Annotated in this window: 94 protein-coding genes, 1 tRNA gene, 2 rRNA genes and 1 riboswitch (2 of these 98 running past the window's edge); of the genes, 44 read left to right on the top strand and 53 right to left on the bottom strand. The window is 40.3% G+C overall.

Going from position 1 to position 115,343, the window contains the following annotated elements; genetic code table 11:
• The 7 genes in view from ABE954_RS21575 to mutM are tightly spaced (at most 29 nt apart) and all read left to right on the top strand, a layout consistent with a single transcriptional unit that may run on beyond the window.
• A protein-coding gene (locus tag ABE954_RS21575; protein WP_042846736.1) for a glycosyltransferase family 4 protein crosses the window boundary here: on the top strand, positions 1 to 741 show its 3' portion. 384 nt of this gene lie to the left of the window's left edge; only the last 741 of its 1,125 coding nucleotides appear in the window; its start codon lies beyond the left edge, outside the window; it ends in the stop codon at positions 739 to 741.
• A complete protein-coding gene (gene rfaP / locus ABE954_RS21570; RefSeq protein ID WP_166685536.1) occupies positions 734 to 1,531 on the top strand; it encodes a lipopolysaccharide core heptose(I) kinase RfaP in 798 nt (265 codons plus the stop codon). The genes ABE954_RS21575 and rfaP overlap by 8 nt, the downstream gene beginning before the upstream one ends.
• A gap of 29 nt (positions 1,532 to 1,560) precedes the next feature.
• Positions 1,561 to 2,574 (top strand): lipopolysaccharide 3-alpha-galactosyltransferase, encoded by a 1,014-nt coding sequence (gene waaO / locus ABE954_RS21565; RefSeq protein WP_166686672.1) that lies wholly within the window; start codon positions 1,561 to 1,563, stop codon positions 2,572 to 2,574.
• A 14-nt stretch (positions 2,575 to 2,588) separates the two neighbouring features.
• Positions 2,589 to 3,827, top strand: coding sequence for an O-antigen ligase RfaL (gene rfaL / locus ABE954_RS21560; RefSeq protein ID WP_166686671.1), 1,239 nt, complete (start codon positions 2,589 to 2,591; stop codon positions 3,825 to 3,827).
• Positions 3,820 to 4,836, top strand: a complete 1,017-nt coding sequence (locus ABE954_RS21555) for a glycosyltransferase (RefSeq protein ID WP_166686670.1) — start codon at positions 3,820 to 3,822, stop codon at positions 4,834 to 4,836. Before rfaL ends, ABE954_RS21555 begins: the two co-directional genes overlap by 8 nt.
• 1 nt (position 4,837) lies before the next feature.
• On the top strand, positions 4,838 to 5,983 hold the full coding sequence (locus ABE954_RS21550) for a glycosyltransferase (protein ID WP_226619026.1): 1,146 nt from the start codon (positions 4,838 to 4,840) through the stop codon (positions 5,981 to 5,983).
• Positions 5,984 to 6,004: 21 nt separating this feature from the next.
• Positions 6,005 to 6,814 carry a bifunctional DNA-formamidopyrimidine glycosylase/DNA-(apurinic or apyrimidinic site) lyase gene (mutM, locus tag ABE954_RS21545; protein ID WP_240133601.1) on the top strand — a complete coding sequence of 270 codons (810 nt, stop codon included), beginning with the start codon at positions 6,005 to 6,007 and terminating at the stop codon, positions 6,812 to 6,814.
• A 10-nt stretch (positions 6,815 to 6,824) separates the two neighbouring features.
• Here the strand turns inward: mutM and coaD are convergent, their stop codons facing one another.
• Positions 6,825 to 7,310, bottom strand: a complete 486-nt coding sequence (gene coaD, locus ABE954_RS21540; RefSeq protein WP_042846826.1) for a pantetheine-phosphate adenylyltransferase — start codon at positions 7,308 to 7,310, stop codon at positions 6,825 to 6,827.
• A gap of 202 nt (positions 7,311 to 7,512) precedes the next feature.
• On the opposite strand from coaD, the gene waaA reads away from it, so the two are divergent.
• Both waaA and ABE954_RS21530 read left to right on the top strand, forming a co-directional pair.
• Positions 7,513 to 8,793: a lipid IV(A) 3-deoxy-D-manno-octulosonic acid transferase gene (waaA, locus tag ABE954_RS21535; RefSeq protein ID WP_371025682.1), complete on the top strand. Its 1,281-nt coding sequence runs from the start codon at positions 7,513 to 7,515 to the stop codon at positions 8,791 to 8,793.
• 199 nt (positions 8,794 to 8,992) lie between these two features.
• A complete protein-coding gene (locus tag ABE954_RS21530) occupies positions 8,993 to 10,453 on the top strand; it encodes a glycosyltransferase family 39 protein (RefSeq protein WP_129467275.1) in 1,461 nt (486 codons plus the stop codon).
• A gap of 50 nt (positions 10,454 to 10,503) precedes the next feature.
• On the opposite strand, the gene yibB is transcribed toward ABE954_RS21530, so the two are convergent.
• The 4 genes from yibB to rfaD form a co-directional block, all read right to left on the bottom strand.
• A complete protein-coding gene (gene yibB, locus ABE954_RS21525; RefSeq protein ID WP_166686668.1) occupies positions 10,504 to 11,364 on the bottom strand; it encodes a protein YibB in 861 nt (286 codons plus the stop codon).
• A 96-nt stretch (positions 11,365 to 11,460) separates the two neighbouring features.
• Positions 11,461 to 12,423 (bottom strand): lipopolysaccharide heptosyltransferase RfaC, encoded by a 963-nt coding sequence (rfaC, locus tag ABE954_RS21520; protein ID WP_166686667.1) that lies wholly within the window; start codon positions 12,421 to 12,423, stop codon positions 11,461 to 11,463.
• Positions 12,423 to 13,469, bottom strand: a complete 1,047-nt coding sequence (gene rfaF / locus ABE954_RS21515; protein WP_166686666.1) for an ADP-heptose--LPS heptosyltransferase RfaF — start codon at positions 13,467 to 13,469, stop codon at positions 12,423 to 12,425. Before rfaF ends, rfaC begins: the two co-directional genes overlap by 1 nt.
• Before the next feature lie 9 nt (positions 13,470 to 13,478).
• Complete coding sequence (rfaD, locus tag ABE954_RS21510) at positions 13,479 to 14,417, bottom strand: ADP-glyceromanno-heptose 6-epimerase (protein ID WP_042846722.1); 939 nt, start codon at positions 14,415 to 14,417, stop codon at positions 13,479 to 13,481.
• Between the two features lie 229 nt (positions 14,418 to 14,646).
• Here rfaD and ABE954_RS21505 point away from each other — a divergent pair, with 229 nt between their 5' ends.
• The gene (locus tag ABE954_RS21505) at positions 14,647 to 15,843 is read left to right on the top strand and encodes a glycine C-acetyltransferase (protein WP_371025681.1); all 1,197 of its coding nucleotides are present in this window, start codon (positions 14,647 to 14,649) and stop codon (positions 15,841 to 15,843) included.
• A gap of 11 nt (positions 15,844 to 15,854) precedes the next feature.
• Positions 15,855 to 16,880: an L-threonine 3-dehydrogenase gene (gene tdh / locus ABE954_RS21500; RefSeq protein WP_042846719.1), complete on the top strand. Its 1,026-nt coding sequence runs from the start codon at positions 15,855 to 15,857 to the stop codon at positions 16,878 to 16,880.
• Between the two features lie 93 nt (positions 16,881 to 16,973).
• Here tdh and ABE954_RS21495 read toward each other — a convergent pair whose 3' ends face one another.
• Positions 16,974 to 17,939: a divergent polysaccharide deacetylase family protein gene (locus ABE954_RS21495; protein ID WP_226619028.1), complete on the bottom strand. Its 966-nt coding sequence runs from the start codon at positions 17,937 to 17,939 to the stop codon at positions 16,974 to 16,976.
• 82 nt (positions 17,940 to 18,021) lie between these two features.
• A complete protein-coding gene (gene envC / locus ABE954_RS21490; protein ID WP_042846717.1) occupies positions 18,022 to 19,311 on the bottom strand; it encodes a murein hydrolase activator EnvC in 1,290 nt (429 codons plus the stop codon).
• A 436-nt stretch (positions 19,312 to 19,747) separates the two neighbouring features.
• On the opposite strand from envC, the gene ABE954_RS21485 reads away from it, so the two are divergent.
• The 4 genes from ABE954_RS21485 to cysE all read left to right on the top strand — a co-directional run bounded on the left by ABE954_RS21485 (position 19,748) and on the right by cysE (position 22,935).
• Entirely contained in the window at positions 19,748 to 20,185 is a 438-nt protein-coding gene (locus tag ABE954_RS21485; protein WP_042846716.1) for a rhodanese-like domain-containing protein, read from the top strand.
• Positions 20,186 to 20,543: 358 nt separating this feature from the next.
• Positions 20,544 to 21,020: a protein-export chaperone SecB gene (gene secB, locus ABE954_RS21480; protein WP_042846715.1), complete on the top strand. Its 477-nt coding sequence runs from the start codon at positions 20,544 to 20,546 to the stop codon at positions 21,018 to 21,020.
• The gene (gpsA, locus tag ABE954_RS21475; RefSeq protein ID WP_042846714.1) at positions 21,020 to 22,048 is read left to right on the top strand and encodes an NAD(P)H-dependent glycerol-3-phosphate dehydrogenase; all 1,029 of its coding nucleotides are present in this window, start codon (positions 21,020 to 21,022) and stop codon (positions 22,046 to 22,048) included. Before secB ends, gpsA begins: the two co-directional genes overlap by 1 nt.
• Before the next feature lie 65 nt (positions 22,049 to 22,113).
• Positions 22,114 to 22,935, top strand: coding sequence for a serine O-acetyltransferase (cysE, locus tag ABE954_RS21470; RefSeq protein WP_042846713.1), 822 nt, complete (start codon positions 22,114 to 22,116; stop codon positions 22,933 to 22,935).
• 44 nt (positions 22,936 to 22,979) lie between these two features.
• Here cysE and ABE954_RS21465 read toward each other — a convergent pair whose 3' ends face one another.
• The 20 genes from ABE954_RS21465 to cpxR form a co-directional block, all read right to left on the bottom strand.
• Positions 22,980 to 23,150 carry a hypothetical protein gene (locus tag ABE954_RS21465; RefSeq protein ID WP_166686663.1) on the bottom strand — a complete coding sequence of 57 codons (171 nt, stop codon included), beginning with the start codon at positions 23,148 to 23,150 and terminating at the stop codon, positions 22,980 to 22,982.
• A gap of 119 nt (positions 23,151 to 23,269) precedes the next feature.
• On the bottom strand, positions 23,270 to 23,773 hold the full coding sequence (gene trmL / locus ABE954_RS21460; RefSeq protein WP_042846710.1) for a tRNA (uridine(34)/cytosine(34)/5-carboxymethylaminomethyluridine(34)-2'-O)-methyltransferase TrmL: 504 nt from the start codon (positions 23,771 to 23,773) through the stop codon (positions 23,270 to 23,272).
• A gap of 164 nt (positions 23,774 to 23,937) precedes the next feature.
• Complete coding sequence (gene galE, locus ABE954_RS21455) at positions 23,938 to 24,966, bottom strand: UDP-glucose 4-epimerase GalE (RefSeq protein ID WP_240133606.1); 1,029 nt, start codon at positions 24,964 to 24,966, stop codon at positions 23,938 to 23,940.
• Positions 24,967 to 24,995: 29 nt separating this feature from the next.
• Positions 24,996 to 26,276: an oligosaccharide flippase family protein gene (locus tag ABE954_RS21450; RefSeq protein WP_240133607.1), complete on the bottom strand. Its 1,281-nt coding sequence runs from the start codon at positions 26,274 to 26,276 to the stop codon at positions 24,996 to 24,998.
• A 52-nt stretch (positions 26,277 to 26,328) separates the two neighbouring features.
• Positions 26,329 to 28,407 (bottom strand): polysaccharide biosynthesis tyrosine autokinase, encoded by a 2,079-nt coding sequence (locus tag ABE954_RS21445; RefSeq protein ID WP_240133608.1) that lies wholly within the window; start codon positions 28,405 to 28,407, stop codon positions 26,329 to 26,331.
• Between the two features lie 35 nt (positions 28,408 to 28,442).
• A complete protein-coding gene (locus ABE954_RS21440; protein ID WP_048605720.1) occupies positions 28,443 to 28,871 on the bottom strand; it encodes a protein-tyrosine-phosphatase in 429 nt (142 codons plus the stop codon).
• A gap of 5 nt (positions 28,872 to 28,876) precedes the next feature.
• Positions 28,877 to 30,022, bottom strand: a complete 1,146-nt coding sequence (locus ABE954_RS21435) for a polysaccharide export protein (protein WP_144140368.1) — start codon at positions 30,020 to 30,022, stop codon at positions 28,877 to 28,879.
• A 29-nt stretch (positions 30,023 to 30,051) separates the two neighbouring features.
• Complete coding sequence (locus tag ABE954_RS21430) at positions 30,052 to 30,876, bottom strand: glycosyltransferase (protein ID WP_144140370.1); 825 nt, start codon at positions 30,874 to 30,876, stop codon at positions 30,052 to 30,054.
• Positions 30,877 to 30,906: 30 nt separating this feature from the next.
• Positions 30,907 to 32,073: a nucleotide sugar dehydrogenase gene (locus ABE954_RS21425; RefSeq protein ID WP_042846751.1), complete on the bottom strand. Its 1,167-nt coding sequence runs from the start codon at positions 32,071 to 32,073 to the stop codon at positions 30,907 to 30,909.
• Between the two features lie 32 nt (positions 32,074 to 32,105).
• Complete coding sequence (locus ABE954_RS21420) at positions 32,106 to 33,341, bottom strand: O-antigen ligase (RefSeq protein WP_144395995.1); 1,236 nt, start codon at positions 33,339 to 33,341, stop codon at positions 32,106 to 32,108.
• 23 nt (positions 33,342 to 33,364) lie between these two features.
• Positions 33,365 to 34,129 (bottom strand): glycosyltransferase, encoded by a 765-nt coding sequence (locus ABE954_RS21415; protein WP_144140856.1) that lies wholly within the window; start codon positions 34,127 to 34,129, stop codon positions 33,365 to 33,367.
• Positions 34,130 to 34,194: 65 nt separating this feature from the next.
• Positions 34,195 to 35,625: a phosphomannomutase gene (locus tag ABE954_RS21410; RefSeq protein ID WP_240133646.1), complete on the bottom strand. Its 1,431-nt coding sequence runs from the start codon at positions 35,623 to 35,625 to the stop codon at positions 34,195 to 34,197.
• A 19-nt stretch (positions 35,626 to 35,644) separates the two neighbouring features.
• On the bottom strand, positions 35,645 to 37,060 hold the full coding sequence (locus ABE954_RS21405; RefSeq protein WP_240133648.1) for a mannose-1-phosphate guanylyltransferase/mannose-6-phosphate isomerase: 1,416 nt from the start codon (positions 37,058 to 37,060) through the stop codon (positions 35,645 to 35,647).
• 6 nt (positions 37,061 to 37,066) lie between these two features.
• Positions 37,067 to 37,543 carry a GDP-mannose mannosyl hydrolase gene (locus ABE954_RS21400; protein WP_144140853.1) on the bottom strand — a complete coding sequence of 159 codons (477 nt, stop codon included), beginning with the start codon at positions 37,541 to 37,543 and terminating at the stop codon, positions 37,067 to 37,069.
• Positions 37,544 to 37,557: 14 nt separating this feature from the next.
• Positions 37,558 to 38,484, bottom strand: coding sequence for a GDP-L-fucose synthase (locus ABE954_RS21395; RefSeq protein WP_242452172.1), 927 nt, complete (start codon positions 38,482 to 38,484; stop codon positions 37,558 to 37,560).
• Positions 38,485 to 38,530: 46 nt separating this feature from the next.
• Positions 38,531 to 39,637 (bottom strand): GDP-mannose 4,6-dehydratase, encoded by a 1,107-nt coding sequence (gene gmd, locus ABE954_RS21390; RefSeq protein WP_144140849.1) that lies wholly within the window; start codon positions 39,635 to 39,637, stop codon positions 38,531 to 38,533.
• Entirely contained in the window at positions 39,637 to 40,434 is a 798-nt protein-coding gene (locus ABE954_RS21385; RefSeq protein ID WP_240133649.1) for an alpha-1,2-fucosyltransferase, read from the bottom strand. Before ABE954_RS21385 ends, gmd begins: the two co-directional genes overlap by 1 nt.
• 621 nt (positions 40,435 to 41,055) lie before the next feature.
• Positions 41,056 to 42,495, bottom strand: coding sequence for a capsule assembly Wzi family protein (locus ABE954_RS21380; RefSeq protein ID WP_371025680.1), 1,440 nt, complete (start codon positions 42,493 to 42,495; stop codon positions 41,056 to 41,058).
• A 483-nt stretch (positions 42,496 to 42,978) separates the two neighbouring features.
• Positions 42,979 to 44,349 (bottom strand): envelope stress sensor histidine kinase CpxA, encoded by a 1,371-nt coding sequence (cpxA, locus tag ABE954_RS21375; RefSeq protein WP_042846694.1) that lies wholly within the window; start codon positions 44,347 to 44,349, stop codon positions 42,979 to 42,981.
• Positions 44,346 to 45,044: an envelope stress response regulator transcription factor CpxR gene (gene cpxR, locus ABE954_RS21370; protein WP_042846693.1), complete on the bottom strand. Its 699-nt coding sequence runs from the start codon at positions 45,042 to 45,044 to the stop codon at positions 44,346 to 44,348. The genes cpxA and cpxR overlap by 4 nt, the downstream gene beginning before the upstream one ends.
• Positions 45,045 to 45,194: 150 nt before the next feature.
• On the opposite strand from cpxR, the gene ABE954_RS21365 reads away from it, so the two are divergent.
• The 7 genes from ABE954_RS21365 to ABE954_RS21335 all read left to right on the top strand — a co-directional run bounded on the left by ABE954_RS21365 (position 45,195) and on the right by ABE954_RS21335 (position 52,013).
• Complete coding sequence (locus tag ABE954_RS21365; RefSeq protein WP_048605735.1) at positions 45,195 to 45,764, top strand: Spy/CpxP family protein refolding chaperone; 570 nt, start codon at positions 45,195 to 45,197, stop codon at positions 45,762 to 45,764.
• Between the two features lie 239 nt (positions 45,765 to 46,003).
• On the top strand, positions 46,004 to 46,585 hold the full coding sequence (locus ABE954_RS21360) for a HutD family protein (protein ID WP_042846692.1): 582 nt from the start codon (positions 46,004 to 46,006) through the stop codon (positions 46,583 to 46,585).
• Positions 46,586 to 46,813: 228 nt separating this feature from the next.
• On the top strand, positions 46,814 to 47,566 hold the full coding sequence (locus ABE954_RS21355) for a M48 family metallopeptidase (protein ID WP_048605737.1): 753 nt from the start codon (positions 46,814 to 46,816) through the stop codon (positions 47,564 to 47,566).
• A gap of 230 nt (positions 47,567 to 47,796) precedes the next feature.
• Positions 47,797 to 48,438, top strand: a complete 642-nt coding sequence (locus tag ABE954_RS21350; RefSeq protein ID WP_042846690.1) for a 1-acyl-sn-glycerol-3-phosphate acyltransferase — start codon at positions 47,797 to 47,799, stop codon at positions 48,436 to 48,438.
• Positions 48,435 to 49,379 carry a phosphatidate cytidylyltransferase gene (locus ABE954_RS21345; protein WP_042846689.1) on the top strand — a complete coding sequence of 315 codons (945 nt, stop codon included), beginning with the start codon at positions 48,435 to 48,437 and terminating at the stop codon, positions 49,377 to 49,379. The genes ABE954_RS21350 and ABE954_RS21345 overlap by 4 nt, the downstream gene beginning before the upstream one ends.
• A gap of 404 nt (positions 49,380 to 49,783) precedes the next feature.
• On the top strand, positions 49,784 to 50,761 hold the full coding sequence (pfkA, locus tag ABE954_RS21340; protein ID WP_042846688.1) for a 6-phosphofructokinase: 978 nt from the start codon (positions 49,784 to 49,786) through the stop codon (positions 50,759 to 50,761).
• 238 nt (positions 50,762 to 50,999) lie between these two features.
• A complete protein-coding gene (locus ABE954_RS21335; RefSeq protein ID WP_042846687.1) occupies positions 51,000 to 52,013 on the top strand; it encodes a sulfate ABC transporter substrate-binding protein in 1,014 nt (337 codons plus the stop codon).
• Positions 52,014 to 52,170: 157 nt separating this feature from the next.
• Here ABE954_RS21335 and ABE954_RS21330 read toward each other — a convergent pair whose 3' ends face one another.
• The 5 genes from ABE954_RS21330 to ABE954_RS21310 form a co-directional block, all read right to left on the bottom strand.
• The gene (locus ABE954_RS21330; protein WP_042846686.1) at positions 52,171 to 53,127 is read right to left on the bottom strand and encodes an OmpG family monomeric porin; all 957 of its coding nucleotides are present in this window, start codon (positions 53,125 to 53,127) and stop codon (positions 52,171 to 52,173) included.
• A gap of 108 nt (positions 53,128 to 53,235) precedes the next feature.
• Positions 53,236 to 55,116: a glycoside hydrolase family 3 protein gene (locus ABE954_RS21325; RefSeq protein ID WP_042846685.1), complete on the bottom strand. Its 1,881-nt coding sequence runs from the start codon at positions 55,114 to 55,116 to the stop codon at positions 53,236 to 53,238.
• 425 nt (positions 55,117 to 55,541) lie between these two features.
• Positions 55,542 to 56,486, bottom strand: a complete 945-nt coding sequence (locus ABE954_RS21320) for an OmpG family monomeric porin (protein ID WP_166696426.1) — start codon at positions 56,484 to 56,486, stop codon at positions 55,542 to 55,544.
• 425 nt (positions 56,487 to 56,911) lie between these two features.
• On the bottom strand, positions 56,912 to 57,682 hold the full coding sequence (gene tpiA, locus ABE954_RS21315) for a triose-phosphate isomerase (protein ID WP_042846683.1): 771 nt from the start codon (positions 57,680 to 57,682) through the stop codon (positions 56,912 to 56,914).
• Positions 57,683 to 57,860: 178 nt separating this feature from the next.
• Positions 57,861 to 58,490: a DUF1454 family protein gene (locus tag ABE954_RS21310; RefSeq protein ID WP_181468839.1), complete on the bottom strand. Its 630-nt coding sequence runs from the start codon at positions 58,488 to 58,490 to the stop codon at positions 57,861 to 57,863.
• 36 nt (positions 58,491 to 58,526) lie between these two features.
• Between ABE954_RS21310 and ABE954_RS21305 the strand changes: the two genes are divergently transcribed.
• A complete protein-coding gene (locus ABE954_RS21305; protein WP_042846682.1) occupies positions 58,527 to 58,946 on the top strand; it encodes a DUF805 domain-containing protein in 420 nt (139 codons plus the stop codon).
• An 89-nt stretch (positions 58,947 to 59,035) separates the two neighbouring features.
• Here the strand turns inward: ABE954_RS21305 and fpr are convergent, their stop codons facing one another.
• The gene (gene fpr, locus ABE954_RS21300; protein WP_042846681.1) at positions 59,036 to 59,782 is read right to left on the bottom strand and encodes a ferredoxin--NADP(+) reductase; all 747 of its coding nucleotides are present in this window, start codon (positions 59,780 to 59,782) and stop codon (positions 59,036 to 59,038) included.
• A gap of 448 nt (positions 59,783 to 60,230) precedes the next feature.
• On the opposite strand from fpr, the gene emrD reads away from it, so the two are divergent.
• Positions 60,231 to 61,415: a multidrug efflux MFS transporter EmrD gene (gene emrD / locus ABE954_RS21295; RefSeq protein WP_048605741.1), complete on the top strand. Its 1,185-nt coding sequence runs from the start codon at positions 60,231 to 60,233 to the stop codon at positions 61,413 to 61,415.
• A gap of 83 nt (positions 61,416 to 61,498) precedes the next feature.
• Here the strand turns inward: emrD and ABE954_RS21290 are convergent, their stop codons facing one another.
• The 3 genes from ABE954_RS21290 to ABE954_RS21280 all read right to left on the bottom strand — a co-directional run bounded on the left by ABE954_RS21290 (position 61,499) and on the right by ABE954_RS21280 (position 68,626).
• Positions 61,499 to 65,950 carry a hypothetical protein gene (locus ABE954_RS21290; protein ID WP_371025679.1) on the bottom strand — a complete coding sequence of 1,484 codons (4,452 nt, stop codon included), beginning with the start codon at positions 65,948 to 65,950 and terminating at the stop codon, positions 61,499 to 61,501.
• A gap of 285 nt (positions 65,951 to 66,235) precedes the next feature.
• Positions 66,236 to 67,762, bottom strand: coding sequence for a glycerol kinase GlpK (glpK, locus tag ABE954_RS21285; protein ID WP_042846678.1), 1,527 nt, complete (start codon positions 67,760 to 67,762; stop codon positions 66,236 to 66,238).
• A 3-nt stretch (positions 67,763 to 67,765) separates the two neighbouring features.
• A complete protein-coding gene (locus ABE954_RS21280; RefSeq protein WP_042846677.1) occupies positions 67,766 to 68,626 on the bottom strand; it encodes an MIP/aquaporin family protein in 861 nt (286 codons plus the stop codon).
• Positions 68,627 to 68,930: 304 nt separating this feature from the next.
• Between ABE954_RS21280 and zapB the strand changes: the two genes are divergently transcribed.
• Positions 68,931 to 69,170, top strand: coding sequence for a cell division protein ZapB (gene zapB / locus ABE954_RS21275; RefSeq protein WP_042846676.1), 240 nt, complete (start codon positions 68,931 to 68,933; stop codon positions 69,168 to 69,170).
• Positions 69,171 to 70,249: 1,079 nt separating this feature from the next.
• On the opposite strand, the gene rraA is transcribed toward zapB, so the two are convergent.
• The 7 genes from rraA to priA form a co-directional block, all read right to left on the bottom strand.
• Entirely contained in the window at positions 70,250 to 70,774 is a 525-nt protein-coding gene (gene rraA, locus ABE954_RS21270; RefSeq protein WP_166687305.1) for a ribonuclease E activity regulator RraA, read from the bottom strand.
• 120 nt (positions 70,775 to 70,894) lie between these two features.
• Complete coding sequence (locus tag ABE954_RS21265) at positions 70,895 to 71,815, bottom strand: 1,4-dihydroxy-2-naphthoate polyprenyltransferase (protein ID WP_042846674.1); 921 nt, start codon at positions 71,813 to 71,815, stop codon at positions 70,895 to 70,897.
• 324 nt (positions 71,816 to 72,139) lie between these two features.
• Positions 72,140 to 73,474, bottom strand: a complete 1,335-nt coding sequence (gene hslU / locus ABE954_RS21260) for an HslU--HslV peptidase ATPase subunit (RefSeq protein ID WP_042846673.1) — start codon at positions 73,472 to 73,474, stop codon at positions 72,140 to 72,142.
• Positions 73,475 to 73,485: 11 nt separating this feature from the next.
• A complete protein-coding gene (hslV, locus tag ABE954_RS21255) occupies positions 73,486 to 74,016 on the bottom strand; it encodes an ATP-dependent protease subunit HslV (protein ID WP_004265304.1) in 531 nt (176 codons plus the stop codon).
• A gap of 168 nt (positions 74,017 to 74,184) precedes the next feature.
• Positions 74,185 to 74,994, bottom strand: coding sequence for a cell division protein FtsN (gene ftsN, locus ABE954_RS21250; RefSeq protein ID WP_042846672.1), 810 nt, complete (start codon positions 74,992 to 74,994; stop codon positions 74,185 to 74,187).
• A gap of 323 nt (positions 74,995 to 75,317) precedes the next feature.
• Positions 75,318 to 76,346: a DNA-binding transcriptional regulator CytR gene (gene cytR, locus ABE954_RS21245; RefSeq protein ID WP_042846671.1), complete on the bottom strand. Its 1,029-nt coding sequence runs from the start codon at positions 76,344 to 76,346 to the stop codon at positions 75,318 to 75,320.
• A 270-nt stretch (positions 76,347 to 76,616) separates the two neighbouring features.
• Positions 76,617 to 78,815, bottom strand: coding sequence for a primosomal protein N' (priA, locus tag ABE954_RS21240; protein WP_187549474.1), 2,199 nt, complete (start codon positions 78,813 to 78,815; stop codon positions 76,617 to 76,619).
• 219 nt (positions 78,816 to 79,034) lie between these two features.
• On the opposite strand from priA, the gene rpmE reads away from it, so the two are divergent.
• Positions 79,035 to 79,250: a 50S ribosomal protein L31 gene (gene rpmE, locus ABE954_RS21235; RefSeq protein WP_004265313.1), complete on the top strand. Its 216-nt coding sequence runs from the start codon at positions 79,035 to 79,037 to the stop codon at positions 79,248 to 79,250.
• A gap of 67 nt (positions 79,251 to 79,317) precedes the next feature.
• On the opposite strand, the gene ABE954_RS21230 is transcribed toward rpmE, so the two are convergent.
• The 3 genes from ABE954_RS21230 to metJ all read right to left on the bottom strand — a co-directional run bounded on the left by ABE954_RS21230 (position 79,318) and on the right by metJ (position 81,639).
• On the bottom strand, positions 79,318 to 80,055 hold the full coding sequence (locus ABE954_RS21230) for an outer membrane protein (RefSeq protein WP_048605758.1): 738 nt from the start codon (positions 80,053 to 80,055) through the stop codon (positions 79,318 to 79,320).
• A gap of 238 nt (positions 80,056 to 80,293) precedes the next feature.
• Positions 80,294 to 81,037: a hypothetical protein gene (locus tag ABE954_RS21225; RefSeq protein WP_042846668.1), complete on the bottom strand. Its 744-nt coding sequence runs from the start codon at positions 81,035 to 81,037 to the stop codon at positions 80,294 to 80,296.
• 284 nt (positions 81,038 to 81,321) lie between these two features.
• A complete protein-coding gene (metJ, locus tag ABE954_RS21220; protein ID WP_004265315.1) occupies positions 81,322 to 81,639 on the bottom strand; it encodes a met regulon transcriptional regulator MetJ in 318 nt (105 codons plus the stop codon).
• A gap of 315 nt (positions 81,640 to 81,954) precedes the next feature.
• Here metJ and metB point away from each other — a divergent pair, with 315 nt between their 5' ends.
• The 5 genes from metB (at position 81,955) to ABE954_RS21195 (ending at position 89,564) form a co-directional block, all read left to right on the top strand.
• Complete coding sequence (metB, locus tag ABE954_RS21215) at positions 81,955 to 83,115, top strand: cystathionine gamma-synthase (RefSeq protein WP_042846667.1); 1,161 nt, start codon at positions 81,955 to 81,957, stop codon at positions 83,113 to 83,115.
• A 12-nt stretch (positions 83,116 to 83,127) separates the two neighbouring features.
• Positions 83,128 to 85,569: a bifunctional aspartate kinase/homoserine dehydrogenase II gene (locus ABE954_RS21210; protein ID WP_042846666.1), complete on the top strand. Its 2,442-nt coding sequence runs from the start codon at positions 83,128 to 83,130 to the stop codon at positions 85,567 to 85,569.
• Positions 85,570 to 85,859: 290 nt separating this feature from the next.
• Positions 85,860 to 86,003, top strand: coding sequence for a hypothetical protein (locus ABE954_RS21205; RefSeq protein ID WP_155405705.1), 144 nt, complete (start codon positions 85,860 to 85,862; stop codon positions 86,001 to 86,003).
• Positions 85,972 to 88,611 (top strand): phosphoenolpyruvate carboxylase, encoded by a 2,640-nt coding sequence (gene ppc / locus ABE954_RS21200; RefSeq protein WP_042846665.1) that lies wholly within the window; start codon positions 85,972 to 85,974, stop codon positions 88,609 to 88,611. Before ABE954_RS21205 ends, ppc begins: the two co-directional genes overlap by 32 nt.
• Positions 88,612 to 88,844: 233 nt before the next feature.
• On the top strand, positions 88,845 to 89,564 hold the full coding sequence (locus ABE954_RS21195; RefSeq protein WP_166687300.1) for a hypothetical protein: 720 nt from the start codon (positions 88,845 to 88,847) through the stop codon (positions 89,562 to 89,564).
• Between the two features lie 83 nt (positions 89,565 to 89,647).
• On the opposite strand, the gene gadC is transcribed toward ABE954_RS21195, so the two are convergent.
• On the bottom strand, positions 89,648 to 91,201 hold the full coding sequence (gene gadC, locus ABE954_RS21190) for a glutamate:gamma-aminobutyrate antiporter (protein WP_166687299.1): 1,554 nt from the start codon (positions 91,199 to 91,201) through the stop codon (positions 89,648 to 89,650).
• Positions 91,202 to 91,312: 111 nt separating this feature from the next.
• Positions 91,313 to 92,713, bottom strand: a complete 1,401-nt coding sequence (locus ABE954_RS21185) for a glutamate decarboxylase (protein ID WP_042846663.1) — start codon at positions 92,711 to 92,713, stop codon at positions 91,313 to 91,315.
• Positions 92,714 to 93,331: 618 nt separating this feature from the next.
• On the opposite strand from ABE954_RS21185, the gene ABE954_RS21180 reads away from it, so the two are divergent.
• Complete coding sequence (locus tag ABE954_RS21180) at positions 93,332 to 94,396, top strand: linear amide C-N hydrolase (RefSeq protein WP_042846662.1); 1,065 nt, start codon at positions 93,332 to 93,334, stop codon at positions 94,394 to 94,396.
• A 63-nt stretch (positions 94,397 to 94,459) separates the two neighbouring features.
• Here ABE954_RS21180 and metF read toward each other — a convergent pair whose 3' ends face one another.
• Positions 94,460 to 95,344 (bottom strand): methylenetetrahydrofolate reductase, encoded by an 885-nt coding sequence (metF, locus tag ABE954_RS21175; RefSeq protein ID WP_042846661.1) that lies wholly within the window; start codon positions 95,342 to 95,344, stop codon positions 94,460 to 94,462.
• A gap of 238 nt (positions 95,345 to 95,582) precedes the next feature.
• Complete coding sequence (gene argE / locus ABE954_RS21170; protein WP_042846660.1) at positions 95,583 to 96,746, bottom strand: acetylornithine deacetylase; 1,164 nt, start codon at positions 96,744 to 96,746, stop codon at positions 95,583 to 95,585.
• A gap of 102 nt (positions 96,747 to 96,848) precedes the next feature.
• Between argE and argC the strand changes: the two genes are divergently transcribed.
• The 4 genes from argC to argH all read left to right on the top strand — a co-directional run bounded on the left by argC (position 96,849) and on the right by argH (position 101,448).
• Positions 96,849 to 97,853, top strand: a complete 1,005-nt coding sequence (argC, locus tag ABE954_RS21165; RefSeq protein ID WP_129467214.1) for an N-acetyl-gamma-glutamyl-phosphate reductase — start codon at positions 96,849 to 96,851, stop codon at positions 97,851 to 97,853.
• Between the two features lie 14 nt (positions 97,854 to 97,867).
• Positions 97,868 to 98,644, top strand: a complete 777-nt coding sequence (argB, locus tag ABE954_RS21160) for an acetylglutamate kinase (RefSeq protein WP_048605766.1) — start codon at positions 97,868 to 97,870, stop codon at positions 98,642 to 98,644.
• 44 nt (positions 98,645 to 98,688) lie between these two features.
• Complete coding sequence (locus ABE954_RS21155) at positions 98,689 to 99,909, top strand: argininosuccinate synthase (protein WP_042846657.1); 1,221 nt, start codon at positions 98,689 to 98,691, stop codon at positions 99,907 to 99,909.
• Between the two features lie 162 nt (positions 99,910 to 100,071).
• Positions 100,072 to 101,448 carry an argininosuccinate lyase gene (argH, locus tag ABE954_RS21150; RefSeq protein WP_042846656.1) on the top strand — a complete coding sequence of 459 codons (1,377 nt, stop codon included), beginning with the start codon at positions 100,072 to 100,074 and terminating at the stop codon, positions 101,446 to 101,448.
• A gap of 64 nt (positions 101,449 to 101,512) precedes the next feature.
• On the opposite strand, the gene ABE954_RS21145 is transcribed toward argH, so the two are convergent.
• Positions 101,513 to 101,860: a hypothetical protein gene (locus ABE954_RS21145; protein ID WP_042846655.1), complete on the bottom strand. Its 348-nt coding sequence runs from the start codon at positions 101,858 to 101,860 to the stop codon at positions 101,513 to 101,515.
• A 1,673-nt stretch (positions 101,861 to 103,533) separates the two neighbouring features.
• On the opposite strand from ABE954_RS21145, the gene oxyR reads away from it, so the two are divergent.
• Positions 103,534 to 104,439, top strand: coding sequence for a DNA-binding transcriptional regulator OxyR (oxyR, locus tag ABE954_RS21140; RefSeq protein ID WP_042846654.1), 906 nt, complete (start codon positions 103,534 to 103,536; stop codon positions 104,437 to 104,439).
• Between the two features lie 79 nt (positions 104,440 to 104,518).
• Here the strand turns inward: oxyR and sthA are convergent, their stop codons facing one another.
• On the bottom strand, positions 104,519 to 105,916 hold the full coding sequence (gene sthA, locus ABE954_RS21135; protein ID WP_042846653.1) for a Si-specific NAD(P)(+) transhydrogenase: 1,398 nt from the start codon (positions 105,914 to 105,916) through the stop codon (positions 104,519 to 104,521).
• 431 nt (positions 105,917 to 106,347) lie between these two features.
• On the opposite strand from sthA, the gene fabR reads away from it, so the two are divergent.
• The gene (gene fabR, locus ABE954_RS21130) at positions 106,348 to 107,004 is read left to right on the top strand and encodes an HTH-type transcriptional repressor FabR (RefSeq protein ID WP_042846652.1); all 657 of its coding nucleotides are present in this window, start codon (positions 106,348 to 106,350) and stop codon (positions 107,002 to 107,004) included.
• Positions 107,005 to 107,016: 12 nt separating this feature from the next.
• Positions 107,017 to 107,406, top strand: coding sequence for a YijD family membrane protein (locus tag ABE954_RS21125; RefSeq protein WP_042846651.1), 390 nt, complete (start codon positions 107,017 to 107,019; stop codon positions 107,404 to 107,406).
• A 59-nt stretch (positions 107,407 to 107,465) separates the two neighbouring features.
• On the opposite strand, the gene trmA is transcribed toward ABE954_RS21125, so the two are convergent.
• On the bottom strand, positions 107,466 to 108,563 hold the full coding sequence (gene trmA, locus ABE954_RS21120) for a tRNA (uridine(54)-C5)-methyltransferase TrmA (protein ID WP_071548717.1): 1,098 nt from the start codon (positions 108,561 to 108,563) through the stop codon (positions 107,466 to 107,468).
• An 85-nt stretch (positions 108,564 to 108,648) separates the two neighbouring features.
• A riboswitch (cobalamin riboswitch) is annotated at positions 108,649 to 108,772 on the top strand.
• A gap of 73 nt (positions 108,773 to 108,845) precedes the next feature.
• Here trmA and btuB point away from each other — a divergent pair.
• The 5 genes from btuB to ABE954_RS21095 form a co-directional block, all read left to right on the top strand.
• On the top strand, positions 108,846 to 110,747 hold the full coding sequence (btuB, locus tag ABE954_RS21115) for a TonB-dependent vitamin B12 receptor BtuB (RefSeq protein ID WP_166696430.1): 1,902 nt from the start codon (positions 108,846 to 108,848) through the stop codon (positions 110,745 to 110,747).
• Positions 110,692 to 111,555, top strand: a complete 864-nt coding sequence (gene murI / locus ABE954_RS21110) for a glutamate racemase (RefSeq protein WP_131680233.1) — start codon at positions 110,692 to 110,694, stop codon at positions 111,553 to 111,555. The genes btuB and murI overlap by 56 nt, the downstream gene beginning before the upstream one ends.
• A gap of 529 nt (positions 111,556 to 112,084) precedes the next feature.
• Positions 112,085 to 113,623 (top strand): 16S ribosomal RNA (locus tag ABE954_RS21105).
• A 177-nt stretch (positions 113,624 to 113,800) separates the two neighbouring features.
• Positions 113,801 to 113,876, top strand: a tRNA-Glu gene (locus tag ABE954_RS21100).
• 357 nt (positions 113,877 to 114,233) lie between these two features.
• Positions 114,234 to 115,343 (top strand): 23S ribosomal RNA (locus tag ABE954_RS21095); it runs 1,799 nt beyond the window's last position.
• The 16S and 23S rRNA genes sit together here with 1 tRNA gene alongside, the layout of an rRNA operon.

The raw sequence follows: 115,343 nt of genomic DNA, 5'->3' as shown, positions 1-115,343 counted from the left end.
AAAGCTGTTTTTGCAGTGGGTAAGCCCACCCAATTATTGATGTTAACGCCACATCAAATTAGCCATTTTAAAACGCATTATGGGACAGAGAACCAACGTTTCCATATGCTTCCTCCAGGTATTGCTAAAAGTATAAAATACGACCAGCAAATACCGAATGCGAAACAGGTCTATCGCCAAAAAAATCAAATACCAGAATCTGCATTTTTATTGTTGCAAGTGGGTTCTGATTTTAGGCGTAAAGGTGTTGATAGAACATTAAAAGCGGTTGCTGCGCTCCCTGAAGATATTAAAAAAAATACGCTGCTGATGGTGGTTGGGCAAGATAAACCAGCAAAATACCAACGTTTAGCTGAAACACTTGGGATTGGGCAGCAAGTTTCTTTCTTTAGTGGTCGTAATGATATTGCCGAATTAATGGCAGCTGCCGATATATTAATGCATCCAGCTTATCAAGAAGCAGCAGGTATTGTGTTATTAGAAGCTATTACTGCAGGATTACCTATTATAGTGACGGAAGTATGTGGCTACGCTTCATTTATTGAGCAAGCCCAATGCGGTATGGTTATCAAAGAACCATTTGAGCAATCAGCTTTAAACTTAGCATTAGAAAATAGCCTAAAAAATTCTGTTCAGCTTGTACAATGGGCTCGAAATGCACAGTATTTTGCAGATACAGAAGATTTGTATAGCCTACCAGAAAAGGCTGCGGATATTATTTTAGGGTGCTCAAATGATTGAATTGAAAACGCCTTTCAGTGAATTATGGAAAAATAAAGATCCATTTGTTGAAAGCGATAAATTACATGGTGAAGTCTTCCGTGCATTAGAGTCGCGTAAAACATTACGTTTTGAAATTGAAGGGCGAAGCTATTTTATAAAGATCCACTATGGCACAACACTAAAAGAAGTTTTAAAAAATCTATTTTCTTTCCGTTTACCTGTTTTAGGGGCTGATAGAGAATGGAATGCTATCCATCAACTTACTAAAGTGGGCGTTGATACTATGAATGGGCGGGCATTCGGGCAAAAAGGGCTTAACCCTCTTCGCCGACATTCATTTATTATCACTGAAGATTTGACCCCGACGGTGAGTTTAGAGGATTATTGTGCAAATTGGCTAGATGAGCCTCCGGCATTTCGTACCAAGCAAATGATTATTCGTCGGGTTGCGGACATGGTACGTAAGATGCACGCGACAGGTATTAACCACCGAGATTGCTATATTTGCCATTTTTTACTTCATTTACCTTTTACGGGCAATGAAGACGATTTAAAAATATCCGTTATTGACTTACATCGTGCACAACTTAGAAATTCGGTTCCCATTCGTTGGCGCAATAAAGATTTAATTGGGTTATATTATTCTTCATTGAACATTGGGCTAACTCAGCGTGATATTTTTCGGTTTATGAAGGTATACTTTGAGTTGCCGCTAAGAACAATTTTGCAGCGGGAAAGGCACTTAATAGCCAAAGCTGAAAGTAAAGCAGAGCAAATTAAAGAACGTACAATAAGAAAGTCATTGTAAATGAAATTGAGATAAGAGAGATAAACTAAATGTTTTTCAATAAGGACAATGCGATAACAAAGCAAATTGATTTATCCTCAACTGGCGCGGTCGTTAGTGATGATAGCTTGCATATTTCATATGGGATTGACCGTAATTTTCTATATGGCTGTGGAATTTCAATTGCATCTTTATTAAAAACAAATAGAGATATTTCTTTTTCATTTCATATTTTTACTGATTATTTTGACGATGAGCAAAGCCGCCTTTTTCAACAACTAGCTGAACAATATAAAACCAGTATTCAGGTTTATTTAGTTGATTGCGAACAACTAAAAACACTGCCAAGTACCAAAAATTGGTCATATGCTACGTATTTTAGATTTATTATTGCTGATTATTTTGCAAATCAGCTAGAAAGAATAATCTATATGGATGCGGATATTATGTGCCAGGGTTCATTGCAACCATTATTGAGTATTCAATTTACTGGTGATGAGATCGCAGCGGTGGTACCTGAAAGGGATATGGCTTGGTGGGAAAAAAGGGCAACAGCCTTAGGGGTACCTAGCATTACATCTGGGTATTTTAATGCTGGCTTTTTAGTCATTAATTTAGTTAATTGGGCTAAGTACAATATATCAGAGAAAGCAATGGAGTTACTTTCTCAAGAAGAAGTCAAAGCGAAAATATCGTATCTTGATCAAGATATTTTAAATATGCTACTGACGTGTAAAGTTATTTATTTAGATGGAAAATATAATACCCAATATAGTATAAACTACGAGCTTCAAAAGGGTAAAAAAGAGAACCCAATCACTTCAGAAACGGTATTAATTCATTATATTGGCCCAACTAAGCCTTGGCATGAATGGGCGAATTACTCAACAGCTCAGCCCTTTATTAATGCAAAAAACGCGTCACCATGGAAAGACATCCCGTTACTGAAGGCTAAAAGCAGTAATCATTTGCGTTACTGTGCGAAGCATATGTTTAACCAGGGGAAAATTCTCCTTGGTATAAAAAATAATCTTCAGTATTTTTGGGTTAAATTAAGTAAATAATAATTGGGTAAGTTATGTCTTTTTTAGAAAGAAATCAAAATATTCTCTCAAAGTATAATAAGGCTTTGGTGCTAATCTTTGTTGTCCTTTTTTTTGTGGAGAATGTAACCAGATATAAGCACATACTATTTTATTTGATGATAGCTACATCTTTGGTTTATCTATCTTTAGATACAAAAAAAGTGCTAAAAAGATTAAGCAACAAACTTTTATATTTAGTTGTTGCTTTTTCTTTTTTTCTTTATGTATCAATATCTTACTCGAATATATTAAGTGTGTCCATTAAAACTATTAACAATAATTTATTGAATTATGGAATACTAAGTTTATCACTTTTATTGCCGATTATTTTATATAGAGAAAGCCTAAAAGATATTTCAAAATTACTATTAACGAGTTTTACTTCATCGTTAGGCTTTGTTTTACTTGTTGAGTTATACCGCTACTACATAGCTTATCAGCAGGGTATTTTACCGTTTACTACCTACGATTTTAGGAATGTTTCAGATGCGTTAGTTTTCTTCTTTCCAATACTTCCTATTCTTTGGTATTTATTGCCTAAATCTAAACTTATTTATTTCTATATTTTAAGTATTGTATTTCTGTTTGTTTTACTTGGAACGCTAGCTCGAGGGGCATGGATTGCAGTTGCAGTCGCTGGGTTATTATTCTTGTGTTTTAAACGTCCTTGGAAGCTAATTGGGGTTGTATTATGCCTTTCGGTAATTTCGCTTGTTTCAATTAAATTACTTTATCCCGATACAAGTAAAAAACTATTTTATAAGTTGGAGCAGACAGATAGTTCTTACCGATATACTAATGGAACCCAAGGAACCGCTTTTGAGCTTATACTGGAAAATCCTATTATTGGATATGGTTTTGGTGATAAAATCTACCATGAAAAGTACAATAGTGTTGTAAAAACTCATCCGGAATGGAAATTTAAGCGGTCTATTGGACCCCATAATATTTGGCTTTATATTTGGTTTGGTGCGGGTATTTCTGGGCTAGCGATATTTAGTGCGGTATTTTTATCAATGTGCTATTCCTCAATGAAAGGGATAAAAAATAGTTCTGATGAACCAGAAGTTTACTTTGCCTTCATTGCATTGCTGTTAAGTCTTATTAGTTTTTATCTCGTTCGTGGGATGTTTGAACAAGTGGACCTTAAACCTTTAGGCGTTCTTTTAGGTTTTTTAATCGCCATGATGGGACATAGTTCAACTAAGCAGAAGAGAGTGTGCCATGAATAACCTGATAACAAATAAATATCTGCTAAATGATGGAGCTAATACTAGTAATGCTTCATTACCATGTCTTGATGTTATTTATGGTTCGGATGAAAACTATCAGTTTGGTGCGGGTGTTTCAGCGGTCTCTTTACTTATTAATAACCCAAATACGTTCTTCAGATTTCATTATTTTTTAGATAAAGTCAGTGCTAGCTTTTTAGAGAAGTTGAAGGTTATTTCTCATCAGTTTCCAGCTGAATTTTATATTTATGAATTGGATAATCAATTACTCAAAACATTGCCAGCTTCTGATATTTGGTCTTCAGCAATGTATTTTCGATTAGTTGCTTTAGATTACCTCTCAAAAGATTATGATTTTGCTTTATATTTGGATGCAGATGTTATCTGTAATGGCCAATTGAATTTGTCGGCTGATTTAATTAAAAATAAAGTTTGTGGTGTTATTGCCGACGACATCGGTGTAAGAACAAAAAGTGAAACACGGCTTCACACTCCAAAGTTAGCTGAGACCTATTTTAACTCGGGTGTTATGTTTGTGAACTTAAAAGAATGGCACGATAAACGAGTCACTCAGCAATCTTTCGAATTGTTATCTGCAGAAAATGCGAAACAACGATTTAAATACCCAGATCAAGATGTATTAAACCTTATTTTAAGGAATGACCTGATACTACTTGAACAGAAGTATAATACGGTTTATACACTAAAAAATGAACTGTATGACCGAACCCATCAAAAATATCAGACTATTATTTCACCTAAAACAGTTTTAATTCATTACACTGGTGTGAGCAAGCCTTGGCATACATGGGCGGACTATCCTTCTTCTCAGCCTTTTTATAAAGCATTAGCGCGATCACCTTGGACAAAGGATGATTTAAAGTGTGCCACTAAATTTGCTGAAAGGAAAAAAGAGTACAAGCACTTATTAAAGCAAGGCTCTTATTTATCAGGTATTTTGTCAGGCATATATTACTTGTTTGAAAAACACACAAAAAAAAGAAAATAATATGATGGTTAATAAGATTGTCTTAACAGTTTCACCTATATTTTCTATACCCCCTAAAAGTGCGGCTGCAATTGAATCGTGGATGTACAATGTCGCTAAACGATTAGACATTGAAAACCGAATCGTTTGTATACGAAATGATGGTTATACCGCTCATTCTGTTGTTAATGAGTATTGTGAAATTGAGCGTATTAGGTTTGGAAAAGTGTATACAAGACTATTTAAGAAATGGACAAGGTTAGACCCATATTCTTATGCCGATAGGATAGTCAAAATTAAACATCAATTTTCGCCAAATCCAAATGAAAGTGTTATTTTTGTTCACAATCATATTAAATCCTTCAAAAAAATAATTAAGAAAGAAGGACATAATAATGTTGTGTTACACATGCATAATTTGTACGAGCCTAAAGATGTCCCTGAAGATATAAAAATCATTGTGCCAAGCCATTTTATGAAAAATTGGTACAGAGAACGTTTACCAAATGCGCTTATTGAAGTTGTTCGTAATGGGTTTGATGGTGAAATTTATGCTCAGCCACCTGAGGTCAAGCGTGAGGATTTTGGGCTAACAGCAGAAGATAAAATAGTTTTATTCGCTGGCCGGATCGCTAGAGATAAAGGGTTACTTGAATTAATGCAGGCGTGCGAGACTTTCTTTAAAGAAGACCCTCGTCATAAGCTCGTCATTGTAGGTGACCCAAATGCTGCATTAAAAGGTGAACTAGCGCAATATCAAGACGAAGTAAAAGATTATGCAAAAAATTTGGGTGAGCAGTGCATTTTCTTAGGTGGTGTTCATCCTGAAAAAATTCGGCACTATTATTCTCTTGCAGATTTGATTGCTGTACCTTCCATCGCTCCAGAGCCATTTTGTATGGTTGCATTAGAGGCGATGGCTTCGGGTCGCCCTGTGATAGCGAGCCAGCGAGGAGCAATGGTAGAGTTTATTTCCCATAATGAAACTGGGTTTATTTTCAGGGAGCCGCTTTCGCCTTTGAGTATGGCGGAGGATATTATTAGCGCGTTAAATCACCCAAATAGCCAAGAAATAGCCTATCATGCTAAAAAATATGCTTATGATAATTTCACTTGGGAAATTGTTAGAGATGAGTTCATGAGGGTAATTGCGAAATGGTATCCCTAATCGAGAAATGCGAGTTTATATATGCCAGAACTACCAGAAGTCGAAACAAGCCGTCGTGGTATCGAACCCCATTTGGTTGGTAATACAATATCTTATGCCATTGTACGTAACGGTCGTTTACGTTGGCCAGTTAGTGAACAAATTAAAAGTTTATCAGATCAAGCGGTTTTGAGTGTTCAACGCCGTGCAAAATATTTGCTGATTGAATTGCAAACAGGGTGGATTATTGTACATCTTGGTATGTCTGGTAGTGTCCGAATTTTAACGGAAGAATTACCTGAAGAAAAACATGACCATGTAGACCTCATTATGCGTGATGGCAAAGTACTTCGCTATACCGACCCTCGGCGTTTCGGCGCTTGGCTTTGGTGTGATGACTTAGAAACCAGCTCTGTACTTGCGCATTTAGGCCCTGAACCGCTATCTGATGCTTTTAATCCTCACTATCTTTATGAATTAGCTCAAAAAAAGAAAGTTGCTATCAAGCCTTGGTTAATGGATAACAAAGTTGTAGTTGGTGTTGGTAATATTTATGCTAATGAAGCCTTATTTGCGGCAAAAATTTCACCCGAAAAAATTACCAATACACTAACTTTGGAAGAGGTTGCTGAATTAGTTCAACAAATTAAAAAAGTTTTACAGCGCTCTATCGAACAAGGTGGCACAACGTTGAAAGATTTTTTGCAATCGGATGGTAAGCCGGGCTACTTTGCTCAAGAGCTGTTCGTGTATGGCAAAAAAGGCGAACCCTGTTCAATGTGTGGAACACCAATTGAAAGTATTAAACAGGGCCAACGTAGCACCTTTTTTTGCCCGCAATGCCAAAAGTAGTAGGTACTTACTATTTTTTATTGAGCTTCTTTAACATTGCCTCAGCAACGACTGGGGGCAAGAAAGAAGAAATATCACCATCATGAAGTGCAACATCCTTTATTAAAGATGAAGAAACAAAGGATAAACTTTGTGATGGTAATAAAAATACGGTTTCTAAATCCGGCACAAAGTGGCGGTTCATATTTGCCAGTTGCCACTCATACTCAAAATCGGCGACCGAGCGAACACCTCGAATAAGAATATTGGCCCCATTCTTTTGTGCAAAATTTGCCATTAGTTCAGAAAAACCAACGACTTCTACATTATTAAGATGAGAAGTGACTTCTTTAGCAAGAGCAACACGTTCATCAAGTGAGAACATTGGGTTCTTTCGTTGGCTATTAGCAATAGCGAGTAGGACATGGTCAAACATTGCTGCTGCACGAGTAACAATATCAACATGTCCAGATGTAACCGGGTCAAACGTACCAGGGTAAATAGCCTTGTGTTTCATGGCGATAGTATCTCTTTGTTTGCTATTACTTATTCTAAAAAACAGCATGAATAAGCGTTGATAGTAATTAACATTATCGGCTATCTGGCATGGTTGCAACTGTAGATAGTGGTCTGTTATCATTTTTAGGTGCATATTCTGCACACTTTTATTTGAGCTTTATGCTAAGATAGCGCCAATTTTGGTAAGTGAATCAGAACGAATGTTATTGCTGCGTTTATATCAGGTACTTCTTTATCTTATCCAGCCATTTATATGGGTTCGCCTATTGCTGCGCAGCCGTAAAGCGCCTGCGTATCGTAAACGGTGGGGCGAGCGCTATGGTTTTTGCGCGGGGAAAGTAAGGCCTCAAGGTATTTTGCTCCATTCAGTCTCTGTTGGGGAGACTCTCGCGGCGGTTCCTCTTGTTCGCGCACTTCGCCATCACTATCCCTCATTACCAATTACTGTGACGACGATGACGCCAACTGGCTCTGAGCGTGTACTTTCTGCTTTTGGTGATGATGTTGACCACGTTTACTTGCCTTATGACCTTCCCGGTTCAATGCGCCGTTTTCTTAAACAAGTAGACCCTAAACTTGTGATTATCATGGAAACTGAGTTATGGCCAAACATGATAAATCAGCTCCATAAACGTAAAATTCCTTTGGTTATTGCCAATGCACGGTTATCTGAGCGTTCCGCTCGGGGGTATCAAAAACTCGGCAATTTTGTAAAACGGATGCTGCGTAATGTCACGATAGTTGCTTCCCAGCACCAGGAGGATGGCGAGCGCTTTGTTCAACTTGGGTTAAGGCGAATGCAACTGAATGTGACGGGGAGCTTAAAGTTCGATATTTCTGTGACACCTGAATTGGCTGTTAGGGCAATAACATTGCGTAGGCAATGGGCTGCTCACCGCCCTGTTTGGATTGCTACGAGTACACACGAAGGTGAAGAAGCAATTGTATTAGAAACACATCAAAAATTGTTAGCTCGCTTTCCTGACTTACTATTAATTTTGGTTCCTCGTCATCCTGAACGTTTTGCCAAAGCAGAGGAACTCACTCAAAAAGCAGGTTTAACATTTATTCGCCGTAGTGCCAATACTGTCCCAACATCTGATATACAAGTGGTTATTGGCGATACGATGGGGGAGTTAATGCTGCTATACGGTATTGCAGATATTGCATTTGTCGGGGGAAGTTTAGTTGAAACAGGGGGGCATAACCCTCTTGAAGCCGCTGCTCATGCTTTACCTGTTTTAATGGGGCCTCATACGTTCAATTTCAAAGATATCTGTGGGAAATTAAAACAAGCAGATGGTTTAATTACGGTAACAGATAGTGAATCGATGGTTCAAGCAGTGACCAGTTTGCTTTCTGATGAAGATTACCGGTTATATTATGGTCGACATGCTGCAGAAGTGCTGCATGAAAATCAAGGGGCCTTACAGCGCCTCTTGAAATTACTGCAACCTTATTTGCCTCCGAAAGAACAATAGTCGTCAATAAAGTCTTTTCTCGAGTAGAAACTTGAACATTACAGCAATAAACTGTGAATATTTCATGGCATACCTTAGTATTATTCCTAAACTATAGTAGACTGCACCGTTTATTATTGAGCCGTTCTAGTTTGGTTTATTGCACTTGAAGTCGCACCCAAATGGAATGTTGAAATTTTTTCTTATCTTTTAAGACTATATGCCTGCTATCAATCAATCAATATCAAATAAATATGTCTATCTATGGGTTATAGGCTACGCTATCGCTTGGATCTTAGCGAGTTTCTATTTTGACCCAACGGTACCTTATGACACTGTAGAAGCAGTGAATTGGGGAATGAATGGCGAATGGGGCTCCCCTAAAAACCCATGGTTTGTTGGGGTATTGATGTGGCCTGCAATTTATTTAGGGATATCATATAGCTTCTATTGGTATTTTATCCATTTTGCGGGTATTGCATTTGGTTTGCTTGGTGTGTGGAAACTCGCTTTTCATTTAACAGGGCGTCGTGACCTAGCTTGGTTTGCGATGCTGATGTTAAATTTATCAGGTGTAATTAATTTCGATATCATTCCATATAATGATAACTATATTTTAGTGACTTTATGGCCATGGACTATTTACTTCTTTCTACGCGCTGTAGATGACAACCCTGCATGGTGGCTACCTTTTGCCTTGTTTGCAGGGTTGGCCACGATGGGGAAATACTCAACTTTAGCTTTAGTTGGCTCTGTTTTCTTGTTAACACTATTTGTAAAGCAGGTTCGCCAAAGTTATCGCCACCCCGTTTTTTATCTCGCAATTGCCCTTTGGTTTGGGCTGGTATTACCGAATTTCTTTTGGTTAATGGCGAGTGATTTTTCTGCGTTTAAATGGGTTGATTCGCAAATTGACCCTGGTTTTAATTTGCATACAACTCAAGCTGCGCTTAGTGTTTTTTACCCACTAATCATTGCTGCTGTGATCGTTTATCGTGGTGGCGGTAAGTTAGGCTGGCCGAAACCTATTGCCAATAGAATGGCTAATTTTATTATCTTATTTCCACTTATTGTGATTTATGGCTGGTTTTCATTCCATGATGGCGGTCGGATCACCGAATGGTTACAACCATTTATGGCCGTTTGCGCACCGTTATTTGTTGGTTCGATCACGGTGCTGCCGAAAAAACCCTTTAAAAAATCATTAGTGGGCTTTGCCGTTTTTGGTGCTTTAGTGTTAGTCGGGTATATCACGGTGCAAGCGGCAAACATCCGTGGAGCAGGGCAAAAATTTATTGGTGTCAAAGACCTGATTGCAGAAGGTGAGCAACGTTGGTATCAGCGATATGGTACGCCAGTTAAATATGTTGGTGGGGAAGATAACCAGTATCAATGGTTTATCATTTACGCAAAAGATAGGCCGCATGTGATCCAACCTTGGTCGATGGAAAAACATATGCCACCAAATGTATATAATCGTGATATTACCGAAGCGGAAATTCGCCAGCATGGTGCATTGCTACTCGGCAAAAAATATGATGATTGTGCCCATGAGAATTTTGCTAAAGTACGTAAGTTTTGGCCGCAATTTACGATAGAAAAAGAAGATGTGATTTACCGTTCTGAACCGGATGCCGCACCTGAAACCATGTGCTTTGGGTTTATTGCGCCGGAGAAATAGATGAAACCCGCCTTGTAGAGACAAGGTGGTTTTTTGAATTAAATAATATATTATTTAATTCTTCTTAGTAAGATCTCTAGGCGTGTTAAGTAATTAACTTTTGAGCCTTTATTAAATAATCTAAATACTTTAAACCACTCCATATGACCGAGATAGTTTAATTTAAATAAACTAGGTTTTTGACTAGCACAAATTAAAAACACGCCTTGGTCATCATCAATAACACCAGATTGTATTAATTTTTTCTGTATTTGAAAAACAAGCTGGTAAAATTCAATCCACTTTTCTTTGGTGGCAACAATCACACCACCAATAATATAGGTTTCATTGTTGATGACTTTGTCCATTACAGCTTGTTCATTTTGCAAATCCAAATCTTTTTTTATAGAAAAAAGATGAACTTTACTACGATCAAATGGATGAGCCCACTTAACTAATCCATATCGTGTTTTTTCTCTACGGATGTAACCAAAATCGACCCATGCAATGAGTTCCTGGCCCGAGAGTCCGGACTTAATGGCTTTATGAATAAAATAAGGTTTCAAATTGTTAATTAATACATATTCGGCAGACCAATATTCAGGATTTTGTAATTGTTCTATCTTTATAAGACTTTTAAATGAATAACTGTGCTGAATAGAAGATATTTTTTCTATTATATATTTAAATTTTTGATGTAGATTAATAGTAATTATATGAGTAGGTTTACCCTCTCTAAGTTTAAGGACTTTATCTTTTAAATCTGGGGAGGTAAAAACAATGATTTTATTATCAAGTTTAGCCAATCGTTGAAAGTGTTCAAAGTAAGTATCTGCGGTTCTTTCTAATCTATCGGAGCGACCACTCTTGGCATTCCAATTTCCTCTACCGATGTCAAAAAATGCCGTTATGATTGTAATTGAATTATTCATTATAATTAATGTCTGGTATTGAGTAGACGAAAAAAGATTGCCTACGTAAATGATGCGGTAAAAAGATTAAAAGGCTTGAGTAGCTAAGATACCTTTCTATAGAAAATGTTTCAACTGTTCATAAGTGTAGATAGCATTTATATCCTCAATATGGTTATTCGGAGATTTAATCGTATGCTGCCCTTGCCCATATCCCCCAATCAACCCTGGGTCAGTGGGCCCAAACAGGGTGAAATTGGGTTTATCAAGCGCAGCAGTCAAATGGCTAAGCCCAGTATCGACAGAAACCACTGCTTTAGCATTAGCAATTTGTTGTGCAACCTCAGCTAAAGTCAGTTTTGGTAATACCTCGACAAAATCAAAGCCTTTCGCTAACCGCTCTGCACGTTGTTGCTCATGAGGCGCACCCCACGGCAGTTTAATTTGAATACCACTATTCGCCATTAAGCTAATGAGTTCTCGCCAGTTTTCTTCTGGCCAGTGTTTATCATCGCGGGTTGTTGAATGCAAAAAGACGACGTAAGGGCTTTGCCCATCTTCAGATGATTGTAAAAAATGGCGTGCAATGGCGTAATCCCCTTGCTGTGTTGGGCAATCATAATTAAGGCTTTTGGCAAACAGTTGGCGGATGCGTTCGACAGCATGTTGTTGTTTACTAATTGCATAACGGTGGTCATAGAACCAACTGGCTAACGGCTCGCGAATACTATGGCGGTCGTACCCATGTTTGTCACCCTTTGCTAAACGGGTGACAAGAAAAGCGCTCTTTAATAACCCTTGAGCATCAATGATGGCGTCATACTGTGTTGCTTGTAATTTCTTGCGAAATTCTGCGCGTTCGGCCCTGATCGGTGCAGAAAACCAATTTTTTCGCCAGCGGCGAATGGCCACAGGGATCACTTGGTTAACGGCACTGTGCCATGTCGGAATTTGCGCGAAGCCTTCCTCAACGACCCAATCAAATTGGATACCGGGTATGGCTTGTTGTGCATCTGTCAGTGCTGGTAATGAGTGTAAAACATCTCCCATTGAAGATGTCTTGACTAATAATACTCTCATTATTCAATACCTATATTTAACCGAGCTAACGCATCGATAACTAATTGAGGTTGGATATCAATCAAACTTTGGTGATAACCACTTTCACCGTCACCTTTACGCACTTTGTGATACCCCGTAATTAGGCGGATCACTTCTGCTTTATCTGATAATGGCGGGGTGAAATCAGGGCTACTTGGGCCATATAAGGCGACAAGAGGTTTACCTAGCGCTGCTGCGACATGCATCAAACCAGAGTCATTACTGACAACGGCAGTACAGGCATCGATCAGATTCACAGCTTGTTCTAAAGATGTTTTTCCTGAAAAATTATGGCAATGTAATTTCGCATCATCAGTCAGCTCTAAACGAATGGCTTCACCGGCTTCGTGGTCTTTTTGTGAACCAAATAGCAGCACCTGATAGCCTTTTTCGCTAATTAATGTTTGAGCGAGAGAAGCGTAGTGATAGTGTGGCCAACGTTTGGCTGGCCCGAACTCTGCACCAGGGCAAAAACCAATAATAGGGCGAGAACCATCAACCCCAAAAGTTTGCAGGGTTTCAGTGACTTCTTGCGGCACAGTCACCAGTTTAGGCGGTAAAATTGGTGCCGGAATATCGGAAGCTGATTGAATAGTTTGCTTATCATAAGCTAGAGCAACATATCGCTGCACCATTAAAGGAAAAGCGTCTTTATTTAGTGGGCGAATATCATTGAGTAGGCCATAGCGCATTTCTCCCCGCCACCCGGTTCTTTTGGGGATTCTTGCAAAGAAAGGCACAAATGCAGACTTCAAAGAATTGGGTAACACAATAGCTTGATCATAGCCATTTGCTTGCAAACTTTTGCCTAATCGACGACGTTCACCAATTTCAAGTGCCCCATGGCCTAGCGGCATAGGAATTGCGTTACTGACTTCGGGCATTTTGGCAAGTAAAGGGCGACACCATTGTGGCGCCATCACATCAATCTGCGCATGGGGCTGTAACGCCTTTATTGTGCGATAAAGGCTCTGTGACATCATCATATCCCCTACCCAAGAAGGGCCGATCACCAATATTTTCATAAATAATAATTACGCGTCTTTATTTAGCCATTGCATATATTCAGCAACACCTTCTGCAACCGTCTTAAATGGTGCAGTATAGCCGGCGGCACGTAGCTTAGTGAGGTCAGCTTGTGTGAAGCTTTGGTAGCGGCCTTTTAATTTTTCAGGGAATTCAATATATTCGATAGCGACATTTTTATCTTTGTGGAATTCAGTGACTGCATCAGCAACGGCTTGGAAAGATTCCGCTCGCCCTGTACCGCAGTTAAAAATACCTGAAACATTATTTTCCCAGAACCACAAGTTAACCGCGGCTACATCACCGACATAAATAAAGTCACGACGGAAACCATCGCTACCTTCGAACAGTTTTGGACTTTGCCCTTCATTAATTTGCTTATTTAGGTGATAAGCAACGCTTGCCATGCTGCCTTTATGGTTTTCATTTGGCCCATAGACGTTGAAATAACGGAAGCCACAGACTTGCGAACCCGCTTCAGGCAAAATTTCGCGAACGTATTGGTCAAACTGGAATTTTGAATAGCCATATACATTCAACGGTTTTTCAAATTGGCGCTCTTCGATAAAATTATCGCTACGGCCGCCATATGTCGCCGCTGATGAGGCGTATAAGAAGGGAATTTCCCGCTCTAAACAGTAGTGTAGTAACTCTTTAGAATATTGATAGTTATTATCCATCATATATTTGCCATCCCACTCAGTGGTTGATGAGCAAGCACCTTCATGGAATACCGCGTCTACATCACCGAAATCATCACCGGCAATGATACTAACAATAAAATCTTCTTTGTCTGCGTAATCGGCAATATCAAGGTCAACAAGGTTGGCAAATTTAGTGCCATCTTTCAGATTATCGACTACTAGGATATCTGTGCGGCCAATTGCGTTTAGAGCTCTAATAATATTGCTGCCAATAAAGCCAGCTCCACCAGTGACTATGATCATTGGATATACCTCAAATGGGTTAAAAAAATAGAATAACAATGGGTGACTATAATAACACCTCTTTCCATTGACAGCAGTATTGTTAATAGAGATTTGAACTAGTGTGTTAATCAGAACAAGGCCATTATCGTGATCTTGCCTACAAACTTCACTTATTTGTGCTGTGAATGTCGCTACCAACAGAGACTATTATTAAACTCTATTAATAGTCATTATACAGGAACAAATCATGTCAGATAAATTTTACCAGCAGATCCAAGACCAATTGGTGCAAATTGAAGCGGATGGGTTATTTAAAAATGAACGCATCATTACCACTTCACAAGATGCTGACATTGAAATTATCGGTGGCCAGCGAGTGATTAACTTTTGCGCAAATAACTACCTTGGGCTGGCGAACCATCCTGCATTGATTGAGGCGGCAAAGCAAGGAATGGATAGCCATGGTTTTGGAATGGCTTCTGTACGGTTTATTTGTGGTACCCAAGACAGCCATAAGGTTCTCGAACATAAGCTCGCTGACTTTCTTGGTATGGAAGATGCTATTTTGTATTCTTCTTGTTTTGACGCAAACGGTGGGTTATTTGAAACATTACTAGGGCCTGAAGATGCAATTATTTCAGATGCATTAAATCATGCTTCAATTATTGATGGTGTCAGGCTAAGTAAAGCAAAACGTTACCGTTATAGTAATAACAACATGGCCGAGTTAAAAACACGTCTTGAAGAAGCGAAAAGCGCGGGGGCTCGGCATATTCTAATTGCCACAGATGGCGTATTTTCGATGGACGGTGTCATCGCTGACCTTCAGTCAATTTGCGACCTTGCTGATGAATATCAAGCTTTAGTCATGGTTGATGATTCTCACGCAGTTGGCTTTGTGGGGGAAAATGGCCGTGGTAGCCATGAGTACTGCAATGTCATGGGGCGCGTCGATATTATTACAGGAACATTAGGAAAAGCACTGGGGGGAGCCTCTGGTGGGTATACCGCTGCGAGAAAAGAGGTCGTTGAATGGTTACGTCAGCGTTCTCGCCCGTATTTATTTTCCAATTCCCTTGCGCCAGCCATTGTTGCTGCATCCATTAAAGTCATCGATATGATGAGTGAAGGGCAACATTTACGTGAGAAGTTATGGAATAACGCCATGTTATTTAGGGAGAAAATGACATTGGCTGGTTTTACGCTCGCGGGGACTGATCACGCAATTATCCCCGTTATGTTAGGGGATGCGAAGTTAGCCCAAGTATTCGCCAAAGAGCTTCTTAGTGAAGGTATTTATGTTACCGGCTTTTTCTATCCTGTTGTGCCGCAAGGCCAAGCTAGGATACGTACCCAAATGTCTGCAGCACATAGTAAGGAGGATATTTTACACGCCGTTGAAGCATTCACCCGCATAGGTAAAAAACTAAACATAATCAAATAATAAGGCCGTCTATGAAAGCACTGTCCAAATTAAAAGCAGAGCCAGGTATATGGATGACAGATGTTCCTAAACCGGAACTCGGGCACAATGATGTGATGATAAAAATTCGTAAAACCGCTATTTGTGGTACGGATGTCCATATCTATAACTGGGATGAATGGTCGCAAAAAACGATCCCTGTCCCTATGGTGGTCGGTCATGAATATATAGGGGAAATTGTTGCCATTGGGCAGGAAGTGAAAGGTTTTAATATTGGTGACCGGGTCTCTGGTGAGGGGCATATTACCTGTGGTCATTGCCGAAACTGTCGTGGTGGCCGTACCCATCTTTGCCGTAATACTATAGGCGTGGGGGTCAACCGTACTGGCTGCTTTGCTGAATACCTAGTTATCCCCGCATTCAATGCCTTTAAAATTCCCGATAATATCCCTGATGAAATTGCCGCTATTTTTGACCCTTTTGGCAACGCAGTTCATACCGCACTATCCTTTGATTTGGTTGGGGAAGATGTTCTGGTTTCAGGCGCAGGCCCTATCGGTATTATGGCTGCCGCAGTTTGCCGACACGTTGGTGCCCGCCATGTTGTGATCACAGATGTTAATGACTATCGTCTTGAATTAGCGAAAAAAATGGGGGTGTCACGAGCGGTCAATGTCAGTCGTGAAAATTTAAAAGATGTAATGAACGAACTTGGTATGAAAGAAGGCTTTGATGTCGCATTAGAGGTTTCAGGCGCCCCAGCCGCTTTTCAAACCATGTTAGATACCATGAACCACGGTGGGCGAATTGCATTATTAGGGATCCCCCCAGCTTCGATGGCGACGGATTGGAGCCAAGTCATATTCAAGGGGCTGTTTATTAAAGGGATCTATGGCCGGGAAATGTTCGAAACATGGTACAAAATGGCGACCCTAGTACAATCAGGGTTAGACTTATCACCGATTATTACTCACCAATTTCCGATTGATGAGTTCCAAAAAGGCTTTGATATCATGTGCTCAGGGCAGTCTGGTAAAGTTATATTAAATTGGGATTAACTTTTATAACGTAATGTCCCTTTTCCCCCTTCTGCATTATTTCCACGCCAGAAGGGGACTACCACCTGTTGAATAGCTTATGACTTGGGTTGTTTAGTCTTTTAATAAAAGAGGTTGTAAGGCCTTGTCGTGATAAATCCCTTCAACTACAAACATAATAAAATCAATTCCTTGTAGTTTATTCTTTGGTGTTTCAAACTCGCAAAGACCTAATTCTGCGGGGGGAGCTTCAACCGTTGTCACCTCTTGTTCGGGCTCGGGTTGTACCTGTACTTCTTCTTCCGGTGTTGCGGATGGCGGAGTGGAAGATTCACTATTTTGTGGTTGCTTCGCTTCTTCCGATAGCATTCTGAGTGATTTTGCAGGTTGTTTATCGGCTGGTTGTGGGCTAAGCAGCGAACTAACCGCAACAAGTTCAATATCCGCAGGGAGCTGTGGAAGGTACTTTTGCAAAGCACGTACTGTGGATGGGTGAGGGTGGCCAATCGCAACGGCACTGCCATGTTTACGTGCATAGGCAACGGCTTTGTTAAGTTGACCGCGGGTTTCTTCTTCCGATTGGTGGTTATCGATAAAAATATGGCGGCGTAAGGTTGGCACACCGTATTCTTTCGCCGCATTTTTCACTTGTGTATTACCAATGGTGACACTATCTAAGAAAAATAAATTCGATTGTGACAGGCTGTGCATGACATTACGCATCCCCGGTAAGCTCGATGTCATCTCGCTACCCATATGATTATTCATACCTTTTGCATAGGGTACCCGTTTAATCGCATTCTTAATGAGTTGGTCAATATCCTCTGCACTCATTGAGGGGGATAATGTATCTTTTTCTAAGGGCTGGTTACTCAATGGCTTCATTGGCATGTGGATTAAAATATCCCGCCCTTGCTGATGGGCCTTTTCTGCCACTTCACGACCGTGTGGAGAGCTTGGTAAGATAGCAATAGTGACCGCGGCTGGTAACGCTAAAATTTGGTTATCTTCTTTGACTCGGTAACCAAAGTCATCAATAACGATAGCCAGTTTTGCAGCACTCACCTGTAGACACACCATTAACAAAGAACATCCAATGAGTAATCTAAAGGGTAAGTACTTCAACATAATTTTATCCTAATCTTTTAAATTTAACGTTTTGCTATCGGCCCAACCAAGGTCGAGGGTTTACGGTTTTACCTTGTCTACGGATTTCAAAGTACAAAGCAGGGCGTTCTTGGCCACCACTACTACCGACTAAGGCAATAGGCTGACCCGCTCGAACTTCTTGGCCAACATTCACTAATGCGCTTTGGTTATATCCATAAAGGCTCATATCACCTTTACCATGTTCAACGACCACAACCAGCCCATAACCTTGTAGCCAGTCGGCCAGTAACACTCTGCCATCTGCAATGGCTTTTACTTGCGTGCCTTCATTTGCCGCAATAACCATACCTTTCCAGCGTAATTCACTAGAGATAACATCACCATAGTTATGCAGTAATGAACCGCGAACTGGCCAAATTGCTTGCCCAGCAGGGCGCCCTAATCCACCTGTTCGAGACATAAGTGAGCGTTCACTTTCTGACGGTTTATAAGTTGAACCTTTTTGTTTTGCTTGGCGTTCTTTTTCTGCTACTTGTGCACGGATACGAGCAGCTTCACGGGCTTCTCGCTCAGCTCTTGCTTTTGCTTCCCGCTCAGCACGTGCAATTTTGTCTCGTAGCCTTGCTTCGTTTTGTTTTAGAACCGCAAGGTTCTTTTGGTCCTCTTTTAATGTGCTTTCGAGCGCATTTAATGTTTTTTGGCGCGAAGCTCGGGCATTATCGAGTTTGCGCTTTTCTTGCTGTTGACGCGCAAGAGTTGTTTTTTGTTCCGCTTGTTTTTTCTGTTCCAGTTGCTTTTGTTCTTGTAGCGTTTGAGTTGTTTCTTCCAGTGCGGCAATGTTTTTTTCACGAGCCTGATTTAAATAACTGTAATAGGCTAAAATGCGCTCTTCACGCTGACCTTCTTCACCTTTAAACATTAAGGTAAGCCCTTGATGCTTCCCTAAGCGAAAGGCTGCATCAAGTTGGTCCGCCAGCAGTTTTTCTTGCTGTTGTTTCTTTATTTGGAGTTGTTTTATATTATTATTTAATGAAACTATTTCTTTATCTAATTGTTTTAATTGGTTTTGTGTTTCATGCAAACTACGGCCAGCAGCCGAAATACTTTGTTCTTGCTGCTTGAGTTGATTAAGCAGTGCCGAGCGCTTAGCTTGCTGTTCTTTAACACTTTTTTCTTTTTCGGCAATATTTTTCAGTAAATCGTGTAATTGCCCTTTATTTTCGGTGATCTGATTGGCAAATACGGTGTGGGTAGGGATGAGAGTAAACAGCCCTAAACCCAATAGAGCAGTAATAGCCTGACGAAGAAATGATGCTTTCATTCGATGATGTATATTGGCCATTGTGATAGTTCACCTCAATTAAGTACGATAACTGATTATTTCATCTGCAAGTTATGGTTTCCAGCACTCTCTAACAAATAGTATTGAAAACATTTACAAATTCGGATTTTTGCCCTGAGATAAAGGTTAATTAAGTTAAATTATATAGTTTTATTATCACTGATTTATTTTGTATAGCTAGTATTCAATCATTTTTTTATTATTGAACCCCTATTTAATCCATCACTTAGACCCGTTTAGCCATGTTTATGTTAAAATGTCAGCGTACAGTTTCGCGATACAAATGTTATTTTCCAGTGGTTCGGTATTCATTTTGCGTGCTTTACCGCAAAAAAAACACCGTAGTTTGTGTGAATTGGCTGTAATTAGCTCAACACAAAGGTATACTCTGAACCCTTTGATATTCGTTTTTAACTAACGGGAGTGATTGCCCCTCATGATCCAAGAAATCATGCAATTTGTAAGCCGGAACATGTTATTGAGTCTGGTTTGGATAGCGTTATTAGTTGCTGTGGTCGTAATGACCTTTAAAGGTCTTTTCTCTAAAACGAAAGTGATTGCTCGTTCACAGGCGATTACACTGATTAATAAAGAAGAGGCTGTTGTTGTGGATTTACGTACTCGTGACGATTTCCGCAAAGGGCATATAATTGATTCTATTAACTTAACACCGTCTGAAATTAAAGATAACAATTTAGGCGAATTAGAAAAACATAAACAGAAACCCGTCATTATTGTTTCTGCGAGTGGTATGGAATCAGCTAAACCTGCTGAGCAACTTGCGCAATACGGTTTTGAAAAAGTTTTTGTCCTAAAAGAAGGGATTGCTGGCTGGGCAGGTGAAAACCTTCCATTAGCTCGTGGTAAGAAGTAGTTACCATATATAATAGTTAATCTTGAGTTGCATGTATTAATATGTAACTTGGGTAGTGCAATGCAGAGAGTCTTCTGTAACTCAAAATGCAATTATTTGGGTTACAGTTAGGCGCAAGTGAAGGTATCCAAGGAGCCTACATCAGTATGTGACTTGGGTAGCGCGATGCAGCGAACACCTTCTGTGGCTTAAGAAACAAGGCTTTCCTTGGGTTATTTTGGGCTACAGGCAGGCAGCAAATGAAGGTATCCAAGCAGCCTACATCAGTATGTGACTTGGGTAGCGCAATGCAGCGAACACCCCTGTAACTCGAAGAATAACAGGGAAAACTCATATGGAAGTTAAAAGGTACTAAACTATGTCAGAACAAAACAACTCAGAAATGGTATTTCAAATTCAACGTATTTATGCAAAAGACGTTTCATTTGAAGCACCTAACGCGCCTCATATTTTTCAACAAGAGTGGCAGCCAGAAATTAAATTGGATTTAGATACATCTTCAAATCAGCTGTCAGAAGGCGTTTATGAAGTTGTTTTACGTGTCACGACCACGGCAACGTTAGGTGAAGAAACCGCATTCCTGTGTGAAGTTCAACAAGCAGGCGTTTTCTCTATCGAAGGTATTGATGGGACTCAAATGGCGCATTGCTTAGGTGCATACTGCCCGAATATCCTGTTCCCATATGCACGTGAAGCGATTACTAGCTTAGTGGGTCGTGGTACATTCCCACAATTGAACTTAGCGCCAGTTAACTTTGATGCACTGTTCATGAACTACTTACAGCAGCAACAAGGTGAACAAGCGCAGAACTCAGAAGCTCAACAGGACGCTTAATGGATACTGCTTCAATGACAGTGATCGGTGCCGGCTCGTACGGCACCGCTTTAGCCATTACGTTGGCGCGTAATGCACATCAGGTCGTGTTATGGGGTCATGACCCAAAACACATTCGTCAATTAGAACAAGATCGTAGCAATCAGGCTTTTTTGCCTGGCGTTTCTTTCCCTGATAGTTTATCTCTCGAAACGGACTTAAAACGTGCCGTTGAGGCGAGCTCGAATATCTTGATAGTCGTCCCTAGCCATGTTTTTGGTGATGTACTAAAACAAATCCAACCTTATTTACGAGCAGATTCGCGCATTATTTGGGCGACGAAAGGCTTAGAGAGGGATACCGGTCGTTTGTTACAAGATGTGGCACGTGAGGTATTAGGCAATGAAATTCCTCTAGCAGTTTTGTCTGGGCCTACCTTTGCAAAAGAGCTAGCAGCAGGCTTGCCAACAGCAATATCGGTGGCGGCAAGTGATAGCCAATTTGGTGATGACCTACAACAACTTTTCCATTGTGGTAAAAGCTTTCGGGTTTATAAAAACCCAGATATGGTTGGGGTGCAACTTGGTGGCGCAGTCAAAAATGTGATTGCTATCGGGGCGGGTATTTCAGATGGCATGGGCTTTGGTGCCAATGCACGGACTGCTTTGATCACCCGCGGCCTTGCGGAAATGAGCCGCTTAGGTGCAGCACTCGGTGCTGACCCTTCAACCTTTATGGGGATGGCAGGGCTTGGCGATTTAGTGTTAACTTGTACTGATAACCAGTCTCGTAACCGCCGTTTTGGTATGATGTTAGGCGATGGCATAACGGTTGAACAGGCAGAAAAAGAGATTGGCCAAGTGGTTGAAGGTTATCGGAATACTAAAGAAGTCCGTGCTCTTGCTGAACGTGCAGGGGTGGAAATGCCAATTACAGAGCAAATCTATCAAATCCTCTATTGCCATAAAAATGTACTAGAGGCAGCGCAAGCATTACTGGGGCGAGCGACCAAAGATGAAATTGCTGATATGCCAAAACTGCATGATTAATAAAAATTAACCGCATTAAGAAGTTACATAATAGGGTAATTATAAAAATAGATAGGTGAGTGATTATGTCGCGTGAAGAATTGGATAGAATTTGGGGCTTCATTAAAGAAGAAGCGAAGTCGCTTGCTGACTGCGAACCACTCTTAGCCAGTTTTTTTAACGCGACATTATTAAAGCATGATAACTTGGGTAGCGCACTTAGCTATATGTTAGCGAATAAACTCAGTTCACCTATCATGCCTGCTCTTGAAGTCCGCGAAATCGTTGAAGAAGCATATCGCAATGACGAAGGCATGATTTTCTCCGCAGCAATGGACTTAGCTGCGGTTCGCCTACGTGACCCTGCCGTTGATAAATATTCCACTCCATTATTGTACCTGAAAGGCTTCCACGCCTTGCAAGCCTATCGCATCGGGAATTGGTTGTGGAAAGAAGGCCGCCAAGCGCTGGCGGTTTACCTGCAAAATCAAATTTCTGTTTCATTTGGTGTCGATATTCATCCCGCAGCTCGTATTGGTTGCGGTATTATGCTTGACCACGCAACAGGCATTGTAATTGGTGAAACGGCTATTGTGGAAAACGATGTATCTATCTTGCAATCGGTTACCCTCGGCGGTACTGGGAAAACCTGTGGCGACCGTCATCCTAAAGTCAGAGAAGGGGTGATGATTGGCGCGGGGGCAAAAATTTTAGGTAATATTGAAATTGGTCGCGGCGCAAAAATTGGTGCGGGTTCGGTTGTTCTTCATCCTGTTCCGCCACATACTACCGTTGCAGGGGTCCCTGCGAAGGTTGTTGGTAAGCCAAGTAGCGAAATGCCGTCCTTAGAAATGGACCAAAACTTTAACGGCAGTATTTATGGTTTTGAAGATGGTGATGGGATTTGAGTTGCGGGAAGGCGTAATAGGTAGTGAGTTGCTCACTATCGTTGTCATTCTTCAACAGTGTATTTTTTAAATACATTTCCCATTTTAAACTGAGTAATCGATTTATTTAAATGTTCGACATTAGCGGGTGAACGTAATAAATAAGTGGTTTCATCGATACGACCTAATGGGGTATTCGTGGATTGCTCAGTTTGTTTAGTAAAAGGCTCTTTCATTAAAATATCTCGCTTATGTTCAGAAAAGTCACCTATCCCTCTAAATAATTCGAGCGGTACATTGCTTGGGTATTGGTGTCAAGCCAACACCCATACTGCTTGAAGTATGGCTAGGGGGGCTAGTCTTTTAGCAACGCCCCTGCATACCCCAGCTGTCTCCATGCTTCAAACACCACAACCGCCACGGAGTTGGATAAATTCATACTGCGGCTATCGGCTAGCATTGGAATACGAATTTTTTGCTCCATTGGCATGTTATCGAGAACATAGGGTGGCAACCCGCGTGTTTCCGGGCCAAACATCAAATAGTCATTTTGTTGGTAACTGACATTACTGTGGCTGGGTTTACCTTTGGTGGTTAAGGCGAAGACGCGAGCACCACTTTCTGACTGGTTATTATCGGGGTTTAGCCCCTCACTTTTTAAGAATGCGTAATAATCATGGTGATGTTTGATATCAGCAAACTCGCTGTAATCCAACCCTGCACGGCGTAGGCGCTTATCATCCCAAGTAAAGCCTAATGGGTGAATAAGGTGTAAATCAAAGCCGGTATTAGCGCAAAGGCGAATGATGTTGCCGGTATTTGGTGGTATTTCTGGTTCGAATAAGACGATGTGTGGCATAACGTTAAGCTGATGTTTGTAATGATGAAATAAATGATGGGTAGAGTTTACGCGCAAATGGGTTTGTTTTCATGTGGAACTTTTATTTGCGGGCTAAAAATTATTTACACTCTAAAAACAAGAAACGAGCCATAAAGGCTCGTTTCTGAATTAACTCGTTGAGGTTAGCTGTTATAACCGTTAGGGTTCATAGATTGCCAACGCCAGCTATCATTCACCATATCTTGAATAGAATATTGTGCTTTCCAGCCTAAATCTTTGAATGCCTTTTCTGGGCTAGACCAACATTCCGCAATATCACCGGGGCGCCTTGCTACAATCTCATATTTAATGGGGTTACCAGCCGCTTTTTCAAAAGCAGTAATAATCTCCAGCACACTTGTGCCAGTTCCTGTACCAAGATTGTAGACATGTAAGCCTGCTTGCTGGCTAACTTTATTCAGTGCGGCAATATGGCCATCAGCCAAATCCATTACATGAATATAGTCACGTACACCAGTACCATCTGGCGTTGGGTAATCATTACCAAATACCATGACTTGTGGGCGGCGACCTACAGCGACTTGGGAAACAAACGGTGCTAAGTTATTTGGAATGCCTTGCGGGTCCTCACCCATTGTTCCGGATGGGTGTGCGCCTACTGGGTTAAAGTAGCGCAGTAATGTCAGTGACCAATCATCTTCCGCAGTATATAAATCCGAAAGGATACGCTCAACCATATACTTACTGGTTCCATATGGGTTGGTGGTGCCACCGACTTTGGAATTTTCTGTTAATGGCACTTCTTCAGGGTCACCATATACGGTTGCAGATGAACTAAAAATCAGGCTTTTAACACCGGCTTTTTTCATGCTTTCCACTAATACCAATGTGCCATTGACGTTAACATCATAGTATTCAATCGGTTTCTGTACTGACTCACCAACCGCTTTTAACCCAGCAAAGTGAATGACAGAATGAATTTTGTGATTAGCAAAAATGGTATCTAATACTTGGCTATCACGCACATCACCTTGGTAAAAGGTTGGTTTAACACCTGTGATAGCTTCAATGCGGTTAAGCACTTCAAGGTTAGCATTATGCAGGTTATCTAAAATAAGCGGCTGCATTCCCTGCTGGATCATTTGTACACAGGTATGGCTACCAATATAGCCAAGACCACCAGTGACTAGGACTTCAATGTTATTTAGCATAATATTATTCATAGTATAATTTATTGTGACTATTTGTAGCGTACGTAAGAGATGATGTCAAAGAATCTTGTGGGAAGCCTTAAGGTTTCTTTGTGTAAATTAAATATAAGGCCTTTTTTGAAAAAATAATTCATTATAGTCAATGATAATATTTCAATAATTAATACACTATAGGACGCACCTTTTAACCCAAAAAAGCTAATCATGGTATATGAGATAGGAACACTTAGTAAAACCATAATAAACATTTTTTTAGATAAAAATGAGTACCCTGAATGACGAACAATAAATCGTGCGGAAACAGTCCCTAAATTTGCAAATATAGTAGAAAAACATAAAATCACTAAAAGTTCACTAGCCATAGCATATGAATTACCAAATAAAAATTGAATAAAATAGCTACCAAAAAAGTAAATAAAAATGAGAACAGTAATAGATATACTCAAAACTATAACGTTTAAGTTAGCAGCAGTATTCACTGCTTTAGATTCTTTTTCTTCACCAAATATAGATGGAAGTGTTGAGTTAATTATTGCGGTTAGTATAAAAACCCAGGCAGTAGATAAAGTCACAGCAACAGAGTAGACTCCTAGGCTATAGTCACTTTCAAGATAAGAAATCATAAATTGGTTTATTCGTGTATAAATAGCAATAGATAAAGTTGAAAAGACAATACTAATCCCTGATAGGAAAATATATTTATTATATTTTGATTTGTCTTTTCTTTTTACCTTACCTATTTTAGGGAATAAATAAAATCGGATAGATAGTGGTATGAGTGTAACAACTATTATTGGGATAGTTAAGTATATTGGGTCAAGTTTATTATGTGCAATAATAAACTGAAGTGTGAGGCCTATACTTAATCCAATTATATTTGCAATAGTATTTATTTTTGATTTTAATATCGCATTGTTATAGATTGAATAAACATCAATGGAAGAAAAATAACAAGCAATACAAATGGCTATAGAAAATATAAGTGTTATGCTATTTTTATATGAATAGAAGTAGTATAATGTTGGTATAGATATTGAAAAGTAAATTATAGTTCTTATTAAAAATGTGGACTTAATTAATCTTATTCCAGACTCTTCCTTCTTAGATACTCGTTTGAAGATTATATTATCGTTACCTAGCTGGGCTATAATTTGTATGATCTGAAATGTTGCAGTAGCTAGAGCTATTATTCCAAAGACGGATGGTCCAACATACTTCGCGACATATGATGTGACAAAAAATAACCCAATGATAGCAATAGACTTTTCTGAAATCATCCATGCTGCATTTTTTAAAATTTGAGTATTCAAAGGTATCATCCAATAAAAAACCAACGTTTAATACGTTGGTTTTTTTATTATATTAATATTCGTAATGGTAGTTATAATCGTCAGACCTTGCATCAATACCGTTAAGGATCACACCGGTGATTTCGATATCATTTTGCTTAAAGCGTTTCAGTGATAAATCAACATCTTTTACGGTATTTACCCCGTAGAAAGCAATCAATAATGAGGTGCCAACATATTTACCAATAATGGCAGAGTCGGTGATCGCCAAGATTGGGGCGGTATCGATCACCACAATATCGTATTGGTTTTTTACTTTATCGAGCAACTGTTTAAAGCGCTCGCCCATTAATAACTCAGAGGAGTGAGTGACGTTTTTACCACGGCAAATTACATCTAAATTTTCAATTACATTAGAGTGAATGGTGGGTGACTCTAGGTTTGACTGAGATAAATACTCAGATAACCCGGCTTTATTATTTAACCCAAAGGCTTTGTGTAAACGGCCTTTGCGTAAGTCGGTATCCATTAATAACACTTTCTTACCTGCGTTAGCCAGTACCACCGCCATATTGGAGGTAACAAAACTTTTCCCGACACCGGGTGAGGCACTGGTGACCATAACTAGGTTGTTACCTTGGTTCATCACCGAAAAATACACACTGGTGCGTAAGGAACGGATTGCTTCTACTGCGGTATCTGCTGGGTTTTCTATTGCCAATGGGCTCTTGTTGCCAGCCTCAATCAGTTTTTTCTCATGAGTAGAGAAAGGAATGGTGGCATAGACATTAATCCCAAGCGCATCGATATCTTCGGTGCTTTTAATTTTGTTATTAAAGAACTCGCGGGCTATCACATATGCACAACCGATAATAAAGCCAAGGATAGTGGCTAGGGCAACAATCAGTGATTTTTTCGGAGCTATAGGTTTTGGTTGTGATTCAGCGGAGTCGATAATACGCACATCCGCAGTGATACCGGAGTTTAATACGCTGAGTTCTTGTTGTTTAGCCACCAACTGAGTGTAAATAGCTTGCTCAGACTCAACATCACGGGTTAAACGCACTATTTCTTGTTGGGTATTCGGCAATTTTTGAATGTTTTTACTGATCTTTTCTTTTTCCCGTAACAGTTGTTGGCGTTTATCAAGTAATGACTGATAAGCGGGGTGGTTACGGGTATACAGTTGCTGGATCTCAACTTCTTTAAAGGTTAGTTCATTGAGTTTTTCTTCTACCTGCAATGCGCTATCTAGGGCAGATTTAGCCTCTAAGGAGAGGTCAATAGACTCATTCTTTTTGCGAAATGTATTAAGCTGGTTTTCGTAGTTATCTAATTTCTTTTTAATGGTCGGTAAGTAGCCTTCTAAGAACACTAAGGTGTTATTAGTGACTTCTTTTTTACGTTCAGTATTCTGGTCGACATAGTTTTGGATAACACTATTGAGGATTTTAACATTTTCGGTTTTATCTGCCCCTTTAATCGCTAAGCTGATAATCCCTGTCCCTTTTCCCACTTCAGCAATGGTTAAGGTATTACGTAAGTCTTCAATCGTCGAGTAGCGGGCATTTTTAACTAAAGTAAATTCCTCGCCAGTTTCTGCAGTAAAGCTTGAGATCAATAAGCTAATCTCACCTTGTTGTAGCACTTCCCCCACTTTGCCTTGCAATACTTGCCCATCAATATTTAAGGAGTATTGGCCATCCCCCAAATAGGTTAATGTAAATGGCTGATCAATCAGGTTTTCAGGTAACTGAAATAGGGCAATATCAACAGGTGCAACTTCACCCAGCAACTTATTGAGGAAGCCTTCAGGGGCGGCTTGAGTATCTAAGTTTAGGTCTGAAACGGTTTTACCCAACACCATGCGTGATTTAATCACTTCAATCTCTGAATCCACTTGGTTGTTGCTGTTTCCAAATGGCATAACATCACTCATTTGGTCAAGTAATGATACTTGGCCTAGTTTATCGTATTGTAGCGTAGCATTAGCCTGATATATCGGGGTGGCTAGTAGGCTATAGGCTATGGCAATGGCTGCAAAAATAACAGTAAAAAACCCAATTTTAATGGTATTGGATTTCAAAACTTTAAACAGAGCGAGCAGATCGATTTCATCTGAGGCAGGTGAGCTATTTTTTGTTGTGTTCATAATAGGTTAAATGTTTCGTCATCCAATAAATAAAATTAAATTTTTCCTTGCCAAGCAATCGCGGCTTTTTCCATTAACTGATAAACATGTTCAAACATTTCATCACTGCGTTTATGGGGGTCAGGGATCTCGGTTTTATTAATCCACTGGCCAAACAACATCACTTTGCCACGGGTTTCAGGAAACAGTTGGTGGATTTTAGCAATATGGTCATTTTCCATCACTAGGATTAAGTCGGTTTTTTTACATAATTCGCTAGTTAAACGACGGGACTGATGGTTTTCCAAAGAAAGGCTATGTTGCTGTGCAATGCGGATGGCACTGTCATACGCGGGTCTATCATTTTTAGCGATAATGCCCGCGGAATGGACGGTTTTTTCGGGAAAATACTGTTGTAATAAACGCTCTCCCGTAGGAGAGCGACAAATATTTCCCATACAAACAACTAGGATATGGTTAAACATAGCTATTACCAATCGTGAATACGTTTAGTGCCTTCTGTTAATTGATTATAAGAGGCAATAGTTGGTAATAACTGGGTGATTAGACGGTTCCAACGTACTACAGGTGCCGCAGTGACATACACTAAATCATAAGGTTGTAATTTAAATTCGGTACCCATTACGAGTGAGGTGGCATCGGATAAATCTAACTGATATACCGCCGCCATTTTTTTCGGTAATAACGCTTCGAGTTCTTTATCTTCTGCTGGCTGCTTTTTGATTGGGCGGATAACAAATACACCTGTTGCATTAGCGGTATTTTGGTCAATACCACTCGCTTTGCTTAAGGCTTCAGTAATACTCATACCTGCGCGGTCGATGGTAAGGGTAGTTGGTTGGCCGACTTCACCCATTACAAACACTTTCTGGCTATCATTACGCGGCACATACAGTACATCACCTGATAACATTAAATGGTTTTGGGTTAAATCCCCATATTGCACAAGGGATTGAAGTGAAATTCGAGTTTCTTTGCCATTACGCGTTAAAACTACATTATCCCAATCGGCTTTTTCGGTTAAACCACCCGCATTATTAAAGGCTTCTAAAATAGTCAGCGGTACGTTAGTAATTGGCAAAGTACCTGGTTTTGCCACTTCGCCTGATACATACATTTTCTGCGAGCGGAAGGCAGCAATGCTGACATCCACTTGTGGGGATTCAATATAGGTGGCCAAACGGCTACTAATTAAGGTACGGATTTCTGTTACGGTTTTACCGATGACCTTCACTTTACCAATATATGGGTAGTAGATGGTGCCATCTGAATGTACCCAGTTACCCGAGTCTTGCGCACTACGGTAAGAACCCGCAGGGATGGTCAGTTCAGGGTGGTCCCAAACCGTAATGGTTAATACATCACCCGCTCCCACACGGTATTCATAGTTAGTGATTTGCTTTTCTAACTGAGAATTTGGTTTAGCAATAATTGGAGCGGTGTACATATCATCCAAGAGTTTTGGTGAAATGGGGTAGATATCCACCAATTTGGTAATATCACGGTCACCGGTATCAACCACATTTTTGCCTGAGGTCGACATATAGGCACCGGGGGTGATGGTGCAGCCCGTTAATGCTGTTAGCATCAGTACAGTAACAGAAAGGCGCTTCATAAATTTTTTAGATCCCTTTTCGTAAGTGATTATCTCAAATGTTTATATGCTAATGCCATTATTTTTGGGGGGAGTAGATGGAAGAAGTAACGACTGTATATTAAAAACATATTTTTAAAACTAAACTTGTTGAGAAGAAACATATAACCCAGCCGCAATGAAACTTCACTTTTAGCTTTAGAAAGACCAGAACGTCGATTCATTGTATTTTGTTCAAGCCGATAGCGTAACAAAACATCAGGTAGATTATGAAATTTATAGTTTTTATAAAGTAGCTCTAGCCAGAAGGCCATGTCTTCCGTGAAGCAAGTATGGGTAGGGTAGCGATTACCTTGTTCAAATATTTTTTTTCTAAACATCACAGAAGGGTGAATGAATGGACAACGAGTTATACTAAAGTTCTCTAACTCAGAGTGATGCGATGGTAACCTTTTTTCTGTAAGGGCATAAGCTGTGCCAAATTCCTCACATGCAGTACCTACAATATCTATTGTAGGATTTGACTCCATGAAATCCCTCTGTTTTTTAAGGCGCGAGGGTAATGAAATATCGTCACTATCCATACGAGCTATATATTTAATATGTGGATAAGTAAGAGTTTTTTCAATCAAGGAGTTAAGAGCAAACGATAATCCTTTATTATTAACCGAATATGTTAAATTTATAATGTTTTGTTTATATAGAGACTGAAGATAATCAAATTCTTGCTGAGGGATTTCTCCATCTATATATACTAGTATTAGGGGAGTAATACCCTCCTGTGCGGAAATACTATCAATAGCTTCCTGAATATACTCTAGTTTATCGTTTTTATAAACGCTCATAATTATGGCGATATTATCGTTTAAAGACATAAACTCTTACTCTATGGTATCTAAAAATATCTAATCATTACCAAACAAGTCGCGGGTATAGACTTTACTCGCGACATCTTCCAGCTCAGGCACCATACGGTTGGCTAAAATAACGTCGCACTGAGCCTTAAATTCCGCTAAGTCATTGACCACTTTTGAACGGAAAAACTCAGGTTCATTTAAAACAGGTTCATACACCACCACTTCAATGCCCTTGGCTTTGATGCGTTTCATCACACCTTGTACCGCTGAAGCACGGAAGTTATCAGAGCCCGCTTTCATCACTAAGCGATAAACCCCTACTTTGTGTGGTGCTTTAGCAATAATAGCATCAGAAATAAAGTCTTTACGGGTACGGTTGGATTCGACAATGGCGTTAATCAAGTTATTTGGCACGTCATCGTAATTAGCCAGTAGCTGTTTGGTATCTTTCGGCAAACAATAACCGCCGTAACCGAATGATGGGTTGTTATAATGGCTACCAATACGTGGGTCTAAAGAGACACCTTCAATGATTTGGCGTGCATTTAAACCACGGCTTTCTGCATAAGTATCGAGTTCATTAAAATACGCCACACGCATCGCCAAATAGGTATTGGCAAACAGTTTAATGGCTTCGGCTTCGGTTCCATCGGTAAATAACACCGGAACGTCTTTTTTAATTGCACCTTCTAGCAGTAAATCAGCAAAAACCTTTGCACGCTCAGAACGCTCCCCGACCACAATGCGGGAAGGGTGTAAGTTATCCCACAGAGCACGGCCTTCACGTAAAAATTCAGGGGAGAAAATCACGTTGGTGTAACCAAACTCTTCACGTAAACGCTCAGTAAAGCCCACAGGAATGGTGGATTTCACAATAATCGTGGCTGCGGGGTTAATGTTATTCACGTCATGAATAACAGATTCAACCGATTGAGTATTGAAGTAATTGGTTTTTGGGTCGTAGTCTGTTGGCGTCGCCACTATCACATACTGCGCGCCCGTATAGGCTTCGTTTTTATCTTCTGTGGCACGGAAATTGAGCGTTTTCTCCGTTAAGAATTGCTCAATTTCAGCGTCAACAATCGGTGATTGATGATTGTTTAGCATTGCCACTTTTTCAGGGATGATATCGACTGCAACCACTTCGTGATTTTGTGACAGTAACATGGCGTTAGATAGGCCGACGTAGCCGGTCCCTGCGATTGCTATTTTCATATTTAAAACTCGTTTAACTAAAATTTATAAAGTTATAGTGTGCTTTTTGTTTGTGTACCCTTAGAATCAAGGATATATGATATGTTTATACCTGCAAGTAGGAAGATCCAAGGGTATACATAGGAGCGAGAAAATAAACTAACAACAATAATATATAAAATAACACCAAATAAAGATGATAAAAGGTTTCTCTTTACTATTTGATATAGGGTAGTAAAGGAGTTAATAAGTATTATAACTACAAGAGCGAAAACAATTACCCCACCTTGTCTAAAAAATGATAGTATATTGTGCATATATCCACCCCATCTAGCCCCAAGTCCATCTCCTGCTATTTTTACTTGGCCTGCAAAGTCCCCGATGAATATGTTATTTGAGATTGCGTTTAGCCCAATGTTTAGCATGTTCCTTCTTCCAGAGATGGATGTGTCTTCTTCACTTATTGAAAAAAGCCTAGAAGAATATCCAGTCGCGGTATCTTGAAGATAAAAATAAATTAATGATAAGCCAAAGAAACAAATTATGAAGATAATTATATTACTAGGTTTTGATTTGATGGATAAAATTTCTGAAAAAGTAATAGCTAAAGTGAACGCAATCAAAGCAGTTCTTGATGAGATAAAGAATAAACATAAAATAGAAATGAAAACATATAATAAAAAAGATAATTTAGATAGTTTTCTAAAGTAAAAATATAATGATAAGCTTAATATTGCATAGCAATCAGACATGGCTAATGTAAATGATCTATCACTGGGGTTTTGCATTTCTGAAAAGTTTAAAGACCAATATGTATAGTTGGTATTAATTAGTATGAAAATAGAACTAATAAACCAAAATATAGCTATTTTTTTCCCTTTGTCATTTAAAAACATAGTATAGTGAATGCCAATACATAGCATAGCGCCGTAGGAAATTATTACAGGTATATTATACTTAATACTAGATACTTTATCCGGATTATCTATACTGGTATATCCTGATATGTCATAGTGATAAATTATTTGTATGATAAATATGAGTATAATAAGGTTAGCCACTGAGAATATCAGTAATCCTTTTTTCCCTGAATGATTGCTTAGTGTTAAGTAATATTGAAAGAAAAAAATATAATATATAAATGACAAGGTATATGCAGTACCTCTAGAGTATTTTAAATAAGATATTATCGTGTAATCAAAAGCAGATGCTATATTGCCAATTATAGATAGAGGGAAAATCATTAAAAAAAATGAAAAGATTAATGTTTTCCTGTTGATAGTAGTCAATTTTAAGTTGTCTCCTAAAGAAATTAAAATGATTTTAACTTCATTTTAATTAATCTAAGTATATTGAAAATATATTGATAAAAATTCATTTTATTTTTATGCTTTTTTATAAACAATATTAGGCCGGAAACTCTTTTTTTGGAAACTCTATCTATATTTTCATCTACATATGAAATGTATAATATTTCATTCAACTTAAAAGCATCACCATATTTTTCTATTATTCTTACCCACATATCATGATCTTGTGATGCTGGTAGTTTTTCATCAAATAATCCTGAGTTTATTAAATTTTCTTTTGTTACTAAAACTTGAGCACCAACCTTATTTGTTTTTAATATAGTGCTAAGTGTGATTCTACTATTTGTATGCTTTTCATTTAGTGTCTTGCCTGTGGTTAAGTTGATGATTTTTGAATAACTACAAACTAATGATGGTGGTTTTTTAAATGACTGGTAGAATTCAAACAGCTTCCATATTCTGTCTGGTGTAAACTCATCATCGTCATCAAGACCACAAATATATACACCTTTGGCAGCTCTTATTCCTTCGTTTCTAGAAAAGCAAGCACCTTTATTTTCTGTATTTCTTATTACAATAATATCAAAGTCTAATTTTTTCATTAAACTAGTTAAAATATTAAAATTTTCAAGAGTTGAGTTATCATCTATAACGATTATTTCAATGTTTCTGTATGTTTGGTTAATTACAGAATTAATAGCATTAATAACATGGTTAGGTCTATTGTAAGTTGTTATGATGACACTAATTAATGGTCGAGTGTTCATATGATAATATTTACCAATTGTTATAAAAAAATATAGTTATAGTATAATTCGAGATAATGAAGAACTTACGAAATAGCTACCGTTTCAGAGTAGGTTAATGAAGCTAATGCAATGGCTTTTGCTATATCTTCACTGTGTGCTTCTACATAGCATCTCATCTCTGGAGCATTTCCCGATGCTCTGAAATGAATGATAACATTATTAGTTAATGTTAATCTTACTCCATCCAATGTGTTTAACCTCACTATTTTTTCATCAGAAAATCCAAGATAGTTTAATAAATCTTGAGGTTCGTTTTTAATTCTTGAAACAAGTAATTTACTTTTTTCAACTGCGAAATTTTGTATTCTATTGCTAAAAGTAATACGTTGTGGTAATTCGTTCACTAATTTAGCGATGCTTTTTCCTTTTGTTGCAGATAGTAACATCAAAAATGGCAATACTGCATCTCGGGTTGGTAGTGCAGATAGTTGTTTGCCATTTATCTCAATATTAGAACCAAGTAGAAAACCACCGTTAGCTTCAAACCCTGCAATTTTCTTATAGTCTTTAGTTAAATGGGTAAATGCTTCAATGACATAGGGTGAACCAATTTTAGTTTGTTTTACGCACTTAAAAGCTTTATGAGACGAAATGATAGTATTACAGCTAATAGGAACTGCTAGTGCTTCTATGTTCATCTCTAATGCACACAACAAACCTAATATATCTCCTCGCAACCACTCACCCTTTTCATCAGCTACAAGTGGGCGATCTCCATCTCCATCAGTAGAAAAAATAGCATCAAGTTTGTGTAGCTTTGACCAATTTCTTGCTTTTACCTTGTCTTCTTCAGAGACAGCTTCTGTATCAATAGGAACAAATTGATCACTACGTTCTAGAGAAATAACTTCAGCCCCAAGTTTTTTGAACAAAATAGGATATATATCGCGCCCTGCGCTTGAATGTTCATAAATACCAATACGTTTACCATCTAATAGATTTTCATCAAATATAGATAAGTAACGATTGAGATATTCTTCAGTCGCTGATGTATTTATTAATAGGGGCTGTGGTGCTATATCGGAGACTTCAAATTGAAAGTTGTTATTTAAAATAGCCACTTCATCAACTTTAGAGATTTCACCATCGGGACGATAAAATTTTAATCCATTTCTATCAAAAGGAATATGACTACCCGTTACCATGATGCAAGGAATATTATTTTTCATTGCAGTATATGCAAGGGCCGGTGTTGGAATTACGCCATAATATAGAGGCTCTATTCCTTGTTGCTTTATTGCCTCTATACAAGCAATCGCAATAAATTCACTACTTGGGCGATTATCTATGGCGATGGCTATTTGGTCAAAATCAAATTTATTTTTGATACTATTAATAAATGCATGGGTAAATGCAGCACAGGATTTCTTAGTAAATTGGGTCACTAAACCGCGTGCACCACTAGTGCCAAATTGAATTTTTGAATTTTTGATTATATCGGAGCTATTCATCATGATTATTAAAGCCATATTTTTAGGAACGATTAATATTATTGTTATATTCTTCTATCCTAATAATATCGTCCTCTTGTAAATAGTTGCCTGAACGAACTTCTATTAAATGTAAATCAATTTTGCCTGGATTTTCGATTCTATGTGGGGAACCTATAGGAATATAGGTTGATTCATTTTCACTAAGTATAAATGTTTTATCACCATTGGTTACTTTTGCTGTACCTTGAACAACAATCCAGTGTTCAGCACGATGATAATGCATTTGTAATGCTGTTTTTTCACCGGGTTTTACTTTTAGGTGTTTAACGTGAAAGCGTTGACCCTCAGCAATATCGTCATGAGTTCCCCAAGGACGGTAGGCTTCGCGGTGCTGTTCACACTCAGAACGGCCTGCATCTTTCAACTGTGTAACAATACTTTTTACATCTTGAACATTGTTTTTATTAGCAACTAGCACTGCATCTTTAGTTTCGATTATGACTAAATTATCAATACCTACAGTAGATACGAGTTTGTTTTGAGCGTAAATATAACTATTTGTTGTACTTTCAGTTAGAACATCACCAATAATTACATTAGATTGAACATCTTTAGGAGATACTTCCCAAAGTGAACTGAAGGAGCCAACATCACTCCAGCCTGCATCCATTGGAACAACTTGAACATTGCTGGCTTTTTCCATAACAGCATAATCTATTGAATTATCAGGGCATGAATTAAAAATATTAGATTGTATACGAATAAAATCTAAATCATTTTGTGATTGATTGATTGCTTGCTCGCATATATTTAAAATTTCTGGGCAGTGCGTCTTTAATTCATTCAGATAGCAGGATGCTTTAAAGAGAAACATACCGCTATTCCATAGATATTCACCGCTTGAAAGGTAGTTTTCAGCTGTAACTAAATCTGGTTTTTCAATGAAGCGTGCGACTTGATAAGTTGCACTACCGGTTGGGGGGCCTTTTTTAATATAACCATACCCAGTTTCAGGTGTTGTCGGAACAATACCAAAAGTAATTAAAGCACCTTTTTCAGCAGCTTCAATAGCTTTTTCAATAGAATGAGTAAACCCTGCTTGGTTTTGTATGACATGATCTGCAGCTAAAACCAATAATAAAGGGTCGTTTCCATTTTGTATTGCCTTAATAGCGGCTAGTGCTATGGCAGGAGCTGTATTACGGCCAATAGGTTCTAAGATGATGCCACTGTGTTTTACATTCTCTTGTCGCAATTGCTCTGCAACAATGAAGCGATGTTCTTCGTTACAGATAAATACAGCGGGTTGATGTTGTAGTGTTTTTAACCGCGCAACGGTTTCTTGCAACATAGTTTTTTTACTAGTTAGGCTGATAAACTGTTTTGGATATAGGCTACGAGAAAGAGGCCATAAACGACTACCTGAGCCTCCCGCCATAATAACAGGCAATAACATGATAATTTACCGTAGACTTAGATGATTATTGATAAAATAGGCTTTTGTATTATCGTGAACTTCGGAAGAATTAAGAAGTTCATCAATATTCCACCATTGATAATTTCTATGTTGTTCCAAAGGTAATTTATTTAGGTCAAGATCTTCTTTTATGAAATATCCTAAAACGACATAATGGGTTGAGAAATTATCATCAGAAAAATTATCCTGATAAAGATGTTGGTAATGGCCAATAAATTTTGAGTTATTAATATTGTAGTTTATACCAAGCTCATTGATCGTTAAACGTTGAAACGCGATGTCAAATGTTTCATCCTTGCAAATACGCCCACCTGGTACAAACCAATAACCTTGAGCGGGACGATTGTTACGTTGTCCTAACAATGCTTGGTTTTTTGAATTACAAATGACCAGATCAATAGAAACTAAAGGGGTAGATGCAACGATAGTTTTGAACGTGTCTAATGATAATCGTTGCGCCATATTTATTTAGCCCGTTATTTACGAAAATTATGTTGATTTTTTAGGAACCACTGATAAGTTTGACTCAATCCATCCTTAAGACTGACTGAATATGTCCAGCCTAGATTCTTTAAGCGAGATACATCCATTAACTTTCTTGGAGTTCCATCAGGCTTAGTGCTATCGAACGATACTCTTCCCTTAAAGCCAACAACGTTAGCCATAGTTTCAGCCATTTCACGAATCGTGCAGTCTACACCTGTACCCACATTAATATGGGATAACATTGGTTGGGTGTTTGCTTGGTATGTTTCTTTGTTTAATTCCATAACATAGACCGAGGCCGCAGCCATATCATCGACATAAAGAAACTCACGCATAGGTGTTCCTGTGCCCCAAACAACAACTTCTTCGTCATTATTCAGTTTAGCTTCATGGAAGCGGCGCATTAACGCAGGAATAACATGTGAGTTTTCTGGGTGAAAATTATCGTTTTCACCATATAAGTTGGTTGGCATCACGCTACGATAATCACGTCCGTATTGTCGGTTATATGATTCACAAAGTTTGATACCAGCAATTTTTGCAATTGCATAAGGTTCATTGGTTGATTCAAGAATACCCGTTAACAGTGCATCTTCAGACATCGGTTGTGTTGCTAACTTTGGATAAATACAAGATGAACCTAAAAACAGTAAATGTTGAACATTATGTTTATGAGCAGAATGAATAATGTTGCATTCCATTATTAAATTTTCATAAATGAAATCTGCTGGATAGGTATTATTTGCGTGGATGCCACCAACTTTGGCAGCTGCTAAATAGACTTCGTCAATTTTGTTTTGTTCGAAGAAACTATCAACAGCCATTTGGTTTGTGAGATCCAACTCGTGGCGTGATTTTGTTATTAATTCAATGTCGTTACGATTTTGTAATTGTCTAATTATTGCTGAGCCAACCATGCCATTATGGCCAGCAACAAAAACTCTTTTTTTCACGGAGTGATCCTTAATTCTCTAAAGAAATAGCAACATCAAACCCATTTGATTTAAGTAAAGCATGTTGTTTTGCTTTTTCTATATCAGATGCAACCATTTCTGAGCACATTTCTTCCACTGTGATTTCCGGTACCCAACCTAATTTTTCTTTTGCTTTAGAAGGATCACCTAGAAGGGTTTCAACTTCTGCTGGACGGAAGAATTTGGGACTAACACGAACTATGATATCACCGATATTTACATTTGGTGCCAGTGTATTATTTACGCTAGTAACGGTTGCAATTTCCTCTACACCAGCCCCGCTAAATGAGAGCTCAATTCCTGCCTCTTTAGCAGACATACGTACAAATTCACGTACGGAAATTTGTTTGCCTGTAGCAATAACAAAATCATCAGCATGTTCTTGCTGTAACATCATCCATTGCATACGAACGTAATCCTTAGCATGACCCCAGTCACGTAATGCATCCATATTACCTAAATATAAACACTGTTCTAAGCCTTGTGAAATATTAGCAATGGTACGAGTTATTTTGCGAGTGACAAAAGTTTCGCCACGACGAGGGGACTCGTGGTTAAATAAAGTACCATTACATGCATACATGCCATATGACTCACGGTAATTTACTGTGATCCAGTAAGCATACATTTTCGCTACAGCGTATGGTGAGCGAGGATGGAAAGGTGTGGTTTCTTTCTGTGGTATTTCCTGAACTTCTCCATAAAGTTCTGATGTTGATGCTTGATAAAAACGGGTTTTCTTTTCTAGGCCGTTAATACGAATAGCCTCTAATAAACGTAGTGTTCCGATAGCATCGACATCAGCAGTATATTCAGGGGATTCAAAAGAGACAGCCACATGTGACATTGCGCCTAGGTTATAAATCTCATCTGGTTGAATTTCTTTTACTAAACGGATTAAGTTTGAAGTGTCAGTTAAATCACCATAGTGTAATTTAATTTTATCGCTATTATTAACGACAGCGTCAATTCTTTCCGTATTGAAAGAAGAGGCTCTACGAATTAAACCATGAACTTCGTAGCCTTTTTCTAATAGAAATTCTGCCAGATAAGAGCCATCTTGGCCTGTGATACCGGTAATTAGTGCAGTTTTCATTAGTGACTCCTAATTTTTTGTTGTAACTTATTTAGTAATGGATAATTCCAAGGAGTTTCAGGAGCAATTGTGCAGGGATAAATTAGATTTTTCACTGGATTTACCTGACTAGCCCAATAAGAAAAGGTGGAGTTGGAAATAATTAAATTAGTTGCATTAGCCATTAATAAAAAGTCATCCAGCATACTTATCCCTGCTGATAAGGTTATTTCAAAATCAGACGGTAGATTTTTTTTCAATTTCTTCAAGTAATCCGGTGTGTCTGTGACTAAAATGATTTCTTTTATATTTAAAGTTTGTATAGCTGTTAAATAATAATCATCTTTTATTCTTATTTCTGGAGGGAAGTCTCCTAATCGGGCATGTAGTATAACTTTATTTTTAATATTTTCATATGTTGATTCGTTATGGAATTTATCTTTCAGCAATGTGATTAAGTTTTTATTTAAAACAACATTTTTTTGCCAATATCCAATAGCAAACCCAAATAATCTACTTGGTTTATTACAATCTTGAAAATCAAAAATTTTTAATTGTTTTAAAGTGAAAATGAAAAATAATACTATATATCCCATTAGCGATATTTTTTTTTCAATTCTAAATTGAGTGCATATATCTTCTGTCATTTTGGAAGGATGTATGCTCCACTTGAGTATCTTGGAAATAAAACTTTTTCTTAATAGTCTAGTATTTATTATTACATCATAACCATTCTCTTTAAGCTCGAAAGCTCGATTTAATTGAAAGAGATTATTTCCAAAACCACCAATTAAAAAAATAGTTTCTTTTTTTCTCAATTTGTCCTCACTGTTTAGTGATGTCTTTCACAATAACACCCATAGCTACCGCACTGGGTTGTCGGGTCCCAGAGCACCATTGAAATTGTAAATGCATACTTATCAATTGAAAACGTTACATTTTTTGCTAACCTGTTCAATTGATAAGCACTGCTTATCGTTTTTTGACCGGCCAAGGGTATGCTTCGAGCCCTGTCCGGTCAAGTAAAAGCGCCTAATAATACCACTAAATATATATAGTGACTATCATTGTGATAGCCTTAGAGAATAGTCCTAACAGGTGTATCTATTGAATAAGTTATTTTAAATTATTAGGTTATAATTCCATTATCACATTCTCAGCGCGATTAAATATTTTAGTTAGGTTACTCCTTATATATCATTGCTTTCGATATGTAACAAATTAATTTACAATGGAAATATATCTAAAATTATCCGAATTAAGAGTGTTAATAGATGAATAGTATGGGTAATTGATTATATTAATTAACTGAATGGTTAGATAACATCTAAGAAGTTAATGTATATTTGTTTGAAAATAGAAATATTCAACATATAAAAAAACGGGTTATGTATAAAACATAACCCGTTTAAAAGAAAGTTACGCGAAATAGGCGTGTTTTACCATTTAAACGGCACGTTTACCGTAACAGCGGCACCTAGGTCATTACGAGTTTCATAATCTGTTTTAGAAACCCACACTTTGGCATCTGTGCTGATATCATTCTCAAAGTTATGCCACCAACCTAAGTCTGCACCTTTGATAGTTTCTGATTTAGGGAACAGTTTATTACCATCGAAATTAGATTTATTCACCTTCGCATACATTAGGCGGGTGCTAACACGGTTATCATCATCAAGGGTATATTCCACTTTGGTGGTGAGCATACGGCCGTCACCGCCCATCGCGTGGCCCAGTGATGCACCTTGTTGGTAATAACCATTTTTATAAATAAAGTGGCGGTACATTACGCCGTCTTTATCCCACTCTGTATGGGTATTGGCGCCTTCAATGTACCAATTTAATGGTTGGCCCCATAGGGTGTGGTAGCCCTCAATACCGCCCATAAAGGCATTTTTCGATGGGAAAAGGTTAGCTTCATCTTCACCGACCATTTGCCCGTAAACGCTGACAGGGAGGTCAATTAATGGGTAAAGTTTTAGTTTAAAGTCTAAACCAGCTAATTGGTTACCGGGGTCATCATTATAGTCGCCAGTATTATCCCTACCACCCATAGCGTTCCAGAACGAGTTCCAATTGTTAGGGCGGCCATCGCCTCCCCACATCACGACGCGTGAACCGCCGAGTTCAAAGAAATCAGTAGGGTTCATGGTCATACGCAAACCAATTAGTTTGGTATTGGGTTGGGAAGAGTATTGCTTAATTTGCCCAGCGGTTAATTGATATTGCCATGAACCAATCCAAGAAAGCCATGGGGTTTCAAATGGGCTTTGGTCAGCACGTTGCAGCAAAAAGCCTGTGACAGGGCGAGCGGCATCGGTACGAATTAAGCTACCATCATGACCCGGCCCCCACCATTGAGGGATCTCACCAAAGGTGACCCACTGGTTCCAAATTTTTACGCCACCATAAGAGCCATTCAGGTTATAGTCTGAACCGTTTTCAACACGTAGGGCGCGTTCACCGTTGGCGGTGAGGTTTAAATCTATATCGTCAGTGCTATAGTTGCCTGAAACGGTATAACGGATGTCGCTATATTCGCTTTGTGCAAAGCCTTGCGGCATAGAATTGTGGCTAGATGCAAAGTGCGTTTCCAACTGAACACTGTTTTTAGTGCGGTTTAGGTTCTTTTTAATACGTTGAATAATCGCTTCTTGTTCGCTGTTAGTAATATTCGCATTATTTAAAGAACGTGTAATTTCTTCTTGGGATAGTGGCCAAGTTGATAAACTAATCTGAATAACGTTACGCTCTGAAAGCCAAGCCAAATCACTACGTAACTTGTTATCCGGTAGTACTAATCCCCCCGCAATGCTGTGTGTACTTATGGCACTCAGTACAGCAAGCATAGCCAGCTTGGTGAGCTTGAATTTTTTCATTGATAAATCCATTTGAAGTTGAGTTCGCCTAATATTGAACAGGTTAATAAATAAGAACCAATAAATTAAATCGATTTAAAACGTGATTAGTATCAGCACATATTATAAGTATCTTAATTTGAAGCGAGTTGGGCTTCTGTGCCTTCTTGCCGCTCTATTAAACACCACGCGTAAATCACGTAAAATAGAATATCAGATTAATATATTAGGCATAGGAAGTAATAACACATTAAGATATATAGCGATATACATTACTGCAATTTTATATTTCTAAAATCTTCCTTATTTACCAATAATATCCTTTCATTTATGTATTTTTTTAGATAAAAAGCATTTTATATTGGTGGCGTGTTTAGAGATTGTTGCTTTTGCATCCAATATAAGAATATTCCATAATAGTTTTTGAGTACATGCTTTGTGAGTAGAAATAAAAAAGCCCTCTATTTAAAATAGAAGGCTTTAAGGTCCAAACTAAGCGTTAGGTTAACGGCCGTGTTCAGGTAACCAAATTTGTAACCTTAAACCACCAAGTGGGCTATCATCGGCTTTCACCCAACCTTTGTGTTGTGTTATGGCTGTTTCAACAATAGCAAGACCTAACCCAGTACCACCAGTTTCCCTGTCCCTAGCTTCATCCGTGCGGTAGAACGGGCGGAAAATATGTTCACGGTCAGCAGGGCTAACACCGGGGCCGTCATCATCTACAGTGATCAGAATACCGTTGTTTTCTTCTTTAAAATCAACAGCAATATGGGTGTTTGAGTAACGCAAAGCATTACGCACGATATTTTCAAATGCACTACCCACCGCGGAAGGGTTACAGTACAACGGCCAAGGGCCTGGATGAGAAGTTACATCAAGCGTTTTGTTCATTTGTTCCGCTTCGAAACTTGCGTCATCTAAAATATCACCCCAAAGTTCATCTGCCTTGATGTTTTCACGGAGGATTTCGTTTTTGTGCTGGCTACGGGACAGAACAAGCAAGTCATTGATCATGCTGTCCAAACGGTGCGTTTCTGTTTCGATGCGTTCAAGTTCTTTACTTTCACCATGGCGACGACGCAGTAATGCGGTTGCCAATTGTAACCGTGTCAGCGGAGTGCGTAATTCATGGGAGATATCAGAAATTAAACGTTGTTGAGCACTAACCATGCCATCAAGAGCGCTGATCATCTGGTTAAAGCTGTTCCCCGCAGAAAGGAACTCTTGTGGACCGGCTTCCAGCTCAGGGTGGGGCCGCAAGTTCCCTTTGGCAACGTCATCTGCCGCCATTTTTAATTTACGGGCAGGGCGTGCGAGGCTCCAAGATAGCCATAATAAGAGCGGAGCACTGATTAGCATTGTGGCAATCAGTAATAAGAATGGCCTATCAAATAATAAGTTAATAAAGTCAGATTGCGGGCTGCTAGATGGGCGAACTAAGTACAGTTGATAGTGGTCTTCTCCATCACGGATAGAAAAAGGCCCTAAAATTTCAGCGCGACCGTATTTTTTCTTTTTGGGGTGATCGGCGTTATCTGATTGCCCAATGAAGTTACGAATAACTTGCATTTCACTTGGCATTGCACCGATAACACGACCTTCACTGGTGACGATAATCAACCGTTGCCCAGGCGGTGCCCATTTTTTGATGGCATTAGAGATACGACGCCACCAAAGTAAGTCATTCATTGGAGCTTGCGCAAGTTCTGCTTCTATATGCTGCTCAAGCATTTCCCCTTGGCGTTGTTCACTTTCCATAAGGACGGTGATTTGCCGAGAATCGAGCTTGGGCACCATCAGCACTAGCATTAATACTAGTGCGAGGGTGAACCAGAAAATCGCAAAGATCCTGGCGGTTAAGCTGTTGATCATGTGGCAGAAACCATTAAGTACCCTCGACCGCGCAGGGTTTTAAACCATGGCTGGCCATCAGTACGTTCAGGAAGTTTACGACGTAGGTTTGAAATATGCATATCGATTGCACGGTCAAACGGTGTTAAGCGTTTCCCGAGAACTTCTTGGCTAAGATGCTCACGAGACACTACTTGGCCTAAATGCTGTGCAAGCAGATATAACAAAGTAAATTCAGTCCCTGTTAAGTCCAAAATTTCGTTATCAAAGCTAGCTTCTTGGCGACCAGGGTTAAGCTGCAGCTTATCAACTTGCAAGACAGGGGTATTGCTGTTGTCGCCTTGCGTTTGTTCGCTCCAGTTTGAGCGACGTAATAAAGCACGAATGCGGGCAACCAGTTCGCGGTCATTGAATGGTTTTGGTAAGTAATCGTCTGCACCTAATTCTAAGCCCAGTACTTTATCTAGTTCACTGCCGCGGGCAGTTAACATGATCACCGGCGTTTGGTGTATTTGACGCAGTTCTTTTAATGTCTCAATACCATTTTTTTTCGGCATCATGACATCAAGTAAGAGTAGATCAATGGATGAGTCAATTTGTTGTAATGCTTGTTCACCATCATAAGCGATGACAACATTGAAGCCTTCCATTTCTAGCAGTTCTTTTAATAGCGACGTGAGTTCACGGTCGTCATCAACTAATAGGATTTTATGCATTTTATATGTCCTCCAACTGCCAAAATACGATAACAATCTTTACGATTCCATCACTTTACGTTCTTTTACATGCTCTGACGCTAGTTTGCAGCCACAGGTGTATATTCATTCACATTGAATCACGAGCACAGTTCATAGACAAGGAACCAAATGCTGAGAACAACACATAGCAAAGTACATAATACAGTACATAAAACCGCAATGTTAGTTTTAGCTTCTGCATTTGTGTTTGGCCCAACAGTTGCTTTTGCAGAAGTTTCGCAAAGTGCGGCAAATGAAAGTTCGGCACCTTTGATGCTACAAATGCAATCTGAGCAAACTTCATCAACAGGGCATGCCGTTGTGCCATTTCAGCATCATGAAATGTTTAGCAGTGAAGAACGCGCCAGCACCTTTATGTTTAATGGTATCACGTTAAATGAGAAACAACGTCAGCAATTACGTGATTTAATGGCAACGCAGCGTCATTATCATGTTGATAACACGGCTTCCATTCGTGAACGTGAAGCACTGCACAAATTAATTATAGCGGATAGCTTTGATGGCAAAGCGGTTCGCGAGCAACTTGAAAAACGAATGCAAAGAGAACTGGAACAACGTGTTGAAATGGCGCGAATTCATCATGAATTATACCAGTTGTTAACGCCAGAACAGAAAGCAGAACTTGAGCAAATTCACCAACACAAGATGGCTGAATACCAAGCGATGCAGTTTCAGTAAGTATCGTAGTAATACAAGTTAGTTAGTTTTATATTTTGAGTTTTTATGTAAGTAGTGAAGTAGCAATAAGTGAAGTTTTTCCTTGCCATAGACACCATCCCTGTCTTTTATAGCCCCTGTTAGGGGCTTTTTTTTTATCGCAACACTCGCTTTTGATTTATAGTTGTTAGCTATAGTTAGCAATTCAATTAGGGTCGCTATGATAAAATAACGTATCCATCAAAAGCAGGGTTCACCTTATGATTCAGATATTAACAACACAAGATTATCGCAATATGCCTTGGAAAAATGGCCAAGGTTCAACCCTTGAAGTGGCTCGTAGTCATGGTGAGGGTTTAGATGACTTTGATTGGCGAGTGTCGATTGCTGATGTAAAAACGGCGGGGCCATTTTCTCATTTTATGGGGCGGCAGCGTATCATTGGTGTACTAGAGGGGGATGGGCTTATTTTACATGTCGATAATAATGCGCCAGTTGCACTGAAATCTAAATCATTCTTTGCTTTTTATGGTGAAAGTGACGTACATGCCGAACTAATTAACGGCCCCATTCGTGATTTTAACTTGATTTATAACCCTGAAAAATATGCCGCTCGGTTACAATGGGTTAATTCAACGTCAGCTAATTCTTGGCATAGTGATGCCAACGAAATTTTAATATTTAATAATAGCCATAGTTTAAATATGGAAATCAATTTAGAAAACGTTTATTTAAATCAATCTGAAACCTTATTGGTTAAAGGGAATGAGCGGGTCTTGAATTTTAGTCTTGAACAAAATAAGGAAAGTGATTTTTGTATAATTGAGTTATTTATTAGGTAGTTGCAATTTATGATGACTCTATATTCGCATATTTTCTGTGAATTAAATGTTTAAAGTGTTATTTGTCAGAACAATGTTCTGACAAATTTGCAATTTTAATAAAAACATTATCAAATTCATATATTGAATAATTATGGCTTTATTCCTATTGTTATTTTCCGCAGAATTTATAGGCTTTAGCATTACTAAAAAATATAATACTTATATATTCTAAAGGAAAAATGTTCTATGAAAATGAAGGCACTTGTGGCGGTCGCTGTTTCTGCTGTCATCTTAACGGGCTGTAAAAACTTAGACCAAGGGATGCTGACTAACTCTGGTATGCAGTTATTCCAAGCAGCAACATTGAGTGATTCAGATGTTAAACAGCTAAGCGATCAATCTTGTAAAGAGATGGATGCACAAAACAAAATTGCTCCCGCTTCTAGCAAATACGCTAAACGTTTAGATAAAATCGCAAAAGCACTGGGTAATGAAGTTGACGGTACTCCAGTAAATTATAAAGTTTATCTGACTAGCGATGTGAATGCGTGGGCGATGGCAAATGGCTGTGTCCGTGTATATAGCGGCTTGATGGATGTTATGAATGATAACGAAGTCGAAGGCGTTTTAGGCCATGAAATGGGCCACGTTGCATTAGGTCATACACGTAAAGCTATGCAAGTTGCATACGGTGCCGTAGCAGCACGTACAGCAGCGGCATCAGTGGGTGGCGTTGCAGAACAATTAAGTGCATCTCAATTGGCTGCTCTAGGTGAAAAACTGGTTAATTCTCAGTTCTCTCAACACCAAGAAAGCCAAGCAGATAACTTCTCTTATGACCTGCTGAAAAAACGTGGCATTAAGACGGAAGGTTTAGTGACTGGTTTTGAAAAACTAGCCAAAATGGGTAGCCAAGAGACAAGTATGTTTGACTCTCACCCACCATCAAGCGAACGTGCGCAAAATATTCGTGACCGTATTGCGGCCGACAAAAAATAATTATTAATTTTGTCTACTCAGTGTAGCGGCGTAAATACATGCCGCTACACCTTTGTTATTCCCTACTGTTTGTCTTAGTATCGCTGTCCTTATATTATTTGATGATATAAATCAGAACTTACCCCGTTGTACTCTTGTTATTGACTCTCTATCTTAACCAATTAACGATATTCAGTTTTTTTCGTAATTTTGCAGTTTTACTTGTGATAAAACGCTAGCAAGGAAAAAAGATGGAAAAAGTGCAGAAAATTTCTCTTCTCGCGAAGGGAATGGGCATGTTGTTATCGGGAACTTGTCGTTTATTAACAGGCGTTCGCACTCGTTGGGTGGGCTGCCAGCCATCAATGACCCCCCGTATTTATTATGCAAACCACTCAAGCCACCTTGATGGCCTAGTTATTTGGTCTGGTTTACCCCCTCTTATGCGCCATTTTGTTCACCCTGTAGCGGCGAAGGACTATTGGGATAAAACACCTTTTCGCCGCTATCTTGTTAATAAAGTATTTCGTGCAGTATTGGTGGAAAGAAAAGGGGACAAACCTGCACAAAATGCTATTTTGCAACCGCTTGAGTCGGTATTGGATGCTAAGCATTCTTTGATTTTATTTCCTGAAGGGACAAGGGGTGATGGCGAAACGTTGAGCCAATTTAAAAGCGGCCTTTATCACCTTGCGAAAAAATATCCTGACGTTGAAGTGGTTCCCGTGTATTTGGAAAACTTAAATCGGGTATTACCTAAAGGCACCAAACTTGTTGTTCCAATAATTTGTTCTGCAATGGTGGGTCAGCCATTGGCACCTCTAATGGAAAATGAAAATAAAACGGTGTTTTTGCAACGCGCAAAAGCAGCACTTGAGGAGTTGATGCCATGAGTATTTGGGACAGTGAGCTCGTTTTATTATTATCTGGTGTATTTGGTATATTAGTGTTTGCGAGTGTGATCGGCGGCATTTTAGCTTATCGCTACTCTGGTGAGAAAAGTAACCCAACCATTGATAACTTAAATGCGCGTATACGTGCATGGTGGGTTATGTGCATTATCTGTGTGCTTGCCGTTGTGTTAGGTAATATTGGTGTGGTGATCTTATTTGCCTTGATATCATTCTTCGCACTAAGAGAGTTTATTACGTTAACGCCAACACGTAGAAGTGACCATGAAGCCCTATTTTGGTGCTTTTTCGTGTTCATTCCGTTGCAATACTTGCTTGTTGGTATTGAATGGTATGGGTTATTTTCGATTTTTATTCCTGTTTTTGTCTTTTTGTTTTTACCGACCCGAATTGCCTTAGCTGGGGATACTTTTCATTTTCTTGAACGTACCGCTAAAATTCAATGGGGAATGCTAGTCGCTGTTTTCTGTTTAAGCCATGTTCCTGCTTTGTTGATGTTAAATATTGAAGGTTATGAAGGGGAAAATGCAAAATTATTACTTTTCCTGATCATCGTGACGCAGATTTCAGACGTGCTTCAATATGTATTTGGCAAACTGATGGGTAAGCACCCTATTGTGCCAAAACTTAGCCCAAACAAGACGATAGAAGGTTTTGTCGGTGGCATTTTATCTTCTGTGTTGATCGGGATATCCCTTTATTGGGTGACACCTTTTAGCTGGTGGGTTGCCGGGCTGATGTCATTAGCGATCACGATTATGGGGTTTGTTGGTGGTTTATGCATGTCAGCGATTAAGCGGGATAGCGGAATTAAAGATTTCGGCGCTATTATTGAGGGGCATGGGGGGATGTTAGATAGAATTGACTCACTGTGTTTTGCTGCTCCAATTTTTTTCCATTTAACGCGATATTACTATACATAAAGGTATTTCGTTTTCGTTTTTGTTCGTTTATTCAAAAGCACCGTAAGGTGCTTTTCTTTTGTTTGACAGATACAGCATAGGATGAATTTAAGTGTTATCATCAATACTTAATTTTTATTTCAAACTAAGATGCGATCTAGGGCTATAGCTGGTTAGTCTAGGGCATTACATTTATTTAGTGCTGAAATATTTACCTATTGGGGTCATCAGCTAGAATTATGTAAACTAGATCACAATAAAGCATAAAAGCTTGATGGAAAGCAGAGGCATCATCACCTATTTGCCGTATTATTTGCTAGGTGAATCAATTCAGCTTTGTAGTTAAACGCAGTTAGCACGAAAAAATTAAGTAACTCAATGAGTTTATAGATTTGCAATTTTATATTCATTAATCAGAGGTCATCATGGTCAAGCAGATTAAAAGAATTGGGGTTTTAACGAGTGGTGGTGACGCACCGGGCATGAATGCAGCGATCCGCGGCGTGGTACGCGCAGCGTTAGGCGAAGGCTTAGAGGTCATGGGTATCTTTGATGGGTACCTCGGGTTGTATGAAAACCGAATGAAACAATTAGACCGATACAGTGTGTCGGATATGATTAACCGTGGTGGTACTTTTTTAGGTTCAGCACGTTTCCCACAATTCCGTGATGAAAAAGTGCGCGCTGTTGCGTTTGAAAATCTGAAGAAAAACCATATAGATGCATTAGTGGTTATCGGTGGTGATGGTTCATATTTAGGGGCTAAGTCACTGACAGAAGCTGGTTTCCCATGTATTGGCCTGCCGGGGACAATCGACAATGATGTCGCGGGTACGGATTACACTATCGGTTATTTTACTGCGCTTGAAACCGTTGTTGAAGCGATTGACCGCCTACGTGATACCTCAACATCCCATAAACGTATTTCTATTGTTGAAGTGATGGGGCGCTATTGTGGTGACTTAACGCTATCCGCAGCCATTGCCGGCGGTTGTGAGTTTTTGGTATTACCAGAACAGGAAATGGCATTTGACCGTGAAGAGCTGTTATCAGAGATTAAACGCGGCATCGAAAAAGGCAAACGCCATGCGATTGTGGCTATCACTGAGCACGTTTGTGATGTTGGTGAATTAGCAAAATATATTGAACAAGAGACGCATCACGAAACACGTGCGACGGTTCTTGGCCATATTCAGCGCGGTGGCTCCCCAGTGGCTTATGACCGTATTTTAGCTTCTCGCATGGGGGCTTATTCAATACAGTTGCTGCTTGAAGGCTATGGCGGGCGTTGTGTTGGTATCCAAAATGAGAAATTAGTACACCATGATATTATTGATGCTGTAATGAATATGAAAAGGGTCTTCAAGAAAGACTGGTTCGATACAGCGAAAAAATTGTATTAATCCCTCTGTAATTGCAAATCTCTCCTGCATGGTTGGTTTCTACTGTGCAGGTTTGATGCTATTTTTCGCCCTAGACAGCTAGGTTGTTGAGTTAATATTCGTTTTGTAGTCTTGTTGCGACCCGCTTGTTTTTTATTCTACATATTCCCCATACGCATAAGTTTTTCTTTTTAATTATTTCTCGTAATTGATTCTATCTGTCAGCCTCTTCCTTATCTAAAACTTGATGGGGTAAAAGATGACGCATTCATGGCAGGTGACAAAGTCTCGATTGGCAGCAGCGTTGCTATTAGTATTAACTACAGGCACTTGGGCGAAAAATATTCAGTTGTTGAATGTATCTTATGATCCAACCCGAGAGTTTTATCAACAATATAATCAGGAGTTTAGCGATTATTGGAAAAATAAAACTGGTGATAGTGTGACTGTTCGCCAATCTCATGGTGGGTCAGGTAAGCAAGCGATATCGGTGATGAATGGCTTAGAAGCAGATGTGGTGACATTGGCATTAGCTTATGATGTGGATGCTATCGCGCAAAGTGGCCGTATTGATAAAGACTGGGCCAAAAAACTTCCTGATAACTCAGCTCCTTATACATCGACTATTGTTTTTTTAGTCCGCAAAGATAACCCCAAAAATATCCAAGATTGGGATGATTTAATTCGTCCGGATGTTTCTGTGGTGACGCCTAACCCGAAAACATCTGGGGGGGCTCGTTGGAATTATTTAGCCGCATGGGGCTATGCCTTAGATAAAAACCAACAAGACTCTGAAAAAGCAAAGCAATTTGTAAAGCGGCTCTATCAAAATGTTGAAGTATTAGACTCCGGCGCTCGTGGTGCAACGAATAGCTTTGTTGAGCGTGGGATCGGTGATGTATTGATAGCTTGGGAAAATGAAGCGTTACTCGCTATCAATGAATTAGGGGAAAATGGCCAGTTTGAAATAGTGACACCCAGCATTTCTATTTTAGCTGAACCAACAGTCGCTGTGGTGGATAAAACCGTTGATAAACGAGACCGCAGAGTTGTTGCTGAAGCTTATTTAGCCCATTTATATTCCTTACAAGGGCAGGAAATCGCTGCGAAAAACTATTATCGCCCACGAAATAGTGAAGTTGCTAAAAAATATCGTCAGCAGTTTCCTGAGCTTAAATTGCTGACCGTCGATGAAAGCTTTGGCGGATGGCAGGCGGCACAAAGCACGCATTTTGCCAATGGTGGGGTGTTTGATGAAATTATTCAGCGTTAATACGTTTTATATTTCACACTATAGTGCTGTTGGCTACGTTGATTAACCACTGGTGTATGCATCTAGGGGAGCTTAGCGCGAACTATTTTGAGTCTAACTAATAATCAGTGGGATATCATTCCTAGCCTGTGAGGGGCAGACTAGGAATGAGGTTAATTTATTGCCACTGATATTTCACACCTAATTGGCCAAGATAGAAGGTTTGGCGGTTGTTGCTTCCAGAGGTGATCCCTGCATTTTTAGGGTTTTCCCAAGTGCTTGGCTCAACGGCGAAGCCACCCCAAAGAGTGAGTTTTGGTGTTAAGTTATAGAAAACTTGAGTCCCGACGCGATAGCCATCCTTCACTTTTTGCGTTGTACGTTTGTTACTATCATAGTTATGTTCATTTAAATAGTAGCGAAAATAGGGCATAACGCTCCAATCTTGGTTGAGTGTTATTGGGAAGTAGCCGCGAATTTGGTTTTGTTCCCACGTCTTATTGAAGTCTTTATCCCATGTCCAGTCGGTATACATATAGACTTTTGCGGTTGCAGAATCATTGATTTTATAGACTAAACCGTGTTCAGACTCCCACTCATAACTATTCGCTGCATGGAAATTATCGTAGTGGTATATCGCATCCCAGAAGTTAAATGCCCATTTGTCGTTAAAATTATAGGTTCCACTAGGCATTAACCAAAACATGGTATTCGATGGGCGTGCTTGTGTACCCGGTGCAGAATCATTTGATTCTTTTCGGTAAGTTACATTTAAGTTGAACTGCCCAATATCACTTGAATACATTTTTCGCGTTGCACCAATTTGTGTGCGGTTACGAATAAACGAATCTTTTGAAGTTGAAAAGTCGTGGTTATAGCTACGTAATGATTCCTTGTGCTCAAGGAAAAAGCTCCATTTTGACTCTGGGTTAACTAAAAATAGCTGGCCTATCATGCTGGTTTTATCAAAAACTTTGCGATCATTAGTATTATGGTGGCCTTCAAATTTTTCGAGTTCCATATATACGTTAGAAGATATTCGCCAATAATCATTGTTTACTGGCTCTGCCGCAAAAGCAGATGCTGTTAGCCCAGATAGTGCGGTAAGAAATAAACCATTCAGTGAAGTTTTCATTTTAACCCTTTATTTTTTATGTGTTTTTTATTTTTAGTGCCGTTGTGACGGACGTGAGTATCTAGCCTTTATACCGTGGAGGTATAAAGGCTAATTTGTTAATAAGAATTAATATGTGGTGTGGTAGTTTTCACCATGACCATAAGGGAATAGGATTTTGTCCCCTTGTGGGTTTTTGATATTGACGGGGAGCAACCCTTGAGGTGGGTTTAGAGGTTGTGCAGCGCGGTTAGCAAACAGCGTACGTAGCCCGCTACGGATATTAGTTTCCAACGAATTGCGGTTATTATTAGTCACATCGAAGCCAGTGATCCCATAAATAGCAATGTTAGCTTTAACATCATTTAAATAGGCAATGTCATATGGATTACGTGAAGAAATAACAACAAGCGGTATATTTGCGTTATTAGCAGCATCAATAATTAGCTGAGCATTTGTTGGGGTATCTTTCAGGTTATAGGTTGTCAGTAAAATTAAATCTTGTTTTTTAACGATATCTCTAGCCTCGCTTTTTGATAGCGTATTTTCATTTAGTTTTATTACATTGTCGCTGCTATTAATGATTACGTCTGTTTCTTCCGCAATATCACTTAACTGTTTCTGGATTAACGCATTACGTGGTTTTTCATCAGAAATAACTAAGATACGGTTTTGAGGTTTTAGCTGGTAGGGCAGAATATTATCATTCTTAATTAATGTAATTGCTTGTTCAGAAACCATATTTTCTAGGTCTTTATGGCTTTTAGACGCTACAATTTGTTTAGCCTCAGTGAGGTTAATAGGCTGCGCCGTAATTTCTTGTTGAAGTTTTTTCAAGACGACTCGTTTTGCCGACTCATCAATACGTTTTTTTAACTCAGGGTTTTTCGCCGCTTGTGTTTCTAAGTAACGATACATGTTATCTAGGCGTGTAATTGCTTCTGTATCCCACATCTTTATTGGCATTAATACAATATCGGAACCCGCTAACAGTGATGTTTCGACGGCCCAATTAATGTCAAAGTTGTCAGCTATTGCCCCCATGTCCATTGCATCAGTGATAATTAGCCCATCATACTTTAGCTCATCGCGTAAGATACCGTGTAAAATAGGTTTGGATAAGGTTGCTGGGGTGCCAACTTTTTTCCCCGCCAACGTTGTGATTTTATGGTCATCAAGGGCAGGGACAATAATATGAGCGGTCATGACCGCATCTGCGCCATGTGCTAAAGCATATTTAAATGGGGCGAGTTCAGTAGAATGCCACGTTTTTGTATCAGAATTCACCACAGGTAAATCAACGTGGGAATCGGCGGAAACATTACCATGTCCTGGGAAATGTTTAATAGAAGTCAGTAGGTTATATTTATGTATCCCTTTTATATAGCTGGTGGACAATGTTTCAACTAGGTTTTTATCATCAGAATACGAGCGGACACCAATCACAGGGTTATTTTGGTTGTTATTAATATCAACGACAGGGCCAAAGTTGATGTTAAACCCAAGGCTAGATAACTCATATCCGTGGATCATCCCTGTCAGTTCAGCAAGTGCGGGGTTACGAGTCGCGCCTAAGGCCATATTTCCCGGCATTTCAGTCCCAACTCTCAAGCGTGTTACATATCCGCCTTCTTGGTCGGTGCCGATAAATAAGGGTAAATTACTACGAGATGATTGTAATTGATTAATAAGTTCAACGGTTTGTGGTGTATCTATTAAGTTTTCACGGAATAAAATAACAGACCCTAAATGGTATTGGTTGATCACTTTAGAGACTTCATCATTCATAGCAAGGAATGGGGCTGGGTCACCATTGCTATCGTTATTCCAATATCTGAAATCCAACATAAATAACTGGCCGATTTTTTCTGCTTCAGACATGTTATTAACGATTTCTTCAGCTGATTTTTGTTTATTTTTCCATAAATCATTGAGCTGGGCTTGTGTCATTGGGTCGGCGATTGACCATGCACTGAAAAGGCATGCAGCCAGTAAGGTAAGCTTTTTCATATTATTTTCTCTAGGTTATTTTTCGAGGAATAATAAGTGCCAAAATTTATTTATGATGTGAGAAAAATCACAGTTGATACTATTCTTCATTTTAAGGTAGTGGGAATAGCGAGGAAATAGTGACTTAGATATAGCAGATTCATTTGTATGATATTAAACAATAATTATCCCGGAATAGTTTATTATTACCTGGAATAATTTCATTTTGGGATTATTTCGTTGTGTGACCTAAGCCTTAAATATGGTTAAATAGTATATATATCTTTGTATCTTGTTTATGCTTTATTGTTTCATCGGGCAATTTGGTTTTTATTTGATTTAATTTTATAAAATTAGTAAATGGCGAGCAAAAATATTAAAGCCACATATAAAAGCAACGTGGCTTATTTTTCTATAAAAAATAACTAAGCCCTATGAATTAAGGGTTACCAAGTATATTTTACCCCAATTTTTCCAAGATAGAGTACTTGTTTATTATTATCGCCAGAGGTGATGTCATTCTTTTTAGAATATTGCCATGTAGTGGGTTCGTAAGCGGCACCTCCCCATAACGTTAATGAGGGAGTAACATGGTATTCCACATCAGCACCAATTCGGAAACCATTTTTAGCTTTTTGCGTTAAGTAATGGTTTTCATCATAAGTGTGTTCGCTTAAATAGTAGCGAAAGTAAGGTGTAAACTGCCAATTGTCATTAAGAGTAATGGGAAAATATGCCCGAAGCTGTGACTGTATAAACCGGTCACTGAAACTGTTATCCCATAGTTTATCTATATAAACGGTTAGTTTGGCTTTCAATGCATCGGAATGTTGATAAGTGATACCATATTCTGTTTCTGCTTCATAACTATTGGAATTAAAATAGTTACTATAGTAAAGATAAGAAAGCCAAAAATTAAATGACAAATTATCGTTAAAATAATAGTTACCTGATGGAGTTAATGCATATAAGCGATTTGATGAGCGAGCTTTGGTGCCTGGAGCAGAGTCATTGGATTCTTTACGATAGCGGAAGCTAAGGTCGAGATCAGATTGTTTTGATTTAACCAATTTCTTTGTGATATCAAATTGGGTTCGGTTGCGAATATAAGCGTCCCGAGATGGGCTAAAATTACGCCCATGGTTTCTTAATGATTCCCTGTGTTCTAGAGCAAAATGCCAGTCTGATGCGGGGTTGGTTAGCTTTAATTTCCCAACAGTGCTGATTTTGTCGTAGACTTTATTGTTGAATGCATCACGTTGACCGCGATATTCTTCTATTTCTAGATAAACATTGGTTTTTATATGCCAAGCATCCTGTTTTTTTTCAGAAAAGCAAATAGTCGGGAATATAATTATGATGCTATAAATTAGACTAACTATATATTTCATATTTATCCTTTATGATGAGATGAATAATCATTGTTGATTTTTTAAGTTGGATAAATCTGAATTATATTTTATTTTTAGTCTACTGTTATTATTTGATTTATGAGGAATGATATTTGTAATGTAAAAGAGTAAATCTATATAGTCAATTGATTTTAATGGTTTTATTTTTACTTTGTTTATATTTGAATGTTGTCTTAATTATGCTCTCTGGTTTTTCTTAATCATTTGTTTATTAATTAATTTGAAGATTAATTTTAATTATTTTAAATTTAAATAACTTCAGGTTTTAAATCTAAAGCTATATTTTATTATGTGAACAAAAAGTATTAGAAAGTATTTAATATATTCCATTAAATATAACTATTATCTAATAAAAAACCGCCAATAAATGGCGGTTAAGAATAAACATGAATAACCTAATAAGGTTATTTAGTTTTTTTCGCTTCAGCTGCTGCTTTTACAATGACTGCAAATGCGTCAGCTTTTAGTGATGCACCACCAACTAAAGCGCCGTCGATATCTGGTTGAGTAAATAACTCAGCAGCATTACTTGCATTCACAGAACCACCGTATTGGATGATCACTTGCTCAGCAATTGCAGCATCTTTTTTCGCAATATGAGTACGGATAAACTTATGAATTGCTTGTGCTTGGGCTGGAGTTGCGGATTTACCAGTACCGATAGCCCAAATTGGTTCATAAGCAATTACTGCACCTTCGAATGCTTCTGCGCCTAATGAATTCAGTACAGCATCGATTTGGCGAGCACAGACTTCTTCAGTTTTACCTGCTTCATTTTCTGCTTCTGTTTCACCAATGCACAGAACTGGGATTAAACCTTGTTCTTTTAATACAGCGAATTTTTTAGCAACAAATTCATCACTTTCATTGTGATAGGTACGGCGCTCTGAGTGACCAATAATAATGTACTTGGCACCGACATCTTTCAGCATTTCAGCAGATGTTTCGCCTGTGAATGCGCCAGACAGGTTAACGTCAACGTTCTGTGCACCTAATGCAATACGGCTACCTGCCAATGCATGTTTAGCTTGAGTCAGGTAGATTGCTGGTGGCGCAATTGCTACATCGCAGCCATCAACGCTGCTAAGTTCATTACGCAGACCTGCGATCAGGTCATTGACCATATGGGTGCTGCCGTTTAGTTTCCAGTTACCCATTACCAATGGATGTCGCATGTTGTTTCCTCCAACCAGAGAGTTTGAATGATTAATCAATAAGTTATTCATTACGCGCTGATGTTGTACGCGCAACGTGACAGTTTTGTCGCCATTCACCTTTCGTATTATAAGAACAATAGATGATAATAGCTTTGCTTTTTATCATGCTTATTCTGAGAGCGTGATCACTACCCGTTTAGGGCGTTTGTTGTTCTAGCTTAATCGGTTCAACAGCAAAAGTAAGCACATTATTGTCACTTTTTACTAAAATATACCTCAATACCCCGAAGCGAGCTTCTTCAGCCCGGTTTGTGTTTTTGTCTGCCATAATTTTATTTAATGCCTCAGTGAGTTCAGGAGCTTTATCAAGTGGGACATCGGGGGCAAATTGGTGGATAATTGCGATGGTATAGCGTTCCATTAACTGTTGGTTTGCTTGTGCTTCTTGGCTATTTTCTGCAGGGAGTAGCGTAATTTGTAAGCTCTTAATCTTTTCGCTTCCACGCTCTAAAACCGCGGATGAGTATATGTATTGGTTTATACGAGAAGCTGCCCGAATATAAGGTGCGGAAATGTCTTGGCTGGCAATCACTTTATATTCGTGAAGATATAAATCTTTATAAGTTTGGTTAAATTGATTGCGCAATTTAGGAATGGTGAGGTCAAAAGAAGGGGCATCAGGAGCTAAATAGGCGACTTCAACGTCGGTATCTGGCATTGTTGGCACTTTCTGAGCCAAGACCAATTGTGGCACACTAAGCGCAAAAATGGTTATGATGGCGTATATAGAACGAAATAAGGTTTGGGGCATTTTTTTGACACTCATTCTTTGGGTTTTCATATTGTATCAGGATTATAGGTAATGACATTACAACAATGGGCTTTTTCCTTCAAAGGTCGTATCGGTCGCCGGCCATTTTGGGTAGGTATTGCCGCCACTTTTATTTTAATAACGGCTGTTGCACTATTACAAAATGTATTTTTATTGCCTGAAATATTCTCTTTAGTTTTCTTTATTGTATTACTTTATCCCCTAGCAGCGATTTTTGTGAAGCGTTTACATGACCGAGGTAAGTCAGGGGGCTGGTTCGGGTTAATCGTACTCGCATTTGCCCTGTTTTCGATAGATGTCAGCCAATTTGAGCCGATATGGCAATGGGGAATAGGCCGTTTTTTACCTTTGCTAATTACCATGATCATGGTTTTAGATTGCGGCGCTTTTTTGGGAATGGAAAGTGCGAATCAGTATGGTGAGAAAACAGAACCCGTTGAGTATCTATAGCGTGAGGCTATGGAGCCAAAACTACCCTGAGCATCTCTCAGGGTAGTACTTTTACATGATTGCTAATGTTGCGGGTCCATTGGGCCTGTTTACCAGTATTGTTCACTAGAAATATGGCCGGGTTTTCGGCGTAGGTGCTTAACCATCCCGTGGCTATTTTTCAGCATTTCGCGCGTATCTCTTACCATCTCAGGGTTACCACATAACATGACATGGCAGGTATCAGGAGAAAGGGTTACACCTACTGCATTCTCTAGCGCATGGCTTTCAATGAGAGCGGGGACACGCCCATGGAGAGAGTTTGAGCACTGTTCACGGCTCACGACAGTGACAACCTTAACTTTCCCATGAAATTGTTGTTCTAAAGCTTTCATGAGAGGCAAATAGCTTAAATCTTTTGCAAAACGTACTGCATGTAGCAAGATGATATTATCAAAACGCGCTAAGTCTTTACCTTCTTGTAAGATGGATAAAAACGGCCCGATGGCAGTTCCGGTTGAAAGCATCCATAAATTTTTGCATTCTGGTATTTCATCCAAGACAAAAAATCCGGCAGCTTCATCCGTGATTTGTAAGGTATCGTTAGGCTTTAATTTTGCAAGTTGTGGGCTTAATTTCCCTCCAGGAACAATCACAAAGTAAAATTCAAGCCGGTTATCGCTCGGTGCGTTAACGTAGGAATAGGCTCGTTGAACTCTTTCTCCCTCGATTTCCAGTGCTAATTTAGCGTATTGTCCGGCTGTAAAAGGTTTAATTGGCGCCTCAATGACAAGGCTAAATAATGCATCAGTCCAAAATTTGGCTTCAATGACTTTCCCAGTTACCCAATTTGCCATAAATTCCACCTCTTAGTATTTCAAAATAAACTAACTAAAACGACATATTGATTACATGAATTAGCTAGGGAATGGATCATTAGGATTTAATACTAAATCAGTTCACTATTTATGCTTATCGATAATGTGTCCCAGTGATTTATTCTTAAATATGGCTTATTTTCAATTTCAATGTACAGTTATCTTGACAGTGTTGGCGAATATTACTGCCATTGTTAAATAAACTAAAATGTACTGCTACTACGAATAAAGGGTAATTTTTGTTATCTTAATCACAGTAGGACAAAATCTGTTGTTTGCTATTTACCTGAAGCAGGTTTAAAGCGCAGAACAACAATTAAATATTGATAATTTAATGTCTAAATAGTCGCTGTATTATTTTTAAATAATACAGCGTTATTGTGTGTCCGGATTGTCTATCCGGGGTTTTGATATATTTGAGAGAAAAATGAGAAAGCTGGAACATTTCAATCTGTTATTAATGTTAATTGCATTAGCGGCTGTCGGCCAAATGACACAAACTATTTATGTCCCTGTGATAGCTGAAATAGCGGTGTATTTTAATGAGCCTTCCGGGGCTGTTCAGCAGGTAATGGCCGCTTATTTATTTTCTTATGGTTTTTCACAGTTATTGTATGGTCCGTTGTCCGACCAAATTGGCCGCCGACCTGTTATTTTGTTCGGTTTGACAATTTTCTTATTTTCCACCATCTTGGCGATTTTTGCTCCAACCTTGACGACATTAACAGTTGCCAGCGGTTTACAGGGGCTAGGTACTGGCGTAGCTGGTGTGATGGCGAGGACCATGCCGCGTGATTTATATAAAGGCACTGCGTTGCGCTATGCAAATAGTTTATTAAATATGGGGGTATTAGTTAGCCCATTATTGGCACCCATGTTTGGTGGTATATTAGCCCATTTTTGGGGGTGGCATGCCTGTTATATTTTCCTGTTTATCTTAGGTGCATCAGTGTTATTAAGTATGTACCGTTGGCTACCTGAAACCCGCCCAGTTTCGCCTGAAAAACACAGAATGGTTGATTCATACCGAGCGCTATTATCAAACGGCTCATTTTTATCGTATTTAGCAATGCTGATAGGCGCGTTAGCAGGGATAGCCGTGTTTGAGTCGAGTAGCGGTGTATTAATGGGGGGAGTTTTGGGGTTAAGTAGTATCACCGTGAGCATTTTATTTATTCTGCCGATCCCTGCCGCTTTTTTTGGTGCTTGGTATGCAGGGCGTGAAGGAAAAACCTTTTATCACCTGATGTGGCACGCCGTATTAATTTGCCTGCTGGCAGGTATCATGATGTGGCTACCAAGTTGGTTTGGTATTATGAATACATGGACATTGTTGGTGCCAGCCGCCGTCTTTTTCTTTGGTGCTGGGATGCTATTTCCTTTAGCAACAACGGGGGCAATGGAGCCATTCCCTTATTTAGCGGGTGCTGCCGGAGCGCTGGTAGGGGGATTGCAAAATGTAGGTTCAGGGGTTGCAACATGGATCTCTGCATTGTTACCACAGGATGGGCAGTTTAGCCTTGGGCTTTTAATGTTTTTAACATCCATACTGGTTTTATTGTGTTGGCTGCCATTAGCTAAACGGATGGGTCATACAGAACGAACTGTTTAATGGATAAAATAAAGTGGGAAACGATAGGTTGTCCCACTTTATTTGCAATATTAGGCGGCAGTGCCGTTAGGTTTATTGGGTGATTAGGCGATTAAAGGCGAAACAATCTGCGTAGGTTGTGGCAGTATTGCTCCAGGAAAAAGCGATAAGTTATCCTTTTGATCAATTGTTGATAGCAGCGCCGGTTGTTCTGCTATTGAGTTAAATTCGACTGGGCTGTCATAATTTACAAACGCGGTATTTTCTGCCAATTGGTCTATGCTGTTTTGGTAGAGCCAAATTGAGCTAGGTGCCACGTTATCCTGCAAGTGTTGGTCGATATACACTTTGATTCCAACTAATTCTAAGCCCGGGGTACTGTCGATGGTTCCGTTGATAGTCAATATGTCTTGGTCTACAGAAAGATACCAGCGTTCTTTTGGTGTATATTCTTCAATTCTACCCTGCTCATTATAAAGCTGTAGTGTTACCCAATATGTATGTTCGCTATTAGTTAGGCCAAGTTGTTTAATGTTAACCAGTTGATGAATATGTACATCAGATAGTAAGTTTCTTTCTGAGGGGACATTAAGTTGGCGATTAGAAATAAAACGTTTATCTACTTGAATATCAAGGTGGTTAATCGGCTTAAATTCATGTATGGCTAGTTGTATTTCATCCTCACCAAATGGGTCACTTAATGAAAAATCCTGTTGGTGTAATTGGCCGTTTTCGACCCAGCTAGCGCGTAGTTTACTATGTTTATCAATACGCGATAAATTTACCTGACCAGTCTTAGCATTAACCAAATCATGTTCGGTTGCAGACCAAAACAGCTTAGTGCCACGCCAATAATTATCTAGCTGTAATTTTTCTGGTAGCATTTGCCCATTACTGTTAGAAAACAAACGATTTGCCAGTGATTCAGGGTTTTTATATTGAAAAATGATTTTTGCTGCATCTTTGTTGCCCGCTTCTTTAACTTCCAGTTTAACCAATTCCCCCTTGTCAGCAATTTTTAAGTTCAATTGGTTATCAAATATAAAAATATCTTTTGTTTCAGAGAGTAAGCCGTGGTGCGTTGCGTAAGTAACTTTGAATGAATAGTCCTGGTAGTCATCATCAAGAGATTTTGTGATGAATTCATCATGAGGGGCATTTATGGTGCTAGCGATCGTTTTGATGATATTCAGCCGACTATAAGGATGAAGGGTACCATCCGTCATTCGCGTAAATTGCCTATGTAGCCAATATATTGGGGTATCACGCTGAATATAGTGTTTAGAGTACTTGTTTTGATGAGCTTTTTGAATGAGAAAATCTTGGATTTTTGCTACGAAATAATCAGAGTGAGGAAGAAAAGCATCGTTATTGGCTAAGAGTTCCATAGGCGAGGTGGGGTACATTGCTGGCTTGACCTCAGTAACACCACCGTTAACCGATAGCCGTTTATAGGTAATATACCGTTGCTGTTGTTGGTCATAGGCAATGTTTACCCCATTGCTATACTCCTTAAATGGGTATACTTCTTTATTATTAGTATGCGGTAAGCCTAAGCCATGGCCATATATTTCATGCCATAAAATCCCCGAATCTGCCAATCCCCCGCCATAATTGGGTGAAGCTATCCCCAACAACCAGAAAAAAGCACCATCAGGTATTAAAGGCTCGATAGCGGAGTAATGAAATTCAAAATTGAATGAGGTTAATTTTGCTAATTTGGAGCTATTCATGTATGCCCAATGAATCTGTGAAGCGGTAAATTGCGGAATTACTTTGGGGTTATCATATTTAGGGTTTGACAGAATACGGGTGGTAAGGTAGCCATTAATATAAGGGTTTAGTGCTGGGGACTGCGAAACAGCTGGGTAACTATAGAGAGTAAAGTGTTTGATTGGTAGCCTAGCGGCGGCTTCTATCCCCCAACTTAGGGGGGAGTAGGTGTAAGTGCCATGCCCTTGTTGATAAAGGCTAGTAGTATGGATATGTGAGGTTATTGAGTGATTGGGTTTTACGTTTAATTGGAAATTACCATTTTCCTCGGTATAAGGCATAAGAATCGGGGTATTATCGGCTAAAATGCGAATTCTAACCCCCGGTTGTACCCACTCGCTTTTTAATGGGGCGGTATAGCTTTGATGATGCAAATCATTAGCAGGAACACTCATTTTTATGGGAATTGGTAATAACGTTTGCGGTAGCCTTTCGGGGCCCACTAACCTTACTCGGCCTAGTTCTTTTCCCTCCTTTGTGCTGACTATCGCGACAAAATCAGGTGATTTCGCGGAAGATTGACTAGTCACATCGACTTTAACCAATGCCCAACGGTTGGCGGATAAACAGAAATAGGGGGTATCTGGTGCCTGCAGGTGAGTCTGTGCGAGTTGAATATTATGTACTTGCATGTCATGGGGTTTAGGGTGTTTTTTGGGGCTGGGCTCATTATAGATAGGGTCTTGGATGGTAAAGGTTTTTTTCCCAGGGATGGAAACCAGTGGAGGGGCTTCCATTTGTAATTGAACGGATATTGGGGCAGAGATATCCCCATTTTTCATTACGGCAACAAAATCAAATTGCTCTACTCCGTGGTGATTAAAGTGATTATCTGGCTGGTATTGCCATTTCCCGGTTCTCTCATCTAGCAAAACGTCGCCAAATTGTGGTTTTTCAATTAACTGATACTCCACAATGTTTTCATCTGTAGGGAGATCGCCTGTGACGGCACCTACGATGAAAGGGTCTAATGATGATGTTGGGTTTTCAACAATAACAATAGGGAGGATTTGTTCTTGATAACCAAATTGGAGGAGGTCGAGCTTCCGGTTTTGTAAATCAGTAATATTTAACTGATATGTCTTTTTATTCCAGTTGACACGAATGTCACTATCATCAATGTGCTGGTGGATATAGTCTTGCAGGTATTGTGCAAATTGTTCAGGGGAGGTGAATTGGGTTTCTGTCAGTTTAAACTCTTCACGATAAATCTCAGTAATATGGCTATCTTTATCCGTGAGTTTTAGTGAAAGGTGTGTCCAGTTATTAATTTGGTCTTTATCAATGCTAATGGATTGAATAATTGCATTATCTTCTATTTTTTTATAAACGGTATTGGGAACATCAACATAGGGAACAGGCACGTTTCTTTTTAATTGAAATTGGGAAATGCAAATACCTTCTCCAACAATTATTATTTGGTTATTTTTATAGCTGACTTTTACTAATGGGTGGGATAATAGACTCAGTTGATGGTTGATCTTATTTTCAATTTCTTGGGCTAATTCAGGCCAAGAAGACCGTGATATTAATGCGATGTCATCTAATTTTAGAATTATATTTTGATGTTCACTGCTAAGGACAATTGAAAAATATTCTGATTGTTGAAGGGTTTCATCTGTTAACAGTATTGAGTTGATCGCTGAATGAGGTAAGGAAACCACTTGTTGGAAGCCATGTGGGTTAAATGACGGTGTATTTTTGTTTGTTTTGGTTATGTCAGTCTTAGATTGGATATAGCTAAAGGCACTTTCTGGAATACGCTCTATTGGTGATTGCCCTGAACGATATAATAAGTCAAATTTAGGTGGTGATGTTTCTGTAATTGTCTTAATGCTAAAATTTATTGTGCCATTTTTATCTATATGCCCAAGGGAGATAGCCTGATGTTCATTCGAAGGTATAATATGAATGTCTCTTGAGCCTATGCTTAATGTCGCGCACTCCTGTAATAATGAAGTATCTAGGTATAAGGTCCAGTCACCTGAATCGGTAAACGTTATTTCCCCGCTATAATTCCAACCAGTTCGGTAAGTTTGTTCGGTAATTACCGAGTTCTGCTGCGAAAAATTGGAAATGATATGGGTATTTTTTTCAATATCATTTTTACCTTTAATTTGGTAAGTGCTAACTAATATTCCTTGTGGCGCATTATTTTCTTTTTCAGTTTTTGCACTGTTTTTATCATTAACATCAATTAATGAAAGCTCATTGATAAATTTTTGCATTGATGGAGAGGGGGGAACATCGTCATTTTCAATGATGAGTAAGCTACCGCCAGTCAATTCGAGGTAATGGCGTAGTAGCTCGACTTGTTTATCATTACTGCTAGATGAAACAACGACCGTATCATAGTGGCGGTGCCATTGCCCACTGGGTAATAAGAGGTCTGCGATTTGGTCTGCGGCACGTGCATCCCCCTCTTGCCATTTAGTTGGTGAATTAGAGCTATCAACAAATAAATTATGGCTGGGGTGGAATTCAGAGCCTGAAAATTGAAACTGTTCAACGGTGCTCAGTACATAATTGGGCTTGTTTCCACCGGATAAACGCGGCGAATTCATTAACCAATTGAAAAAAGTAAAAGTAGCTTGGCTGGTGGTAGATTGGCGCGGGTTTTCTTTTAATCCACGAATTAAGTCAGAATCGTTTTTTATTATTGCTACTCGGCTGTTTTGTTTATAATAGCCAAACTGTAGTTTTTTTTGCTGTATTTGTTCTGAAACAAGCGTAGATGTGGTTAGTTTATATAAATAATTTGTAGGTTTCTTGAGGTGTTCCATACCCATTTTCCTTGAAAGAATAAGTAATAATACATGTAGTTCAAGGTGATTTTAGATAAACTCATATGGGCTTTCTAATTTATTATTAGTCTGATTATTGGCTTTCTATTTATGAGCTAATTGGTTTTCCCTGCCTTGTCTCACCATTCGAAAGTCAATAAATTGATTTTCCTCGTTTATTTTCAAAAACTATTCAGTTTACTGCCAAACACAATATATCAGTTAATCGTTTAAGGCAGTGCCGAAGCACCGCCTTAAAAAACAATAAAGTGTTAGTGGCAATAATTAACCACGGTCTTCCCACTCTTGAGCTCGTGCTACTGCTTTTTTCCACCCTTCATATTTGAAATTACGTTCTGTCGTTTCAATACCAGGCTTAAAGACACGCTCAATAGTCGCTTTACTTTGTAGTTCATCAAGGTCATTCCAGAAACCAACGGCTAACCCTGCAAGATAAGCAGCACCTAGTGCTGTACTTTCACGAACCTCTGGGCGTTCAACAGGGGTCCCGAGAATATCCGCTTGAAATTGCATTAGGAAGTTATTGGCGACAGCACCACCGTCAACACGTAGTGCTTTTAAACGTTCGCCAGAGTCTGCTTGCATTGCGTCAAGTACGTCACGAGTCTGGTAGGCGATAGATTCTAGCGTTGCGCGAATAATGTGATTACGGTTAGCACCACGGGTTAAGCCAAAAATTGCTCCTCGCGCATAAGGGTCCCAATAAGGGGCTCCTAACCCTGTAAAAGCAGGAACGACATAGACACCATTACTGTCTTTCACTTTAGTGGCAAAATATTCGGAGTCAGTCGCTTCATCGATTAATTTTAGCTCGTCGCGTAGCCATTGAATGGAAGCGCCCCCGACGAAAACCGCACCTTCAAGTGCATAGTTCACTTCACCTTTCGGACCACATCCTATGGTCGTTAGTAAGCCGTGATTAGAGCGTACCGCGGTTTCTCCGGTATTTAACAGCAAGAAACAGCCTGTTCCATAGGTATTTTTCGCCATGCCAGGCTTGACGCACAGTTGGCCGTACAGCGCCGCCTGTTGGTCACCCGCCATTCCTGAAATTGGGATACGCGTTCCACCTTTCCCCCCAATATTGGTTTGGCCATAAACCTCTGATGATGGACGAACCTCTGGGAGCATGGCGCGTGGAATATTTAGGGCTTTAAGAATTTTATCATCCCATTCTAGGTTGCGGATATTAAACATCATAGTACGGGATGCGTTGGTATAGTCGGTGACGTGGACACGGCCTTGTGTCATTTTCCAAACTAGCCATGTGTCAACGGTTCCAAACAGTAATTCCCCTTTTTCTGCGCGTTCACGAGCCCCTTCTACGTTGTCTAAAATCCATTTAACTTTTGTGCCGGAAAAGTAAGGGTCAACGACAAGGCCTGTGTTTTGGCGAATATATTCTTCTAGATCACGGTCATTTTGTTTGAGATGAGTACAAAAGTCAGCTGTGCGGCGGCATTGCCATACAATCGCATTATAAACAGGCTTACCTGTTGCTTTCTCCCAGACAATAGTCGTTTCTCGTTGATTAGTAATGCCAATCCCAGCGACTTCATCAGTTCGGATATCTGCTTTGGCAAGAACTTCAACTAAGGTCGAACTTTGTGATGCCCAAATTTCCATAGGGTCATGTTCTACCCAGCCTGGCTTAGGATAAATTTGTGTGAATTCACGTTGTGAAATACTAATAATATTTGCATCGTGGTCGAGTACAACCGCTCGTGAACTGGTTGTGCCTTGGTCAAGTGCGACAATATATTTTTTCGCAATAGTGGTTTCTGTCGTCATAATTTAAGCCTGTTCCGAAGATTTGGTGTTTTTAACGGATAACTTTTCTGTTTTGGTCTCTTCTTCACATACCATGCACGGTAGGTGGCGACCAATAAGTTTACGATAGGCGAATGCCCCTAGCAGACCACCAACAATAGGTGCTGTCAATGGTACAAGGAAATACGGTATATCACGGCCACCTGTGAGCGCGATGTCACCCCAGCCTGCAAGATAAGCCACAACTTTCGGCCCAAAATCGCGAGCAGGGTTGAGGGCGAACCCTGTTAGTGCACCAAATGAACCGCCGATAACTGCGATTAAAATACCAATTAATAGTGGAGCAAGTGGGCCACGAGGTACGCCATTACCATCATCAGTTAGCGCCATAATTAAACACACTAAGATGGCAGCAATAACCACTTCAATGAAGAAGGCATGAGGAACGCTGATTTGTGGTGCAGGGTAGGTAGAGAATACCCCTGCGGTAAATAAGCTTTCTTGTGTACCCCTAATAATATGGTGAACTTGGTCGTAATCGAAAAAAACGGGGGAATACATAGAGTAGACTAATGCCGCTGCAAAGAAGCCACCTAGCATTTGTGCGATGATATAAGGGATCACTTTGCGCTTATCAAAACAAGCGAATAGCCATAGTGCAAGGGTCACCGCAGGGTTTAAGTGAGCACCTGAGGTTCCCGCTGTAAGATAAACGGCTAAGGCAACACCGAAGCCCCAGATAATACTGATTTCCCAGAGACCAAGTTGCGCCCCTGCAATCCTAACTGCGGCAACACAGCCTAAACCGAAAAATACTAGCAGTGCAGTGCCTAAAAACTCTGAGATACACTGACCAGTGAGTGATGTAGTCGTCATTTGGCTCATATGTTTCTATCCTACGAAAATGAAAATTATTGTAATGTTTTTTTAGTTAAGACTTTCTAATCGAAAATCATTAGCTGTAAATTTATCGTTAAAGAACATAAACGAGAAATATCGAAATTGAAAAATGTGTGTTACATCACTAAAGCGAAAGAAAACAACCAAAAATAGTGACGAGTTCGACCTTTATGGTGTGATCTGACCAGTATTTTTTATCAATGGTTATTAGTATTCAGATGGAAGGAACTGGACACAGGGGATCATGCTACTTACAATCGTGTAAAAGCAGATAAGGGAGACCTAACAAATGTCATTTGAAGTATTTGAGAAACTCGAGTCCAAAGTTCAACAAGCGATTGATACAATCACGTTGTTACAAATGGAAATTGATGAATTAAAAGATAAAAATGGTGCACTAAGCCAAGAACTAGAAACGACAAAGTCAGGTACTGAGTCTTTAGTGCGAGAAAATGAACAACTCAAACAAGAGCAGCAAGCATGGCAGGAAAGGTTGCGTACTTTGTTAGGGAAGATGGAAGAAGTGTAATTTCTCGTCATACTTCGCGTTGTAGGGGTGTTGGCTTCGTCTCTTCGCCCTAGTCACATACTTATGTATGCTCCTAGGGTCTTATCGACTTTGCCGCCTGCCTACAACACGAATTATTTAGAGAAACGTTTGTCATACTTTGCGTTGTAGGGTGTTGGCTTCATCTCTTCGCCCTAGTCACATACTTATGTATGCTCCTAGGGTCTTATCGACTTTGCCGCCTGCCTACAACACGAATTATTTAGAGAAACTTTCGTCATACTTTGCGTTGTAGGGGTGTTGGCTTCGTCTCTTCGCCCTAGTCACATACTTATGTATGCTCCTAGGGTCTTATCGACTTTGCCGCCTGCCTACAACACGAATTATTTAGAGAAACTTTCGTCATACCTTGCGTTGTAGGGGGGTTGGCTTCGTCTCTTCGCCCTAGTCACATACTTATGTATGCTCCTAGGGTCTTATCGACTTTGCCGCCTACCTACAACACGAATTATTTAGAGAAACTTTTGTCATACCTTGCGTTGTAGGGTGTTGGCTTCGTTTCTTCGCCCTAGTCACATACTTATGTATGCTCCTAGGGTCTTATCGACTTTGCCGCCTACCTACAACACGAATTATTTAGAGAAACTTTTGTCATACCTTGCGTTGTAGGGTGTTGGCTTCGTCTCTTCGCCCTAGTCACATACTTATGTATGCTCCTAGGGTCTTATCGACTTTGCCGCCTGCCTACAACACGAATTATTTAGAGAAACTTTCGTCATACCTTGCGTTGTAGGGTGTTGGCTTCGTTTCTTCGCCCTAGTCACATACTTATGTATGCTCCTAGGGTCTTATCGACTTTGCCGCCTGCCTACAACACGAATTATTTAGAGAAACTTTCGTCATACTTCGCGTTGTAGGGGTGTTGGCTTCGTCTCTTCGCCCTAGTCACATACTTATGTATGCTCCTAGGGTCTTATCGACTTTGCCGCTTACCTACAACACGAATTATTTAGAGAAACTTTCGTCATACTTTGCGTTGTAGAGTATAAAAATAAGGGCTGCAATAATTTGCAGCCCTTATTTTTAGAATTTTTAACGGATTATGCGTCGATATTGTCATCTTCGATAAAACCGTCGTTCTCAGACGAGGTTAATGGCTCTTCAGAAAGAATAATGCCGGTATTATCCGCATACAGATAGTCACCAGAGAAGAAGGTGACGCCACCAAAATTGACGCGGACATCACTTTTACCAATGCCCTCATCAGGGCAACCTGCTGGCATAGCGGCAATAGCTTGGATGCCAAGGTCAAGTTCCATTAGTGCATCGACTTGGCGAACCGCGCCATAAATCACGATGCCTTCCCAATGGTTGTCAACAGCAAGCCTTGCTACATTGGCGTCAATAAGCGCTTTACGGACAGAGCCACCGCCATCAACTAGCAGAATACGGCCGGTACCGTCTTCTTCCAGCAAATCATACAGTAGGCCGTTATCTTCAAAGCACTTAACTGTAATGATTTGACCGCCAAATGAAGTACGCCCACCAAAGTTGGAGAAAAGAGGTTCTACCACATCAACGCTTTCTTGGTATATATCGCAGAGTTCGGAAGTATCATAATTCATAGGATTTAGGTCTTTTTTTGCTGCAAGAGGTAGCCAGTATATCCCTTTTGAACAGTACTTGGCAAAGTTACCCGCCTAAAAATAGGCGGGAAAAGTCAAAAAATAGGCAAATAATGATGATTACTTGCTCATCACCACGCCAATAGAGAATAACACGTTGGTGATCAGTGCCGCTTTTACCATATTTTCAAGTAAAGGGCGCATACCTTCTGGTGTGGGGTCGCTAAGAACACGGCGTAAATGATTCATCAATACTGGCACCGCAAGTAAGAATAGCCAGCCACTCCAACCTTGTAAGTAAATCAGGTTGAAAAACACTAAACATAAAATGGCAACGATAATAATAATTGCGTGGTAAATGCGTGCACCCTGCGGCCCTAAACGCACAGCTAATGTATTTTTACCTGCTTTGATATCATTTTCGATATCACGCATATTATTAATGTTTAATACGGCAACTGATAGCAACCCGCAAGCTGTGGCGGGTAACAGGGTGATGATATTGAAACTATTTGCCTGTAAGTAGTAAGTCCCAATCACGCTTAGCCAGCCAAAGAAGATGAGTACCGATATATCCCCCAGCCCTAAATAGCCATAGGGTTTTTTACCAACAGTGTAGGTAATGGCCGCAACAATGGCAATTAACCCTAGGGCTACGAAACCGATAGCATCTTCGGGTTTTTCACACGCGACAATAATTAACAGTAACCCAGAAATACAGGCCGCCGTAATATTGATTTTTAACGCTTTTTTCATGTCAGCTTGCGTGATAACGCCTTTTTGCATACCACGTAGTGGGCCAATACGCTCTTCGGTATCGGAACCTTTTACAGCATCACCATAATCATTGGCAAGGTTAGATAAAATCTGTAATAGTCCAGCGGTAATAAGGGCTAAAAGCGCCACAGGCCATTTAAAGTTGCCTGTTAAATAGGTTAGAGCGGAGCCTGTGACAATCGCAATCACCCCGAGAGGGAGGGTTTTGGGGCGTAGGCTTTCAATCCAAGCTTGTTTACGGCTTATTGTATTTGGTGAGTTCATTTAATTACTTCACAGGTTCATACTTGTCATATTTCAAATTGTAGTGATCTTGGCTGTACTTTATTGCTCTAGTCACATACTCGTATAGGTTACTTGCTATATTCCAGCTACTTTAGTCACATCGGGCTGATGTTATTTTGGTTTTCTACAATCTGAATTATTTAAAGTCGTGTTCTTAAAAATTTAACTAGCCTATCGCAATGATAAATATTGTTGAATTTCAAAGCAGTAGGATTAATATTTCATAGAAAAAAGTGCAGCGATAAAAGCTGCACTTTAGTCGATGTATATTAAGGATACATGAAAACCTGATAATTAATAAGATTATAAAATAAATCTACTCAGGTCTTCGTCAGCAACCAGTTCGTCTAAGTGTTGTTTGACGTACTCAGCATCGATTTGGATAGTTTGGCCATTACGGTCGCTTGCATCGAAAGAAATATCTTCCATTAAACGTTCAAGTACCGTGTGCAGACGACGAGCACCAATGTTTTCAGTTGACTCATTCACTTGCCATGCTGATTCTGCAATTTTACGGATACCGTCTGCTGTAAATTCAATATTGACGCCTTCAGTTGCCATTAGCGCTTTATATTGCTCAGTTAAGGAGGCATTTGGTTCTGTCAAAATGCGGACAAAATCTTCAGTGGTCAGTGCTTGCAGTTCAACGCGAATAGGTAGACGACCTTGCAATTCAGGGATTAGATCTGATGGGCTAGATACTTGGAATGCACCTGATGCAATAAAGAGAATGTGGTCGGTTTTTACCATACCGTGCTTAGTCGAAATGGTACAGCCTTCGATTAATGGTAATAAGTCACGCTGAACCCCTTCACGGGATACGTCTGGACCTGAGCTTTGACCGCCACGTTTACAGATTTTGTCGAATTCATCGATAAACACGATACCGTTTTGCTCTACGGCTTCAATAGCTTGTTCTTTTAGCTCTTCTGGGTTAACTAATTTAGCGGCTTCTTCTTCCACTAATAGTTTAAACGCCTCTTTGATTTTCATCTTACGAGGCTTTTGTTTTTGACCCGCTAAATTTTGGAACATGGATTGTAACTGGTTAGTCATTTCTTCCATGCCCGGAGGCGCCATGATCTCAACCCCCATTGGGGTGGCCGCAACTTCAATCTCAATTTCTTTATCGTCTAACTGGCCTTCACGTAATTTTTTACGGAATGTTTGACGCGCAGGTGATTGTTCATCAGTGGGTTCAGATTGACCCCAATTGTTTTTTGCCGGTGGGATCAACACATCTAAAATACGCTCTTCGGCCATTTCTTCTGCACGATAGCGGTTTTTTTCGATAGATTGTAAACGCACCATTTTGACGGCAGAATCAGTCAAATCACGAATAATAGAGTCAACTTCTTTACCCACATAACCGACTTCTGTAAATTTTGTCGCTTCAACTTTGATAAACGGTGCATTCGCTAATTTTGCTAAGCGGCGAGCAATTTCAGTTTTACCTACCCCTGTTGGGCCAATCATCAGAATATTTTTTGGGGTAACTTCATGGCGTAACACTTCATTTAACTGCATACGGCGCCAGCGGTTACGCAGAGCAATTGCTACAGAGCGTTTGGCTTTGTTTTGGCCAATAATATGATTGTCGAGTTCGCTGACAATTTCGCGTGGAGTCATTTCGGACATGCTAGCAATCCTTATGATTTTGAAGAAATTTCTTCAAAGTTGACATTGTGGTTGGTGTAAATACAGATGTCGCCAGCAATGGCGAGTGCTTTTTCGGCAATTTCTTTTGCGCTCAAGTCTGTATTTTCTAACAGTGCACGTGCTGCTGATTGCGCGTATGGACCACCGGAACCTATGGCAATTAAGTCATTTTCAGGTTGTACCACGTCACCATTACCCGTAATGATAAGCGAGGTGTGTTCATCTGCGACAGCGAGCAACGCTTCTAGCTTGCGTAGCATACGGTCTGTACGCCAATCTTTTGCAAGCTCAACGGCCGCTTTAGTTAAATGGCCTTGGTGCAGTTCGAGTTTACGCTCAAACAGTTCAAAAAGTGTGAATGCATCTGCGGTGCCACCGGCAAATCCGGCAATGACTTTGTCATTGTATAAGCGGCGAACTTTGCGGACATTGCCTTTCATGACGGTATTACCCATCGTCGCCTGTCCATCACCACCAATTACGACCTGGCCATTACGGCGAACACTTACGATTGTTGTCATGAGTTAGCCCCTGGTTTTATTACAAAAAGAATGCAGCTGGTTTTAATTTCCAAAAGATAAAATTCAAGTGGTAGCTGTTTAATTAGCTAGCACTTGAATTGTGTTGAAGATAAAAACAACCGCTCATGAGTACATTAAAACAGTACATGGGGTGGGAGGTTAGGATTTTCAACCCCCTGAAGCACGAAGAATGCAACCTGATACACCGACACCTGCTGCTCGGTCACGCATTTTCTCTGCGGTTGACTTGGAATAAGGGCCTAATACGATACGGTGCCAGCCACCGCCACTAGAGATACGGCTTTCAATACCTGAAAAGGCGAGTGTTGCTTGTACCGACTCTGCTTGTTCTGCTGTACGGAATGACCCGCATTGAACTAACATATTTTGCAGATTATTCGCTGGTTTTTTATCCGGTACATTTTGTGACGATGAGGGCGGTGCCGCTGGTCGAGATTCTACTTTCGGTTCGTTATTCACAACAGGCTTACGTTGAACTGGCTCTATAGGTTGAGCCGGTTCATTGATAATGACCTGAGACCGCGGCACTGGTTTACCGTTAGCAGGGATTTCTTGTAAGTTAGTTACCGGTTGGCGCCGGTCAGAATCGATTTGCTCTAATAATTGACGTTGTTCAGGTGTTAAATCTGATGGACGCAGAATATTAGTACCGGTATTAGGCTGCTGAGAGCTTGGTATATCAACACCGCGGCGCTCGAGTTCTTTAATATAGCGCCAGCGCTCTTCAGGTTTGGGCGGAAGTGTGCTGCCCGTAGGTGCAGTTGGTACGACAGATTGTGGTGGTAGGGTATCCTTTTTATTTTGGGTGATATAAAACAGGCCACCAACGAATAGCACGACAATCACCACAGCAACGACCAAAGTAGTCATTGGCAGTCCCTGTGCTTTTTTCGATTTACCTTTGCCTTTTTTACGAGCGGATGAGCGCCCTCGAGCTACATAATCTTTTTGTGCCACGCTATTAATTCACTAATTATTAATTGTTGTCGTCATTTGGCTTAACATGTTACTTAACCTGAGTGGCTTTGACTAGGGGCTGTTCATCTTTGCTGATGATTTTTACAGCGCGTTTTGGTGTTAAAACCAGCTACATGGTTAGGTTTAGTACAACCATGCTCGGTAAGCTACATAATTCAGAAAAATAGACCTTCGGGTTCGATTAAATGTAATTTTTCCCTGTGTTAAGCACTTCTTGCCTAGGTGACTAGACGGTAAATCGCTCGCCTTGAGCAAAATACATTTAATACGAATAAAAATGTACCATTAAAGTTCAATAACCCCTAGCTTTTAGGCGCTTTTGTACTCTCTCTAATGATTAAATCAGAATCTAGGAGACGAGACCCTGGGGTGACATTGTTACCGTGGATCTGTTCTAGTAACAGTTGCATAGCATGATGGCCGATTTCAGTACGCGGTTGGTCGATAGTCGTTAATGCGGGTAAAGTGTATTTTGCTTGTTCTAAGTTATCGAAACCAACGAAAGAAAGGTCATCTGGGAGTTGTAACCCCATTTTCTTCGCTTGCCACATAGCCCCTATGGCCATGATATCACTGTGACAAAAAACGGCAGTTGGGGGTTCAGGAAGTGAAAGTAACGTTTTCATGGCTTCTGCGCCACCTTCGTGCGTAAAATCGCCGCGAATAATATAGTTTTCGCGTAACTTTTCGCCAGTACGCAACATCGCCTTTTTATAACCTTCTAACCGATACTCACTCAACGGCATATGAGAGGGACCTGCGATACAAGCAATCAGCCGGTGGCCTTGCTTTTGTAGGTAATGGGTCGCGTTAAATGCTGCCGTAAGGTTATCAATATGAACGGTAGGGAGCTTTAATTCAGGGGCAAACTCATTCGCCATAACAATTGGCGGTAGGTTTTTTTGTTCTTCAGTGGAGACATCAAAGGGGATATTAGAGCCGAGTAATACCATACCATCGATTTGTTTGGTAATAATCAGGTTAATAAAGGCATTTTCTTGTTTTTGTTGATGTTTGCAATCACCAATTAGCACAAAATAGCCTTCTTGTGCTGCAATTTCTTCGATACCACAAACCACGTCGCTAAAGAAAGGGTCACGGATATTCGGAACGAGTACAAGAATAGTTTTTGATTCATTGCGCTTATAACTTCTAGCAAGGTTGTGGGGGTAATAGCCAACATCCATCACGGCTTGCTCGACCTTTTGCCTTGTCTGCAAAGAAACCTTTTCTGGGTTCATCAAGGTTCTAGAGACTGTCGCTGTCGAAACGCCCGCAGCACTGGCAACGTCTTTCATTGTTGCCGTATTATTGTGTTTTTTACTTTCCACAACGCCTTCCTTAGATTGATTTAATCGTTTGCTTTTTTTGAATGGCGAAAGCACGTCATTATTTATGATTAGAAGTTATTCTAATTGGTTTCACAATAATATCTGTTACCTAGTTTGCATAAAAAGTGTGACTTACGTCATTTTTTAGAGCTGCTTCGCAAATTTAAAAAAAATTTGAGAGGAAATTCCTAAAAATCGGCTGTTGAAACACAGAGATATCTAGAGATACTTTGTTCATGAGTATTCAAATTATTAATTTAAGGAATGAGGTTAGCAATCAGTCGGGTCGACGTCCACATTCCATTTTACTTTACGGCTTTCTGGCTGCTGAAGGATTTCAGGCAGTAGTTTTGCCATAAATTGCTGCAAATATAACCGTGAAGGGTGTTGGAGCAATAATTGCCAGCGGAATCGTCCACCTCGTTTGGCTTGAATCGACGGCGATGGCCCTAAAATCCACAGTTTAGCGTCACTTTGCGGGTGCTCTGCGATATATTGCCGTACATTTTGCAAAAAAAGGCGTGAATCTTGGTTATTGTGGTCTTCGGAGCGGATCAAAATATGGTTAGTGTAAGGTGGTAACATGGCGATACGGCGCTCTTCCATTGCCTCTTTTGTGAAAGCGTCATAGCCGTTTTCAAGTAAATTGAGTAGCAGAGGGTGCTCTGGGTGGTGAGTCTGTAAAAAAACGTCCCCTTGCTTACCAGCTCGACCCGCACGGCCTGAAACTTGTACATATAATTGGGCAAAACGCTCAGCCGCACGAAAGTCACTCGAAAATAGTGCGCCGTCAACGTCTAATAGCGCGACTAAGGTAACATCTGGAAAATGGTGGCCCTTAGCTAACATTTGCGTGCCGATAAGGACCCTTGCCCCACCTTCGTGAACTTGGTTTAAATGTTGCTCAAGTTCGCCTTTACGACTAGTAGTATCACGGTCAATACGGGTCACTGGCGTGTCAGGGAAAAGCTCCGATATCCCCTCTTCAAGTTGCTCTGTTCCCATACCTACGGGCACCAAGTGGGTTGACCCACATTGTGGGCATTGGCGAGGGATCGGGCGTTGGCTGTCGCAGTGATGACAACGTAATTGGTGAAAATTCTGATGTAAGGTGTAGTAATGGTCACAGCGTTGGCACTCGGCAATCCAGCCACATTCATGGCAAATCAGTGCCGGGGAATAGCCCCGACGATTTAAAAATAAAATCACCTGATTATTTTTCGCTAAATGTTCTTTAATATGTTGGATTAGTAAGTGTGATAGGCCATATTTTAAGGGTTGGCCTTTTAAGTCAATTAGATGTTGTATTGCAGGGTGAGCATTCCCAGCCCGAATAGTGAGGTTTAATTGACGATACTTATTTTGTTGAACATTAAAAAGGGTTTCCAGTGACGGTGTTGCGGTCCCCATCACAATCGGAATATTATTTTTTTTGGCGCGAAAGACCGCGAGGTCTCGAGCATGGTAACGCCAGCCATCCTGTTGCTTATAAGAGCTATCATGCTCTTCATCGATAATGATGATGCCTAAGTGGGCAAATGGGGTAAATAGGGCAGAACGAGTGCCAATAATAATTGCATTTTGCCCTTGTTTAGCTCGTAGCCAAACGGCTAAACGTTCACTGTCATTTAACCCCGAATGTAGAACATCTACAGGGGCATTGAAACGCTCACGAAAACGGCTAATGGTTTGTGGGGTTAAGCCAATTTCGGGAACGAGAACTAAAGCCTGTTTACCTTGGGAAAGCACATTTTCTAATACGCTTAAATAGACCTCTGTTTTACCGGAACCTGTGATCCCAGCAAGCAGCCATGGTGAGAACTCGTCATCTTGTGCACGGATCGCTCCGACCGCGGTGGCCTGTTCGCTGTTAAGGCGTAGCCTTTCGCCACATATTGTAAAGTTAGGTTGCCATTTTTCCGCAGTAGGCTGAACAGGGTGTAGTTCTATATAGCTTTTCTTTTTTAAGGCTTGTAAGGCACTTTCGCTGATTTCAAGTTCATTGACCTGATGGCGATACACAGACCGGCGACGTAAAAGGGCGAGTGCTTGCTGCTGCTTAGGTGAACGTTTTAGCTCATTAAGGTCAACCGCAAGGCCTAACTCAGTAACTTGCCATTGCCAAATAGGGGTGAATTCTGCGGCTTTACCTTGGCGCAGTAATGTCGGTAGAGCGTGGAAAAGAACCTCACCAATTGGGTAATGGTAATATTGGGCAGACCATAATAATAATTGCCAAACATCGTCAGGAAATAGAGTTTGCTGGTCAAGAACCAGTTCGATAGCTTTGAGCTTGTCTTCAGCAAATTCACTTTTATCGCTATGTTTAACCACAACCCCCAGTGCTTGGCGATTGCCAAACGGCACCATGACACGGCTCCCAATGACGGGAAGCGCCATGTTATCAGGGAGGCGATAATCAAATGTGCGATTTAAAGGAACAGGTAATGCCACCTGAACGACGATCATAGCTGGATTTCCGTCTGTTTTTTATGCGATGATAATAATAAGAGCGGACTAGAGTAACACAAAATTTACTCGGTTTTCATTGCGTGATAAACAGAATTTCTGTATGATCCGCCGCCTTTGGTAGTTATTTTTGCCAATAATATTAAATTCAATCAACACGACGTGTGGTGTCCGGCGTTAGGGCTGGAATGGCGACACGGCCTTAATAGAGGTTCTCCCATGAAAAAAGGTATTCATCCTAAATACGAAGAAGTTACTGCAACTTGTTCTTGCGGTAATGTTATGAAAATTAATTCAACTGCTGGTCACTCGCTGAACCTGGACGTTTGTGGTAATTGCCACCCGTTCTATACTGGTAAACAGCGTGATGTTGCGACTGGTGGTCGTGTTGATCGCTTTAACCAACGTTTCAGCATCCCAGGTTCTAAAAAATAATCGAACTTGTGGAATGCAAAAAAAAGGGAAAATATATTTTCCCTTTTTTTATGGGTAGAATAAACCGTTAGAAGCGGTAAACCACACCAAGCATAATGTCATTGCTTCTGACTTTCACTTTTGATTTATCTTTGGCACCGTCAGTGTAAGAGCTCACCTCAGATTTACCTGCATCTAAGAAGCGGTAGCTTAAATCTAATGATAGATTGTCATTGATTGCATACTGTGAACCCAATCCTAAACTCCAAGCAAAATTACTATTAGTTTTTGATTTAGACGATGAACTATATTCGCTACCACCGGAATTCGTTTCAGAGTAGGAATACTGTGCTTTATGCTTAATGCTCGCTAACCCTAAGCCCACAGATACATAAGGTGTGAAATTAGTTTCATTTTTGAAGTCATAGTAGGCATTGACCATGAAAGTATTTAGCGTGATATCATTTTTTGCATCATCACTATCTGAATAGAAAGAACCATTGCCATTGTCCCAAGAGCTACTCGCTAGATTATATTTGGAAGATGCTTTCCCTCTAAGGGTTATATCGAGCTCAGTACGAAGAGGTAAAGAGGTCATATCATATAAGTCATAACCAACAGCAAGGCCGCCACCGAACACGCCTTTGGTTTTGCTTCCACCACTGGCACGATCATACTCACCAAGGTCATCAATACTTTCCCACTTTTGGTCGGAAAGTTTTAAGATTGATGTTCCCATTTTACCAGAAACATAAAAACCACTATTCGATGCCATCGCTACGCTAGAAACGACGCTTAAAAGAGATACTGCAATTATCTTTTTCATTAAAAATACCGTTTAGTTAGTTTATTGGAAATAAGGTTTTATTATAAGTCAAATTAAGCGTTTGATTTAAGATAAGTCAAAATTGGGTGAAAAACGATATGATTATCGTTATTCTTTGTTAATAGTTGATAATTAACGGTTTCATGGTGGGGGTTATGGTGGTTATTAGTATTTTATTTTGTTTAAACGCGGCCAATATTTAAGAACGCACTCTTTATGGGGTGCGTTTTAAGCGTATTTAGCGTTTTTTACACGGGGCTGGAGCATATTGTGTCTCTGCGGGGAAAGGGTTTGCTTCGCAGTCGGCTAATTCTTCCCGAACTTCAAAAATCGCAAAACCAATTACGCCAATATTCCGTTCGTCACCTTGAACATTTTGATTTACATAAGAATCTTCTGGTGCTGAGAAGCGAAAAGCGGCGACTTGGTCCTGATTCTTGCGAAAGCCCTCAATGGTGACCTCATGTTTGGGACGGATCAAATATCCATTATTTTGGTATGAACCTGCACGGCCATTTAGTACGTCAATACCATCAACGGTTGTGACCACTTCGTAGGTTCTATTTCTATCGGTATTGGCGATAGTCAATTGATAACGCTGTCCCTCTTGGGCGGGCAAAATATATTGTCCTTGGTTATTACGGTAAATTGGCATTTTACGGTCATTTCCATCAGTGATTTTGATCTCTATGGGGGACAACGGAATATAATTGATGGTTTGAACATGGCTTGGGACACGTTCACCACGGTAAAAGATAATGGCGGTGTCAAAAGGTGTGTTGGTTAAACGTGAGGCTTTGACCGTTTGTACAGCAGAATTAACATCTTCCCCCCATTTTGTCCCTAATTTTTTCGCTGATAAATCGCTATTAGCAGTTTCTTTATATTCTTTGGTATAACTAGTTGAGTGGTTTGTGCATCCTGCGGTGATGAGTAGTGCTCCACCGAGTAAGCCGATTAAGACCTGATTATATTTATTCATTACACTATCCTTAATAATTCTAATTATTGGGTGTGGTTATAGATTGGTGTGATGAAGTGTAGAGAAGTTGGGGAAATAAGCCTGCGGGCAATTCTGAAAGTGAACTAATTCAGAGAAATCTTGGTGTTAGGTGTGAGACCAAAGAAAAATTTTAGCGTGGCTTGGGATGAGCGATTAAGTGTAATCACCTTTAGATAAGATAAGAAGAGCGCTACGCCACTGGCAGGGAATACCTGTTTGCGACGTAGTGAAAAACGTATTGCATTACTGAGGCAAAAATTGAGTTAGTACTCCCACGTTTCTGGGTCGATACCTAATTCACGCATGATTTCTTTTGCCGCTTCAGGGATTTCGTCATTACGTTCTTTGCGTAAATCTTCGTCATTCGGCAGCGGTTGCCCCGTGAATGCGTGCAAAAATGCTTCGCACAGTAATTCACTATTTGTAGCGTGACGTAAGTTATTAATCTGGCGGCGTGTACGCTCATCAGTTAAAATTTTTAGTACCTTCAACGGGATAGATACTGTAATTTTTTTTACTTGCTCACTCTTTTTGCCATGTTCAGCATACGGACTGACATATTCACCATTCCATTCAGCCATGAGTTACCTTGGATATTTTCAGTAATAATTAAAAATAATATGCATATTCTTTTTAAGAGAAACTTATTCTAAGCTTCAAATAGGGCGTGTCTGCATATAAGTAAGAAGAAACTTGTCCTAGTTTACCACAATTTTTCCTGTGAAATTAACCAGCTAAGTCTATTTGTGCTATTGATTATCAATGAGCGCATAATCATTAAGGCTGATTATTCCATTACTTGATATAAACGTAAAGAGGTTTAGACGTCTAGATATGTTGACGTCTAAACATCTCATGGGTATGATTTGAGCAATCACAAATCAGGAGAAGCGTTTATGGCCTACAAACCGTCAACTATCGCAATTCATAATGGATTAAATGAAGATCAACAATTTGGTTGCGTTGTGCCTCCCATTTATTTGTCCAGTACCTATAATTTTACTGACTTTAATCAGCCGCGAGTTCATGATTATTCACGTCGAGGAAACCCAGGGCGGGATATAGTACAAAAAACATTAGCACAGCTCGAAGGGGGAAGTGGGGCTGTAATGACGAATAGCGGTATGTCTGCGCTTCATCTGTTATGTACGGTATTTTTACAACCGGGTGATTTACTTGTAGCTCCCCACGATTGTTATGGGGGAAGTTACCGGTTATTTAATAGCCAAAGCCAGCGTGGGGCTTATCAAGTACAGTTTGTCGACCAAAGTGACGAAAGTGCATTGCAAAAGGCATTAGATAAAAAGCCTAAATTGGTGTTAATCGAAACACCGAGCAACCCACTATTAAGAATTTTTGATATACAGCATATTGCTCATTTGGCTCATGAAGCAGGGGCATTAGTCGTTGTTGACAATACATTTCTAAGCCCGATTTTACAGCAACCGCTTTCATTAGGGGCGGATTTCGTTGTCCACTCATGCACTAAATATCTTAATGGCCACTCAGATATTGTGGCTGGAGTTGTTATTGCCAAAGATGAAAAATGGGCAATAGAATTAGCGTGGTGGGCAAATAATATTGGTGTTACTGGAGGGGCTTTTGATAGCTATTTACTATTGCGAGGGATTCGAACCTTATCGCCACGTATCTTACAACAGCAGAGGAATACACAAGAAATCGTAAAGTATCTTAAATCACAGACTTTAGTGAAAAAATTGTATTATCCTGAATTGGAAGATCATCCAGGGCATCAAATTGCACTTAAGCAGCAAAAAGGTTTTGGGGCAATGTTAAGTTTTGAATTTGCTGGTGATGAATTACAACTACGTCGTTTTCTGAGCGCCTTGTCTTTATTTACATTGGCAGAATCATTAGGTGGTGTAGAAACCCTGATTTCTCATACGGCAACAATGACCCACGCGGGGATGTCCGCTGAAGCTCGAGCACAAGCCGGTATTACGGATAGCTTGCTGAGAATTTCGGTCGGGATTGAAGACCCTCAGGATTTAATTACAGATTTAGAGCAAGCATTTCAGGTTGCGGCACAACGTTAGCGGAGTTTTTTGATGAGTGTACTAACAGCGGTTGAGGTGGCACCTTGCCACCGCCAGTTACATAAGTTTGGAGGTAGTAGTTTAGCGGACGCGAAGTGTTATCAACGAGTCGCGGCTATTATGGCTAACTATAGCCAACCCGGTGATTTAATGGTGGTTTCCGCTGCGGGTAGTACAACCAATCAACTAATCAATTGGTTGAAATTAAGTCAGATTGACCGTATTTCGGCTCATCAAGCTCAGCAAATATTACGCCGCTATCAACTGGATTTAATTGAATCTCTTTTGCCAGAACCAAAAGCAAAAGAATTAAGCCAATTATTCATTCAGGATTTAGAACGACTCAGTGTTTTACTGGATAAGCCGAATAGTGATGTCACTTACGCAGAAGTCGTCGGTCATGGTGAAATTTGGTCTGCGCGCCTTATGTCTGAAGTGTTATCTCAAGCTGATATGGCAAGTTCTTGGTTAGACGCGCGTTTATTTTTACGTGCTGAACGCGCTGCACAGCCTCAGGTAGATGAAATACAATCACGGTATTTATTACAACAACAATTAACTCAATTACCTAATCGACGTATTGTTGTTACTGGCTTTATCTCCCGTAACCAGCAAGGCGAAACCGTATTACTCGGGCGCAATGGTAGCGACTATTCAGCCACACAGGTTGGTGCGCTCGCCGATGTTGATAAAGTCACCATTTGGAGTGATGTTGCAGGGGTGTACAGTGCAGACCCTCGTAAGGTTAAAGATGCGTGTTTATTGCCTTTATTACGTCTTGATGAAGCTAGCGAATTGGCGCGTTTAGCGGCGCCAGTTTTACATACTCGTACCTTGCAGCCCGTTTCTGTCAGTAACATTGATTTGCAATTAAGGTGTAGTTACCAACCAGAGCAAGGCTCAACCAAGATAGAGCGTGTATTAGCATCAGGAGCTGGGGCTAAAATTGTCACAAGTCACGATGATGTTTGCTTAATTGAACTACGTATTGCTGCAGGGCGGGATTTCAAACAAATCTGTAAGGATGTGGACTTACTATTAAAACGGGTCCAATTACGTCCATTAGCTCTTGGTATTCACCATGACCGTGCATTGCTTCAATTATGCTATACCTCAGAACTTGTTGAAAGTGCGTTGAATGTCTTAGAGGAAGCCGGGTTACCGGGGTCATTATCACTGCGTGAAGGTTTTTCTTTGGTTGCTTTAGTGGGGGCGGGTGTTGGCAAAAAACCTCTGCATAGCCACCGTTTTTATGAGGAGTTGAAGGGGCAGCCTGTTGAATTTATTTGGCATTCTGAAGATGCGATTAGCTTGGTTGCCGTATTGCGTACAAACCAAACTGAACATTTAATCCAAGGTATGCACCAAAGCTTGTTCCGTGCGGAAAAACGTATAGGGTTAGTACTCTTTGGTAAAGGGAATATTGGCGCGCGTTGGTTGGAACTTTTTGCAGCGGAGCAACCTAATATTTCTGCTCGTAGTGACTTTGACTTCGTGTTGGCTGGTGTGGTGGATAGCCGCCGTAGTTTATTAAATTATCAGGGGATCGACCCTAGTCGCGCTTTGGCATTTTTTGATGACGAGGCGGTGGAACATGAAGATGACAACTTGTTTTTATGGATGCGTTCTCACCCTTATGATGATTTAGTTGTCTTAGATGTTACCGCCAGTGAAACTTTGGCTGATAGTTATGTTGATTTTGCCAGCTATGGTTTTCATGTTATTAGTGCTAACAAAATTGCAGGGGCCGCACAAACAGCTCAGTATCGCCAAATTCGAGATGCATTTTCAAAAACAGGTCGTCACTGGCTTTATAATGCGACGGTTGGAGCTGGGTTGCCGATTAACTATACGGTGCGAGATTTAAAAGAAAGTGGTGATGCCATCCTGACGATTAGCGGTATTTTTTCAGGGACATTATCATGGCTATTTTTGCAATTCGATGGCTCGGTTCCGTTCAGTGAGTTAGTTGAGCAAGCGTGGCAACAAGGTTTAACAGAACCTGATCCACGTATTGACCTTTCTGGGCAAGATGTGATGCGCAAGTTAATTATTTTAGCCCGTGAAGCTGGTTACGATATAGAACCTAATGACGTACGTGTTGAGTCATTAGTCCCTAAACAAGCTCAAACCGGCTCATTAGATGAGTTTTTTGAAAATAGTGCTGTGATCAATGAACAGATGCAACAGCGCTTAGAAGCGGCACAGGAAATGGGGTTAGTACTTCGTTATGTTGCGCGGTTTGATGCAGTAAAAGGTAAAGCTAAAGTGGGTGTGGAGGCAGTACAACCGAATCACCCATTGGCTTCATTATTACCGGGTGACAATGTATTTGCGATAGAAAGTCGCTGGTATCGAGATAACCCATTAGTAATAAGAGGTCCTGGGGCAGGGCGAGATGTGACTGCTGGGGCTATTCAATCTGATTTAAACCGCCTTTCTCAATTGTTGTAATCATTGTTTAAGTGTATTGGTGCTTTAAATGTAAATTTGGCACCAATACATCATGAAAATTTTTAATCTACAGCCTTCTTTTCTGTCTTTTTATTCTGATGATTTAATTCTTAAGCATTATTCATGTCTTAAAAGTGCTGAATCGACGATATATTGCGCTGAAACAATACTTAAATAAGAAAAATTAATAAAAATGAATCTGTAATTAAATTTCAGAAAAATCCCCCAAAGTCATTTTTTTCTGATATGAATATACATTGAAGGGTAAATTTAGCGGTCTGCATCACAAAATGATAATTCTAACGCAGCCGACTGAAATTTTGTTACAGGAAACAGGTAGCAGTCTGTTAACCGTGAGTCATGCGGGATGCATTCTGCCAGAAGCACAAGGTCAGGAGTCTCATGAATCAGCAATATTCCGCAATGCGCAGTAATGTCAGTATGCTAGGTAAGTTACTCGGCGATACCATCAAGGAAGCTTTAGGCGAAGACATACTCGATAAAGTAGAGTCCATTCGTAAGCTTTCTAAATCTTCCCGTGCAGGTAATGAAGTTCAGCGCCAAAAACTGCTGATGACATTACAAAACCTCTCTAATGATGAGTTGCTACCCGTCGCAAGGGCATTTAACCAATTCTTAAACCTAACAAACGTCGCTGAGCAATACCACAGTATTTCACCTCATGGTGAAGCGGCAAGTAACCCCGTCGCATTGAAAAATCTGTTTGGCCGCTTAAAAGAAAAAAGCTTTACTGATACAGACATTCAAAAAGCAGTTGAACAGCTTTCTATCGAATTAGTTTTAACCGCTCACCCCACTGAGATCGCACGTCGGACGTTGATCCACAAACTGGTTGAAGTAAACACCTGTTTATCTCAGCTTGATCATGATGATATTGCGGACTATGAGCGCAATAATATTATGCGGCGCCTACGCCAATTAGTCGCTCAATCATGGCATACCGATGAAATTCGTAAAATTCGTCCAACGCCAATTGATGAAGCGAAGTGGGGTTTCGCAGTGGTCGAAAATTCACTGTGGGAAGGGGTTCCTGCATTTTTACGTGAATTTAACGAACAACTCGAAGACTCGATTGGCGCTGTTTTACCTGTCGAAGCCAATCCAATCCGTTTCACGTCATGGATGGGCGGTGACCGTGACGGTAACCCAAATGTGACGGCGGATGTTACTCGTCAAGTTTTACTGCTAAGTCGCTGGAAAGCAGCAGATTTATTCCTAAAAGACATTCAGGTTTTAGTTTCTGAACTGTCCATGACGGAGGCAACCCCAGAGTTACGTGCATTAGCTGGAGGCGATGATGTGGATGAACCGTATCGCCAAATTGCTAAAAATTTGCGTAGCCAATTATTCTCAACATTAGAATATTTAGAGCGCCGTGTAAAAGGTGAGCAAGCCTTGCCTCCCGCCGATTTATTGACAGATAATGCCCAGTTATGGGACCCGTTATATGCCTGTTATCAATCGTTAATTGCCTGCAATATGAAAATTATTGCCAATGGGCAACTGCTGGATACCTTACGTCGTATTCGTAGTTTTGGCTTACAGTTGGTACGTATTGATGTCCGCCAAGAAAGTACTCGCCATACAGAGGCTATTGCAGAACTCACACAATATTTAGGGCTGGGGGATTACTCACAGTGGTCGGAAGAGGAAAAACAGCAATTTTTACTGTCCGAGCTGCAATCACGCCGCCCATTAATTCCACAAGATTGGCAGCCTAGCCCAGAAACACAAGAGGTATTTGAAACCTGCCGTGTTATTGCGAATGCGAAGAATGATTCGATTGCGGCTTATGTAATTTCAATGGCTAAAGTACCTTCAGATGTCTTAGCGGTTAAATTATTGCTTAATGAAACTGGCGCTTCAGTTCGTTTACCGGTCGCACCATTATTTGAGACCTTAGAAGACTTAAATAATGCTGAAAGCGTAATGCAAAAACTGCTCAGTATTGAATGGTACCGCGAGCTGATCGATGACCGCCAAATGGTGATGATTGGGTATTCAGATTCAGCTAAAGATGCAGGGGTAATGGCAGCATCGTGGGCACAATACAGGGCACAAGATGCGTTAATTAAACTGTGTGAAAAAGAAGGTGTGACACTGACCCTGTTCCACGGACGTGGTGGCACTATCGGTCGTGGGGGGGCTCCGGCTCATTCTGCATTGCTGTCTCAGCCTCCGGGGAGTTTAAAAGGTGGCTTGCGTGTTACAGAACAAGGGGAAATGATCCGCTTTAAATTCGGGTTACCACAAGTCACTATCAGTAGTTTAGCAATGTATACAAGCGCAATCTTAGAAGCTAATCTCTTACCGCCACCAGAACCGAAAAACGAGTGGAAATCGGTGATGGATTCATTATCGGATGTTTCTTGTGCAATGTACCGTGACTATGTACGTGAACAGCCTGATTTTGTTCCGTACTTTCGTGCTGCTACGCCTGAATTAGAACTAGGCAAGTTGCCACTAGGGTCAAGGCCAGCGAAACGTCGACCTACTGGTGGTGTTGAAACATTACGTGCTATTCCTTGGATTTTTGCATGGACACAAAACCGCTTGATGCTTCCTGCTTGGTTGGGTGCGGGCGCAGCACTGAAACATGTCATTGAACAAGAAGGCAAACAAAACATTCTTGATGAAATGTGGCAGCAATGGCCATTCTTTAATACACGTATAGCCATGTTAGAGATGGTTTATGCGAAAGCAGACCTATGGCTGGCGGAGTACTATGATCATCGTTTAGTGGAAGAACGTTTATGGCCGTTGGGGCAAAAACTACGTGATCAGCTGTCGGAGGATATAAAAAGTGTGTTGGCGGTTTCGAAAGATGAGGCGCTAATGGCCGACTTACCTTGGATTGCCGAGTCTATCGCACTGCGTAATGTCTACACAGACCCATTGAACGTGTTACAGGCTGAACTGTTACACCGTTCTCGTCAGCAAGAACACCCAGACCCTCGAGTGGAACAAGCTCTGATGGTTACGATTGCCGGTGTTGCTGCGGGAATGCGTAATACAGGTTAGTAAAATAAGACGTCACTGAAACCTGCCAGTATAAGTATGCTGGCAGGTTTGATAAAAAAATTAAAACGTGCCTCTCTAATAAGCAGTTAGCTATTTTAACCCTAATATCAAGTCTATTTTTTTATTTTTAACAGTTAATAATTGTTAGCTTCTACCATTTTTACGTATTCATAATCCGCTCATTCTAAATTAATTTAGATGAGAAATTTATTCCTTAAAAATGGAGTGTTGAAATGGAAAATATAAGAGACATGAAGCTTTCGGATTTTGAATATAACTATTCAAACGTAATTAATAATAAATATGATGGAATATACGCGGGTTTTAATAACTCATACGAAACTGCATTGGATTATTTTAAACGGATGAGAGACGCCTTATCATTAGGTTATAATTATATTTTTTCAGAGACAGATAAGGTTGCATTATCTATTTCAGATAATACTCATGCTATTGAACTTGAAACGCGCTCTACTTTAGAAGGGTTAATTACATATACAAATGAATTATATTCTACCAATCATCAGGTTTATGGTGACTCAAATATTACGGTGCTAATGAAGCAAGTCACTGATGAAATTGAGTTAATGGAATCTAGAGCAGCTTATTTTCAAGCCAAGCTCGACGCGATGAATCAAGAGAAAAATAGCTTTTTAATACAGAGCAACTCACTTGATTATAGTGGTTGCGAATTTCATCTCGTGATTGATGATATGGTAGTTTGTCTAGAAAAAGAAATAAGTAAGTTACTCGAGTCAGTGGCGTTACATAAGGCGTTTGCTCATCATCTTGATGATGTAAATAAATGTATGTTGGAGTTTGTGTCAGTCAGTGAATTATGGATGAACGATTATGCGCAATATACTATTTATACTCAGGATAATGCGGATGTATCTAAGTTAGCGGAATTAATTAGAGAGCAAAAAGTATATCTCAGCTATTTCGCGAGTTAAAGGATAAGTAAAGGGAAGCTAAGTTGCTTCCCTTTAAATAAGACCGATATTACTGTGGTGAAATAAATCACAGGTTATTTATTTTATGATTTATCATTCTCTTTGGGGGGCTTATCATCATGAATTAAATGATAGGTAGAACGCGCTCTAGGGTGAATAAAGAAGTGGTTAACTGGTGCATTATGCGTTTTGATATGTACCATCGCCACATTGGTTTTCTTACCTTGCTTGCTATGGAATGCATAAATTACAAATGGCAGTAAGAAGATAATTATAAAGCTGACGGCAAGTAGCGTGACGTAAGTATTATCACTTGCTCCGCCGGGTAATGAGCTTGGTGGGAAGAATGAAACAATAAACGCTAAGATAGAAATAATAAACCCAGCGGAGGCAACAAGTAATTTAACACCTTTGCCACCAGGGATATTAAACGCTCGTTTCTTCTCAGGTTGCTTGCAGACTAAATGCATATAACCAAGGAATAACATAAAGTAGCTACAGAGATAAATAACGACCGTCAGTGCCAATGCAATAAGGAATGACATATTCCCGCCGCCGCCAGTATTGGTGAGGACGATAATCGCGACAGTTGTAATTAATAATTGAGAGACAACCAGTGTGACTGGGACGCCATTTTTATTCACTTTGGCGAAACTTTGCGGCAAAATTCCTTTCTGTGCCGCAACGTACATTCCTCGCGAAGGCCCTACAATCCATGAGGCTATTTCCGCTAAGACACCAAGCAATAATAAAGCTGCAATAATTCGCACTGCCCATTCAAGTGAAGAATTAAAGTGTGTAACAAGTACGTTGAATGTCTGAACTACACCGGCAGACAGGTTAATTTCACTATTTGGGATAGCAACAGCAACAGATAACCCGCCAATAGAGCTTAAACAAATGGCTGCTATCATCAGTAAAAACATGGCTGCTGGGTAGTCTCTACCTGGGTTTTTCATTTCGTTAACGTGGGTTGCGGAAGCCTCAACTCCCATATAACTCAAAATAAACGCAACAAAAACGACCAATGTCCCTATTTGGGTAAAATCAGGTATAAAGGTTTTTTCACTGATTTCAATGGCTAAAGGGGCACCGCTGGATAAATAACTAATGGCTAAAAACACTAAAATGAGTGCAGGAAGTAAAATACCTAAAAAGAAACCTACTTTAGCGATGGTCGCAGTATATTTGGTCCCGCCAAATTGAGTGAAAGCTAGCACCCATAAAATGACTAATGCCCCGATAGTTTTGGTTACAGGGTCCGTATTCAATTCTGGCCAATTTAGAATATAAGATAGGGCCCCTAGCACGAAGTACAGCATTGGGATAAAGCCAATAGCAATCTGTAGGTAACCAAATGAAATTGCAGCAAATCCCCAGCGCTCACCTAGTGTATTAGAAACCCATGCGAACACACCGCCTTCTTCCCAACCTTCCACTGTCGCCATTTCTGCGGCACATAATGCGACAGGAATGAACCATAACAATCCGCCTAACAATAGGAAAAAAACTAAACTAAAACCAGATGTTGCAAACGTTGGGTATTCATATACAGCCATTACCATTGAGGCTGTAATGGCAAAAAAACCCAGTAATGTGAGCTGTTTTGCGGCTGGAGCTGTCGTTGTTGTCGCCATACGAGTTCTCCTAAAGTCTATAAACAATCAGTCTTACAGGACTGATCCCAATAGAAGCCAAAGAACATGACATTCTTTGGCTAATAAATAATAGAGCTAATGACTAGCTAATTAACTGTGGTTAAAACCGCCGCCTTCATCTTCTGTTAGCGGTTTATTGACTGGGTGTTTTTCGAAATAATCTAGCGTGCGTTTAAAATCTTCAATTAACAATGCGGCTAAGTCTAAACTTACTCCGTGACGAACTAAGATACGTTGAACAACGAGGTCTTCACGGTTTGCTGGCATTGAATATGCAGGGACTTGCCATCCACGACTACGTAGTTTATCTGCTATGTCATAGAGGGAATAATTGCTGGTGGTCTCGCCTTTTTTCAACTTCCAAGCCAGCGCTGGGATACCTTTTTGGCTATCACCATCGAAAATCATTTCAAATGGACCTAACTTTTCGATTTCGCGGGCTAGGAATTGCGCAGTTGCGTAGCAAGAATTATGAATTTTTGCATAGCCTTCACGACCGAGCCTCAGGAAGTTATAGTACTGAGCGATAATTTGACCACCTGGGCGAGAGAAGTTAAGCGCGAAGGTTGGCATATTGCCACCTAAATAGTTTACATTGAAAATTAATTCTTCAGGTAAGTCTTGCGCTTCACGCCAGACTACCCAGCCTGCGCCTAATGGAGCTAAACCAAATTTATGTCCGGAAGAGTTAATCGATTTTACGCGAGGTAAACGGAAATCCCATTCTAAATCTGGCGCACAAAATGGTGCTAGGAACCCACCGCTTGCACCATCGACATGGATAGGAATATCTAAGCCCGTTTCTTTTTGTAACTTATCTAATGCATCATGAACTGCTTTAACAGGTTCATATTGGCAAGTAAATGTCACGCCTAACGTTGGTACTACACCAATCGTATTTTCATCTACACGTTTAAGCACTTCCTCAGGGTTCATAATCAGGCGGTCGCCTTCAAGTGGGATCTCCCTGAGTTCAACATCAAAGTAGCGGGCAAATTTATGCCAACATACTTGAACAGGGCCACAGATCATGTTTGGTTTGTCTGTTGGCTTTCCTGCTGCTGCACGTTTTTTACGCCATTGCCACTTTAAGGCTAACCCTCCAAGCATTGCTGCTTCAGAAGAACCGATGGTCGAGCAGCCGAGGGTATTTTCTGCATCTGGCGAATGCCAAAGATCCGCTAGCATATGTACACAACGGTTTTCAATTTCGGCAGTTTGTGGATATTCATCTTTATCGATCATATTTTTATCGATAGATAAGTCCATTAAGTCACGAATTTCATCATCTACCCAAGTTTGGCAGAATGTTGCTAAATTTTGACGTGAATTACCATCTAACATTAATTCATCTCGCACTGCACTAAATACATTGCGAGGTTCTTGTTCTTTTGATGGAAATTTAGTTTTTGGTAATGATTTTGATAACTCTAATGACGCATAAACGTCATCCATCCCATTATATTTTGGATTCAATGAACGATTACTCATATTTTAATTTCCTCAATAACCAAGTGGTAATTATGTGATATTTAATATTGAGAGCAATATTAAATATACGCGCTCTTCTTTAAATATCCAAAGATTTAAACTAAAAAAAATTAATTGAATAGCCATTATCTTAATTAGAATGAAATTAAGGTTATAACTATGGCGGATGGGGGGAAGTAATATATTTAATATTGGTTAGGTGTCTTTTTAAGTCATGTTTACCCTGAGATTTTAGCTGCTTAACTCATCATGAGTGAAAATTTTGGGGTTAACTTCTGTAAATTTATTCTTTATGAGTTAGTTTGTCGTTATCTGATGATGCTAATTAGTGTTGGGTTTTTATAACATATTAAATGGATTACATATTTCATAATTGTGATGATTATTAACGAATAATTCAAATTTAGTTTTCATTAAATTTAAATTTAATGTGATGCTCTAAAAAAGATTTAACGCTAAATTCCCCCTTTCTGTTTTATTTTTATATTCATTTTGTTGGATATAAACGCCAGAATGTATTATACCTTAAATAAGTCAGGTTAATTTATTAAATATCATGGGTTTTATTCATCGTAATTATGGTAATAGGCAAATATATTATTTGATAAGGCTGCTAACATGTTAGAAAAAAACACAAATCCTCGCGCGTTTGCTTGTACATCTCTGGCAATCACAGATAAAAATAATTACGTTTATCACGGTAGAACATTAGAGTTCTCTTCAGATGAACCTGAGTCAATTTTAACTTATTACCCGAAGAACCATATTTTTCAGCGTAAAGCCCCTGATGGCTCTTTAGGACTAAAGTATAAAGTGAAGTATCCTTTTATCGCAATTACTGCACCAGTGAGTATTTTAGGGGAAAGGGATGTTCTTGAGGGCGTTAACTCCGGAGGGTTAGCTTTTAGTTTAAATATGATCACAGATTCTGAATTAGCCCCCCTTAACCCCAAAAAATATACTAAAGCAGTACCGATTGCATCAATTGGTGAGTGGGCATTATCTCAATACGCCACAGTCGCTGAGTTGAAAAAAGCGATCCCTAAAACGGCATTTTGGTCACAAAAATTATTACTGCTGCGTAATATGCCAAGCCCTTTTCATTATGCTTTTTATGACAGAACGGGGGCGTGTATCGTGGTTGAAGTATCAAAGGGGGTTTTGCACGTTTATGACAACCCAACTCGCTGTATGACGAATGGCCCTGAATTTCCTTGGCATCTCACTAACCTTAATAACTATACCCAACTCTCAAATGTTGATGTGTCATCAAGCACGTTAGGTAATATGAAACTCTCCCAGCCTGATAGCGGTATCGCTCTTGCTGCAGTGCCAAATGCTGACACCTCTGTTGGGCGGTTTGTTCGGGCAGTTTATTATTCAACTTACTATCATAAAGTATCAGACCCCAATGTTCAGCTCGTAGAATTAGGGCACGTCATGAATAAATTTGACCGGCCTAAAAATGCCTCTGTTGATCCATTATTAGGGGAAGATGATATCTTCAAGCTTTACCTAACCGAGTTTTCAGTTTGGACAGTATTGACTGATTTGCAGCGGGGGATACTCTTATTTAGAGGGTATAACAATTTAAATTATCAAAAATTTACGATAGAACAATTTGAGAATGAACAACAACCCGTATTCATTCACGTTAATGTTCCTAACCCAGCCTTGGTTTAGTCTATTTATAGGGTGAGGGGCAACTCGCCCCTTTAATTTACTTATGTGCTGTAAACTCGCCCTTTAAGGCCTAACTCCTAACGTATGACAGATTGCATAAGTAAGTTCAGAGCGGTTAAGGGTATAAAAATGGAAATCTTTCACGCCTTCTCTGCTCAAAATTTTGACCATATCCATGGCGATTGACGCACCAACAAGGTTACGGCTTTCAGGGTCGTTGTCTAACCCTTCATACATTTTGCTCATCCATGCGGGAATGCGTACATTGGTTAACTTGGCAAAACGCTCTAACTGACGGAAATTAGAAACGGGTAAAATACCTGGGACGATTTCAACGTCGATACCCGTTGCAACGCAGCGATCGCGAAAACGGAGGTAGCTTTCAACATCAAAGAAAAATTGGGTGATTGCACGGCTAGCACCTGCATCAATTTTCTTTTTAAGGCTAATTAAATCTGCTTGGGCACTTTTCGCTTCAGGGTGAACCTCTGGGTAAGCAGCGACTGAAATATCAAAGTCGGCTTCACCTTTTAATAGTTCAACCAAATCAGTTGCATACATATCGGGTTTATTGCTGTTATCGGGTAGGTCGCCACGTAGAGCTACAATATGGCGTATACCATTATTCCAGTAGTCACGTGCAATGCCTTTTAATTCATCACGGCTCGCATCGATACAGGTTAAATGAGGGGCTGCAATTAAACCTGTTTTATCTTTGATATCTTTAATAATGCTATGGGTTCGATCGCGTTCACCTGAGTTGGCACCATAGGTCACTGATACAAATTTAGGTTTTAAGGTTTTGAGTCTATCGATAGATTTCCAAAGTGTTTGCTCCATCTCTTCACTGCGAGGTGGGAAAAACTCAAATGAAACATTAATTTGGCCATCTAATTCAGCTAAGTTTTGATTTAGCGCTTCGCGCTGGTTTGCGTGAAAAAAACTCATACCCTGTAACCTCGCAATTTGCAGACTCATTATTATCTTTGTGAGTTATGATCTTTATAAATAATCACATCCATGTACGCGTCTATACGTTTAGACGGCTAAATAGAGATTACCGGATATTGGTCGATAGTCAACCCTTAAATTAAATATAGACGCTGAGGTTTTTTCAAAGGTAACAGGAAAAAAATTCATGATAAAAACGCATGGCGCTAAATATAGCCATGCGTTTTTAAGGCAATCATTGATTTTGTTTAGTAAAACAGAAGTGTTCTATCATTTGGCTAATTAGCTGACGAGTCGGTTCTATAAAACGCATATCAATAAACTCATCAGGTTGGTGTGCTTGCTCAATCGAACCTGGGCCAAGTACTAAGGTCGGGCACAGTTCTTGAATGAATGGCGCTTCAGTACAGTAATTTACGGTATCTGCTTTTTGCCCTAGTAACTGTTCAATCACAGCAACCATTTTGTGATCTGTTGGGCATTCATAGCCAGGAATTGGTGGATGCATTGATTCTATTGCTATACGGCCTGGCCATTTGGTGCTGACAGGCTCAAGGGCATGATTTAACATTTCATCCAGATCTTGCAATGTCAGCCCTGGTAGTGGGCGAATATCCATATGCAACTCACAACAGCCGCAGATACGGTTTGCCGCGTCCCCTCCATGAATGTGCCCAAAGTTCATAGTTGGGTATGGAATAACAAAAGCAGGGTTATTAAAACGCTCTTTCAATGTATTTCTGAGCGTCATCAAATGAGAAATTGATTCATGCATTAATTCAATCGCATTAACACCACGCTCTGGGTCACTGGAGTGCCCTGATTGCCCAGTAATGCGAATGGCGTTCGATATATGCCCTTTATGTGCTCGTATAGGTTGTAAAGACGTAGGTTCACCAATAATAGCAAAATCAGGGCGTAGTGCTGTGTTAGCCGCAAAATAACGTGCACCTGCCATTGACGTTTCTTCATCAGCAGTTGCTAAGATATGCAGTGGGCGTTGGAGTTTTGTTAAATCCATATCTCTTAACGCATCAACAATAAAGGCGAAAAAACCTTTCATATCTGCGGTACCAAGCCCATATAACTTACCATCGTGCTCAGTCAGCTCGAATGGGTTTTTACTCCAACGGCCCTCATCGAATGGTACTGTGTCGGTATGGCCACATAACATTAGCCCACCGTTACCCTCACCGATAGAAGCGAGTAAGTTGTATTTATCACGTGTTTCCGGCACAGGTTGGATGTTAACCGAAAAACCGAGAGTTTCTAACCAACCACCTAAAAGTTCCACAAGGGCTTTATTGCTTTGATCCAAATGAGAATCAGTCGCACTAATCGATGGAGTGGCAATTAATTGACGATAAATCTCAATAAATGCAGGTAATTTAATATTCACTGTTGACAGCCTTTATCCATAATAGTATCAATATTCATGCACTTTATTTGAATAAAAATACACATTAAACTGTTTGGGTCACGAGTACAAGGTAGAAAGCATATGTTGAACACACTCATTATCGGGGCCAGTGGCTATACTGGAGCAGAATTAGCCGCTTATTTGCAGCGTCACCCTGAAATAAATCTTCAGGGATTAATGGTTTCTGCGCAAAGCGCAGATGCAAATAAACGTTTTTCTGATTTGCATCCTCAGTATAAGGGTATTATTGACCTTCCGGTACAGCCATTAACTGATGTTGCAGAGGCTGCGAAAGGTATTGATGTTGTTTTTCTCGCTACTGCACATGAAGTGAGCCATGACATCGCGCCTCAATTTCTTGATGCGGGTTGTGTGGTGTTTGACTTATCCGGTGCTTATCGCGTTCAAGACCCTGCGTTTTATACGCAGTACTATGGCTTTGAACATACAAATACCGAATGGTTAATGCAAGCGGTTTACGGTTTAGCTGAATGGCAGGCGGATAAAATTCGACAAGCTCAGTTAATTGCTGTTCCGGGGTGTTATCCGACGGTGTCTCAGTTAGCGCTGAAGCCATTAATTGATGCGCAATTACTGGATGACGCAATGTGGCCAGTAATTAATGCAACTAGCGGTGTTTCAGGTGCGGGCCGTAAGGCATCGATGACCAACAGTTTTTGTGAAGTTAGCTTACAGCCATATGGCATCTTTACGCATCGTCATCAGCCAGAAATTGCGACTCATTTAGGTCGGGATGTCATTTTCACTCCTCATCTGGGCAATTTTTCACGAGGAATATTGGCGACTATCACCTGCAAAGTAAAAGCCGGTGTGACCGCAGAGCAGGTCGGTAAAACTTTTAAAGAGGCATATCAAGGCAAACCGTTAGTCCGTTTGTATGAAAAAGGTGTTCCAGCATTGAAATCAGTTGTTGGTACGCCATTTTGTGATATCGGCTATGTATTGAAAGGGGAACACCTGATTTTAGTCGGTACAGAAGATAACCTGCTTAAAGGTGCTGCTGCACAAGCCGTTCAGTGCATGAATATTCGTTTTGGTTTTAATGAAACTCAGTCATTATTTTAATAAGGATCAAACCCATGCAACCCTTAGTGATTAAATTGGGCGGAGTGTTACTTGATAGCACCGAGGCACTTGAAAAGTTGTTTACGGCAATCCAAAGCTATCGCCAGCGACATCAACGTGAGCTAGTGATTGTTCATGGTGGTGGGTGCTTAGTAGATGAACTAATGCAAAAACTACAATTACCTGTCGTGAAAAAACAAGGGTTGCGTGTCACGCCTGCAGACCAAATCGATATTATTACGGGTGCCTTAGCGGGAACAGCTAATAAAACCTTGCTAGCGTGGGCGATAAAATATCAGTTACCTGCGGTAGGTTTGTCGCTGGGTGACGGTCAAAGTGCCATAGTGACTCAATTAAATGAAGAGCTAGGGCATGTTGGAAACGCAAAGCCAGGTAACTCTAATTTATTGAAATTACTTTTGAATTCAGGTTATTTACCAATTGTTAGCTCGATAGGGGTCACCCCAGAGGGTGAATTGATGAATGTGAATGCTGACCAAGCAGCCACCGCTATCGCGCAAGCATTAAATGCAGATCTGGTTTTACTGTCTGATGTGAGCGGTATTTTGGATGGTAAAGGCCAGAAAATTGATGAAATGACGACACAAAAAGCCCAAAAATTAATTGAGCAAGGCATCATCACTGATGGAATGATTGTTAAGGTGAATGCTGCACTTGATGCCGCAACGGCCTTACAGCGCTCGGTTGATATCGCAAGTTGGCGTCATGCAGAACAACTTCCTGAGCTGTTTAATGGGACAGCTATCGGAACTCGGATCTTGGCATCATAAATGAGCCATGGAAATAAATATTAATTGAGCGGAATAGGTACGTTATGAAAAAGGGCATTAAAAAAATCGTATTAGCATACTCAGGTGGTCTCGATACATCGGCAATTATTCCATGGTTGAAAGAAAACTATGATGACTGCGAAGTGGTTGCTTTCGTTGCTGACGTAGGGCAAGACAGAGAAGACTTAGTCGGTGTTGAGAAAAAGGCTCTGCAATCAGGCGCATCTGAGTGTTACGTTGTTGACCTGCGCGAAGAATTCGTTAAGGAATATATTTACCCAGTTCTTAAAACAGGTGCGTTATACGAAGGTAGTTATTTATTAGGTACCTCAATGGCTCGTCCTATTATTGCAAAAGCCCAAGTGGAAATTGCCTTAAAAGTAGGGGCTGATGCGGTTGCCCATGGCGCAACAGGTAAAGGGAATGACCAAGTACGCTTCGAAAGCACCTATACTGCGCTTGCGCCGCAATTACAGGTGGTTGCTCCATGGCGTGAGTGGGATCTTCGCTCACGTGAGGCGCTGCTCGATTATTTAAAAGAGCGCAATATCCCAACGACTGCTAGCCTTGAAAAAATTTATAGCCGTGATGAAAATGCGTGGCATATCTCTACAGAAGGTGGTGTATTAGAAAGCACATGGAATGCAGCAAACCAAGACTGCTGGGTATGGACAGTTGACCCACAAGATGCGCCAGATGAAGCTGAACTGGTGACCGTGGGCGTGAAACACGGCGAGGTAGTTTCAGTTAATGGTAAAACATTATCTGCACTAGGTTGCCTAGAAACACTGAATACGCTAGGGGCAAAACACGGTGTTGGCCGTATCGATATCGTTGAAAACCGTTTAGTCGGCATGAAATCTCGCGGTTGCTATGAAACCCCAGGGGGCACCATTATGATGGCGGCTCTGCGTGGCGTTGAGCAATTAGTTCTGGACCGCGATAGCTACAAATGGCGTGAGCAATTAGGCTTAGAAATGTCTTATGTGGTTTATGATGGGCGTTGGTTTGCGCCATTACGCCATTCGCTACAAGCTGCGGCAGAATCATTAGCACAAGATGTCACCGGTGAAGTTGTTCTGAAATTATATAAAGGGCAAGTCACGGCAATTCAGAAGAAAGCGGACAAGAGCCTATATTCTGAAGAATTCGCCACATTTGGTGAAGATGAGGTATATGACCATAGCCACGCAGGCGGGTTTATCCGTCTTTATTCCCTGTCTTCACGTATCCGTGCGTTGAAAGAACAGAATAAAGCTAAGTAACCTATACTCGTCATACTTCAAGTTGCAGTGGCGTTGATTGTACACATTGACTTGTCGCTTAGCTGCACCTCGAATTATTGGGAATATAACAGGCTAGATCCCCGGCAGCGTTCAGTGCTGTCGGGAGCAAAACTTATTTTATCAATCAGGTAGGGATTAGTTATGGCACTATGGGGTGGGCGTTTTAGCCAGCAAGCGGATCAACGGTTTAAACAGTTTAATGATTCACTGCGTTTTGATTATCGCTTGGCGCAACAAGATATTATTGGCTCAGTCGCATGGTCAAAATCATTAGTCACCGTTGGTGTACTGACTGAGAGCGAACAACAATCTTTAGAACAAGCGCTAAATGCATTGTTAAAAGAAGTGCAAGATAACCCTGAAATTATACTGCAAAGTGATGCAGAAGATATTCACAGCTGGGTTGAAGGTAAACTGATTGATAAAGTTGGTGATTTAGGTAAAAAATTACACACAGGTCGTAGTCGTAATGACCAAGTGGCGACAGATTTAAAATTATGGTGTAAAGACCAAGTCGCATTATTATTAGAAGCGGTCACTGAGCTACAAAAAGCATTAGTCATCACAGCCGAAAATAACCAAGACGCAGTGATGCCAGGCTATACTCATTTACAACGCGCTCAGCCCGTGACATTTGCCCACTGGTGTTTAGCTTATAGTGAAATGTTAGCGCGTGATGAAAGCCGCTTAAAAGACACACTAAAGCGTCTAGACGTTAGCCCATTAGGGTGTGGTGCATTGGCGGGGACAGCGTATGATATTGACCGAGAGCAACTTGCCTCTTGGCTTGGTTTCGCATCTGCGACACGCAATAGTTTAGACACCGTTTCAGACAGAGATCACGTACTCGAATTATTATCTGATGCCAGCATTGGCATGGTGCATTTATCGCGTTTTGCTGAAGATTTAATTTTCTTCAATAGTGGTGAGGCAGGCTTCGTTGAGTTATCTGACAAAGTAACCTCGGGCTCTTCATTAATGCCACAAAAGAAAAACCCAGATGCACTCGAATTGATCCGCGGTAAATGTGGGCGAGTTCAAGGCGCATTAACGGGTATGATGATGACGTTAAAAGGGTTACCGCTTGCTTATAACAAAGACATGCAAGAGGATAAAGAAGGCTTATTTGATGCATTAGACACATGGTTAGATTGTATGCATATGGCAGCGTTAGTCCTTGATGGTATTCAAATTCGTCGCCCACGTTGTGAAGATGCAGCAAAACAAGGCTATGCAAATGCGACTGAGCTGGCGGATTATTTAGTAGCGAAAGGCGTTCCATTCCGTGAAGCGCACCATATTGTGGGTGAAGCGGTTGTTACTGCTATTGCTCAAGGTAAAGCATTGGAAGAAATGGCATTAAGTGATCTGCAAAAATTCAGTGATACTATTCAATTGGATGTGTATGAAATTTTATCGCTGCAATCATGCTTAGATAAGCGGTTAGCAAAAGGTGGGGTATCTCAGAAGCAGGTGGCGAGTGCGATTGTGGAGGCAAAAACAAGGTTGGGGCTTTAATCGGTCATTGTCACCAGAAAATGGGGGGTAGCATGACTACCCCTATTCCCATAACACAGTTCTATTAAATATATTTAACGGTTAGCATGCCTAGTTGTTTCTCCTCGTTAACCCAATTGTATGAATATTCATTTCTGCCATCATTAATAACCTTCCAGCCACTTTTTTGAGTAATATTATTTAGCTCAATACTCTCGGTGGTTAATTCTGTATTATTATTCATACAATGTAATTTAATCTGTGTCTCACTGATATCATTTGTACAATTCGGATGGACAATTGCGCCATAGAAATTAATGGTGCCAGAATCTTGATTCTGAGCGGCATAAGCACTAAATATACTAGAGGCTGTCATTAATAATAAAGCTGTTATTGAACAATGAAATACTTTTTTCGCCATTGAATTTTTCATAATAGAATCCTATAATTTAATTTTGTTTAAAATCAGTTTGTTATATTATCTTGGTTATTTAATAAAAAAGTCGTTTAATGATTATGCATGTTGTACTGATAATAGTGCATGGCCTTTATCTTCATTAGTCCATTTAAATTGGTAAGTGCTATGGTTATTATCTAATTTTTCTACTCTGTGGATTTTTGCTCTTTAGAGAAATTAATTTTGCTTGTTTCTGTTTTATTTTTTCATTATTAAAATAATTTAAATTTGTTTTATTATTGATGTCACAAGTACAGGGTGAAGCAAAAATAGCAGCTTTAAAATTAGTTGTTGTTTGATTCTCTTTAGTTTATACATTTGCTGTGAATAATGAAGTAGGGACTAAAGTTAACGCTAATACTGAAGAGATATTTTTAATAGTCATGATATTAACTCCTAATTTAAAGTCTATATGGTTTGGTTGATTTTAATTTGTTCATGTCTTGCTATGGGAAGAATTATAAAACGAAAAACGCGCCAAAGGTGTAAATTTGAAAATTCAAATGTGTGGAAATATAATAGAAATAGGGGTTGTATAGAATCTATCCTGTTTAATGTCCTATAGCAGATTTTTTATTATCATCTATTAATTTGTCTTTTTTGGTGTTTAATGTTCTGAGTTTGTGGTTTTGGTTCTCTTTTTGATGGTTTAATCTGCTGTGATTTTTTTAATAGTGACAGCGAGTAGAGCTCTATTTATATATAAAGTAGTCAGGTTACATTGAGATTTTGAATTAACTTTCAAACAGAAACTTACAAAGATTAATAATAAATGAAAACAAATATAACAAAATGTTTCTAAAAAAAGGCTAGCCAAGCCCATTTTTAAACTTTTGGAGAGTAAAGCTACCTTGTTTTTCGAGCTATTTCGCTTAAAACTACATTGTGATTAATATAAATGTTTCAATATTACATCCAATTATATTGGAACTCCCCAAATTGATGTTTGACGTCTTTATTTTTGCTTGCTTGCCCTATTAGTTGTTGCTCATGTTAAGGTGCAACTCTTTTTTTGTATTTACAAAAAGAGAAGGCTAAATGGGTTGCCTCTTTACTACATCACATTGCTGATCTCTATTACGCCTTTTGTTGTTATTTGTTTTCAGCAGCCTCACTTGCTTACTTGGCCGTTTCAGCTCTCTTCAATACTCAGGTTTGTTATCATTAGTATGCTGTATAGGGTATCGACAGTATGGCGACATTCTTTAATTATTTAATGAGGTATTTTTAACTTGTGAGGGGATAAAGTGTGGTAATAGTAGCATCCATAGTATTTTAGCTCCTCGTGTCATTATCACGGATGAAAGCTTTTTAGAAGCGACTAGACTGGATATAAACTATTATTTGGGGGAGGTTTGTTTATGTACTCATATAAAATTGAAGAAAGGTTTACTTTAATTTGATGTCACAAATACAATTTATAATTGTTTGATTCCTATTTTTGTTTTGTGAAAAATGGAGGGAACAGAATTGAGTCATTTTGTTTCTAAATGTTACTATCTATTTCAGTGAGTGGGTTATTTATGCTGAAATGGGATGAAACACGGTGTTTTTTAATATATCAATAGATATAACAAACTAATATCGATATAGTGATTGGTATTATCTATCTTTGGTTTGGCAAAGAATTCACGAAAGGAAATAGGAATATGAATATTCGAGATTTGGAGTACCTTGTTGCACTAGCTGAACATAAACACTTTAGACGTGCCGCGGATTCTTGTCATGTTAGCCAACCAACATTGAGTGGACAAATTCGTAAGCTAGAAGAAGAGCTTGGTGTTATGCTACTAGAAAGAACTAGTCGTAAAGTTCTTTTTACTCAACAAGGTTTATTACTCGTTGAACAGGCTCGAACTATTTTGCGAGAAATAAAAGTACTGCAAGAAATGGCCGCGTTGCAAGGCGAGAGTATGTCTGGCCCATTGCATATCGGTTTGATACCTACAGTGGCACCGTACTTATTACCACATATCATTCCTCAATTGCACCAAGCACACCCTAAATTAGAAATTTACTTACATGAAGCACAAACTCAGCAATTACTGGCTCAGTTAGATAGTGGTAAATTAGACTGTGCAATTTTAGCGGAAGTGAAAGAAACAGATCCTTTTATTGTTGTCCCTTTATTTGAAGAACCCATGAAATTAGCTATCTATGAAAGCCATCCATGGCATGGGCGTGACACCATTGAAATGGGTGAATTATCAGGTGAAAAGCTATTAATGCTAGAAGATGGCCATTGTTTGCGTGACCAAGCTATGGGCTTTTGTTTCCAAGCGGGCGCTAAAGAGGATACGCATTTTAGGGCGACTAGTTTAGAAACGTTACGCAACATGGTCGCCGCAGGAAGTGGGATTACACTATTACCTGATTTAGCGGTACCAAATGAAGTTTGCCGTGATGGCGTTTGCTATTTGAATTGTATTGAGCCAGAACCGAAACGTACGATTGTTTTAGTTTATCGTCCGGGGTCTCCATTAAGAGGTCGCTATGAGCAATTAGCAGAAACCATTTATAACTCGATGGATCACTATTATAAGAATCGAGTTTAGGAATAAAGCTCGCTAATTGTTTACATCTCAAAAAGATATGATGGTTGCCAGAAAAACAGGCAACCATAATTGCACATCATTAAAATAAGCGGTTTAAGCCATTTAATGCAGCGACACGGAAAGCTTCTGCCATAGTAGGGTAATTGAATGTGGTATTAACGAAATATTCAATGGTATTACCTTCGCCTTTTTGTTCCATAATAGCTTGGCCGATATGAATAATCTCAGCCGCCCTTTCACCGAAACAGTGAATACCTAATATTTGTAGCGTTTCTCTATGAAATAGTATTTTTAAACTGCCGACATTCATCCCAGCAATTTGAGCTCGAGCTAAATGTTTAAATTGCGCTCGGCCAACTTCGTAAGGTACTTTCATTGCCGTCAGCTCTTGTTCTGTTTTACCAACAGAACTAATTTCAGGAATGGTATAAATCCCCGTTGGAATATCCTCAACTAAATGTGCATTACCTAAACTACCGCCGATTGCACGAGCTGCAATTCGCCCTTGGTCATAGGCAGCAGACGCCAGACTTGGGTAGCCAATCACATCACCAACAGCATAAATGTGTTCATTCGTTGTTCGGTAGGCTTTGTTGACTTTAACTAAACCACGGCCATCCGCTTCGATTCCTACATTGGCGAGACCTAAACCGTCAGTATTACCTGTTCTTCCGTTGGCGTACAGTAAACAGTCAGCTTTGACTTTTTTACCTGATTTAAGGTGAACAATGACCCCATCATCTAAACCTTCAATCTTTTCATATTCTTCATTATGGCGGATCACAATGCCACTATTCCAAAAATGATACGACAAGGCATCAGACATTTCTTGGTCAAGAAAAGCCAGTAGGTGATCGCGAGTGTTAATTAAATCAACTTTGACTCCCAATCCACGGAAAATAGATGCGTATTCGCAGCCGATAACCCCCGCACCATAAATAATGACATGGCGAGGTTCATGGGTTAGGTTGAGAATGGTATCGCTGTTATAAATTCGGGAATGGTTAAAATCTACGTCAGAAGGGCAGTATGGGCGAGACCCTGTTGCTATCACAATTTTATCTGCACTTAAAACATCGCAGCTTCCATCTGCATAGCGGACACTCACATGTTGCTCATCAATAAAAGTTGCTTCACCAGAAAACATTTGGCAACCATTACGCTCATAAAACCCTTGTCGCATACGCGTTTGTTGGCTAATAACTGTTTCGGCATGCCTGAGGATTTCAGAAAAAGAGGAGCTTAAGTTACGGGAATTATCACTATAAAGGGGGTTCTGGTTGAATTCGATAATACGGCTAACTGCATGGCGGAGGGCTTTTGAGGGAATGGTTCCCCAGTGGGTACAGCCTCCGCCGACATTATTATAACGTTCAATAACAGCAACGTTTTTTCCTTGTTTTACCAGTCCCATGGCAGCGCCTTCACCACCAGGGCCGGAACCAATGACTATTGCATCAAAATGGGTAAGTTGCATAAGGTAAGACCTGTTTTTAATACGAAGTGACTACATTATAGTAACATCAGTTGCTTCCTTAACCTAATTTCTCTTTTTCCATCGCCTTCTTTTGCATATTCAAAACACGGATTTATGTCTGTTTATTTAAACCCATTCGTTTGCCGTTTTGCGATAAATTAGAAATTCTGGGGGAACAATATCGAGTGCATTTTTGGTAAAACTATTTTTTCTTGTTCAGGTAGGGTGTAGTGGTGAAGATGATGGTTTCTATATAAGAAAACAGCAAAGATAGTAAGCGAAATTCTGAAAATGGCTAAATTGTAATAAAGAGTCGATTTTTCTCTCAACCAGATGAAGAAATTTCAGGTATGCTAGGGGGTGAATAGCACTCCTTATTTACATCTTTGATGTAATTATTAACGTTTAATGACATAGAAATTAGGATCACCGTGAGCAACACTATTGGCGTTAGAGCAAAACAAAAAGAAAAAACACGTCGTTCACTCGTCGAAGCTGCTTTTAGCCAATTAAGTGCTGAACGGAGCTTTACTAGCCTTAGTTTACGGGAAGTCGCTCGGGAAGCGGGTATTGCGCCAACTTCATTTTATCGCCATTTCAAAGACGTTGATGAACTTGGTCTGACAATGGTAGATGAGAGCGGTCTGATGTTGCGCCAGCTGATGCGTCAAGCACGGCAGCGTATTGCGAAAGGTGGGAGTGTGATCCGCACATCAGTCTCAACTTTTATGGAGTTTATTGGTAATAACCCAAACGCCTTTCGGTTATTATTGCGAGAGCGTTCCGGTACCTCGGCTGAGTTTCGTGCTGCAGTGGCAAGGGAAATTCAACATTTTATTGCTGAATTAGCGGATTACCTTGAATTAGAAAGCCATATGCCGCGTCATTTTACTGAGATGCAATCAGAAGCAATGGTGACAATTGTATTCAGTGCTGGTGCTGAAGCGCTTGATATAGATGAAGAAAAACGAAGAAAGCTTGAAGAACGGTTGGTATTGCAACTAAGAATGATCGCTAAAGGCGCCTACTATTGGTACCGCCGTGAACAAGAACGACAGAATCAAACTGACCCAGACCTAACCAAATAATAAGGAGAATCAATGACGGATCAAAAAAGTTACGAAAGAAGTACATTACTGCTGGCACTTGTAATTGGGCTTGCGACTCATGGGACTTTCTCTACGTTGTTTAACTCATTAGTCGATTTTTCTTTCTTTCCCATTTTAACATTAGTACTCGCTGTTTATTGTTTGCACCAACGTTATTTACACCAAGCTATGCCGATGGGGTTACCAAAATTTGTTGCTGGTAGTTTCTTTGTTGGGATATTTGGCTATGCCGCGATTTTACGTGTTCAAAATCCAGAGGTTGGCTCAAATTTTATTCCCTCGACTATCATTGTGATTTTAGCTTTATGGATGTATGTCAGTTGGAAAGCTCGTAAAAAAGAACAACAAGAATTAGCGTTAGAACAAGAAATTGAAAATTAAAGTGAATTAATAAACTAAAAAACGCCGTATTATACGGCGTTTTTTGTCGCTGCTATTTTCTAACGGCGGGTTAATAACACACCGCTTTCCATATGGTGGGTATAGGGGAATTGGTCAAATAACGCTAGTTTTTCAATTTTATGGGTTTGGGTCAGTTCATTGAGATTATCGCATAAGGTTTCAGGGTTACATGAGATATAGACAATGTGGTCATAACCTTGAACTAGTTTTACAGTTTCTTTATCTAACCCACTACGTGGTGGGTCAACAAAAATGGTATTGCATTGATAATCTGCAAGTGAAATTCCTTCAAGGCGTTTAAATTCACGCACACCTTGCATTGCTTGAGTAAAATCTTCAGCGGACATTCGGATAATCTGCACATTTTCAATATTATTTGCTTCTATATTATATTGAGCAGCAGCAACCGACGGTTTGGCAATTTCAGTCGCTAATACCTGTTTAAAATTTTGCGCTAAAGCCAATGAAAAGTTCCCATTACCACAATAAAGCTCTAATAAATCACCTGTTGAATTTTTTGTTGCACCAATAGCCCATTCCAACATTTTTATATTGACCTGTGCATTCGGTTGAGTGAAGCTATTTTCTACTTGGCGATAAACCATGTTTTTACCATTTACAGGTAAAACTTCATCAACATAATCATTATCTAACATGATTTTTGTCTTTGATGCTCTACCGATAAGCTGTACATCAAACCCTTTTTTAGTCAGCGTTTCTTTTAACGCCTTAGCTTCAATGACCCACTCTTCACCTAATTTTTTATGATATAGCAGTGAAACAATCAGCTTATTACTCAGTGTGGATAAATAATCGATTTGGAATAACTTGTGGCGTAGCAACTCATTGGGCTGAATTAATGGTAACAGCGTTGCCATCATGTCATTAATTAGCTGACTTGCGACCGGAAATTGTTCGATACGAATGCGTTCTTTCGTCTCTTTATCAAACATAATATGAAACAGGTCATCGCCTTCGTGCCAAATTCTAAATTCTGCACGCATCCGGTAATGGGACGTCGGTGATGAAAAAATTTCAGGTTCGGGAGCATTAAAAGGAGCCATCATAGCTTTTAAGCGGTCAGTTTTCTCTGCGAGTTGCAGTTCGTAGTCTTCTGTATGCAACGTGTTTGGCATGTTTGGCCCCATAAAACAGTAAAAAATTCGTATCAGGGGCGAAATTGTAGGGCAAGCAGCGAAGATGTCCAGTTTTCATTATTCATCCGTAGACACTGATTGTTATTCCTCTTAGGATAATACCTTGAGTGAGCAGGGAATTTGGTTGGAATCCAAAACTGACGCGCAACGGTAAAAGTCCGATACCTGCCACACATCTAATCGCTTCGTTGAATATTCGCGCGGATCTTATATTCAACCTCGCGGAATCTTAATTTAATTGATTTTCCGAGTGTAATCATAATGAATAATAAAAAGTTGCTGCCGTTATCGGCCGCTGCTCTGGCAGTGCTATGTAGTATTCCTTCTTTGGCAAGTGGAAATAGTCAATCTGATCAGCTAGTTGTGTCAGCAAACCGTTTTGAACAACCTATCTCTTCTATATTAGCTCCTGTCACGGTCGTGACCCGTGAAGATATTGACCATTGGCAATCTAATACCGTGGTTGATGTATTAAGGCGTTTGCCAGGTGTGGATATTGCGCAAAGTGGGGGAATGGGTCAACAAAGCTCACTATTTATTCGTGGAACTGAATCTCGCCATGTTTTGGTCTTAATTGATGGTGTTCGTTTGAATCAAGCGGGTATTTCAGGCTCATCTGATATGAGCCAAATTCCAATTTCTCTGGTACAGCGCATTGAATATATACGCGGAGCACGCTCAGCGGTTTATGGTTCTGATGCTGTTGGTGGTGTAGTGAATATTATTACTCGCCGTGATAACGATGGCACAACTTTAAATGCGGGTATTGGCTCACACAGTTACCAAAACTATAACGGTTCGACTCAGCAAAAGATTGGTGAAAATACAACCGTAACAGCTGCCGGAGCTTATACTCATACCAAAGGGTTTGATTTAGCGCCAAAAGATGTTAGCCCAAGACAATATGATAAAGATGGCTTCCTGAGTAAGTCATTATGGTTAGGCATTGAACATCAATTTTCTTCAGAAATATTAGCGTATGCAAGAGCGTATGGTTATGACAACCGTACAAATTATGACGTATCCGAGTATGCAGGATTAAGTGTGGATACCCGCAAGCTTTATAGCCGTACTTATGAAACCGGTTTGAAATATCATCAGGGTAAATATTCGTCATCATTGATGGGGAGTTATGGTTATTCAAAAGATTACAACTTTGATCCTAGAAAAGGACAATATAGTGAATCTGCAAATCTTGATGAGTCCAAACAGTACAATATTCAATGGGGTAATAGTTACCTATTAGATAAAGGTAATATTAGTGCGGGGGTTGATTATCAACGTCAAAGTATTGAGCCTAGCAGTTATGCGATGATCAGTGAAAAACAGACGTTAAATAACACCGGGATATACCTCACAGGGCAATATGCGATTATTGATTCTGTAACAGCAGAAGCCGCTATACGTTCTGACCATCACTCTGAATTTAATTGGCACACAACATGGCAATCGGGCCTTAGTTGGGAGTTTTATGAGGGTTATAAACTTATTGGTTCATATGCAACTGCTTATAAAGCACCTAATCTAACTCAATTATATGCGTATTCTTCATCGGCATATGGAACAACGCTAGGTAATCCGAACTTGAAACCCGAGGAAAGTAAGCAGTGGGAGATTGGTGTTGAAGGAACAACGGGACCACTTTTTTGGCAGGTCAATGCATACCATAATGATATTGATAACCTGATTGCATATAAATCAGGTTATCCGACTAGCACTTATGAGAACATTGGCGAAGCTGAAATTAAAGGTGTTGAATGGGTTGGTGAGTTCGAAACAGGTATCCTTCATCACCAAGTAACCTATCAATATATTGATCCACGTAACAAAAAGACGGATAAGATTCTGGAGAGACGGGCTAAGCAGCAAATCAAGTATCAATTAGATTGGAATGTTGCCAATGTAGATTGGGGACTTACATATCAATATATTGGTTCTAGATATGATAAAGATTTCAGTCAATATGATTTGAGTACTAAGGATTATAAAAGATTAAAACAGGGTGGTGTTAGCCTTTGGGATATCACTGCTGCATATCCAATCACTTCACATCTCACAATTCGTGGTAAAATAGCTAATATGTTCGATAAAGACTATGAGACCGCGTATGGTTATCGCACCGCTGGAAGAGAATATTTCCTCACAGGAAGCTACAACTTCTGATAACACCTTATCTATCCGCCCGACCATTCTAGTATTTGACTCTGGAGTGGGCGGGTTATCTGTCTATCGTGAAGTCAAAAAAATGATCCCGCATGCCCACTATATATATGCATTCGATAATGAAGCCTTCCCTTATGGTGAAAAAAGTGAAGAGTTTATTATTGATAGGGTCTATCAAATCGTAAATTCGATAGCTGCAAAGCATCCTTTAACGATCGCAATTATTGCTTGTAATACGGCAAGTACAGTCAGCCTTCCTAATTTAAGGGCCCATTTCTCCTTTCCTGTTGTAGGCGTGGTTCCCGCAATTAAGCCGGCTACCAAACTAACACGTAATGGTGTGGTTGGTTTATTGGCAACGAAAGGCACCGTAAACCGTGAATACACTAAAGAGCTGATCGATCGTTTTGCAACAGACTGCAAAGTGATTTCCTTAGGGTCTGCGGAATTGGTCCAACTAGCAGAAAGAAAGCTGCATGGGGAAACATTACCATTAGACGAAGTTGCTCAAACTGTCAGGCCATGGCTCAGAATGCCAGAACCCCCAGACACCGTTATTTTGGGCTGTACTCATTTCCCTCTATTAATAGAGGAACTAGAAAAGGTACTTCCCGATGGCACAAGGTTTATTGATTCAGGTTCTGCAATAGCAAGAAGAACGGCTTGGCTAATTAACAACCAAGCTGAGACGATGAATTCTGATGAAGACGATTTCGCATATTGTTTATTAATGGATGCCAACGTAAAAGACTTACAGCCTATTCTTGAGCTTGAAGGGTTCAAAACGCTGCAAAAACTAGCTATTTAAGTTAAATTTGATGGAAAGCTGAGCGAACGAAAAAAAATATGAAAAAAAGGGTTGCCAGATTTTTCTGACTCCCTATAATGCGCCACCACTGACCGGGAACAAGACAACGCAAAGCGCGATGAACACTGAAACGGCAGCGAGAGATTCTGAAAAGAAAAAGCAAAAAATTGCTTGACTCTCACAGAGGAAAACGTATTATACGGCTCCTCGCGACAACGACCTCGAAGTCGAAAATCAAACAGATTTAGTCGCAACGCTCTTTAACAATTTATCAGACAATCTGTGTGGGCACTCACAGGACACTATCAAAAAAATATTTGATTTTAAGTCTTGAAGAGTGACTAACACGTTAATTCATATATATGAAATAAGGTAGTAACGCTTATTTTGGAAGGATAACGCGAAGGCAAGCAGAGGTGACCCGAGACAGTACTTAGGTACGGCGAGGGGAAGCGATGTGAAGCCGACAACGTTAGCCGAACAAAAGAACGTTACGGTCAGTAAGACATTCTTTGAGCATCAAGCTTTTTAATTGAAGAGTTTGATCATGGCTCAGATTGAACGCTGGCGGCAGGCCTAACACATGCAAGTCGAGCGGTAACAGGGGAAGCTTGCTTCCCGCTGACGAGCGGCGGACGGGTGAGTAATGTATGGGGATCTGCCCGATAGAGGGGGATAACCACTGGAAACGGTGGCTAATACCGCATAATCTCTTAGGAGCAAAGCAGGGGAACTTCGGTCCTTGCGCTATCGGATGAACCCATATGGGATTAGCTAGTAGGTGGGGTAATGGCTCACCTAGGCGACGATCCCTAGCTGGTCTGAGAGGATGATCAGCCACACTGGGACTGAGACACGGCCCAGACTCCTACGGGAGGCAGCAGTGGGGAATATTGCACAATGGGCGCAAGCCTGATGCAGCCATGCCGCGTGTATGAAGAAGGCCTTAGGGTTGTAAAGTACTTTCAGTCGGGAGGAAGGCGTTGATGCTAATATCATCAACGATTGACGTTACCGACAGAAGAAGCACCGGCTAACTCCGTGCCAGCAGCCGCGGTAATACGGAGGGTGCAAGCGTTAATCGGAATTACTGGGCGTAAAGCGCACGCAGGCGGTTGATTAAGTTAGATGTGAAATCCCCGGGCTTAACCTGGGAATGGCATCTAAGACTGGTCAGCTAGAGTCTTGTAGAGGGGGGTAGAATTCCATGTGTAGCGGTGAAATGCGTAGAGATGTGGAGGAATACCGGTGGCGAAGGCGGCCCCCTGGACAAAGACTGACGCTCAGGTGCGAAAGCGTGGGGAGCAAACAGGATTAGATACCCTGGTAGTCCACGCTGTAAACGATGTCGATTTGAAGGTTGTTCCCTTGAGGAGTGGCTTTCGGAGCTAACGCGTTAAATCGACCGCCTGGGGAGTACGGCCGCAAGGTTAAAACTCAAATGAATTGACGGGGGCCCGCACAAGCGGTGGAGCATGTGGTTTAATTCGATGCAACGCGAAGAACCTTACCTACTCTTGACATCCAGAGAATTTAGCAGAGATGCTTTAGTGCCTTCGGGAACTCTGAGACAGGTGCTGCATGGCTGTCGTCAGCTCGTGTTGTGAAATGTTGGGTTAAGTCCCGCAACGAGCGCAACCCTTATCCTTTGTTGCCAGCGATTCGGTCGGGAACTCAAAGGGACTGCCGGTGATAAACCGGAGGAAGGTGGGGATGACGTCAAGTCATCATGGCCCTTACGAGTAGGGCTACACACGTGCTACAATGGCGTATACAAAGAGAAGCGACCTCGCGAGAGCAAGCGGAACTCATAAAGTACGTCGTAGTCCGGATTGGAGTCTGCAACTCGACTCCATGAAGTCGGAATCGCTAGTAATCGTAGATCAGAATGCTACGGTGAATACGTTCCCGGGCCTTGTACACACCGCCCGTCACACCATGGGAGTGGGTTGCAAAAGAAGTAGGTAGCTTAACCTTCGGGAGGGCGCTTACCACTTTGTGATTCATGACTGGGGTGAAGTCGTAACAAGGTAACCGTAGGGGAACCTGCGGTTGGATCACCTCCTTACCATTGAAGTGTTTTTGTGAAGTGCTCACACAGATTGTCTGATAGAAAGTAGAGCAATGGCTTTACGTGGGAGGCTTTTTGCGCTGATGTGGCATTTTAACACAGCCGCTCCATTCCAATGAGGAATGTCGCCTTACACGAAACTAGCAAATCGGTGATTTGCTAAACAAGTTTCGTGTCCCCTTCGTCTAGAGGCCTAGGACACCGCCCTTTCACGGCGGTAACAGGGGTTCGAATCCCCTAGGGGACGCCAATTGCGCCGATATCGAGTGAAAGACGATGTCCCCAATAATGATTAAGCCAATTACCTTGTAGTTGGTTTAACAATTATGCTCTTTAACAATCTGGAACAAGCTGAAAATTGAAAACAACGCACATTGTTTATCGCTTAAACAATGTGAGAGTCTCTCAAAAATCTCAACTTGAAGTGTTTTTCAAACACACAAACGAGTGGCATGAGCGAGCAGTGTGAAATTCAAGGCGGCTAGCGCGCAGCAAGCGCAGCGTACAATAGTACGTGAGCATTGCGAGCACTACCCAACGAAGAAGTTCACCACGCACAGCCATGACGTTAAGTGTCGTCTGATAAGAAGACACCTTCGGGTTGTGAGGTTAAGCGACTAAGCGTACACGGTGGATGCCTAGGCAATCAGAGGCGATGAAGGACGTGCTAATCTGCGATAAGCGTCGGTAAGGTGATATGAACCGTTATACCCGACGATTTCCGAATGGGGAAACCCAGTGCAATCCGTTGCACTATCGTTTGATGAATACATAGTCAAACGAAGCGAACCGGGGGAACTGAAACATCTCAGTACCCCGAGGAAAAGAAATCAACCGAGATTCCCCTAGTAGCGGCGAGCGAACGGGGAGCAGCCCAGAGTCTTAATCAGCATTAGTATCAGGAGAACGGTCTGGAAAGTCCGGCAGTAAAGGGTGATAGCCCCGTATCTGAAGATGCTAGTGTTGTGAACTCGACGAGTAGGGCGGGACACGTGTTATCCTGTCTGAATATGGGGGGACCATCCTCCAAGGCTAAATACTCCTGATTGACCGATAGTGAACCAGTACCGTGAGGGAAAGGCGAAAAGAACCCCGGCGAGGGGAGTGAAATAGAACCTGAAACCGTGTACGTACAAGCAGTGGGAGCCTTGATTTATCAGGGTGACTGCGTACCTTTTGTATAATGGGTCAGCGACTTATATTCTGTAGCAAGGTTAACCGTATAGGGGAGCCGTAGGGAAACCGAGTCTTAACTGGGCGAATGAGTTGCAGGGTATAGACCCGAAACCCGGTGATCTAGCCATGGGCAGGTTGAAGGTTGGGTAACACTAACTGGAGGACCGAACCGACTAATGTTGAAAAATTAGCGGATGACTTGTGGCTGGGGGTGAAAGGCCAATCAAACCGGGAGATAGCTGGTTCTCCCCGAAAGCTATTTAGGTAGCGCCTCGTGAACTCATCTTCGGGGGTAGAGCACTGTTTCGACTAGGGGGTCATCCCGACTTACCAACTCGATGCAAACTACGAATACCGAAGAATGTTATCACGGGAGACACACGGCGGGTGCTAACGTTCGTCGTGAAGAGGGAAACAACCCAGACCGCCAGCTAAGGTCCCAAAGTCATAGTTAAGTGGGAAACGAAGTGGGAAGGCTCAGACAGCCAGGATGTTGGCTTAGAAGCAGCCATCATTTAAAGAAAGCGTAATAGCTCACTGG

The sequence above is a fragment of the Providencia sp. TYF-12 genome (genome assembly GCF_041344805.1).
Lineage (GTDB): Bacteria > Pseudomonadota > Gammaproteobacteria > Enterobacterales > Enterobacteriaceae > Providencia > Providencia huashanensis.
This window is presented reverse-complemented; position numbering and strand designations above follow the sequence as displayed.

What these genes read in the sequence shown, in the direction of transcription:
- rfaP (WP_166685536.1), top strand. Translation starts at nt 734, where the DNA reads ATGATTGAATTGAAAACGCCTTTCAGTGAATTATGGAAAAATAAAGAT.
- waaO (WP_166686672.1), top strand. Translation starts at nt 1,561, where the DNA reads ATGTTTTTCAATAAGGACAATGCGATAACAAAGCAAATTGATTTATCC.
- rfaL (WP_166686671.1), top strand. Translation starts at nt 2,589, where the DNA reads ATGTCTTTTTTAGAAAGAAATCAAAATATTCTCTCAAAGTATAATAAG.
- ABE954_RS21555 (WP_166686670.1), top strand. Translation starts at nt 3,820, where the DNA reads ATGAATAACCTGATAACAAATAAATATCTGCTAAATGATGGAGCTAAT.
- ABE954_RS21550 (WP_226619026.1), top strand. Translation starts at nt 4,838, where the DNA reads ATGATGGTTAATAAGATTGTCTTAACAGTTTCACCTATATTTTCTATA.
- mutM (WP_240133601.1), top strand. Translation starts at nt 6,005, where the DNA reads ATGCCAGAACTACCAGAAGTCGAAACAAGCCGTCGTGGTATCGAACCC.
- coaD (WP_042846826.1), bottom strand. Translation starts at nt 7,310, where the DNA reads ATGAAACACAAGGCTATTTACCCTGGTACGTTTGACCCGGTTACATCT.
- waaA (WP_371025682.1), top strand. Translation starts at nt 7,513, where the DNA reads ATGTTATTGCTGCGTTTATATCAGGTACTTCTTTATCTTATCCAGCCA.
- ABE954_RS21530 (WP_129467275.1), top strand. Translation starts at nt 8,993, where the DNA reads ATGCCTGCTATCAATCAATCAATATCAAATAAATATGTCTATCTATGG.
- yibB (WP_166686668.1), bottom strand. Translation starts at nt 11,364, where the DNA reads ATGAATAATTCAATTACAATCATAACGGCATTTTTTGACATCGGTAGA.
- rfaC (WP_166686667.1), bottom strand. Translation starts at nt 12,423, where the DNA reads ATGAGAGTATTATTAGTCAAGACATCTTCAATGGGAGATGTTTTACAC.
- rfaF (WP_166686666.1), bottom strand. Translation starts at nt 13,469, where the DNA reads ATGAAAATATTGGTGATCGGCCCTTCTTGGGTAGGGGATATGATGATG.
- rfaD (WP_042846722.1), bottom strand. Translation starts at nt 14,417, where the DNA reads ATGATCATAGTCACTGGTGGAGCTGGCTTTATTGGCAGCAATATTATT.
- ABE954_RS21505 (WP_371025681.1), top strand. Translation starts at nt 14,647, where the DNA reads ATGTCAGATAAATTTTACCAGCAGATCCAAGACCAATTGGTGCAAATT.
- tdh (WP_042846719.1), top strand. Translation starts at nt 15,855, where the DNA reads ATGAAAGCACTGTCCAAATTAAAAGCAGAGCCAGGTATATGGATGACA.
- ABE954_RS21495 (WP_226619028.1), bottom strand. Translation starts at nt 17,939, where the DNA reads ATGGTGTGTCTACAGGTGAGTGCTGCAAAACTGGCTATCGTTATTGAT.
- envC (WP_042846717.1), bottom strand. Translation starts at nt 19,311, where the DNA reads ATGGCCAATATACATCATCGAATGAAAGCATCATTTCTTCGTCAGGCT.
- ABE954_RS21485 (WP_042846716.1), top strand. Translation starts at nt 19,748, where the DNA reads ATGATCCAAGAAATCATGCAATTTGTAAGCCGGAACATGTTATTGAGT.
- secB (WP_042846715.1), top strand. Translation starts at nt 20,544, where the DNA reads ATGTCAGAACAAAACAACTCAGAAATGGTATTTCAAATTCAACGTATT.
- gpsA (WP_042846714.1), top strand. Translation starts at nt 21,020, where the DNA reads ATGGATACTGCTTCAATGACAGTGATCGGTGCCGGCTCGTACGGCACC.
- cysE (WP_042846713.1), top strand. Translation starts at nt 22,114, where the DNA reads ATGTCGCGTGAAGAATTGGATAGAATTTGGGGCTTCATTAAAGAAGAA.
- ABE954_RS21465 (WP_166686663.1), bottom strand. Translation starts at nt 23,150, where the DNA reads ATGAAAGAGCCTTTTACTAAACAAACTGAGCAATCCACGAATACCCCA.
- trmL (WP_042846710.1), bottom strand. Translation starts at nt 23,773, where the DNA reads ATGCCACACATCGTCTTATTCGAACCAGAAATACCACCAAATACCGGC.
- galE (WP_240133606.1), bottom strand. Translation starts at nt 24,966, where the DNA reads ATGCTAAATAACATTGAAGTCCTAGTCACTGGTGGTCTTGGCTATATT.
- ABE954_RS21445 (WP_240133608.1), bottom strand. Translation starts at nt 28,407, where the DNA reads ATGAACACAACAAAAAATAGCTCACCTGCCTCAGATGAAATCGATCTG.
- ABE954_RS21440 (WP_048605720.1), bottom strand. Translation starts at nt 28,871, where the DNA reads ATGTTTAACCATATCCTAGTTGTTTGTATGGGAAATATTTGTCGCTCT.
- ABE954_RS21435 (WP_144140368.1), bottom strand. Translation starts at nt 30,022, where the DNA reads ATGAAGCGCCTTTCTGTTACTGTACTGATGCTAACAGCATTAACGGGC.
- ABE954_RS21430 (WP_144140370.1), bottom strand. Translation starts at nt 30,876, where the DNA reads ATGTCTTTAAACGATAATATCGCCATAATTATGAGCGTTTATAAAAAC.
- ABE954_RS21425 (WP_042846751.1), bottom strand. Translation starts at nt 32,073, where the DNA reads ATGAAAATAGCAATCGCAGGGACCGGCTACGTCGGCCTATCTAACGCC.
- ABE954_RS21415 (WP_144140856.1), bottom strand. Translation starts at nt 34,129, where the DNA reads ATGAACACTCGACCATTAATTAGTGTCATCATAACAACTTACAATAGA.
- ABE954_RS21410 (WP_240133646.1), bottom strand. Translation starts at nt 35,625, where the DNA reads ATGATGAATAGCTCCGATATAATCAAAAATTCAAAAATTCAATTTGGC.
- ABE954_RS21405 (WP_240133648.1), bottom strand. Translation starts at nt 37,060, where the DNA reads ATGTTATTGCCTGTTATTATGGCGGGAGGCTCAGGTAGTCGTTTATGG.
- ABE954_RS21400 (WP_144140853.1), bottom strand. Translation starts at nt 37,543, where the DNA reads ATGGCGCAACGATTATCATTAGACACGTTCAAAACTATCGTTGCATCT.
- ABE954_RS21395 (WP_242452172.1), bottom strand. Translation starts at nt 38,484, where the DNA reads ATGGTTGGCTCAGCAATAATTAGACAATTACAAAATCGTAACGACATT.
- gmd (WP_144140849.1), bottom strand. Translation starts at nt 39,637, where the DNA reads ATGAAAACTGCACTAATTACCGGTATCACAGGCCAAGATGGCTCTTAT.
- ABE954_RS21380 (WP_371025680.1), bottom strand. Translation starts at nt 42,495, where the DNA reads ATGAAAAAATTCAAGCTCACCAAGCTGGCTATGCTTGCTGTACTGAGT.
- cpxA (WP_042846694.1), bottom strand. Translation starts at nt 44,349, where the DNA reads ATGATCAACAGCTTAACCGCCAGGATCTTTGCGATTTTCTGGTTCACC.
- cpxR (WP_042846693.1), bottom strand. Translation starts at nt 45,044, where the DNA reads ATGCATAAAATCCTATTAGTTGATGACGACCGTGAACTCACGTCGCTA.
- ABE954_RS21365 (WP_048605735.1), top strand. Translation starts at nt 45,195, where the DNA reads ATGCTGAGAACAACACATAGCAAAGTACATAATACAGTACATAAAACC.
- ABE954_RS21360 (WP_042846692.1), top strand. Translation starts at nt 46,004, where the DNA reads ATGATTCAGATATTAACAACACAAGATTATCGCAATATGCCTTGGAAA.
- ABE954_RS21355 (WP_048605737.1), top strand. Translation starts at nt 46,814, where the DNA reads ATGAAAATGAAGGCACTTGTGGCGGTCGCTGTTTCTGCTGTCATCTTA.
- ABE954_RS21350 (WP_042846690.1), top strand. Translation starts at nt 47,797, where the DNA reads ATGGAAAAAGTGCAGAAAATTTCTCTTCTCGCGAAGGGAATGGGCATG.
- ABE954_RS21345 (WP_042846689.1), top strand. Translation starts at nt 48,435, where the DNA reads ATGAGTATTTGGGACAGTGAGCTCGTTTTATTATTATCTGGTGTATTT.
- pfkA (WP_042846688.1), top strand. Translation starts at nt 49,784, where the DNA reads ATGGTCAAGCAGATTAAAAGAATTGGGGTTTTAACGAGTGGTGGTGAC.
- ABE954_RS21335 (WP_042846687.1), top strand. Translation starts at nt 51,000, where the DNA reads ATGACGCATTCATGGCAGGTGACAAAGTCTCGATTGGCAGCAGCGTTG.
- ABE954_RS21330 (WP_042846686.1), bottom strand. Translation starts at nt 53,127, where the DNA reads ATGAAAACTTCACTGAATGGTTTATTTCTTACCGCACTATCTGGGCTA.
- ABE954_RS21325 (WP_042846685.1), bottom strand. Translation starts at nt 55,116, where the DNA reads ATGAAAAAGCTTACCTTACTGGCTGCATGCCTTTTCAGTGCATGGTCA.
- ABE954_RS21320 (WP_166696426.1), bottom strand. Translation starts at nt 56,486, where the DNA reads ATGAAATATATAGTTAGTCTAATTTATAGCATCATAATTATATTCCCG.
- tpiA (WP_042846683.1), bottom strand. Translation starts at nt 57,682, where the DNA reads ATGCGACATCCATTGGTAATGGGTAACTGGAAACTAAACGGCAGCACC.
- ABE954_RS21310 (WP_181468839.1), bottom strand. Translation starts at nt 58,490, where the DNA reads ATGAGTGTCAAAAAAATGCCCCAAACCTTATTTCGTTCTATATACGCC.
- ABE954_RS21305 (WP_042846682.1), top strand. Translation starts at nt 58,527, where the DNA reads ATGACATTACAACAATGGGCTTTTTCCTTCAAAGGTCGTATCGGTCGC.
- fpr (WP_042846681.1), bottom strand. Translation starts at nt 59,782, where the DNA reads ATGGCAAATTGGGTAACTGGGAAAGTCATTGAAGCCAAATTTTGGACT.
- emrD (WP_048605741.1), top strand. Translation starts at nt 60,231, where the DNA reads ATGAGAAAGCTGGAACATTTCAATCTGTTATTAATGTTAATTGCATTA.
- ABE954_RS21290 (WP_371025679.1), bottom strand. Translation starts at nt 65,950, where the DNA reads ATGGAACACCTCAAGAAACCTACAAATTATTTATATAAACTAACCACA.
- glpK (WP_042846678.1), bottom strand. Translation starts at nt 67,762, where the DNA reads ATGACGACAGAAACCACTATTGCGAAAAAATATATTGTCGCACTTGAC.
- ABE954_RS21280 (WP_042846677.1), bottom strand. Translation starts at nt 68,626, where the DNA reads ATGAGCCAAATGACGACTACATCACTCACTGGTCAGTGTATCTCAGAG.
- zapB (WP_042846676.1), top strand. Translation starts at nt 68,931, where the DNA reads ATGTCATTTGAAGTATTTGAGAAACTCGAGTCCAAAGTTCAACAAGCG.
- rraA (WP_166687305.1), bottom strand. Translation starts at nt 70,774, where the DNA reads ATGAATTATGATACTTCCGAACTCTGCGATATATACCAAGAAAGCGTT.
- ABE954_RS21265 (WP_042846674.1), bottom strand. Translation starts at nt 71,815, where the DNA reads ATGAACTCACCAAATACAATAAGCCGTAAACAAGCTTGGATTGAAAGC.
- hslU (WP_042846673.1), bottom strand. Translation starts at nt 73,474, where the DNA reads ATGTCCGAAATGACTCCACGCGAAATTGTCAGCGAACTCGACAATCAT.
- hslV (WP_004265304.1), bottom strand. Translation starts at nt 74,016, where the DNA reads ATGACAACAATCGTAAGTGTTCGCCGTAATGGCCAGGTCGTAATTGGT.
- priA (WP_187549474.1), bottom strand. Translation starts at nt 78,815, where the DNA reads ATGATCGTCGTTCAGGTGGCATTACCTGTTCCTTTAAATCGCACATTT.
- rpmE (WP_004265313.1), top strand. Translation starts at nt 79,035, where the DNA reads ATGAAAAAAGGTATTCATCCTAAATACGAAGAAGTTACTGCAACTTGT.
- ABE954_RS21230 (WP_048605758.1), bottom strand. Translation starts at nt 80,055, where the DNA reads ATGAAAAAGATAATTGCAGTATCTCTTTTAAGCGTCGTTTCTAGCGTA.
- ABE954_RS21225 (WP_042846668.1), bottom strand. Translation starts at nt 81,037, where the DNA reads ATGAATAAATATAATCAGGTCTTAATCGGCTTACTCGGTGGAGCACTA.
- metJ (WP_004265315.1), bottom strand. Translation starts at nt 81,639, where the DNA reads ATGGCTGAATGGAATGGTGAATATGTCAGTCCGTATGCTGAACATGGC.
- metB (WP_042846667.1), top strand. Translation starts at nt 81,955, where the DNA reads ATGGCCTACAAACCGTCAACTATCGCAATTCATAATGGATTAAATGAA.
- ABE954_RS21210 (WP_042846666.1), top strand. Translation starts at nt 83,128, where the DNA reads ATGAGTGTACTAACAGCGGTTGAGGTGGCACCTTGCCACCGCCAGTTA.
- ABE954_RS21205 (WP_155405705.1), top strand. Translation starts at nt 85,860, where the DNA reads ATGATAATTCTAACGCAGCCGACTGAAATTTTGTTACAGGAAACAGGT.
- ppc (WP_042846665.1), top strand. Translation starts at nt 85,972, where the DNA reads ATGAATCAGCAATATTCCGCAATGCGCAGTAATGTCAGTATGCTAGGT.
- ABE954_RS21195 (WP_166687300.1), top strand. Translation starts at nt 88,845, where the DNA reads ATGGAAAATATAAGAGACATGAAGCTTTCGGATTTTGAATATAACTAT.
- gadC (WP_166687299.1), bottom strand. Translation starts at nt 91,201, where the DNA reads ATGGCGACAACAACGACAGCTCCAGCCGCAAAACAGCTCACATTACTG.
- ABE954_RS21185 (WP_042846663.1), bottom strand. Translation starts at nt 92,713, where the DNA reads ATGAGTAATCGTTCATTGAATCCAAAATATAATGGGATGGATGACGTT.
- ABE954_RS21180 (WP_042846662.1), top strand. Translation starts at nt 93,332, where the DNA reads ATGTTAGAAAAAAACACAAATCCTCGCGCGTTTGCTTGTACATCTCTG.
- metF (WP_042846661.1), bottom strand. Translation starts at nt 95,344, where the DNA reads ATGAGTTTTTTTCACGCAAACCAGCGCGAAGCGCTAAATCAAAACTTA.
- argC (WP_129467214.1), top strand. Translation starts at nt 96,849, where the DNA reads ATGTTGAACACACTCATTATCGGGGCCAGTGGCTATACTGGAGCAGAA.
- argB (WP_048605766.1), top strand. Translation starts at nt 97,868, where the DNA reads ATGCAACCCTTAGTGATTAAATTGGGCGGAGTGTTACTTGATAGCACC.
- ABE954_RS21155 (WP_042846657.1), top strand. Translation starts at nt 98,689, where the DNA reads ATGAAAAAGGGCATTAAAAAAATCGTATTAGCATACTCAGGTGGTCTC.
- argH (WP_042846656.1), top strand. Translation starts at nt 100,072, where the DNA reads ATGGCACTATGGGGTGGGCGTTTTAGCCAGCAAGCGGATCAACGGTTT.
- ABE954_RS21145 (WP_042846655.1), bottom strand. Translation starts at nt 101,860, where the DNA reads ATGAAAAATTCAATGGCGAAAAAAGTATTTCATTGTTCAATAACAGCT.
- oxyR (WP_042846654.1), top strand. Translation starts at nt 103,534, where the DNA reads ATGAATATTCGAGATTTGGAGTACCTTGTTGCACTAGCTGAACATAAA.
- sthA (WP_042846653.1), bottom strand. Translation starts at nt 105,916, where the DNA reads ATGCAACTTACCCATTTTGATGCAATAGTCATTGGTTCCGGCCCTGGT.
- ABE954_RS21125 (WP_042846651.1), top strand. Translation starts at nt 107,017, where the DNA reads ATGACGGATCAAAAAAGTTACGAAAGAAGTACATTACTGCTGGCACTT.
- trmA (WP_071548717.1), bottom strand. Translation starts at nt 108,563, where the DNA reads ATGCCAAACACGTTGCATACAGAAGACTACGAACTGCAACTCGCAGAG.
- btuB (WP_166696430.1), top strand. Translation starts at nt 108,846, where the DNA reads ATGAATAATAAAAAGTTGCTGCCGTTATCGGCCGCTGCTCTGGCAGTG.
- murI (WP_131680233.1), top strand. Translation starts at nt 110,692, where the DNA reads ATGGTTATCGCACCGCTGGAAGAGAATATTTCCTCACAGGAAGCTACA.